General features: G+C 70.3%; 105 protein-coding genes, 1 tRNA gene and 1 pseudogene (1 of these 107 cut by a window edge). 62 read left to right on the plus strand and 45 right to left on the minus strand.

The genetic code is table 11. From position 1 onward, the window contains the following. Nucleotides 1-1454: the 3' portion of an esterase-like activity of phytase family protein gene (locus tag ACZ7CF_RS20190; protein ID WP_470370255.1), read on the plus strand. 697 nt of this gene lie to the left of the window's left edge; 1454 of the gene's 2151 nt are visible here — the last part of the coding sequence; its start codon lies off the left edge, out of view; its stop codon occupies nt 1452-1454. A 70-nt stretch (nt 1455-1524) separates the two neighbouring features. Here ACZ7CF_RS20190 and ACZ7CF_RS20195 read toward each other — a convergent pair whose 3' ends face one another. Continuing rightward, nucleotides 1525-1737 carry a hypothetical protein gene (locus tag ACZ7CF_RS20195; protein ID WP_470370256.1) on the minus strand — a complete coding sequence of 71 codons (213 nt, stop codon included), beginning with the start codon at nt 1735-1737 and terminating at the stop codon, nt 1525-1527. A gap of 349 nt (nt 1738-2086) precedes the next feature. On the opposite strand from ACZ7CF_RS20195, the gene ACZ7CF_RS20200 reads away from it, so the two are divergent. Genes ACZ7CF_RS20200 through ACZ7CF_RS20210 form a run of 3 tightly spaced genes read left to right on the plus strand, consistent with a single transcriptional unit; the run spans nt 2087 to nt 3963 of the window. Further along, nucleotides 2087-2923, plus strand: a complete 837-nt coding sequence (locus ACZ7CF_RS20200; RefSeq protein ID WP_470370257.1) for a hypothetical protein — start codon at nt 2087-2089, stop codon at nt 2921-2923. 1 nt (nt 2924) lies between these two features. After that, entirely contained in the window at nt 2925-3257 is a 333-nt protein-coding gene (locus ACZ7CF_RS20205; protein ID WP_470370258.1) for a hypothetical protein, read from the plus strand. Continuing rightward, the gene (locus tag ACZ7CF_RS20210) at nt 3229-3963 is read left to right on the plus strand and encodes a prolipoprotein diacylglyceryl transferase (protein WP_470370259.1); all 735 of its coding nucleotides are present in this window, start codon (nt 3229-3231) and stop codon (nt 3961-3963) included. Before ACZ7CF_RS20205 ends, ACZ7CF_RS20210 begins: the two co-directional genes overlap by 29 nt. A gap of 28 nt (nt 3964-3991) precedes the next feature. On the opposite strand, the gene ACZ7CF_RS20215 is transcribed toward ACZ7CF_RS20210, so the two are convergent. Beyond that, entirely contained in the window at nt 3992-4783 is a 792-nt protein-coding gene (locus tag ACZ7CF_RS20215; protein WP_360395482.1) for a hypothetical protein, read from the minus strand. Nucleotides 4784-5111: 328 nt separating this feature from the next. Between ACZ7CF_RS20215 and ACZ7CF_RS20220 the strand changes: the two genes are divergently transcribed. After that, nucleotides 5112-5525: a DUF6292 family protein gene (locus ACZ7CF_RS20220; protein ID WP_360395483.1), complete on the plus strand. Its 414-nt coding sequence runs from the start codon at nt 5112-5114 to the stop codon at nt 5523-5525. Nucleotides 5526-5802: 277 nt separating this feature from the next. Here the strand turns inward: ACZ7CF_RS20220 and ACZ7CF_RS20225 are convergent, their stop codons facing one another. Both ACZ7CF_RS20225 and ACZ7CF_RS20230 read right to left on the minus strand, forming a co-directional pair. Next, nucleotides 5803-6033, minus strand: coding sequence for a hypothetical protein (locus ACZ7CF_RS20225; RefSeq protein WP_360395485.1), 231 nt, complete (start codon nt 6031-6033; stop codon nt 5803-5805). A gap of 160 nt (nt 6034-6193) precedes the next feature. Continuing rightward, nucleotides 6194-6268 (minus strand) — tRNA-Arg (locus tag ACZ7CF_RS20230). A 149-nt stretch (nt 6269-6417) separates the two neighbouring features. On the opposite strand from ACZ7CF_RS20230, the gene ACZ7CF_RS20235 reads away from it, so the two are divergent. Next, nucleotides 6418-7326, plus strand: a complete 909-nt coding sequence (locus ACZ7CF_RS20235; protein WP_360395487.1) for a cation diffusion facilitator family transporter — start codon at nt 6418-6420, stop codon at nt 7324-7326. A 251-nt stretch (nt 7327-7577) separates the two neighbouring features. Here ACZ7CF_RS20235 and ACZ7CF_RS20240 read toward each other — a convergent pair whose 3' ends face one another. From ACZ7CF_RS20240 to ACZ7CF_RS20255, 4 genes are all read right to left on the minus strand, one after another. After that, entirely contained in the window at nt 7578-11810 is a 4233-nt protein-coding gene (locus tag ACZ7CF_RS20240; protein WP_470370260.1) for a GH92 family glycosyl hydrolase, read from the minus strand. Between the two features lie 498 nt (nt 11811-12308). Further along, entirely contained in the window at nt 12309-14183 is a 1875-nt protein-coding gene (locus tag ACZ7CF_RS20245) for an acyl-CoA dehydrogenase family protein (RefSeq protein WP_470370261.1), read from the minus strand. Between the two features lie 156 nt (nt 14184-14339). Continuing rightward, complete coding sequence (locus ACZ7CF_RS20250; RefSeq protein ID WP_470370262.1) at nt 14340-15041, minus strand: DUF305 domain-containing protein; 702 nt, start codon at nt 15039-15041, stop codon at nt 14340-14342. Beyond that, nucleotides 15041-15862, minus strand: coding sequence for a DUF3105 domain-containing protein (locus ACZ7CF_RS20255; RefSeq protein WP_470370289.1), 822 nt, complete (start codon nt 15860-15862; stop codon nt 15041-15043). Before ACZ7CF_RS20255 ends, ACZ7CF_RS20250 begins: the two co-directional genes overlap by 1 nt. Nucleotides 15863-16031: 169 nt before the next feature. Here ACZ7CF_RS20255 and argS point away from each other — a divergent pair, with 169 nt between their 5' ends. The 6 genes from argS to rho all read left to right on the plus strand — a co-directional run bounded on the left by argS (nt 16032) and on the right by rho (nt 24641). Then, on the plus strand, nt 16032-17660 hold the full coding sequence (argS, locus tag ACZ7CF_RS20260) for an arginine--tRNA ligase (RefSeq protein ID WP_458430475.1): 1629 nt from the start codon (nt 16032-16034) through the stop codon (nt 17658-17660). Continuing rightward, entirely contained in the window at nt 17660-19078 is a 1419-nt protein-coding gene (gene lysA / locus ACZ7CF_RS20265) for a diaminopimelate decarboxylase (RefSeq protein WP_470370263.1), read from the plus strand. Before argS ends, lysA begins: the two co-directional genes overlap by 1 nt. 3 nt (nt 19079-19081) lie before the next feature. Then, nucleotides 19082-20383, plus strand: a complete 1302-nt coding sequence (locus tag ACZ7CF_RS20270) for a homoserine dehydrogenase (RefSeq protein ID WP_360395498.1) — start codon at nt 19082-19084, stop codon at nt 20381-20383. Next, the gene (thrC, locus tag ACZ7CF_RS20275) at nt 20380-21429 is read left to right on the plus strand and encodes a threonine synthase (RefSeq protein ID WP_360395500.1); all 1050 of its coding nucleotides are present in this window, start codon (nt 20380-20382) and stop codon (nt 21427-21429) included. The genes ACZ7CF_RS20270 and thrC overlap by 4 nt, the downstream gene beginning before the upstream one ends. Continuing rightward, nucleotides 21426-22271, plus strand: a complete 846-nt coding sequence (thrB, locus tag ACZ7CF_RS20280; RefSeq protein WP_470370264.1) for a homoserine kinase — start codon at nt 21426-21428, stop codon at nt 22269-22271. Before thrC ends, thrB begins: the two co-directional genes overlap by 4 nt. Before the next feature lie 321 nt (nt 22272-22592). Beyond that, a complete protein-coding gene (rho, locus tag ACZ7CF_RS20285) occupies nt 22593-24641 on the plus strand; it encodes a transcription termination factor Rho (protein ID WP_470370265.1) in 2049 nt (682 codons plus the stop codon). Nucleotides 24642-24736: 95 nt separating this feature from the next. On the opposite strand, the gene ACZ7CF_RS20290 is transcribed toward rho, so the two are convergent. Continuing rightward, entirely contained in the window at nt 24737-25123 is a 387-nt protein-coding gene (locus ACZ7CF_RS20290) for a hypothetical protein (protein ID WP_458430478.1), read from the minus strand. Nucleotides 25124-25378: 255 nt separating this feature from the next. Between ACZ7CF_RS20290 and rpmE the strand changes: the two genes are divergently transcribed. The 5 genes from rpmE to prmC all read left to right on the plus strand — a co-directional run bounded on the left by rpmE (nt 25379) and on the right by prmC (nt 30263). Beyond that, on the plus strand, nt 25379-25591 hold the full coding sequence (rpmE, locus tag ACZ7CF_RS20295) for a 50S ribosomal protein L31 (RefSeq protein WP_065916458.1): 213 nt from the start codon (nt 25379-25381) through the stop codon (nt 25589-25591). Between the two features lie 87 nt (nt 25592-25678). Next, nucleotides 25679-26743: a peptide chain release factor 1 gene (gene prfA, locus ACZ7CF_RS20300; RefSeq protein WP_360395506.1), complete on the plus strand. Its 1065-nt coding sequence runs from the start codon at nt 25679-25681 to the stop codon at nt 26741-26743. 22 nt (nt 26744-26765) lie between these two features. After that, nucleotides 26766-27974, plus strand: a complete 1209-nt coding sequence (locus ACZ7CF_RS20305; RefSeq protein ID WP_360395508.1) for an acyl-CoA thioesterase/bile acid-CoA:amino acid N-acyltransferase family protein — start codon at nt 26766-26768, stop codon at nt 27972-27974. A 9-nt stretch (nt 27975-27983) separates the two neighbouring features. After that, nucleotides 27984-29369 carry a dihydrolipoyl dehydrogenase gene (gene lpdA, locus ACZ7CF_RS20310; protein ID WP_360395510.1) on the plus strand — a complete coding sequence of 462 codons (1386 nt, stop codon included), beginning with the start codon at nt 27984-27986 and terminating at the stop codon, nt 29367-29369. A 27-nt stretch (nt 29370-29396) separates the two neighbouring features. Beyond that, nucleotides 29397-30263, plus strand: coding sequence for a peptide chain release factor N(5)-glutamine methyltransferase (gene prmC / locus ACZ7CF_RS20315; RefSeq protein WP_470370290.1), 867 nt, complete (start codon nt 29397-29399; stop codon nt 30261-30263). A 158-nt stretch (nt 30264-30421) separates the two neighbouring features. Here prmC and ACZ7CF_RS20320 read toward each other — a convergent pair whose 3' ends face one another. The 9 genes from ACZ7CF_RS20320 to ACZ7CF_RS20360 all read right to left on the minus strand — a co-directional run bounded on the left by ACZ7CF_RS20320 (nt 30422) and on the right by ACZ7CF_RS20360 (nt 36531). After that, nucleotides 30422-30922: a hypothetical protein gene (locus ACZ7CF_RS20320; RefSeq protein ID WP_360395512.1), complete on the minus strand. Its 501-nt coding sequence runs from the start codon at nt 30920-30922 to the stop codon at nt 30422-30424. Next, entirely contained in the window at nt 30919-31428 is a 510-nt protein-coding gene (locus tag ACZ7CF_RS20325) for a hypothetical protein (protein ID WP_470370266.1), read from the minus strand. The genes ACZ7CF_RS20320 and ACZ7CF_RS20325 overlap by 4 nt, the downstream gene beginning before the upstream one ends. 65 nt (nt 31429-31493) lie before the next feature. After that, complete coding sequence (locus ACZ7CF_RS20330) at nt 31494-32726, minus strand: hypothetical protein (RefSeq protein ID WP_360395516.1); 1233 nt, start codon at nt 32724-32726, stop codon at nt 31494-31496. Next, on the minus strand, nt 32723-33025 hold the full coding sequence (locus ACZ7CF_RS20335; RefSeq protein ID WP_470370267.1) for a type VII secretion target: 303 nt from the start codon (nt 33023-33025) through the stop codon (nt 32723-32725). Before ACZ7CF_RS20335 ends, ACZ7CF_RS20330 begins: the two co-directional genes overlap by 4 nt. Next, entirely contained in the window at nt 33022-33504 is a 483-nt protein-coding gene (locus tag ACZ7CF_RS20340) for a YbaB/EbfC family nucleoid-associated protein (RefSeq protein WP_360395519.1), read from the minus strand. The genes ACZ7CF_RS20335 and ACZ7CF_RS20340 overlap by 4 nt, the downstream gene beginning before the upstream one ends. Further along, the gene (locus ACZ7CF_RS20345; protein WP_360395521.1) at nt 33501-34256 is read right to left on the minus strand and encodes an ESX secretion-associated protein EspG; all 756 of its coding nucleotides are present in this window, start codon (nt 34254-34256) and stop codon (nt 33501-33503) included. The genes ACZ7CF_RS20340 and ACZ7CF_RS20345 overlap by 4 nt, the downstream gene beginning before the upstream one ends. Then, nucleotides 34253-35464, minus strand: a complete 1212-nt coding sequence (locus ACZ7CF_RS20350; RefSeq protein WP_470370268.1) for a hypothetical protein — start codon at nt 35462-35464, stop codon at nt 34253-34255. The genes ACZ7CF_RS20345 and ACZ7CF_RS20350 overlap by 4 nt, the downstream gene beginning before the upstream one ends. An 87-nt stretch (nt 35465-35551) precedes the next feature. Beyond that, nucleotides 35552-36088, minus strand: coding sequence for a DUF3558 domain-containing protein (locus ACZ7CF_RS20355; RefSeq protein WP_470370269.1), 537 nt, complete (start codon nt 36086-36088; stop codon nt 35552-35554). Continuing rightward, a complete protein-coding gene (locus ACZ7CF_RS20360; RefSeq protein WP_458430487.1) occupies nt 36085-36531 on the minus strand; it encodes a hypothetical protein in 447 nt (148 codons plus the stop codon). The genes ACZ7CF_RS20355 and ACZ7CF_RS20360 overlap by 4 nt, the downstream gene beginning before the upstream one ends. 254 nt (nt 36532-36785) lie before the next feature. Here ACZ7CF_RS20360 and ACZ7CF_RS20365 point away from each other — a divergent pair, with 254 nt between their 5' ends. The 13 genes from ACZ7CF_RS20365 to ACZ7CF_RS20425 all read left to right on the plus strand — a co-directional run bounded on the left by ACZ7CF_RS20365 (nt 36786) and on the right by ACZ7CF_RS20425 (nt 48243). After that, a complete protein-coding gene (locus tag ACZ7CF_RS20365) occupies nt 36786-37436 on the plus strand; it encodes an L-threonylcarbamoyladenylate synthase (RefSeq protein ID WP_360395529.1) in 651 nt (216 codons plus the stop codon). Nucleotides 37437-37532: 96 nt separating this feature from the next. After that, nucleotides 37533-38669, plus strand: a complete 1137-nt coding sequence (locus ACZ7CF_RS20370) for a glycosyltransferase family 4 protein (protein ID WP_360395531.1) — start codon at nt 37533-37535, stop codon at nt 38667-38669. Between the two features lie 58 nt (nt 38670-38727). Continuing rightward, entirely contained in the window at nt 38728-39174 is a 447-nt protein-coding gene (locus ACZ7CF_RS20375) for a hypothetical protein (protein WP_458430488.1), read from the plus strand. 161 nt (nt 39175-39335) lie between these two features. Next, entirely contained in the window at nt 39336-40100 is a 765-nt protein-coding gene (gene atpB, locus ACZ7CF_RS20380; protein WP_470370291.1) for a F0F1 ATP synthase subunit A, read from the plus strand. Nucleotides 40101-40164: 64 nt separating this feature from the next. Then, the gene (locus ACZ7CF_RS20385) at nt 40165-40416 is read left to right on the plus strand and encodes an ATP synthase subunit c family protein (protein WP_360395537.1); all 252 of its coding nucleotides are present in this window, start codon (nt 40165-40167) and stop codon (nt 40414-40416) included. Between the two features lie 41 nt (nt 40417-40457). After that, nucleotides 40458-41000: a F0F1 ATP synthase subunit B gene (locus ACZ7CF_RS20390; RefSeq protein WP_360395675.1), complete on the plus strand. Its 543-nt coding sequence runs from the start codon at nt 40458-40460 to the stop codon at nt 40998-41000. A 9-nt stretch (nt 41001-41009) separates the two neighbouring features. Next, nucleotides 41010-41834, plus strand: a complete 825-nt coding sequence (locus ACZ7CF_RS20395; protein ID WP_470370270.1) for a F0F1 ATP synthase subunit delta — start codon at nt 41010-41012, stop codon at nt 41832-41834. A 46-nt stretch (nt 41835-41880) separates the two neighbouring features. After that, nucleotides 41881-43527 (plus strand): F0F1 ATP synthase subunit alpha, encoded by a 1647-nt coding sequence (gene atpA, locus ACZ7CF_RS20400; RefSeq protein ID WP_360395541.1) that lies wholly within the window; start codon nt 41881-41883, stop codon nt 43525-43527. 8 nt (nt 43528-43535) lie between these two features. Then, on the plus strand, nt 43536-44450 hold the full coding sequence (locus tag ACZ7CF_RS20405; RefSeq protein ID WP_360395542.1) for a F0F1 ATP synthase subunit gamma: 915 nt from the start codon (nt 43536-43538) through the stop codon (nt 44448-44450). Continuing rightward, nucleotides 44443-45879 carry a F0F1 ATP synthase subunit beta gene (gene atpD, locus ACZ7CF_RS20410; RefSeq protein ID WP_090095970.1) on the plus strand — a complete coding sequence of 479 codons (1437 nt, stop codon included), beginning with the start codon at nt 44443-44445 and terminating at the stop codon, nt 45877-45879. The genes ACZ7CF_RS20405 and atpD overlap by 8 nt, the downstream gene beginning before the upstream one ends. 165 nt (nt 45880-46044) lie before the next feature. After that, nucleotides 46045-47211 carry an MFS transporter gene (locus ACZ7CF_RS20415; protein ID WP_458430490.1) on the plus strand — a complete coding sequence of 389 codons (1167 nt, stop codon included), beginning with the start codon at nt 46045-46047 and terminating at the stop codon, nt 47209-47211. 212 nt (nt 47212-47423) lie between these two features. Beyond that, entirely contained in the window at nt 47424-47789 is a 366-nt protein-coding gene (locus ACZ7CF_RS20420) for a F0F1 ATP synthase subunit epsilon (protein ID WP_360395547.1), read from the plus strand. Between the two features lie 61 nt (nt 47790-47850). Then, complete coding sequence (locus ACZ7CF_RS20425) at nt 47851-48243, plus strand: DUF2550 domain-containing protein (RefSeq protein ID WP_470370271.1); 393 nt, start codon at nt 47851-47853, stop codon at nt 48241-48243. A gap of 55 nt (nt 48244-48298) precedes the next feature. Here the strand turns inward: ACZ7CF_RS20425 and ACZ7CF_RS20430 are convergent, their stop codons facing one another. Beyond that, complete coding sequence (locus ACZ7CF_RS20430; RefSeq protein ID WP_360395550.1) at nt 48299-48871, minus strand: cob(I)yrinic acid a,c-diamide adenosyltransferase; 573 nt, start codon at nt 48869-48871, stop codon at nt 48299-48301. A gap of 35 nt (nt 48872-48906) precedes the next feature. On the opposite strand from ACZ7CF_RS20430, the gene murA reads away from it, so the two are divergent. After that, entirely contained in the window at nt 48907-50172 is a 1266-nt protein-coding gene (gene murA, locus ACZ7CF_RS20435; RefSeq protein ID WP_360395552.1) for a UDP-N-acetylglucosamine 1-carboxyvinyltransferase, read from the plus strand. Nucleotides 50173-50179: 7 nt separating this feature from the next. Here the strand turns inward: murA and ACZ7CF_RS20440 are convergent, their stop codons facing one another. Further along, nucleotides 50180-50467 (minus strand): hypothetical protein, encoded by a 288-nt coding sequence (locus ACZ7CF_RS20440; RefSeq protein ID WP_360395553.1) that lies wholly within the window; start codon nt 50465-50467, stop codon nt 50180-50182. Between the two features lie 102 nt (nt 50468-50569). Here ACZ7CF_RS20440 and ACZ7CF_RS20445 point away from each other — a divergent pair, with 102 nt between their 5' ends. Next, nucleotides 50570-52564, plus strand: a complete 1995-nt coding sequence (locus ACZ7CF_RS20445; RefSeq protein ID WP_360395555.1) for a protein meaA — start codon at nt 50570-50572, stop codon at nt 52562-52564. A 17-nt stretch (nt 52565-52581) separates the two neighbouring features. Beyond that, nucleotides 52582-53340, plus strand: a complete 759-nt coding sequence (locus tag ACZ7CF_RS20450) for an enoyl-CoA hydratase-related protein (RefSeq protein ID WP_360395557.1) — start codon at nt 52582-52584, stop codon at nt 53338-53340. Here the strand turns inward: ACZ7CF_RS20450 and ACZ7CF_RS20455 are convergent. Beyond that, nucleotides 53255-54109, minus strand: coding sequence for a helix-turn-helix transcriptional regulator (locus ACZ7CF_RS20455; RefSeq protein WP_360395559.1), 855 nt, complete (start codon nt 54107-54109; stop codon nt 53255-53257). The genes ACZ7CF_RS20450 and ACZ7CF_RS20455 overlap by 86 nt on opposite strands. Nucleotides 54110-54211: 102 nt before the next feature. Between ACZ7CF_RS20455 and ACZ7CF_RS20460 the strand changes: the two genes are divergently transcribed. After that, nucleotides 54212-54910: an SDR family oxidoreductase gene (locus tag ACZ7CF_RS20460; protein WP_470370272.1), complete on the plus strand. Its 699-nt coding sequence runs from the start codon at nt 54212-54214 to the stop codon at nt 54908-54910. On the opposite strand, the gene ACZ7CF_RS20465 is transcribed toward ACZ7CF_RS20460, so the two are convergent. Together ACZ7CF_RS20465 and ACZ7CF_RS20470 are read right to left on the minus strand one after the other, a co-directional pair. Further along, nucleotides 54907-55314: a hypothetical protein gene (locus ACZ7CF_RS20465; RefSeq protein WP_360395563.1), complete on the minus strand. Its 408-nt coding sequence runs from the start codon at nt 55312-55314 to the stop codon at nt 54907-54909. The two genes, ACZ7CF_RS20460 and ACZ7CF_RS20465, sit on opposite strands and share 4 nt — an antisense overlap. Continuing rightward, the gene (locus ACZ7CF_RS20470) at nt 55311-55901 is read right to left on the minus strand and encodes a DJ-1/PfpI family protein (protein WP_470370273.1); all 591 of its coding nucleotides are present in this window, start codon (nt 55899-55901) and stop codon (nt 55311-55313) included. Before ACZ7CF_RS20470 ends, ACZ7CF_RS20465 begins: the two co-directional genes overlap by 4 nt. A gap of 110 nt (nt 55902-56011) precedes the next feature. On the opposite strand from ACZ7CF_RS20470, the gene ACZ7CF_RS20475 reads away from it, so the two are divergent. Then, the gene (locus ACZ7CF_RS20475) at nt 56012-56929 is read left to right on the plus strand and encodes a GlxA family transcriptional regulator (RefSeq protein ID WP_470370274.1); all 918 of its coding nucleotides are present in this window, start codon (nt 56012-56014) and stop codon (nt 56927-56929) included. Here the strand turns inward: ACZ7CF_RS20475 and ACZ7CF_RS20480 are convergent. Then, the gene (locus ACZ7CF_RS20480; RefSeq protein WP_360395569.1) at nt 56920-57414 is read right to left on the minus strand and encodes an NUDIX hydrolase; all 495 of its coding nucleotides are present in this window, start codon (nt 57412-57414) and stop codon (nt 56920-56922) included. The two genes, ACZ7CF_RS20475 and ACZ7CF_RS20480, sit on opposite strands and share 10 nt — an antisense overlap. 96 nt (nt 57415-57510) lie before the next feature. Between ACZ7CF_RS20480 and nucS the strand changes: the two genes are divergently transcribed. The 5 genes from nucS (at nt 57511) to ACZ7CF_RS20505 (ending at nt 63175) form a co-directional block, all read left to right on the plus strand. Continuing rightward, on the plus strand, nt 57511-58170 hold the full coding sequence (nucS, locus tag ACZ7CF_RS20485) for an endonuclease NucS (protein WP_360395571.1): 660 nt from the start codon (nt 57511-57513) through the stop codon (nt 58168-58170). Between the two features lie 206 nt (nt 58171-58376). Beyond that, nucleotides 58377-60068 carry a sodium:solute symporter family protein gene (locus tag ACZ7CF_RS20490; protein ID WP_360395573.1) on the plus strand — a complete coding sequence of 564 codons (1692 nt, stop codon included), beginning with the start codon at nt 58377-58379 and terminating at the stop codon, nt 60066-60068. 11 nt (nt 60069-60079) lie between these two features. Continuing rightward, nucleotides 60080-60316, plus strand: a complete 237-nt coding sequence (locus ACZ7CF_RS20495; RefSeq protein WP_360395575.1) for a hypothetical protein — start codon at nt 60080-60082, stop codon at nt 60314-60316. A 240-nt stretch (nt 60317-60556) separates the two neighbouring features. After that, a complete protein-coding gene (locus ACZ7CF_RS20500) occupies nt 60557-61567 on the plus strand; it encodes a DUF3558 family protein (protein ID WP_470370275.1) in 1011 nt (336 codons plus the stop codon). Between the two features lie 102 nt (nt 61568-61669). Continuing rightward, complete coding sequence (locus tag ACZ7CF_RS20505) at nt 61670-63175, plus strand: aldehyde dehydrogenase family protein (protein ID WP_458430501.1); 1506 nt, start codon at nt 61670-61672, stop codon at nt 63173-63175. A gap of 22 nt (nt 63176-63197) precedes the next feature. On the opposite strand, the gene ACZ7CF_RS20510 is transcribed toward ACZ7CF_RS20505, so the two are convergent. Then, entirely contained in the window at nt 63198-64193 is a 996-nt protein-coding gene (locus ACZ7CF_RS20510) for an ABC transporter substrate-binding protein (protein ID WP_360395581.1), read from the minus strand. 143 nt (nt 64194-64336) lie between these two features. On the opposite strand from ACZ7CF_RS20510, the gene dhaK reads away from it, so the two are divergent. The 5 genes from dhaK to ACZ7CF_RS20535 all read left to right on the plus strand — a co-directional run bounded on the left by dhaK (nt 64337) and on the right by ACZ7CF_RS20535 (nt 68591). After that, a complete protein-coding gene (gene dhaK / locus ACZ7CF_RS20515) occupies nt 64337-65329 on the plus strand; it encodes a dihydroxyacetone kinase subunit DhaK (protein WP_360395583.1) in 993 nt (330 codons plus the stop codon). A gap of 1 nt (nt 65330) precedes the next feature. After that, nucleotides 65331-65960, plus strand: a complete 630-nt coding sequence (gene dhaL / locus ACZ7CF_RS20520; RefSeq protein ID WP_458430504.1) for a dihydroxyacetone kinase subunit DhaL — start codon at nt 65331-65333, stop codon at nt 65958-65960. 50 nt (nt 65961-66010) lie between these two features. After that, nucleotides 66011-66661 carry a dihydroxyacetone kinase phosphoryl donor subunit DhaM gene (gene dhaM, locus ACZ7CF_RS20525; protein ID WP_458434321.1) on the plus strand — a complete coding sequence of 217 codons (651 nt, stop codon included), beginning with the start codon at nt 66011-66013 and terminating at the stop codon, nt 66659-66661. Nucleotides 66662-67363: 702 nt separating this feature from the next. Further along, nucleotides 67364-67912, plus strand: a complete 549-nt coding sequence (locus ACZ7CF_RS20530) for a GNAT family N-acetyltransferase (RefSeq protein ID WP_360395589.1) — start codon at nt 67364-67366, stop codon at nt 67910-67912. Beyond that, nucleotides 67905-68591 (plus strand): alpha/beta fold hydrolase, encoded by a 687-nt coding sequence (locus tag ACZ7CF_RS20535; RefSeq protein WP_360395591.1) that lies wholly within the window; start codon nt 67905-67907, stop codon nt 68589-68591. Before ACZ7CF_RS20530 ends, ACZ7CF_RS20535 begins: the two co-directional genes overlap by 8 nt. Here ACZ7CF_RS20535 and ACZ7CF_RS20540 read toward each other — a convergent pair. Next, complete coding sequence (locus ACZ7CF_RS20540) at nt 68588-68884, minus strand: hypothetical protein (protein ID WP_360395593.1); 297 nt, start codon at nt 68882-68884, stop codon at nt 68588-68590. The genes ACZ7CF_RS20535 and ACZ7CF_RS20540 overlap by 4 nt on opposite strands. 32 nt (nt 68885-68916) lie before the next feature. Here ACZ7CF_RS20540 and ACZ7CF_RS20545 point away from each other — a divergent pair, with 32 nt between their 5' ends. Next, nucleotides 68917-69120 (plus strand): FmdB family zinc ribbon protein, encoded by a 204-nt coding sequence (locus ACZ7CF_RS20545; RefSeq protein WP_458430506.1) that lies wholly within the window; start codon nt 68917-68919, stop codon nt 69118-69120. Here the strand turns inward: ACZ7CF_RS20545 and ACZ7CF_RS20550 are convergent. The 5 genes and pseudogenes from ACZ7CF_RS20550 to mce all read right to left on the minus strand — a co-directional run bounded on the left by ACZ7CF_RS20550 (nt 69117) and on the right by mce (nt 75185). Beyond that, complete coding sequence (locus tag ACZ7CF_RS20550) at nt 69117-69737, minus strand: DUF3558 family protein (protein ID WP_360395597.1); 621 nt, start codon at nt 69735-69737, stop codon at nt 69117-69119. The genes ACZ7CF_RS20545 and ACZ7CF_RS20550 overlap by 4 nt on opposite strands. Nucleotides 69738-69787: 50 nt before the next feature. Then, complete coding sequence (locus ACZ7CF_RS20555) at nt 69788-71563, minus strand: 3-hydroxyacyl-CoA dehydrogenase family protein (RefSeq protein WP_470370276.1); 1776 nt, start codon at nt 71561-71563, stop codon at nt 69788-69790. Nucleotides 71564-72290: 727 nt separating this feature from the next. Next, nucleotides 72291-73274: pseudogene (locus ACZ7CF_RS20560) on the minus strand (chromosome segregation protein); the annotation flags it as partial. 36 nt (nt 73275-73310) lie between these two features. Then, nucleotides 73311-74624, minus strand: coding sequence for a crotonyl-CoA carboxylase/reductase (gene ccrA / locus ACZ7CF_RS20565; RefSeq protein WP_470370277.1), 1314 nt, complete (start codon nt 74622-74624; stop codon nt 73311-73313). A gap of 120 nt (nt 74625-74744) precedes the next feature. Beyond that, the gene (mce, locus tag ACZ7CF_RS20570; RefSeq protein WP_360395603.1) at nt 74745-75185 is read right to left on the minus strand and encodes a methylmalonyl-CoA epimerase; all 441 of its coding nucleotides are present in this window, start codon (nt 75183-75185) and stop codon (nt 74745-74747) included. Between the two features lie 124 nt (nt 75186-75309). Between mce and ACZ7CF_RS20575 the strand changes: the two genes are divergently transcribed. The 5 genes from ACZ7CF_RS20575 (at nt 75310) to ACZ7CF_RS20595 (ending at nt 80368) form a co-directional block, all read left to right on the plus strand. Next, nucleotides 75310-76500 carry an acetyl-CoA C-acetyltransferase gene (locus ACZ7CF_RS20575; RefSeq protein ID WP_458430512.1) on the plus strand — a complete coding sequence of 397 codons (1191 nt, stop codon included), beginning with the start codon at nt 75310-75312 and terminating at the stop codon, nt 76498-76500. 11 nt (nt 76501-76511) lie between these two features. After that, nucleotides 76512-77462, plus strand: coding sequence for a methylmalonyl Co-A mutase-associated GTPase MeaB (meaB, locus tag ACZ7CF_RS20580; protein WP_470370278.1), 951 nt, complete (start codon nt 76512-76514; stop codon nt 77460-77462). Next, a complete protein-coding gene (locus ACZ7CF_RS20585) occupies nt 77459-78067 on the plus strand; it encodes a hypothetical protein (protein WP_360395608.1) in 609 nt (202 codons plus the stop codon). Before meaB ends, ACZ7CF_RS20585 begins: the two co-directional genes overlap by 4 nt. Before the next feature lie 148 nt (nt 78068-78215). Beyond that, a complete protein-coding gene (locus tag ACZ7CF_RS20590; RefSeq protein WP_360395610.1) occupies nt 78216-79724 on the plus strand; it encodes a GAF domain-containing sensor histidine kinase in 1509 nt (502 codons plus the stop codon). Next, complete coding sequence (locus tag ACZ7CF_RS20595; RefSeq protein ID WP_360395612.1) at nt 79715-80368, plus strand: response regulator transcription factor; 654 nt, start codon at nt 79715-79717, stop codon at nt 80366-80368. The genes ACZ7CF_RS20590 and ACZ7CF_RS20595 overlap by 10 nt, the downstream gene beginning before the upstream one ends. Before the next feature lie 119 nt (nt 80369-80487). On the opposite strand, the gene ACZ7CF_RS20600 is transcribed toward ACZ7CF_RS20595, so the two are convergent. The 6 genes from ACZ7CF_RS20600 to ACZ7CF_RS20625 form a co-directional block, all read right to left on the minus strand. Then, complete coding sequence (locus tag ACZ7CF_RS20600) at nt 80488-82014, minus strand: alpha/beta hydrolase (protein WP_470370279.1); 1527 nt, start codon at nt 82012-82014, stop codon at nt 80488-80490. 217 nt (nt 82015-82231) lie between these two features. Next, nucleotides 82232-83206 carry an ABC transporter substrate-binding protein gene (locus ACZ7CF_RS20605; RefSeq protein ID WP_360395615.1) on the minus strand — a complete coding sequence of 325 codons (975 nt, stop codon included), beginning with the start codon at nt 83204-83206 and terminating at the stop codon, nt 82232-82234. A gap of 17 nt (nt 83207-83223) precedes the next feature. Then, on the minus strand, nt 83224-84258 hold the full coding sequence (locus ACZ7CF_RS20610; RefSeq protein ID WP_360395617.1) for an ABC transporter permease: 1035 nt from the start codon (nt 84256-84258) through the stop codon (nt 83224-83226). Beyond that, the gene (locus tag ACZ7CF_RS20615; RefSeq protein ID WP_360395619.1) at nt 84258-85022 is read right to left on the minus strand and encodes an ATP-binding cassette domain-containing protein; all 765 of its coding nucleotides are present in this window, start codon (nt 85020-85022) and stop codon (nt 84258-84260) included. Before ACZ7CF_RS20615 ends, ACZ7CF_RS20610 begins: the two co-directional genes overlap by 1 nt. Beyond that, nucleotides 85019-86050, minus strand: a complete 1032-nt coding sequence (locus tag ACZ7CF_RS20620) for a class I mannose-6-phosphate isomerase (RefSeq protein ID WP_360395621.1) — start codon at nt 86048-86050, stop codon at nt 85019-85021. The genes ACZ7CF_RS20615 and ACZ7CF_RS20620 overlap by 4 nt, the downstream gene beginning before the upstream one ends. Next, nucleotides 86047-87030, minus strand: a complete 984-nt coding sequence (locus ACZ7CF_RS20625) for a LacI family DNA-binding transcriptional regulator (protein ID WP_470370292.1) — start codon at nt 87028-87030, stop codon at nt 86047-86049. Before ACZ7CF_RS20625 ends, ACZ7CF_RS20620 begins: the two co-directional genes overlap by 4 nt. A gap of 244 nt (nt 87031-87274) precedes the next feature. On the opposite strand from ACZ7CF_RS20625, the gene ACZ7CF_RS20630 reads away from it, so the two are divergent. The 6 genes from ACZ7CF_RS20630 (at nt 87275) to ACZ7CF_RS20655 (ending at nt 95055) form a co-directional block, all read left to right on the plus strand. Then, nucleotides 87275-89482 carry a GH92 family glycosyl hydrolase gene (locus ACZ7CF_RS20630; RefSeq protein WP_360395623.1) on the plus strand — a complete coding sequence of 736 codons (2208 nt, stop codon included), beginning with the start codon at nt 87275-87277 and terminating at the stop codon, nt 89480-89482. A gap of 28 nt (nt 89483-89510) precedes the next feature. After that, on the plus strand, nt 89511-91766 hold the full coding sequence (locus ACZ7CF_RS20635; RefSeq protein ID WP_470370280.1) for a helix-turn-helix transcriptional regulator: 2256 nt from the start codon (nt 89511-89513) through the stop codon (nt 91764-91766). Nucleotides 91767-91820: 54 nt separating this feature from the next. Further along, nucleotides 91821-92639 (plus strand): hypothetical protein, encoded by an 819-nt coding sequence (locus tag ACZ7CF_RS20640; RefSeq protein WP_360395625.1) that lies wholly within the window; start codon nt 91821-91823, stop codon nt 92637-92639. Nucleotides 92640-92716: 77 nt separating this feature from the next. Next, a complete protein-coding gene (locus ACZ7CF_RS20645) occupies nt 92717-93628 on the plus strand; it encodes an ABC transporter ATP-binding protein (protein WP_360395627.1) in 912 nt (303 codons plus the stop codon). After that, nucleotides 93625-94668 (plus strand): ABC transporter permease, encoded by a 1044-nt coding sequence (locus ACZ7CF_RS20650; protein WP_360395629.1) that lies wholly within the window; start codon nt 93625-93627, stop codon nt 94666-94668. Before ACZ7CF_RS20645 ends, ACZ7CF_RS20650 begins: the two co-directional genes overlap by 4 nt. Before the next feature lie 60 nt (nt 94669-94728). Then, nucleotides 94729-95055 (plus strand): DUF3817 domain-containing protein, encoded by a 327-nt coding sequence (locus ACZ7CF_RS20655; protein WP_360395631.1) that lies wholly within the window; start codon nt 94729-94731, stop codon nt 95053-95055. Here ACZ7CF_RS20655 and ACZ7CF_RS20660 read toward each other — a convergent pair. Both ACZ7CF_RS20660 and ACZ7CF_RS20665 read right to left on the minus strand, forming a co-directional pair. After that, nucleotides 95024-96079, minus strand: coding sequence for a phosphotransferase family protein (locus ACZ7CF_RS20660; RefSeq protein ID WP_470370281.1), 1056 nt, complete (start codon nt 96077-96079; stop codon nt 95024-95026). The genes ACZ7CF_RS20655 and ACZ7CF_RS20660 overlap by 32 nt on opposite strands. A 40-nt stretch (nt 96080-96119) precedes the next feature. Beyond that, nucleotides 96120-96617 carry a MarR family winged helix-turn-helix transcriptional regulator gene (locus ACZ7CF_RS20665; protein WP_360395634.1) on the minus strand — a complete coding sequence of 166 codons (498 nt, stop codon included), beginning with the start codon at nt 96615-96617 and terminating at the stop codon, nt 96120-96122. Nucleotides 96618-96668: 51 nt separating this feature from the next. Between ACZ7CF_RS20665 and ACZ7CF_RS20670 the strand changes: the two genes are divergently transcribed. The 3 genes from ACZ7CF_RS20670 (at nt 96669) to ACZ7CF_RS20680 (ending at nt 98862) form a co-directional block, all read left to right on the plus strand. After that, on the plus strand, nt 96669-96974 hold the full coding sequence (locus ACZ7CF_RS20670; protein WP_360395636.1) for a thiamine-binding protein: 306 nt from the start codon (nt 96669-96671) through the stop codon (nt 96972-96974). Nucleotides 96975-97072: 98 nt separating this feature from the next. Further along, a complete protein-coding gene (locus ACZ7CF_RS20675) occupies nt 97073-97894 on the plus strand; it encodes an SCO6745 family protein (RefSeq protein ID WP_470370282.1) in 822 nt (273 codons plus the stop codon). After that, nucleotides 97891-98862 carry a tetratricopeptide repeat protein gene (locus tag ACZ7CF_RS20680; RefSeq protein WP_360395639.1) on the plus strand — a complete coding sequence of 324 codons (972 nt, stop codon included), beginning with the start codon at nt 97891-97893 and terminating at the stop codon, nt 98860-98862. Before ACZ7CF_RS20675 ends, ACZ7CF_RS20680 begins: the two co-directional genes overlap by 4 nt. 124 nt (nt 98863-98986) lie before the next feature. Here ACZ7CF_RS20680 and ACZ7CF_RS20685 read toward each other — a convergent pair whose 3' ends face one another. Continuing rightward, the gene (locus tag ACZ7CF_RS20685; RefSeq protein WP_458430522.1) at nt 98987-99781 is read right to left on the minus strand and encodes a helix-turn-helix domain-containing GNAT family N-acetyltransferase; all 795 of its coding nucleotides are present in this window, start codon (nt 99779-99781) and stop codon (nt 98987-98989) included. A 32-nt stretch (nt 99782-99813) separates the two neighbouring features. After that, on the minus strand, nt 99814-101256 hold the full coding sequence (locus tag ACZ7CF_RS20690; RefSeq protein ID WP_470370283.1) for a neutral zinc metallopeptidase: 1443 nt from the start codon (nt 101254-101256) through the stop codon (nt 99814-99816). A 180-nt stretch (nt 101257-101436) separates the two neighbouring features. Here ACZ7CF_RS20690 and ACZ7CF_RS20695 point away from each other — a divergent pair, with 180 nt between their 5' ends. Beyond that, nucleotides 101437-102027: a DUF6230 family protein gene (locus ACZ7CF_RS20695; protein ID WP_360395645.1), complete on the plus strand. Its 591-nt coding sequence runs from the start codon at nt 101437-101439 to the stop codon at nt 102025-102027. Then, nucleotides 102018-103160, plus strand: a complete 1143-nt coding sequence (locus tag ACZ7CF_RS20700) for a DUF6114 domain-containing protein (protein WP_458430524.1) — start codon at nt 102018-102020, stop codon at nt 103158-103160. The genes ACZ7CF_RS20695 and ACZ7CF_RS20700 overlap by 10 nt, the downstream gene beginning before the upstream one ends. A gap of 68 nt (nt 103161-103228) precedes the next feature. Here ACZ7CF_RS20700 and ACZ7CF_RS20705 read toward each other — a convergent pair whose 3' ends face one another. From ACZ7CF_RS20705 to ACZ7CF_RS20720, 4 genes are all read right to left on the minus strand, one after another. Beyond that, on the minus strand, nt 103229-104602 hold the full coding sequence (locus ACZ7CF_RS20705; protein ID WP_360395649.1) for a neutral zinc metallopeptidase: 1374 nt from the start codon (nt 104600-104602) through the stop codon (nt 103229-103231). 156 nt (nt 104603-104758) lie between these two features. Further along, entirely contained in the window at nt 104759-106921 is a 2163-nt protein-coding gene (gene glgB, locus ACZ7CF_RS20710; RefSeq protein ID WP_470370284.1) for a 1,4-alpha-glucan branching protein GlgB, read from the minus strand. 3 nt (nt 106922-106924) lie between these two features. After that, complete coding sequence (locus ACZ7CF_RS20715; RefSeq protein WP_360395653.1) at nt 106925-108235, minus strand: maltokinase N-terminal cap-like domain-containing protein; 1311 nt, start codon at nt 108233-108235, stop codon at nt 106925-106927. Between the two features lie 7 nt (nt 108236-108242). Next, nucleotides 108243-108836 (minus strand): alpha-glucosidase C-terminal domain-containing protein (locus ACZ7CF_RS20720; protein WP_470370285.1); only part of this gene is annotated, 594 nt, incomplete at its 5' end.

Below are 108836 nucleotides of genomic sequence, written 5' to 3' on the forward strand. Positions count from 1 at the left end.
ACTTCTCCGCGGGCACCGCCACCATCGCCGGCGTCGACACCGAGGACGACGGCCGCATCTCGCCCACCGAGACCATCACCGCCGCCCGTGAACCGGACGCCGTCGCGTGGCTCGACGACCACACCCTCGCGACCGCCGACGAGGGTGACTACCGCGGCGGCTCCCGCACGTGGACGATCTTCGACGCCGGCACCGGCCAGGTCGTCTTCTCCTCCGGCAACGCCCTCGACCGGATCGCGATCAGGCAGGGCCAGTACCCGGACGGCCGCTCCGACAACAAGGGCGTCGAACCGGAGGGCCTGGCCGTGGCCACGTTCGGCCGCGACCGGTACGCGTTCGTGGGCCTGGAACGCGCCAACCTCGTCGCCGTCTACGACGTCAACAACCCCCGCGAACCCCGCTTCCTGCAAGTCCTCCCGACCGGCGTCGCGCCGGAGGGCCTGCTGCCGATCCCCGCGACCGGCACCCTCGTGGTCGCCGCGGAGGAGGACTCGGACGGCATCCGCTCGTCCCTGACCGGCTACCGGCTGACCCGCACCCCGCTCGCCGTCTCGCTGGCCCACAACCGGGGCACCCCGTCGATCGTGTCCGACGGCATCGGCTTCGGCGCCCTGTCCGGCCTTTCCGGCATCCCCGGCAACGCGCGCGACGTGGTCGCTGTGACCGACTCCGCGTACACCCCGACCCGCGTCCTGACGATCGACACCCTCGCCGCTCCGGCCCGCGTCCGCCGGGAGCTCGTGCTGACGAAGGACGGCGTCGCCGCCGGCTACGACGGCGAGGGCATCGCCGCTCGTGCCGGTGGCGGCTACTGGCTCGCCGTGGAGGGCGACGGCAAGAAGTCGCCGAACCTGCTGGTGGAGGTCGCCGCCTCCGGTGCCGTGGTGCGCGAGGTCCCGCTGCCCGCCGCTGTGGCGGCCACGGCGACGGGCAACGGCTTCGAAGGCGTGACGGCCATCGGCACCGGCTCCTCCGAACAGGTCTGGCTCGCCGTCCAACGCGAGTGGAAGACCGACCGGCCCGGCCAGGCCACCCTCGCCCGCTACACCCCGGCCACCGGCGAGTGGGCGTTCGCGGCCTACCCGCTGGACGCCGCGTCACCCGGCACGTGGATCGGCCTGTCCGAGGTGACCGCCCTGGACCCCCGCACGCTGCTGGTGCTGGAACGCGACAACCAGCGCGGTGACGCGGCACGGGTGAAGAAGGTCTACCGCGTCGACATCGGCCGCCTCACCCCCGCGGCCGCCGGCGCACCCAAGCCGGTGGTGTCGAAGACGCTGGTCCGCGACCTGCTGCCGGCACTCGCGGCCGACGGTGCCGCGGTGCACGACAAGCCCGAAGGCCTCGCGGTGGTCGGGACGTGGCCGTTGCGGCGGCTGGTCGGCGTGGTGGACAACGACGGGGTGGACGACGCTCCGGGCGAGTCGGTGTTCCTGCGGCTCGGCCGCGTCTGAGCGTTCGCGCACGTGGCGGAAGGGCCGTCGCCGGGTGCGGTGACGGCCCTTCCGCGTTCAACGCCGCGGGTCAGGCTGCCGGCAGCGGAGTCCCGTGGACCACGACCGGTCCGAGCTCGATCGAACCGAGGTCGAGTGCCCACCACGTGGCGCCCGCCAGCAGCACGATGACGGCCAGCGCGACCAGGAACCGCAGCAGCGCCGACCAGCTCCTCGTCAGCCGGTGCACCAGGGCCGGCCATGAGGTGGGGTCCTTCTCGTCATTCTTCTTCTTCGTCGCCATCGGTTCCTCCCTGGCCGAACAGCCCCGTTCTGACACCTCAACTGAATACACGAAGAAGCAGCTCACGCCTACTTCTGAAAGCGCTTGGGCAACAGGCACAGAATGTTGTCGAAATCTTCTGCACAACTGATGGACAACTTCGTTCCGCGCTCGGCAACTTGGTGAGAAGTTGTGGTCGAGATCGGCAAGTTCTCGGCAACTTCGCGCAGTCGTGGCCAGTTCACGCCCACTTCCCTGACCACTTTTCGGACACCGGCCGAGTGGAACAGGTGTCGCCGAGTGGATCGTGCGAAGATCGGCTAGGATTTCGCTCCCCACCGGCCTTCGCGTGTTCGCCGAGGAGTTCTCGATGGCGGTTCTCACCGAGTCGTCCCTGCACAAGAAGCTGGGTTTGCGCGGCCAGGGCATCGCCCACGTCCGGCAGACCACGCTCGGGGCGTCGTTGCACATCGGTCCGGACGACGACGACCTCGTCGTGCTCGTCAAGCTGCACTGGCACGTCGGCCGGGCGATCGATGCCCTGCCCTACGACGCCGTGGCCCGCGAGGTGCTCCGGTACGCGTGCAACATCCCCCGTGACGCCGAGATGAACCCGCTGAACTGCCGTGATCGCCTCCTGCTGCTCGAACAGCGCAAACGCGGGCAGCAGCGCGGCTGGGCCAGGAACACCCACCAGACGAAGCTGGCCGAGCGCGTGAAGGAGATTTGGGTGCAGCTGCAGCGCACGCCCAAGCCGCCGATGCCGGAGGAGCTGGTCGAGTCGGAGGTCCGCGCCGAGCGCCGGTATGCGAAGTCCGGCGTCGCCGGAATCAGAATTGAAGTTCCGGCGGACATCGTCGATGATTTGCTGTGGGACGCGAACACAGCGGATGTGAAGGGAATCGAACGGCTGCTCCCGCGGATGGAGCTGTTCTTCGAGGTCGGGTCGTCCGGTTGCCTGGTGACCGTCAGAACGGAACGCCACGAGCAGCTGCCGGTTTTCACGAGCCGGGAGCGGTTCGAGGAGTTCACCGACCCTTCCCGGAGGTGGGGGAGGGAGCCGGGGCGGGTGCTGCTGGAACTGCTGGAGCCCTATCCCGAAGTCGGTTTGTCGCTGAACCCGATCCTCGGCGGACATCGGCACCTGCACTGGACGGGACAGGACGTCGCACGACTCAGGAACGAAATGCGGAACAAGGAGGCCTGAGGTGAACGGGTTCTCGGTCGACCTCGGTGAGCTGGACGCGGCGGGGCGGCAGTTCCGCGGCCTCGCGGACGACGTGCGCGGCCACGTCGCGTGGAAGTTCGGTGTGGACACCGAACGCTGGCCCGACGACGACCCGCTGCGCGACGCGGTCGACGTCTACCAGCGGAGCCTGATCGCGGCGAGGGACCGCCTGTGCGCGCGCACCGACCGCGTGGCGGCGCTCTTGCAGGAGACCGCGGACAACTACCGCAGGCTGGACGACGTCGTCGCCCAGCGGCTCAGCTCGGTGAGAGCAGGTGACGCGCTTGATCGAGGGAACTCCGGGCTCGCCTGACGGCGAGGAGACCGCCGGGCACGGCCGGCCCGCTGGGCCGGGGGTTCCGGAGCAGGCGCCGGGAAGTCCGAGCAGGCTCCGCCTCGTCGCCGAGTCGGGCGCGGCCCAGCGCGAGCCGCTGGAGGACGCCGCTGAACGCGTCCGGGGCATCGACACCACGCACTGGTCGAGCGCGGCGCGGGATGGCTACCTCCGCCGCCGCGACGAGCTGGCCGGGCAGTGGCGTGCCGCGCTGGACGTCCACAGGGCGGTCAGCGAACGGATCGGCGAGCACAGCACGTTCGTCCACGAGCTCCGGCACCTCTGGGCGGCCTACGACAAAGATGAAGACCAGCAGCGGCATTTGCAGGCGCTGCACGACACCAAGGCCGCCGAGCTCAAGCAGTTCCTCGTGGAGCAGGCGGAGAAGCTCGACCGGCTGGCCCTCGCGCCGGACCCGGTCGGGGTGCCGGACGAGGCGGAGCGCCCCGCTCAGCCACCGGAAGCACCGCCGAGCGCCGAGCACGAGGAGCCGGAGAACGGGGACCAGGAAGAACCCGCCGAGCCGGACGAGGCACCCGACGATCCGGCGCAGGACGACCCGGCGGCGGACGACGGGCCGGTGGCGACGTTCGGGCAGCAGCTCAGAGAACGCGAACTGCTCACCCGGCAGCTGCACGACGGCAACCGGGTCGAGCGCATCCCCTACGACGGGCTGGTCACGTGAGCGGCCGGCCCGCTCCGGTCGTGCGGTGCTACGCCGGGTTCTCCGCGACGGCGAGGTAGTCCGTGTAGATCTGCGGCGAGCCCGAGAACGAGGCCAGCTGCTTCCACTCCTCGTACATCTGCTTGGTGTCGCGGTGGGCGGCCGCGAACTCCGCGGCCTCGCCGGTGGCGATGTCGGGCTCGGGGTAGAAGACGTCCAGCGCGTCGAGGCTCGCGATCTCCATCATCATCACGTACTGGTCGAGGCGGTTGCCCCGCTCGCCCTTGAGCACGTGGAACCGCCAGTCCGGGTAGTCGTCGATCCGGTGGTGGTTCTCGGCGATGAAGCGGTCGAACACCTCCTCGGTCACGCCGGCGCGCAACGCCAGGTTGTGGATCCCGACGACCCTGGCGACGGGCTCCTCGCCGGGGCGGTCGCGGTAGCGGGGGCCGGGCGTGACGGTGCTCCGCGGGTTGTCGGCCAGCAGCCGGTAGTCGGTGAACAACGTCGGCAGCTCGCCGTACGTGCCCAGCCGCCGCCACCGCGCCAGCACGGCCTCCGCCTCGGGGTGCCGCGCCCAGAACTGCCGCGCCTGCTCGGTCTGCTCACCCCTGGCCGTGACGTAGCGGTCGCGCTGCTCGGCGCTCTCGATCTCGTACAACATCAGGTACTGCCCGGTCCGCTCCCCGCGCAACCCGCGCAGCAGCGTCCACCGCCACCCCGGGTACAGGGGCAGGTGAACGCCCTCAGCGCGCACGAAGGCCTCGAACTCCTCCGGCGTGACACCGGCCTCCGTGTCGATGGCGATGTACTGGAACGTGAACACCGACGAGCGTGTCATTGCGTCCAATCCTCGGGCCGGCAAGGGGAACGCGCGTCCGACGAGCACGACTCCCCGCACCACATCCTGCCAGTTCCCGGGCGACGGGAGGCGGTGCTGAGCCGCGGAGATGTGCTTGAGGCCAGCATCATCACGGCGGCAGCCACTGCCGTCCACGGTTCGGGCGTCAGCATGGTGCACCGGTCCGGGCAGCGCCTGCTCGGCTTTGCCTCGGTTACAGTGTGGGTGCAGGGTCGTTGATCGGCCTGTCCACTCGCTTCGTCACCTCCGCGGTCTGCATGCGCTCGGTCGCGGCTCCGCAGCGATCTGAGGAAGAAGACGGGTCAGCATGGTGGTCACCACGTCAGAGGGTACGCATTTGCTGTCCGGAGCCCTTGAGCGTTACGTGTTCAAGGTCGCCGAGGTGCTCTCCGTGCCGCGCGACGGTGTCAGCTTCGAGGTCACCGACACCGCCACGGCCTACATCGCGCTGGGCTGCCGTGCGGTGGCACATCCGAACCGCGATGTCATGCTCGTCTGGAGTGCGACGCAGGGATGGGCGGTGTCGATCGAGACCGGTCCCACGGAGCCGTTGATCGTGCTCGCCCGGCTTGCCGGCGACGTCGTGCAGGCTCCCGAGGCGGTGGCCGGGCTGGTGGCCGAGTCCATGACGCGGCCCGGTGGCGGTCGGTTGCCGGTGCCGGCAGCCCGGCCGCTGGGCTGGTCGGACCTCGCCGAGTGCATGGCGCGCTACGCGCCCTGACGCTGCACGACTGCGACCCGGAGTTCGCGCCGAATGGTGGGTCACGGTTTTGGGAACAAACCACTGTTTTCAGTCGATCACTCCGGATCGCCGTCGCCGACCCGCTTCACGACGACGTGGTGGGTGAATCCACTGTGGACTTCGTGGAGGCCGGTGCGCTGAACTCGCGCCATCGCCACACCCGCGTCGTGCCGCCCGCCGATCTGTCCGCACTGCACTGGAGCGTGCTGGGCGACGATCGCGGTGACACTCCACCAGGACGACGTCGTCGGTGTGCTCAGCGGTTCGAGGACGGGAAGCGGCCGTCCGGGCTGCCGAGCCCGACCAGGTCCGTGTACTGGTCCTGCCACGACCGTTCGGTCGCCAGCAAATCGGCGAGCCGCTGCACCCAGTTGTCGTCCACGGTCCGAGGGGCACCCGTCGCCAGGTGGCCGGCCGTCTCCTTGCGTGCCTTGAGCCATTCGGACAACGTGGGTTCCAGCGCGGGGCCGCCTTGTTCTTCCGGCATGGCTCACGACACTACGCGTGATGCGTGCACGTGTCCGGGTTCGTTCGGCCGGTCCTCGCTCGCTGCGCCATCGCTCGACGATGCTCAGCAGCGCCGTGACCAGCGCGAACAAAAATGGGAACAAGATCGCCAGCTACGGCTGACCTTGTTCCCGTCTTCGTGGTGCCCCCGGCAGGATTCGAACCTGCGCACCCGCCTCCGGAGGGCGGTGCTCTATCCCCTGAGCTACGGGGGCGCTACCAACACGGAAGATCCTAGCGCACGCCCGCACCACCCCCGCACACCCACCCCCATGAACCCCCGTCGGGTGGTGTCCGTCACGTCCGTCCCAGGTCAGGAATACGCCGGATTGCACTCATGCGCATGTCGCTATATGTTCCGAACATGGGTCACGGGCATGGGCACGGATCGGCGTCCGCGAGTGGGCGGCACGCCGGCAGGCTGTGGGTCGCGTTCGGGATCGGCGCGGTCTTCATGGTGGTGGAGTTCGTCGTGGGGTTCGCGACGTCCTCGCTGGCGCTCATCTCCGATGCCGCCCACATGCTCACCGACGTGCTCGGGGTCGGGATGGCGCTTGCGGCGATCATGGTGGCGCGCAGGGCCAAGGCGGGGAAGAACCGCACGTTCGGGTTCTACCGGGCCGAGGTGCTCGCGGCGCTGGCCAACGCGGTGCTGCTGTTCGGCGTGGCCGGGTACGTGATCTACGAGGCCGTGGGGCGGTTCCAGGACCCGCCGGCGGTGGCGGGGTGGCCGGTGCTCATCGCGGCGAGCCTCGGTCTTGCGGCCAACCTCGTGTCCTTCAGCGTGCTCAGGGAGGGCGCGAAGGAGAGCATCAACGTCCGGGGTGCCTACCTGGAGGTGCTGGCGGACCTCATCGGGTCGGTCGGTGTGCTGGTCAGCGCGCTGGTCACCATCACGACCGGGTGGAGGTACGCCGACCCGATCATGGGTGTGCTGATCGGCGTGTGGGTGCTGCCGCGGACGTACTCGCTGGCCAAGAACGCGCTGCACATCCTGTTCCAGCACGCGCCGGAGCGGTTGGACGTCACCGAGGTGCAGGCGGCGCTGGCCCAGTTGCCCGGGGTGGTCGAGGCGCACGACCTGCACGTGTGGACGCTCACCAGCGGCATGGAGGTGGCCTCGGCGCACCTCACGACGGCCGAGGACGCGGATCACGAGGACGTCCTCAAGGCCGCGCAGGTGCTCCTCAAGACCGAGTACCACATCGAGCACGCCACGCTGCAGGTCGAGGGCGGCTCGTCAGCGCAGCGGTGCCGCGAGCTTTCCTGGTGAGCTGACCGGCAGGGAGCGCACGAAGTCCTTCGTCGATGCGATGCCGGTTCGTGACGGAACGGGCCTGCGCTGTTCGGGTACCGAAACCCACGTCCTGCCTTGGGCGAACGGCACCACAGCGACCTCCCCAGTAACACCAACGGTTTGCCAAGATCCCACCGGACAACCTACCGCACCGGAAAGATCCGTTCAGGTGAACGGGAAAGGCCGCGCTCCGTGACGGAACGCGGCCTTTCCCGATCAGTTGGGCGTTACAGCCCAGCGCACTGTCCTGCCTTCGGCCCCTTGACGTCGTTCGGGAAGCCGTTGTTGACCGGCGCCGGGGTGTTGCCCGTGCAGGACAACGGTCCGCCGACGGTCGAGAACGCCACCACGGAGCCCGCCCTGTTGCCCGTCAGCGACACCGGGCCGCCGACCGCCGTGTTCTCGACGGCCACCTCGGCCGAGGAGCCGTTCACCGAGACCGGGCCGCTGACCCTGGTGCCCACCAGGACCACGGACGCGGCGTCCGCGGCCGACAGCGGGCCCTTGATCTCGCCGCCGAACACGTACAGCGTGGCGCCGCGGGCGACGGTCACCGGGCCGCTGATCGTGGCTCCGTCCACCTGGGTCACGCCGCTGACCTGCAGCGGGCCGCTGACCGCACCGGTCACCGTGGTGGTGGCAGCCCGCAGCGGCTTCGACAGCAGCTCGAACTCCGCCAGCGCCACGTCGCCGCTGAACTCCAGGCGGTAGAACGCGTACCGGCCCGGTGAGGCGATCTTGAACGACCGGGTGTACTGCTGCCACTGGAAGTTCTCACCGCTGCGCTTGTCGACGGTCGCCCAGGTCTTGCCGTCGTAGGAGGCCTTCAGCTCCCACGACGAGGGCGAGGCGCCGGTCTTCGCGTTGGTCAGCGTGTAGAACTCCGCCTTCTCCTTGGCGTCGGCGGGCTTGAGGTCGACCGTGCGGACCGTCGCGGAGGTCGCGGAGTTGTTGTCCGACAACGTCTCCACCGACAGGCCGGTGGAGACGTCGCGCAGCGGCGTGGCGACCTCGGTGCCCTTGGTGATCGACTCGGGTGCGTCGTCGGCGCCCGTGCCCCACTTCGACGGGGCGGGGCCCATGTCGAAGTCGATCGTCGCGCCGGCCGCGAGGACGTCGTGCGGCAGGGAGGTCTTGTTCCACGGCTTGCCGTTGACCTTGACGCCCTGCACGTAGATGTTCTTCGCGCTGTTCTTGGGCGCGTTGACCACCAGCTTCTTGCCGTTCTCCAGGTTCACCGTCGCCTTGGTGAACTGCGGCGAGCCGATCGCGTAGGCCGGCTTGCCCATCTGCAGCGGGTAGAAGCCCAGCGCGGAGAACAGGTACCACGCGGACATCTCGCCGTTGTCCTCGTCGCCGGCGTAGCCCTGGCCCTCCTGGCTGCCGACGTACAGGCGCGCCATGATCTCGCGCACCTTCTCCGCCGTCCGCGCGGGCTGACCGGCGTAGTCGTACATGTAGGCGATGTGGTGCGAGGGCTGGTTGGAGTGGCCGTACTGGCCCATCCGCACGTCCCGCGCCTCGATCATCTCGTGGATGACGCCGCCGTAGCCGCCGGGGAACTTCGCGGTCTCCGGCAGGGTGAAGAACTGGTCGAGCTTCTTCGCCAGCGCGTCCCGCCCGCCGTACAGGTTCGCGAGGCCCTGCCCGTCGTGCGGCACCGTGAACGCCATGTTCCAGCCGTTCGTCTCGGTGTAGTCATAGCGCCAGTCCTGCGGGTTGTACTTCGCCGGGTCCTCGACGCGCCACGACCCGTCGACGTTGCGGCCCTGGAAGAAGTCGATCCTCTTGTCGAACGTCAGCACGTAGTTGAGGGAGCGGTTGAGGAAGTACTCGTGCTCCTCCAGGTACCGCTTCTCACCGGTCTTCTCGTGCAGCGCCTTCGCCATCTGCGCGATGCCGTAGTCGTTGAGGTAGCCCTCGATCGCCCACGACCACGCCTCGTGCAGCTGGTCGTTGCCGGTCCAGCCGAGGAAGATCGACCGGTCCATGCCCTTGCGGCCGACGCCGCTGCTCGGCGGCACCACCGACGCGTTCTTCACCGCGGCCTCGTAGGCGGCCTTGGCGTCGAAGTTGCCCACGCCCTTGAGGTAAGCGTCCGCGAACGCCACGTCGGAGCTCGTGCCGGTCATCAGGTCGGCGTAGCCGGGGGAGGACCAGCGCGAGATCCAGCCGCCGTCCTTGTACTGCTGGACGAAGCCCTCGGCCATCTCACCCGCCTTGGACGGCGTGAAGAGGCTGTAGGCGGGCCAGGTCGTGCGGTAGGTGTCCCAGAAGCCGTTGTTGACGTAGATCTTGCCGTCCACGACCTTCGCGCCGGTCCGCGTCGGCGTCGAGGGACCGGTCGCGGGCGCCACCGGGGACGCGTACTGGACCTTGTCGCCGACCTTCTCGAAGCCCGAGTTCGGGTAGAGGTAGAGCCGGTACATGTTGGAGTACGTGGTGATCAGCTGGTCCTCGGACGCGCCCTCGACGCTGAGGATGCCGAGCACCTCGTCCCACGCGTTCTGCGCGCGGTCCCGGACCGACTCGAACGTGTCGGAGCCGCCGACCTCCTGCCGCAGGTTCGACTTCGCCTGGTCGACGGAGATCAGCGACGTGGCGATGCGCAGCTGCACGGTCTTGTCGGCGAACGAGAAGTAGCCGCCGACCGCGTCCCTGCCGGAGCCGGTGAGCTTCCCGCTCGCCGTCACGGCCTTGTCGACCTCGCCGTAGACGAACAGGCGCGAGGCGCCCGTGGAGAGGCCGCTCTTGACGTCCGAGAAGCCCGTGACGACGCCGGCGGCGGCGTCGAGGGTCAGCCCGCCGAGGTTGTTCACGTTGTCGAACACGAGGTTCTTCTCGCCCTGGTCCGGGAACGTGAACCGGAAGACCGCCGCGTGGTCGGTCGGCGCGATCTCGGCCTTCAGGCCGTTCTCGAAGGTCACGCCGTAGTAGTGCGCCTTCGCGACCTCGTTGTCGTGCTTGAACGGCAGCGCCCGCAGCGCGCGGTCCTGCGTCGGCGCCTTGTCCGACGGCATGACCTGGAACGTCTGCCGGTCACCCATCCACGGGCTCGGCTCGTGCGAGGCCGTGAACGCCTGCAGCGTCGGCAGGTTCTGCGCGTTGTTGCGCTGCTGGTACTCGTACAGCCACGACGTGGAGCCCGCGTTGGTCATCGGGGTCCAGAAGTTGAAGCCGTGCGGCACCGCGGTGGCCGGGAAGTTGTTGCCGCGCGAGAACGAGCCGTTCGAGTTCGTGCCGCGCGTGGTCAGCACGTAGTCCGACGGCTTCGCGTACTGCTTCTCGACGACGTCGCCGATGCGGATGTCGTCGACCCAGGCGCCGAACTCCGTCGGGCCCTTCGGACCGTCGTAGGCGACCAGCACCCGCTTGATCGTCTTGCCGGCCGCGACCGCGCCGATCGTCGAGGCGACCTTGTTCCACTGGTTGGTGTAGAGGAACTTGCCCGCGCCCTGGCCCTGCGGCGACAGCACCGCGCCGTGCCGGTCCACCGCCCCGAGGTCGCTCAGGTAGGTGCCGTCGGAGAACGCCAGGTCCACCGACGAGTACGTGCTCGGGTAGCTCAGGTTGTCCGTCACGAAGTCCGGGAAGATCATGTACGACAGCTCGGTCCGCGGCTCGACCTTCACGTCGACGTCGAAGACCTTGTTGTAGCTGTACGCCCGGCCCTCGGCGGTGTGACGGCCCTGGAAGCGGAACGACTTCACGCCCGTCCAGCCGACCCGCGCCTTGGCCGCGTAGCCACCCGTGGGCCCGTTGCCGACCACGCTGCGCATGTTCGGCGGCGGCGGGGTGGTGGAACCGTCGGAGAGCTGCACCTCGGCGAGCTGCACGATGTTCGTGGAGCCGTTGTTCAGCGTGATGTCGAGCTTGTAGTGCGTGAACGCCTTGGGTGCCGCGATGTCGTAGGTCTTGGTCTGGAAGCGCTCGGCGAACGCCTCACCGGTGCGGGTGTCGACGACGGTCCAGTCGGTGCCGTTGTCCGACCCCTGCAGGGTCCAGTTCTTCGGGTCGCGCTCGGGGGAGTCGTTGGCCGACGAGAGCGCGTACCTGCGGATCGTCTGCGCCTCGGCGAAGCGGAACGACGCCCAGCCGGTGGTGGCGAAGACCAGCCACTTGGTGTTGACGCTGCCGTCGACGAGGTTCTCCTTCACCTCGCCCGAGTCCGCGTTCTCACCGTTGGCCTTGACCTCCAGCACCTCGTCGGAGACGTTGCCGGGGATGCCCGAGCCGTCGGAACCGATCACGCCGGACGCCTTGGGATTGCCCGCCGCGTCGGTCTCGACCGCGTTCGCCCACGCTGGTTGCGGTTGACCGTCCTCAAAGGACGACGAAAAGCCCACTCCCGACTCCTCTGGTGCGGCGGCCGCGTAGCCGTTGGTGACGCCGCACACCAGTGTCGCAGTGATCGCGACGCTCAACAGAGTGGTTGTCCGTCTCTTCCCCAGTTGCCTCATTGCAACCCTTCCCGCCGCCGCCTTGCCTGCCCCGTTCGCGAGGCAGCGTTTCTGCACCTGACATCGTTGTCAAGGCGCGGGGCGGAACTTGTCCTCGAACCTGTCCTCTCCCGCGCGACACGGTGACCGAACCGGCGGCCCACGCAGCGACCGGTGCTGGGATCGCTCTCACGGTGTGCGGGGCGGACGGTTCGAACGGGCCGCGGTGGCGTCCGTGGTCGCGACGGGACCGAGGACCGCTCGTGAATTGGTCTTCGAAGTTACTCTCTGAGAGTAGTTGAGGGTGCCTCACCTGGTAATTCACTCATTTGTCGTATCCGTGAACTGCCGTTTGTGGCTTAGCGTTACCAGAACCTCCTCCTGGAGGGTGTTGTGTCCTTCCGTTGCAAGGGGAGCCGGTAGGGGGATGCGGGGGACGTAGCCCCCTACCGGCCGTGCACGGGGCAGGTGCCGCGCCCGCACCACCAAACCTGCCCCGTGCAGCAACGGACGGACGGCTCAGCGCGGAGTCGGGCGGTGGACGTTCTCCGCCGTCGACTCCCGGTGCGCCGAGTCCGCGATCCAGCTGCCGGGGGTGGACGGGTCGACGACGCCGTCCTCCAGCCAGGTGAACCGGCCGTTCATGACCTGGGTGGCCAGCGCCACGTCGGTGTCGTCGGTGTTCTTCCACAGCCGCTCGAACAGCTCGTCCACGCGCACCCGCGCCTGCTTGCAGAACGCGTCGGCCAGCAGCTGGGCGTCCGGATTCCGGTCCTGCACCGCCCGCACGCACGTCGCGCTGATCGCGAACAGCTCGGCCCCGATGTCCACGACCCGGCTGAGGAACCGCTGCTTGCGCTCCAGCTTCCCCTGCCACCGCGACATCGCGTAGAACGTCTGCCGCGCCAGCTTGCGCGCCGCCCGCTCCACGAACCGCAGGTGCCTGGCCAGCGGCCCGAACTCCGCGTAGCCCGCCGGGCTCTGCCCCTTGCCGACGACCAGCGTCGGGAACCACTTCGCGTAGAACCCGCCGGCCTTGGCCGCGGCCTTCACCTTGGCCTGCCGGTCGGCGTCGGGGTCGATGATGTCGCCGGCCACGCTGAGGTGCGCGTCCACGGCCTCGCGCGCGATCAGCAGGTGCATGATCTCGGTGGAGCCCTCGAAGATCCGGTTGATCCGCAGGTCCCGCAGCACCTGCTCGGCCGCGACCCCCCGTTCCCCGCGCGCCGCCTGGCTCTCCGCCGTCTCGTACCCGCGCCCGCCCCGCACCTGCACCAGCTCGTCCGCCACCAGCCACGCCTTCTCCGACGCGTAGAGCTTCGCCAGCGCGGCCTCGATGCGGATGTCGTGGCTGCCCGCGTCCGCGAGCTCGGAACTGAGGTCCAGCACCGCTTCCAGCGCGTAGGCCGTGGCCGCGATGTAGGCGATCTTGCCCGCGATGGCCTCGTGCCTGCCGACCGGCAACCCCCACTGCACCCGCTCGGTGCTCCACTCGCGCGCGATCTTGAGGCACCACTTGGCGCTGCCCGCGCAGAGGGCGGGCAGGCTGAGCCGGCCGGTGTTGAGGGTGGCGAGCGCGATCTTGAGCCCCGCGCCCTCCTTGCCGATGACGTTCTTCTTGGGCACCTTCACGTCGTGGAACCGCGTGACGCCGTTCTCCAGCCCCCGCAACCCCATGAACGCGTTGCGGTTCTCCACGGTGATGCCCTCCGCGTCCGCCTCGACGACGAACGCGGTGATGCCCTTGCCGGGCACCTGCGCCATGACGACCAGGAGGTCGGCGACAACACCGTTGGTGGTCCACAGCTTCACGCCGTTGAGCACGTAGTCGTCGCCCTCGGGCACAGCGGTGGTGCCGAGCCGGGCGGGGTCGGAGCCGACGTCCGGCTCGGTGAGCAGGAACGCGGTGATCTCACCCTTGGCGCACCGCGGCAGGAACTCCCGCTTCTGCTCCTCGTTGCCGAACATGGCCACCGGCTGCGGCACGCCGATGGACTGGTGCGCGCTCAGCATGGCGCCGATCGCCGGGTTGGCGCTGCCGACGAGCATCAGCGCCTTGTTGTAGTAGACCTGCGTGAGGCCGACGCCGCCGTACTCCGGCTTGATCTTCATGCCGAACGCGCCGAGGTCCTTCAACCCCTTGAGCACGTCGTCGGGAATCCGCGCGTCCCGCTCGATGACGGCGTTGTCGACGTGCGCCTCGGTGAACTCCCGGAGCTTCGCGAGGAACGCCTCGCCGCGCTCCCGGTCCTCCCGGCTGCCTTGCGGGTGGGGGTGGATGAGGTCGACGCGGAAGTGGCCGAGGAAGAGCTCTTTGCCGAAGCTCGGTCGCTGCCAGCGGGTTTCTCGGGCTTGCTCGGCGACCTGTCTGGCCGCGCGCTCGTCGACGGTCATGGTTACCTCCGAGTAGGGGTGTGACCCACGTTACTCAGGGGTAGGCGGATGTCCACCGGTCCGGAGGGTGAAAGCCGGTCCTCAACGGCCCGACGGCCAACGCAAAAGGCCGCCCCCTCCCGCGAAGGAGGGGACGGCCTGGAGGGACGACCAGGGCTACGGCAGCGGTGCGGCTCCGCGCTTCGCCAGGTAGTCCTTCATCAGCTCGGTCTCCGAGGACTGCGACTTCAGCATGTTCTCCGCGAGCGTGCGCACCGCCGGCTGGCCCGCGCGGGTCGAGGCGTACTCGGCCATCGGGGCGCCGCCGACGTGGTGGCGGAGCATCAGCTGCAGGAAGTACACGTCGAGGTCGCGGCCGGTCAGGGAGCGGAGCTTGGCGAGCTCCTCGGTGGTGGCCATGCCCGGCATGGCGGGCTTGCCCGGCTCGGCGGTGGTGGCGCCGTGGCCGTGGATGCCGGCGTCGTTCATCCAGGTCATGTAGACGCCCGAGACGTTCTGCTCGTGTTCGTTCCACATCATCAGCCAGCCCTTCATGCGGCCCACCTGTTCGAGCTGGGTGGAGGCGATGTCGAAGGCGAGCTGGCGGACGTCGGGGTCCGTGGAGCGGTCGCGGGCGATGTTGGCCATCTGGATGCCCTGCAGGTGGTGCATGGCCATGTCCTGGCAGAAGCCGACGTCGACCGAGCCCGAGGCCGGGGCGCTGCCGGTGGACGAGGAGCCGGGGAGCTTCACCAGCAGGCCGACGGCCGCGCCGAGCAGGAGCACGGCGAGGACGGCTGCGGTGATGACGAGGGTCCGGGCGACGCCTGAGGGACGCCCGGAGCCCACGACCACGACCTCGTCGGAGGTGTCCGGCATCAGCTGGACGGCGGCGTCGAGACCGAGCCCGACGGCGGCGTGCTGGCGTTCGGCTGGCCCTCGGTGGCGGAGTCGTCCTTGCCGCCGTCCATCGGGACGGCGTCGGCGCCCGGCTTCTCGGCCACGAACGGGGCCGGGTTCGACAGGAACGCCGTGTTCTCGCAGGACGCGCCGACCTCGGGGTAGGTGTTGGCGTTGCGCAGCAGCGAGGAGATGAACTGGTCGATGCGCTCGTCGTCGGCGGTGTCGACCTTCAGCTGGTGGCCCCAGGCCTGCAGCGAGATCGGCTTGTCGAGACCGGGGTACGGCGACATCATCATGTACGGGATGCCCTCGACCTTGGGCTTGAGCTTGCCCAGGACGTCGTCCTTGACCTGGTCCGGGTTGTACGCGATCCACACGGCGCCGTGTTCGAGGCCGTGGACCATGTTCTCGGTGCGGACGGCCTTGTCGTAGACGACACCGGTGCAGTCGGCCCACTGGCCGTCGTGCGGGCCGCCGAACGCGGGGGTCTGGTCGTAGGCGACGCGCTGGGTCGCCTCGACGTGGCGGGAGCCCTTGTACTCCTTCACGACGATGCCCGCGAGCTGCGTCGACGGGTCCTTGTTCGTGTCGGAGGGCTTCCACTTGGCCAGGGCGGCCTCTTTGACGTTCTGCTCGTGGATCTGCGAGTACGCGTAGCCGAAGACGCCGCCGGCGAGGCCCAGCACGGCGACTACCGCGATGATCGTGCCCCACGGCTTGGGCTTCTTCCCCACCACCGAGGAACGGGCTGCGGCCACGCTGTTGCGTGTGGCCTTCGTCTTCTTGCCGCTGGTCATGTCCGCCTCAGATGTCGTCCTGGTCAACCGGCGCCAGTGTAGGGACAACGTGTCTGGTCACTGTCAGGGCAGTGCGATACCACGTGCGCGTTAACACTTGCCGTCTCACCCTCCGAGACCCGGTAACCCGGTCGAGACCTGCGACAACGCTTCTCTAGACTCATCGTTCGTGACCCCTGACGCGCTCGCCGATCTGGTTCGGACCACGGTTGCCCGGCTGCTCTCCGAACGAGGCCTGGACACCGCCGCCGCGCCCGCACAGGTCACGGTCGAGCGACCCCGCAACCCCGAGCACGGCGACTACGCCACGAACGTGGCGCTGCAACTGGCCAAGAAGGTCGGAGTGAACCCGCGCGACCTCGCCACGTGGCTCGCCGAGGCCCTGCGCACCCAGTCCGCCATCGCGCGGGCCGACGTCGCCGGACCGGGTTTCCTGAACCTCACCATCGCCACCGAGGCCCAGGGCGCGATCGTCGAGGACGCGCTGCGCGACGGCTACGGCACCGGCGACGAGCTCAAGGGCAAGCGGATCAACCTGGAGTTCGTCTCCGCGAACCCGACCGGCCCCATCCACCTGGGTGGCGCGCGCTGGGCGGCCGTGGGCGACGCGCTCGGCCGGATCCTGCGGGCCCGCGGCGGCGAGGTCACCCGCGAGTACTACTTCAACGACGCCGGCGCGCAGATCGACCGGTTCGTCCGGTCGCTGATCGCCGCCGCGAAGGGCGAGCCCGCGCCCGAGGACGGCTACGCGGGCACGTACGTGAGCGACATCGCCGCCGAGGTGCTGCGCCGCGAGCCGGGTGCGCTCACCGACCCCGAGACGGTGCGCGAGGTCGGCGTCGGGCTCATGTTCGACGAGATCAAGCGCAGCCTGCACGAGTTCGGCACCGACTTCGACGTCTACTTCCACGAGGACTCGCTGCACCGGAGCGGTCGCGTGGACGAGGCGGTCGCGAAGCTCAAGGCCACCGGCTCGCTGTACGAGGAGGACGGCGCCTGGTGGCTGCGCTCCACCGACTTCGGCGACGACAAGGACCGCGTCGTCATCAAGAGCGACGGCAACCCGGCCTACATCGCCGGTGACATCGCCTACCTCGTCGACAAGCGCGGCCGGGGCTTCGACCTGTGCATCTACATGCTCGGCGCCGACCACCACGGCTACGTCGCGCGCCTCAAGGCCGCGGCGGCCGCCCTGGGTGACGACCCGGACAGCGTCGAGGTGCTGATCGGCCAGCTCGTGAACCTCGTCAGCGAGGGCCAGCCGGTGCGCATGAGCAAGCGCGCGGGCACCGTCATCACGATGGAGGATCTGGTCGACGCGGTCGGCGTGGACGCCGCGCGCTACGCCATGGTCCGCTCGTCGGTCGACTCCGGCCTCGACATCGACCTCGACCTGCTGCGCAAGCACAGCAACGAGAACCCGGTCTACTACGTGCAGTACGCCCACGCGCGCACGTCGTCGATCCTGCGCAACGCCGGCGACCTCGGCATCACCCCCGGTGGGGACTTCGCGCTGCTCACCCACGAGCGCGAGGGTGACCTCATCCGCACCATCGGCGAGTTCCCGCGAGTGGTGGCCACCGCCGCCGAGCTGCGCGAACCGCACCGCGTCGCCCGCTACCTCGAAGAGCTCGCGGGCACGTACCACCGCTTCCAGCAGGACTGCCGCGTGCTCCCGCGCGGCGATGAGGAGACGACTCCGTTGCACCAGGTCAGGCTTCAGCTCGTCAACGCGACCAGGCGCGTGTTCGCCGCGGGCCTCGGCCTGCTCGGCGTGACCGCCCCGGAGCGCATGTGATGCGCGCGCACCCGGCCGGTCCCCGGCACGCCGACGTCCTCGTCCCCGGCAGCACCGCCGGCGACCGCCCCTCCACCGCCGACCAGCTCGACCACCTTCACCCGAACGTGTGGCCGCGCAACGCCGCCCGCAACGCCGACGGCGTCGTGGAGCTGGCGGGCGTGGACGTGCGCGGGCTCGCCGAGCAGTACGGCACCCCGCTGTTCGTCATGGACGAGCAGGACTTCCGCGCGCGCTGCCGCGAACACGCGGAGGCGTTCGGCGACCCGACGCTCGTGCACTACGCCTCCAAGGCGTTCCTGAGCGTGCAGATCGCGAAGTGGGTGGCCGAGGAAGGCCTCTCCATCGACGTCTGCAGCGGCGGCGAGCTCGCCATCGCGCTGCGGGCGGAGTTCCCGGCCGAGCGCATCGCGTTGCACGGCAACAACAAGAGCGTCGCCGAGCTGGTCGCCGCCGTCGAGGCGGGCGTCGGCGGGATCGTCGTCGACTCCTACCACGAGATCGCGCGACTCGACCAGATCGCACGCGACCGCGGTGTGGTGCAGCCGGTGCTGATCCGCGTCACGGTCGGCGTCGAGGCGCACACCCACGAGTTCATCGCGACCGCCCACGAGGACCAGAAGTTCGGCTTCTCGCTGTCCTCCGGCGACGCAGCCGAGGCCGTGCGCCGGGTGCTGAAGGCGAGCGGGCTCACGCTCGTCGGCCTGCACAGCCACATCGGCTCGCAGATCTTCGACGCCTCCGGCTTCGAGGTCGCCGCCCGCCGCGTCATCGGCCTGCTCGCGGAGATCCGCTCCGAGCACGGCGAGATCGGCTCGCTGACCACCGTCGACCTCGGCGGTGGCCTCGGCATCGCCTACACCCCGGACGACGACCCGCCCCCGCCGGCGGAGCTCGCGCGGCAGCTGCACAACATCGTGCAGAAGGAGTGCGAGCACAGCGGCCTGGAGATGCCCCGCATCGCGGTCGAGCCCGGCCGCGCGATCGTCGGCCCCGGCACGGTCACCGTGTACGAGGTCGGCACGATCAAGGACGTCGAGCTCGACGGTGGCGCGCGCCGCCGGTACGTGAGCGTCGACGGCGGCATGAGCGACAACATCCGCACCGCCCTGTACGACGCGGTCTACGACTGCAGGCTCGTGTCCAGGACCGCAGAGCCCGATGCGCGCGCCGTGCTCTGCCGCGTCGTGGGCAAGCACTGCGAGGCCGGCGACATCGTCGTGCGCGACTGCTGGCTGCCCGAGGACCTCGCGCCGGGCGACCTGGTGGCCGTCGCTGCGACGGGGGCCTACTGCTACTCGATGGCGAGCGGGTACAACCGACTCCCGAGGCCCGCGCTCGCCGCGGTGACCGACGGGGAGGCGCGGCTGCTGCTGCGCCGCGAGACCGAGGACGACCTGTTCCGTCTGGAGGTATGAACGGTGCCGGAAGCGAAACCCATCCGGGTCGCCTTGCTGGGATGTGGCACGGTGGGCACGGAAGTGGTCCGGCTGCTGACGGACCAGGCCGGCGACCTCGCCGCCCGCATCGGCGCGCCGATCGAGCTCGCCGGGATCGCGGTGCGCAGGCCGAACAAGCACCGCGAGGTGCCGGAGCACCTGCTCACGACGGACGCGTCCGCGCTGGTGAAGTCGGACGACGTGGACGTGGTCGTCGAGGTCATCGGCGGCATCGACCCCACCCGCGGGCTGCTGCTGGAGGCGCTGCACAACGGCAAGTCCGTCGTGACGGCGAACAAGGCGCTGCTGGCCGAGCACGGCTCCGACCTGTTCGAGGCCGCCGACGGCTCGGGCGCCGACCTGTACTTCGAGGCGGCCGTCGCGGGCGCGATCCCGTTGCTGCGCCCGTTGCGGGAGTCCCTGGCGGGTGACCGGATCACGCGTGTGATGGGCATCGTCAACGGCACGACGAACTTCATCCTGTCCGCGATGGACGCCACGGGCGCCGGCTACGCCGAGACGCTCGAGGAGGCCTCGCGGCTGGGCTACGCCGAGGCCGACCCGACCGCCGACGTCGACGGGTTCGACGCCGCGTCCAAGGCCGCGATCCTCGCGTCGCTGGCGTTCCACACGCGCGTGACGGCCGCGGACGTGTACCGGGAGGGCATCCGCCAGGTCAGCGCCGCCGACATCGCGGCGGCCAAGGGCCTGGGCCGCACGGTGAAGCTGCTCGCGATCTGCGAGCGCGTCGTCTCGCCGTCCGGTCAGGAGTCAGTCGCGGTTCGAGTGCACCCGGCCATGATCCCCAGGACGCACCCGCTGGCCTCGGTCAACGGCGCGTTCAACGCGGTGTTCGTCGAGGCCGACGCGGCGGGGGAGATGATGTTCTACGGGCAGGGCGCCGGTGGCGCCCCGACGGCGAGCGCGGTGCTCGGCGACCTGGTCGCCGTGGCGCGCAACAAGGTCGCGAGCGGACGCGGTCCGCGCGAGTCGGCCTACGCGGCGCTGCCGGCGCAGCCCATGGGCAACACGCCCACCCGCTACCACATCAGCCTCGACGTGGCGGACAAGGCGGGTGTCCTCTCGCAGGTCGCCGCCGTGTTCGCCGAGCACGACGTGAGCATCGCCGCGGTGCGCCAGGAGGGCCGGACAGAGGACGCCAGCCTGGTGATCGTCACGCACGCGGCGACCGACGCCGCGCTGCGGTCCACTGTGGACAAAGTCGGTGGCCTCCCCGTGGTGCGGGACGTCGTCAGCGTCATGAGGGTGGAGGGCGAAGAGTGAGCGCTAGAGCTGGCTGGCCCGGTCTCATCAACGCCTACCGGGACCGCATCGAGATCCCGGAGGGCGCGGAGGTCGTCACGCTGCACGAGGGCGGCACGCCGCTGGTGCACGCGCAGCGGCTGTCCGCGGCCACGGGCTGCGACGTGTGGGTGAAGGTCGAGGGCGCGAACCCGACCGGCTCGTTCAAGGACCGCGGCATGACCGTGGCCATGACGTACGCGCTGGCGTCCGGCCTGAAGGCCGTGATCTGCGCCTCCACCGGCAACACCTCGGCGTCCGCCGCGGCCTACGCGGCCAAGGCTGGCCTGACGGCGGCCGTGCTGGTGCCCAGCGGCAAGATCGCGATGGGCAAGCTCGCCCAAGCCGTGATGCACGGCGCGCGGATCCTGCAGATCGACGGCAACTTCGACGACTGCCTGGAGCTCGCCTCCAAGACCGCGGCCGAGTACCCGGTCACGCTGGTGAACTCGGTCAACCCGGTGCGCCTCGTCGGGCAGCAGACCGCCGCGTGGGAGGTCTGCGACGTGCTCGGCCAGGCCCCGGACGTGCACTGCCTGCCGGTCGGCAACGCGGGCAACATCACCGCGTACTGGAAGGGCTACACGTCCTACGACCGGGGCCTGCCGAAGATGTTCGGCTTCCAGGCCGCCGGTGCCGCACCGCTCGTGAGCGGTGCGCCGGTGCCGAACCCGGAGACCATCGCGACCGCCATCCGGATCGGGTCGCCGGCCTCCTGGACCGGCGCGGTCAACGCCCGTGACGAGTCGGGCGGCCTCATCGACGCGGTCACCGACGAGCAGATCCTCTCCGCCTACCGGCTGCTGGCCTCGTCCGAGGGCATCTTCGTGGAGCCCGCGTCGGCGGCGTCCATCGCCGGTCTGCTGAAGACCGCCGAGGACGGCCGGCTGCCGAAGGGCTCGACGGTTGTGTGCACCGTCACGGGACACGGCCTGAAGGACCCCGACACCGCGTTGCTCGGCACCACCGAGGTCGAGCCGGTCCCGGTCGACCCCGGTGCCGTGGCGCACGCGTTGGAGCTGGCGTGAGGTTCGTCGTCACCGTCCCCGCGTCGACCGCGAACCTCGGTTCGGGGTTCGACGCGCTGGGCATGGCCCTCGGCCTGTACGACGAGGTCGAGGTCACGGTCGCCGAGGGCCTCTCGGTGGTCGTGGAGGGCGCTGGATCGGGTGACGTCCCGCTCGACGAGTCGCACCTCGTCGTGCGGGCCGTCCGCGCCGCCGGCTACTCCGGTGGCCTTGCCCTGAAGTGCCACAACGTGATTCCGCACGCACGCGGGTTGGGCTCTTCGGCTGCCGCGATCGTGGCGGGTGTCGCAGCCGGCTTCACCCTGACGGGTCGCGAGCTGGACGCGGACGCGTTGCAGATCGCCGCCGAGTTCGAGGGGCACGCGGACAACGTCGCCGCCTCGCTCTACGGCGGTGTCGTCATCGCGTGGTCGGAGGGCGAGCGCTACCGTGCGGTCCGGGCGGACGCCGACGCACGGGTGCGGCCGGTCGTGCTGGTCCCGTCGAAGGAGTCGTCCACCAAGACCACCCGCGGCCTGCTTCCGGCCGAGGTGCCGCACGCTGACGCCGCGCACGCAGCGGGGCGGGCCGCCCTGGCGGTGCACGCGCTGACCTCGGACCCCTCGGTTCTCCTTGCCGCTACTGAGGATCGCCTCCACCAGAACTACCGCGAGCCCGCGTGGCCCGACACCGTTCGAGTGATCAACGATCTCCGCAAGCTCGGGGTTCCCGCCTGCGTGTCCGGTGCGGGACCCACCGTGATCGCGTTCGGGGACGTTCCGGACGAGGTCGACGTGCACGGCTTCGACGTGCGCAGACTCGACGTCGACGCCTCTGGCGTGCGCGTTCGTCCATTGGACTGACACGCCCGACCCCGGTTGTTGCACAGCGGAGGACCGGCGTCTACCCTCGGGGGCGATCAGTCACCGCGCGCACGGGCGCCGGTGTCGCGCCCGGACACTCGTTCCGGGTCGCAATCCTTTTGTGTTCTGGCTCTGTGCCGTGCGGGCGGGGCGGACGCAAAAGAGGCACCCGATCGCCGTGTGACCTGACAAAAGTCCCGTGCTTGCCGGAAGCGGTGTGTGCTTCCGTCTGCATCGGACTGACCGCCGTTCCCCAGTTGAAGCGGGAGGGCGGGTCCGCTGGGCCGCGTAGGAGGCGGGGCCTGGTCAGGAAGGACATGTGTGAGCAACACCGATTTGCTGAGCAGCGATGTCGCAGCTGCTTCTGGTTCTGGAGCCGAGGAGACCGCTCTGTCCACCCCTTCGAACGGCACGACGCCGCGCCGCCGCGCGGGTCTGTCCGGCATGGTGCTCGCCGAGCTGCGTGAGCTCGCCGGCCAGCTGGGCATCACCGGAACCGCTGGTCTGCGCAAGGGCGACCTGATCGCGGCCATCAAGGAGAAGCAGGGCTCCGGTGCCCCGGCCGCGAAAGCCGAGAAGCCGGCGCGGGCCCCCAAGCAGGCCGCTGAGAAGCCGGCTCCCGTCGCGGAGCAGCCGGTGGCCGAGAAGCCTGCCGAAAAGCCTGTTCAGCAGCAGCTCGAGGTAGCCGCGGAGAAGCCTGCCGCCGCTGCCGTCGACGCCGGAGCCGAGGACGGGGGTCGTTCCTCCGAGGAGGGCGGTCGCCGTGGCAACCGCCGCCGCCGTTCCGGCCGCGGTGGGGGCGGCGAGGTGGCCGAGGGCCAGCAGCAGCCGCAGGAGCAGCGCCAGGAGCGCGCTGAGCGCCCTGACCGGGGCGAACGCGCCGAGCGTTCCGACCGCGGTGAGCGTTCCGAACGTTCCGACCGCGCTGAGCGTTCCGACCGCAGTGAGCGTTCTGAACGCGGTGAGCGTTCCGAGCGCCAGGACCGTGGCGACCGCGGTGAGCGCGGCGACCGGGGCGAGCGGGGCGGCCGTGACCGCAACCGCGACCGCGGTGAGCGCGGCGACCGCGGTGACCGCGGTGACCGGGGCGACCGCAACGACCGCCAGGGCGGTGGCCAGCAGGACGACGACGGCGACGGCCGTCGTGGCCGCTTCCGCGACCGCCGCCGCCGCGGTGGCCGTGGCGAGGGCGTCGAGCGTCCTGACCGCGAGACCGAGGTGCGCGACGACGACGTCCTGCTGCCGGTCGCGGGCATCCTGGACGTGCTGGAGAACTACGCGTTCGTCCGCACGTCGGGCTACCTGGCCGGCTCGAACGACGTCTACGTCTCGCTGTCACTGGTCCGCAAGTACGGCCTGCGCCGCGGTGACGCCATCACCGGCGCCGTCCGCCAGCCGCGCGACGGCGAGCAGCAGCGCCAGAAGTTCAACCCGCTGGTCCGCGTCGACAAGATCAACGGCCTGGACCCGGACGAGGCGCGCAACCGCCCGGACTTCACCAAGCTGACGCCGCTCTACCCGAACGAGCGCCTGCGCCTGGAGACCGAGCCGCACATCCTCACCACCCGCGTCATCGACCTGGTGATGCCGATCGGCAAGGGCCAGCGCGCCCTGATCGTGTCGCCGCCGAAGGCCGGCAAGACCTCGGTGCTCCAGTCGATCGCGAACGCGATCACGAAGAACAACCCCGAGTGCCACCTGATGGTCGTCCTCGTCGACGAGCGTCCGGAAGAGGTCACCGACATGCAGCGCTCGGTGAAGGGCGAGGTCATCGCCTCGACCTTCGACCGCCCGCCGTCGGACCACACCACCATCTCCGAGCTCGCCATCGAGCGTGCGAAGCGACTGGTGGAGATGGGCCACGACGTGGTCGTGCTGCTCGACTCGATCACCCGCCTGGGCCGCGCCTACAACCTGGCTGCCCCGGCCTCCGGCCGCATCCTGTCCGGTGGTGTCGACTCGACGGCGCTGTACCCGCCGAAGCGGTTCCTCGGCGCTGCCCGCAACATCGAGGGCGGCGGCTCGCTGACCGTCATCGCGACGGCGCTGGTCGAGACCGGCTCCGCCGGTGACTCGGTCATCTTCGAGGAGTTCAAGGGCACCGGCAACGCCGAGCTCAAGCTCGACCGCAAGATCGCCGACAAGCGCACCTTCCCGGCCGTCGACGTCGACAGCTCGGGCACGCGCAAGGAAGAGCTGCTGCTCTCCCCGGACGAGATGGCGGTCACGCACAAGCTCCGCCGCGTGCTGCACGCCCTGGACGGCCAGCAGGCCATCGACCTGCTGCTCGACCGGCTCCGCAAGTCCCGCACCAACATCGAGTTCCTGATGCAGGTGGCGAAGACGACGCCGGGCGCCGAGCAGGACTGACCCGCGCGAGTTTCACGTGAAAAGGCCCCCGGTGCTGGTCACCGGGGCCTTTCCGCGTCTGTTCACTCGAATGCCGAACCACGTGCCGTCCGTGCTCAACGGCAGTTGGACGCGGCCGTTCCCTCGTCCTGCCGCAGCAGGCACTGCACGACCAGCCCCAGCAGCACCGGCACGCCGACGACCGCGGCACCCAGGGCCGAGACCTCGACGCCGCCCACGCCCACACCACCGGCGAGCACCGCGGCGAGCCAGGGCCACCGCACCCAGGTCCGCTGCCACCGGGACGCCCAGCGCACCCCGCGGGACACGGCAGCCGCGACCGCCACGCCGGCACCCCACACCACGGAGGACAGCGGCACGGTCCCGAAGGACGCGGTGACCAGCCCTGCCGACCCCATCAGGCCGAACACGGCTGCGGCGAACAGGAACGGCACGGCCAGCCACAGGCGCCAGCTCAGCTGCCGATCGACGGTGCAGAACACGGCACACAGTCTGATGGAATACGTCCAACAACGTGGAGCCGTATCCAGCCCAACGGCCACACCTTGCGCCGAACGGCGTACCAGTGAGGTTGAGCGGTTGTGACCTCAGGCACCCCGGGCCTGTCGTGGCCGTCGCGGGAACAACCGCGTTTTTGCACGTGTTGAACGGTCTGGCAAACTAAACGGTCGAGTCCGGCTCCGGTTCACCCGTTCACAAACTGGGACCCGGCGGCCATCCTTGAAAGGGACAAGATCTTGAAGACTGGCATCCACCCCGAGTACACGGTCACCGAGGTGACCTGCAGCTGCGGTAACAGCTTCACCACGCGCAGCACCACCGCGGCGTCCGAGGTTCGCGTCGAGATGTGCTCGAACTGCCACCCGTTCTACACGGGCAAGCAGCGCATCCTGGACACCGGCGGTCGCGTCGCGCGCTTCGAGGCGCGTTACGGCAAGCGCAACAAGTAGCTGCTTTCACGGCGCCTGACCTCGGCCACCCGGCCGGGGCGGGCGCCGTCGCCGTTTCCAGGCCACCCTGAACCGAAAGCAGGAGACGTGTCGCAGTCGCTGGACAGCTTGCTCGCCGAGTACGACGAGCTGGAGAAGAAGCTCGCCGATCCCTCCGTGCACGCTGACCAGGCGGGGGCGCGCAAGCTCGGCAAGCGCTACGCCGCGCTCGGGCCGATCGTGAAGGCGGCCAGGGAGATCGACCAGGCGAAGAGCGACCTGGAGGCGGCCAAGGAGCTCGCGAGCGAGGACCAGGCGTTCGCCGACGAGGCCAAGCAGATCGAGGAGCAGCTCCCCAAGATGGAGGAGAAGCTCACCGAGCTGCTGCTGCCGCGCGACCCGCACGACGCCGACGACGTGCTGCTGGAGATCAAGTCCGGTGAGGGCGGCGAGGAGAGCGCGCTGTTCGCGGGCGACCTGCTGCGCATGTACACGCGGTACGCCGAGCGCCAGGGCTGGAAGGTCGAGATGCTCGACGGCACCGACTCCGACCTGGGCGGGTTCAAGGACGTCACGGTGGCCATCAAGGCGAAGGCCACGACCCCCGACGGCGTCTGGAGCCGGCTCAAGTGGGAGGGCGGCGTGCACCGGGTGCAGCGCGTGCCCGTCACCGAGTCGCAGGGCCGCATCCACACCTCCGCCGCCGGCGTCCTGGTCTTCCCGGAGACCGAGGAGACCGCCGAGGTCGAGATCGACGAGAAGGACCTGCGCATCGACGTCTACCGGTCGAGCGGCAAGGGCGGCCAGTCGGTCAACACCACCGACTCCGCGGTGCGCATCACGCACCTGCCGAGCGGCATCGTCGTCTCCTGCCAGAACGAGCGCAGCCAGCTGCAGAACAAGGCGCGCGCCATGCAGGTCCTGCAGTCGCGCCTCGCCGCGCTCGCCGAGGAGCAGAAGGCGCAGGAGCAGAGCGACGCCCGCCGCACCCAGATCAGGACCGTCGACCGCAGCGAGCGGGTCCGGACCTACAACTTCCCCGAATCGCGCATCTCCGATCACCGGGTTGGGTACAAAGCGCATAACCTGGACCAGGTGCTCGACGGAGACCTGGACGCGGTGGTGGACGCACTCGCCGCCGCTGACCGGGCAGAACGGCTCGCAGGCGGGTAATCCGACGTGAGAGGGGCGCGGTGTGGCCGAGATCCTGGTGGACCCCGAGGCGGCGCCCCTCGACCAGCCGGTCGGCATCGTCGTCACGGGACTGCCGCCCGACGCCGAGGTCACCGTGCAGCTGTCCACGGGTGACCGCGCGTCCCACGGCGTCTTCCGCGCCGACGAACGCGGTGTCGTGGACCTGGCCCGGCACGCCCCGGTCGAGGGCACCTACACCGGTGTCGACGCGATGGGCCTGTTCTGGTCCCTCGAACGCACCGGCGGCAAGCCCGGTCCCACGTGCCTGTCCGTGGACGGCGCCGGCGAGGTCGAGCTGCGGCGGCTGGGGGTGCCCGAGGGCGTCGAACGCGTCGAGGTCCGCGAGAACGGTCTCGTGGGCACGCTGTTCGCCCCTGAGGCCGACGGTGGCGAGCTCCCCGGCGTGCTCGTGCTGGGCGGCTCCGAGGGCGGCCTGCACGAGACCGACGCGGCTCTCCTGGCCGCACACGGGTTCGTGACGTTCGCCCTCGGCTACTTCGGCGTGAAGGGCCTGCCGGACCACCTCGTCGACATCCCGCTGGAGTACTTCGGCAAGGCGATCGAGCACCTGGGCGAGCGCGCCGGTGCGGTCGGCGTCGTCGGCGGTTCCCGCGGCGGCGAGCTCGCGTTGCTGCTCGGCGCGACGTTCCCGCAGGTCAAGGCGGTCGTGAGCGTGGTGGGCAGCGGTGTGGTGACCCAGGGCATCGGTCCGGGCGCGAACCTGCTGCAGAAGCTGTCGCACGAGGCGGCGTCGTGGACGCACAGGGGTGAGCCGCTGCCGTACCTGCCCTACGACATCGGCGAGGAGCTGCGCGCCAGGATCGTCAACGACGAACCGGTGCCGCTCAGGCTCGCCTTCGACACCACCGACGGCGTGCCGGAGGACGCGGAGATCCGCGTCGAGGACATCGCCGGGGGTGTGTTGCTCATCTCGTCCGGCCACGACGACTCGTGGCCGTCGGCCGAGCTGAGCGAGGTCGCGCTGCGGCGGCTGAAGGACCACGACCACCCGTTCCCGTACGAGCACGTCGTGTATCCCGAGGCAGGACACCTGATCGCGGGCCCGCCGCACCGTCCCGCCACCGACGTGACCTATCCGGGACCCGGCGTCACCTTCTCGGGTGGTGGTGTTCCGCAGGCCACCGCGCACGCGCGGCGGGACGCGTGGAAACGGACCGTCGAGTTCTTGCAGGAGCAGCTCGGGACCTAGGGTGTGCTCATGAGCGCACACTTTGATGTCGTCGTCGTGGGTGCGGGTCCCGGCGGGTACGTCGCCGCGATCCGTGCGGCTCAGCTCGGGCTGAAGACCGCCATCGTCGAGGAGAAGTACTGGGGCGGCGTCTGCCTGAACGTCGGCTGCATCCCGTCGAAGGCGCTGCTGCGCAACGCCGAGCTCGCGCACCTCTTCACGCACGAGCAGAAGACGTTCGGCATCAAGGTCGACGGCACCGTCAGCTTCGACTACAGCGCGGCGTGGCAGCGCAGCCGCAAGGTCGCGGACGGGCGCGTCAAGGGCGTGCACTTCCTCATGAAGAAGAACGGCATCACCGAGTACAACGGGTGGGCCGACTTCACCGACGACCACACCCTGACCGTCGGGGACGAGACGATCACCTTCGGCCACGCGATCATCGCCGTGGGCGCCACGACCCGGATGCTGCCGAACACGCAGAAGTCCGACCGCGTCGTGACCTACGAAGAGCAGATCATGACCGAGGACCTGCCCGAGTCGATCATCATCGCCGGCGCGGGCGCCATCGGCGTCGAGTTCGCGTACGTCATGCACAACTACGGCGTGAAGGTCACCATCGTCGAGTTCCTCGACCGGATGGTGCCGCTCGAGGACGAAGAGGTGTCCGCCGAGCTGCTCAAGCGCTACAAGAAGCTGGGCGTCGACGTGCGCGTCGGCACGCGGGTCGAGTCGATCGACGAGTCGGGCGAGAAGGTCCGCGTCACCGTGTCGAAGAACGGTGCCGAGGAGGTCCTGGAAGCCGACAAGGTCATGCAGGCCATCGGGTTCGTGCCGCGCGTCGAGGGCTACGGCCTCGAGAAGACCGGTGTGCAGCTGACCGAGCGCGGCGCGATCGACATCGACGGCCGCGGCCGCACCAACGTGCCGCACATCTTCGCCATCGGCGACGTGACCGCGAAGCTGATGCTCGCGCACACCGCCGAGTCGATGGGCATCATCGCCGCCGAGACCATCGCGGGTGCCGAGACGATGGAGCTCGACTACGTGATGATCCCGCGGGCGACGTTCTGCCAGCCGCAGATCGCCTCCTTCGGCTACACCGAGAAGCAGGCCCGCGAGAAGGGCTTCGACGTCCAGGTCGCGAAGTTCCCGTTCACCGCGAACGGCAAGGCGCACGGCCTCGCCGAGCCCGGTGGCTTCGTGAAGCTGATCAGCGACGGCAAGCACGGCGAGCTGCTCGGCGGCCACATCATCGGCCCCGAGGCCACCGAGCTGCTGCCCGAGCTCACGCTGGCCCAGCAGTGGGACCTCACCGTCCACGAGGTCGCGCGCAACGTCCACGCGCACCCGACCCTCTCGGAAGCCGTCAAGGAAGCGGTGCACGGCCTGGCCGGGCACATGATCAACTTCTGAGGTAGCTTCTCCTCGATGTCCTCGACGATGAACCGGCAGCCGCTCCGCCTCGCGATCTCCGAGGCGGCCGAGGTCCTGGCCGAGGCGGGGGTGGACAGCCCCCGCGTCGACGCGGAGTACCTGGCCGCGCACGTGCTCGGGGTGGAGCGCGGGCGGCTGCCGCTCATCCCGCTGGTCGACCCGTCGGTGGTCGACCAGCTGCACAAGCTCGTCCGAACCCGCGCCGAGCGCATCCCGTTGCAGCACATCCTCGGCTGGGCGCCGATGGGCGCCATTTCCGTCGAGGTCGGGCCCGGGGTGTTCGTGCCGCGGCCGGAGACCGAGCTGCTGATGGAGTGGGCCCTGAAGACCGTGGCGGGAGTGCCCACCCCGGTGGTCATGGACCTCTGCACGGGCACGGGCGCCCTGGCGCTGTCGATCGCCGCAGCCCGCCCGGACGCCGTGGTGCACGCGGTGGAACTGGACCCGCAAGCGCTTGCGTGGACCCGCCGCAACGCCGACGCGCGGGCGGCAGCAGGCGACACCCCGATCCGGCTGCACCACGGCGACGCGACCGACCCGTCGCTGCTGCCCGACCTGGACGGCACGGTCGACCTGGTGGTGTGCAACCCGCCCTACGTCCCCGAGGGAACGCCGGTGCAACCCGAGGTGGGCGTGCACGACCCGCACCACGCGGTGTTCTCCGGCGCGGACGGCCTGGACGTGATCCGCCACGTCGTCTCGGCGGCCGCGCGGTGGCTGCGCCCCGGCGGTTCCGTCGGCATCGAGCACGACGACACGCAGGGCGAGTCGGTGCCGGCACTGCTGTCGGCACGCCGGGTGCTGACCGACGTCGCCGACCACACCGACCTGGCGGGCCGGCCTCGCTTCGCGACCGCTCGCAGGGTTTCCTAGAGCCTGCCCGCTTCCGGCGCGGGAGACTTCTCCGAGTTGCCAAATGCTGGCCAATAAGTAGCCGTTCGCTCTTGCCGGGGTTGAACGGTCGTATGTTTTCCCGTGGGGAGGGCACACGGTCACGCGCTGGAGCGATCTTGCGCGTGACCGTGTCTTAGCTACAGGAAGTCGTTGCGGATCTTTTGCTTGTTGGGTGCTCGCGGTTCTCTTCGGGGCCAGCGCAGCACCATCAGGACGAACGCGACCGCGGTCGTTGCGGCGGTCGGCACACCTGGCTGGTTGACCTTGCCGCTCGACGGCGTGTGCACCTCGACCCGGTGAGCGCCGCACGCGAGGCTGTTGCTGTAGCTGGTCGGCGAGCGGCGCCCCACGTGCGTGTTGACCGCGGTGACCGCCCAGCTCGCTTTCTCACCGAAGACCGTGAGCCACAGGGAATGCCCGCCGGTGCCGCTGAGCGCGGCGACGACGAGAACCGCGATCGGCGCCGCCAGCACGGCCGTGGTGCCCGGCCTGGCCTTCGCCATCAGGTAGCCGGACAGCGGCAGGCTCAGGACCACGATGAGCACCGCGAAGAGCGCTTCGGGGACCGGGAGGGCGATCACGAAACCCGCGATGACGACGCCGAGCAGGACGACGCACAACGCGACGACGGGTTTCACGGTTCGCGGACGGGGCGCCGGGCCACGAAGGCGATGAAGGCGGCGTTGACGAGCAGCCCCAGCGGGAACAGCAGGGAGTGGCCCAGGTTCACCTTGGCCGTTTCGAGGTTGCTGACGAACCCGGTCCTGTCCACCACGACGCTGAGCCGCGCGCCCACGTCCGCTACCTCGTGGCCCGTGGTGGGCCGGTAGGACAGCTGCCGGCCGCCGCAGTCGAGCGTGTTGCTGTAGGTGGTGGGGCTTCGGGTGTGCTTGTGGCTCTGCACCTCGACGACGTTGCACCGCACCGTTTCGCCGAACGCGCTGAGCCACAGCGAGTGACCGCCGATGTTGCCGAGTACGAGGCTGGCGAAGAAGAGCGCCATCGCGGGGACGACCACCCACCGCCCGCCGTTCGGCCGGTAGCTCGCCAGGGACCAGACGTAGCCGAAGAAGGCCGCGATGCCGAGGACCACCAGCGGGATCGCCCAGAGACCGCCCGCGTTGGCGGTGAAGCTCAGAACCATGAGCGCCGTGATGCTGAGTGCTGCGAGAAGGACCTTCTTCGGCTGGGCCGGCGGTCGCACCGTCGTCACTCGCTCAGTGATCCGTGCTGCCGTGGGAACGGTTTCCTGCCCTCGTTCTCCAGCTCGTCGTACTTCGCCCACTCCCGGAGGTGGTCCGCCGTCGCCTTGGTGACCCACCCTCCGTCGGTGACACTTGGCACCGAGTGGGGCGTCACGGTTCCGTCAGCGCGAGTGTGCGGCTTGTAGGGCGTGTACGTGCCGACCGCGTCCTGGAGCGGCTGTGGGAGCGGTTTGACCTTGTCGGCGTACGGTTCCTCGTACTTGGTCTTCCAGGTGTTGCCCGCGTTGGCGTACCCGTCGCTGAACTCCCGGCCAGCCTGGTTGAGCTTGTCCCCGGCCTCCGAGAGCGGGGGACGGCTGTTTCCCCAGTCCTGCAACCGCTTGCCGGAGTCCGCGAGTCCGTCCCCCCTGCCTGGGCCGGTTCTCGGCGCATCAGGAGTCCTGGGGCCACCACCTCTGCCGAACCGGCCAAGCCTCTTCAGGACGTCTCCGAGCTGGCCGAACAGGCCCTTCACGCGGCCCAGGACGCGGGTGACGAGCTTGACCAGCTTCGCGAGCTGCTGGGTGATCTTGCCGAGGACCACCGCGCCTCGTCCGACGGCCCACGCGGAGAACGCCCCGACGGAGCTGCCGAGTGACACGAACGAGGACGCGAGTGCGATGGCCGCGTTGCGGATGACCTCCCAGATGAACAGGGCGATGAGGTCCCTGATCATGCCGCGGATCGCTGCGGTGAGCGTGCCGGCCTTGGCGATCTCGGATGCCACGAAGGTGCACGTCTTCGCGACCGCTGCGATCTCACCGGACAGTTCACCCTGACTCTGGCGGAACTTCTCGGCGGCGGTGCCCTGTTCCCAGCAGAGGAGCTCGCTCTTCACCGCCGTGCCCTGCTGCTCACCGATGTTGTGGAGATCGGTCGCGACCTCGTTCCACGTCGTCACGGCGGATTTGATCTTGTCGCCGTTGCCCGCCAGCCAGTCCAAGGGCTCACGGAGGAAGCTGAGGTGCTCGATCAACCAACCGATGCCGGCGGTGGCCAGGGCGCCCACGGGGTCCATGTACGCACCGAGGGCATCGAGTGCCAGAGCACCCGCGTTCATGCCGAACTCGGCGAGATCGCCATCACCGAGCCGTTTCGCCGAGTCGATCGTCTGGGCCAGCGACTCGACCGGACCCGCACCTGCGTAGTTGTCAGGTGTTGCCCAGTCGTCGCCACCCTTCAACCCGGTCCAGGTCATCGTGGACCTCCGAACCGGTCCCGATTGACGTCCTCGTGCGACTCGTAGGTCTGGGCGGTGGCCGTGGTATCTGAGGAGGCGTTGCCGACAGCGGTGGCGAGCTCGCGGATCGCGGCGGTGGCGTCCTGAGCGAACTGCTGGGCGCCGGCGGCGAAGAACGAGAGCAGCTGGCCGAAGGTGTCCCCGCCGAGGTCGACCTGCGCCGACCTGGTGGCAGCGGCGTCCAGCGCGGCCTGGCGCTCGCGTTGGCCCTTGGCGAACTTGTGCAGCTCCGTGGGATCGACGCCGAAACCGGTCATCGGAGCACGCTTCCGAAACCGTCCTCGTCGTCCTCCGCAGGTCGCTGCGGCGAAGGCGGTGCGGGTTTCTGGGCGGGGGCGCTCCAGGAGACCTCGCGCATGACCTGACCCTCCTCCTGTGCCGGCGGCGGGTCCTCGTCCTCCTGCTGCGGGATGAAGCTGCGCAGGAAGTCCATGGCCTCCGTGCCGCCGAACTCCGGTTCCACGATGGACGCGACCTGCTCGGCGGCCTGGACCTGGGCCTTCTGCACGGTCTGCATGACGAGCTGGCCCAGCTGGACGTGGGTCAGCCGGGTGGCCGCCGGCGAGAACTCGATGTGCTGCAGGGCCCCGTTGGGCGCCACGCGGACGGTCACCGCCTCGTTGGGGGAGGTGACCGTGCTGCTGGCCTGCTGGATCTGCTCCTGCATCTGCTGGGAGCGGTGCTGGAGCTGCTGGGCCCGGGACTCCAGGTCCGCGATCATCCGCTCGGGGTTCACCGGTCGCTCGTCATCGCGAGGACCTGACCGAGGTGACGGGCAAGGCCCATGTTGTCCGCAGGCGAGATCGTGAACCACCCGGTGCGCAGCTGCACGTTGGCGTAGCGGCCGTTCTGGGTGTCGATCCAGGTGACCGGCGGGAAGTCGCGCTTGGTGCGGCCCTGGTCCAGCTGGACGAGGAAGTGGCCGTTGCCGAGTGCCGGACCGGCCAGCATCTGCTTGGCGAGGCGGACGTCCTCGTTCTCGGTCGCGCGGACGGCCTGGCGGAAGCCCTCCTGGTGCTGCTGCGGCTGGTTCTCGAAGGCCTGTGCCGGGACGGTGACCAGCTTGCCCTGGCCGGGGCGGCCCTGCGGCACGACGCCCGCGAGGCTCGTCGCGATCTCGTTGGGCTGCACCTGGTTCAGCGTCATCGTGGTGTCCTCTTGGGACACCAGCACGGCGTACCCGCCGCGCGCGACCACGCACGCCCGCACGAGCTTCTCCCGGCTCATGTCCGGCATGCACAGGGCGATGACGCGGAGCTCGGGACGCGCCAGCAGCCGCAGCGCGTCGTCGAGGTCCGGCTCCGGGCGGCCGCGGCGGGCGAGGCCGCGGCGTTCGAGGTCCTGGTGCACGGCCTTCTTGATGCGCTCGCGTTCGTCGAGCGTGTCGCCGTGCGACGGGATGTCGAAGGGATAGGGCAGGCTCCCCGCCCGCAGGTCCTCCCAGAGGACCTCGAACGCGGGCAGGGAGAGCTGCGCGATCTGCCTCATCCGCCGATCACCGGCGGCGCGACCATGCGGTCGTCGTCGAAGAACTCGTCGGTCGGGACGAGGTAGTTCGACTTGTGCTCCTTGTCCTCCGCACCCTGGCCCGCACCGGCACCCGCGCCACCGCCGGCACCCATGCCCGCAGCGCCGGCCGCGCCACCACGTCCCGCGGCACCCGCGCCCGCGGCACCGGTGCCCGCACCGCCGCCCATGACCCCTGCGCCGCCGCCGGGGTTGGCCGGGCCGAAGCTGCCCATGCCGCGGCCCGCACCGGCACCCACGCCGCTGCCGGGCCCGCCGATGCCGCCGGGACCCGTGCCGCGGCCACCACCGGCGCCGCCACCGGGGCCACCAAGGCCGCCGGGACCGCCTGGGCGCATGCCGGGACCGCCGCGCAGGGGCGGGCGGCCGGTCTGGTTGCCTCCGGGAGGCCGCACGCCGGGCGGGAGGATGCTGGGCGGGGTGCCGATCGGCGGGCGGTTCTGGTTGTTGCCGCCGTTCTGGTTCTGGTTGTTGTTGTTCGGCAGGTTCGGGTCGTTGACCTGAGGCGCCACCCACGACGCGTTGGTCGTGCCGTTGCCGGTGGAGGACGACGGCATGCCGGACATGCCCGTGGTGGCGGGCGGGCGGTAGACGTTGTTGCCCAGAGTGTTCTGGTTGTTGTTGTTATTGGTGCCCGGTGGCGTGATGCCCTGATCGTGGGTCACGACCGGGGTCGACTCCATTGTGGGCATCGACATGGCAGCAGCCATCATCGTGTTGTCGCGTTGCTGCATGACGCGCACAGCTTCTTCTTTGGCGTCCTGCTGTTTGTTGTGCGTCATGATCATGTCGATCGGCGCGCCCGCCATCATGATCGGGCTGATGAAGCCGCCCTTGTTCGTGAACCAGTCGCCCGCGATCTTCAACGGGTTGAACTCAACTGGCTCCGGCATGTTCGTGTTCGCCTGGACCGCGGCTTCGCGCTGCTGTCCGATGGCTTCCGAGGTGCGGGTGAAGCCCGCTCCGGTCGTGTCCGCGAACTTCCCGACCTTGCCGAGGGCACCTCGGACCGCATCCGCGGCCTGGCCGGTCCACCCCGCCTGCGAGCCGTTGACCAGAATGCTGAAGTCGGTCGCCAGGTTCTTGAACTGACTGCCCAGCTTCGCCCAGGCGTCGATCACCTGGTCCGCCGCTGTCGGGTGGTACTTGTCGTTGACCAGCCTCTTCATCTCTTCATGCGGCTGGCCCGGGTAGTTGGTGTTCGGATGTGGAACCGTGGGCGTGACGGGCGCCATTCGAATCCCCCTCGGGCGTCTTCAGGGCAGTTTCGGTGCGATCAGCTCGGCGGCTTTGGAGGACCGTTCACAAGCTGCTGCGGTGTCTTCCGAGCTGAGGCTCAACGTCCCGATCACGAGGACGGACGACGACTCGCTGACGGCGATCGCGATGGTGCAGGCGTTCTTCGCGCCGTCCTGCGCTTCGACCTTGGTCGCGTCGTACTTGCCCACCTTGGTCTGGGAGACCTTGTCCCCCTGGAGGTTGAGTTCCTTGACGCCCGACTCGGTGCGGATGCCGGCTCGGACGCCACCGTTGCCGCTGGCGTTCCAGGCACACCCGTCCGAGGTGCCGACCTGCGAGGCCTTGCCGGGGAAGGGCAGACCCAGGCTCGTGGCATCGGATTGGGTGAGCAGGTCGCACGGCTTGAGCGCTTCCAGACCCGATGCCGAGGCGGACTCGCTCGTCGGCGTCGAACTGCCGCTGGTCGGCGTCGGGTTGGCGTTGCCGGAAGTGCCGGTGCAACCGGCAGCGAGCACGGCGAGGCCGACCGTTGTCGCGATGAGAATGCGCTTCATGACTTCCCGTCGAGTTTCTTGAGTGCGTCCGCGTGTGCCTGGTCGACGCCTTGGTAGGACGCGCGGCTCTTGTCGATCTGCGTCTTCAGGTCGTCGATCGCCTTGTAGACGTCTTTGAGCGTCTTCTGGGCCTCGGTGCCGAAGGTCCTGTTCCCCTGGCTGATCGCTTCGGCGTAGCCGCCGCCGAGCTTGGTGTCCGCACTGAGGTCCAGGGCGCTCTGCTGCAGTTCGCCGAGCGTGTCCTGCATGGCCGTCAACTTCTTGATCATGCTGTCGACCAGGTCCGGGTCGACGGAGAGCTGTTGGGTCTCCACCGCGATCGCGACAGCCCGGCCTGCGTCGACGATCGCGCTGAGGCCGCCCCCCAGGATGGCGTTCCACGAGCCGCTCGCGGCGTGGTCCGTGATGCTGGTGCCTCGTGTGAATGTTGCTTCTTCGGACACAGAAGCCGACCCTCCCCGATTGCGCTCTGTGGTCGGTCAATGACCATACAGCGGTGCCACCATTCGGTGGATGAGTTGAACTACTTACACCCGTTTGGGGCAAAACCGTGCCTGGTCAAAGCCGGTATGAGTGCTTCAAGTGAGAACAGCAGCGCAGCTTCGGTGGCATAAAGCGAGAAATGCGCGGTGCCACGGTCAGTGGTCGGTGGAGGGGGTCCGGCGGCGGGGTGGCTCACCTGGCTAGGCTCAGCCGGGTGAGCACGGTCTACGACTGCAGCGAACCTGACAACCGCGCGGCGGGGCTTGCCGCTGCCGCCGGCGCGGTGCGGAGTGGGCGGCTGGTCGTCATGCCGACCGACACCGTCTACGGGATCGGGTGTGACGCCTTCGACGCGGAGGCGGTCCGGGGGCTCTTGCAGGCCAAGGGGCGGGGGCCGGACATGCCGGTGCCGGTGCTGGTCGGGTCGTGGACGACGATCGACGGGCTGGTGCTGAGCGTGCCGCGGCAGGCGCGGGCGCTCATCGAGGCGTTCTGGCCGGGTGGGCTGAGCATCGTGTTGCCGCACGCGCCGAGCTTGGCGTGGGACCTGGGGCAGGCGCGGGGGACGGTCATGTTGCGGATGCCGTTGCACCCGGTGGCGTTGGAGCTGTTGCGGGACGTCGGGCCGATGGCGGTGTCCAGTGCCAACAAGTCCGGGTACGCGCCGGCGTCCAGTGCGCAGGAGGCGCGGGACCAGTTCGGGGACTCGGTGCCGGTCTTCCTCGACGGCGGGTTGAGCGGGGAGAACATCGCCTCCACCATCATCGACCTCACGGGGCCCGACGCGGTGATCCTGCGCGAGGGCGCGGTCTCCAAGGCCGACGTCGACGAGGTGCTCGGCGTCGAGGTCGAAGTCGCGCGCTGAGCGGCGGCTGACAGAATTGATCATGGCGCCGCGGGTACCGTGGCGGCCACCCCGAAGAAGACCCCTGAAGAAGACCCCGACCTGATTGGTAGGCCCGTGGGGCCCGCATCCTCGTTCGTATTGCCGGTGCGCGAGTACCTGCTCGTCGCGTTGACGGCTGCCATCGTGACGTTCTTGCTCGTCGGCCTGGTGCGCGCGCTTGCGTTCCGGGTTGGTGCGGTGGCGTATCCGCGTAAGCGCGATGTGCACGTGCAGCCGATGCCGCGCATGGGTGGCGTCGCCATCTACGGCGGTGTGCTCGGTGGCATGTTCCTCGCGCACCAGCTGCCGGTGCTTCGGGCGGCGTTCGACTTCTCCAACGACCCGTGGGGTGTCATCGTCGCGGGTGGTGTCATCGTGCTCGTGGGTGCGATCGACGACCGGTTCGAGCTCGACTCGCTGACCAAGCTCGCCGGTCAGGTCACGGCCGCGGGCATCCTCGTGCTCTTCGGCCTGCAGTGGATGCTCGCGTGGGTGCCGGGGCTCGGGGCCACGGTGTCCCTGGACCAGAACCAGGGCGCGCTGCTCACCGTGCTGCTCACCGTCACGATGATCAACGCGATGAACTTCGTCGACGGCCTGGACGGGCTCGCCGCCGGCATCGGGCTCATCGCGGCCGCCGCCACGTGCGTGTTCTCGGTCGGCATCCTCGTCGAGCGCGAAGGGGCCGTGGAGGCCTACCCGCCGGCGCTGATCGCCGCCGTGCTGGCCGGGGCGTGCCTGGGATTCCTGCCGCACAACTTCAACCCCGCGCGCATCTTCATGGGCGACTCCGGCTCGATGCTCATCGGCCTCATGCTCGCCGCCGCGACCACCAGCGCCTCCGGCAAGATCAACCCGTCCACCCGCAGCGCCGCCGACCTGCTCGGTCTGCTGTCGCCGCTGATCGTCGTCGCGGCCGTGCTGTTCGTGCCGGTGCTCGACCTGCTGATGGCCATCATCCGGCGCACGCGACGGGGCGAGAGCCCGTTCTCCCCGGACAAGATGCACCTGCACCACCGGTTGCTGGAGATCGGCCACTCACAACGGCGCGCGGTGCTGCTCATCTATTTGTGGGCGGGCGTGCTCGCGTTTGGGGCCGTAGCTCTGACGCTCTTCGACCCGGTCATCGTGGCGACCTGCTTCGTCATCGGGCTGGTCGTGACGTTCGTGGTCTCCGTCATTCCCCGGCTGCGCGAGGCCCGCAAGTCCTGAGGGATTGTCGAGGGGGCTGCCTGCACGTGCTGAAAAGCGGGTTCCTACACTTCGGGACATGAGCGACGCGGACAAGGCCGTCACGCACGAGCTGGTCGTCCAGCGGCTCGCCGGGGAAATGTTCCGCGCGGCCGCCTGGGCCGCGCTCGGCACCTTTCTCCTCGGCGTCGTCGTGTCAACTGTGATCTGGGGGACCGCGGGTCTCCACGGGTCGTTGATCGGCGGCGCGATCGCCATCCTCTCGAGCCTCGCGACGTTGTTGTTGATGCGCAAGACCGCCGCGCTCGATCCGATGTTCGTGATGGTCGCCGCACTCGGCGGATTCACGGGCAAGCTGATGGTGCTGCTGCTCGCGGTCATCCTGCTGCGCAACCAGGACTGGCTCGAACCCAAGGCACTCGGAATCACCCTGGTGGCGACGGTCCTGGTGACGTCGTACCTGGAGGCCAGGGCGTCCAAGCGCAGCCGCAGCCAGATGGTGGTCCCCGCCTCCGAAGGCGCCTAGACCTGCTGATATGGTCCGCGCAGGCCAGGGACACCCGATCGCAGGGGTGCCTCTGGTAGTCGCTTGCGAACCGTAAGGTACGTTAAGTCCAGATCGTGACGATTCCCCCGGCGGAGTGAACGCCGGCCGGGAGAACCGGAAGGAACACAGTGACCAAGTTGCTGGCTTCGGGGGGCGAGTTCGTCGCTCCCGGTGTGAAGGACTTCTTCCTCCCGCCGATCTTCGGCTCGGTCACGAAGCCGATGGTCCTGCTGGTGCTGTCGATCGTGATCATCGGCGTGTTCTTCGTCGCCGCGACGCGCAACATGAAGCTCGTTCCCGGCAAGTTCCAGTTCGCCGCCGAGTCGGTTTACGACTTCGGGCGCAACAACATCGCCAGGGAGCAGATCGGCGCGAAGGACTTCAAGCCCTTCATCCCGCTGATCCTCACGATCTTCACCTTCGTCCTGGTGAACAACCTGTTCGGGCTCATCCCGATCATCCAGTTCCCGACGATGTCGCACATCGGTTTCCCGCTCGCCGTTTCGTTGCTCGTCGTTTACCCGGTGTACCACTTCGTCGGGTTCAAGCGGCACGGCTTCGTGGGTTACTTGAAGCACCAGACGATTCCGCCGGGCGCGCCGTGGTTCGTACTGCCGCTGCTGATCCCGATCGAGTTCTTCCAGAAGTTCATCCTGAACCCGCTCACGCTGGCGATCCGAGTTTTCGCGGCCATGTTCGCGGGTCACCTCCTGCTGCTGGTGTTCACCCTGGCCGGTGAGTTCCTGCTGCTCAATGGCGGGCTGACCGTCATCGTGGCGCCGGTGTCCTTCGCCTTCGCCATCGCGCTGACCTTCCTGGAGGCACTGATCATGTGCCTGCAGGCCTACATCTTCGCGCTGCTGTCTGCCAGCTACATCGGCATGGCGCTGGCAGAAGAGCACTGAGAAACAGCACAAAGCCTCCGATCCGCGAACACTCGCGGACCGAGTTGGAAAGGGAACAGCAACAGTGAGCGCTCTCCAGATCGCCCAGGACGCCGTCAACATCAACCCGGGTCTTGCGGCCATCGGTTACGGCCTCGCCGCCATCGGCCCCGGCATCGGCGTCGGTCTGATCTTCTCCTCGGTCATCAGCGGCACCGCCCGCCAGCCCGAGGCCCGCGGCGTGCTGCTCAGCCTCGCGTGGACCACCTTCGCCATCGTCGAGGTCCTCGCGCTGATCGGCTTCGTCGTGTACTTCATCGCGACCGCCGGCGCCTGACCTAACCCTTCGACGCGTTAGGAGACGCCGTGTTCCACGCTTTGATCTTGGCCGCGGAGGACCCTGCGAAGGTCAACCCGGTCCTTCCGCACACCGCGGAGATCATCCTCGGGCTCGTCGCCTTCCTGCTCCTCCTCTTCGTCATCAAGAAGTTCGTGTCGCCGCGCTTCGAGGCGCTGTACGCGGAGCGGACGGCCAAGATCGAGGGTGGCATCGAGAAGGCGGAGCAGGCGCAGGCCAAGGCTCAGCAGATGCTCGAGCAGTACAAGGAGCAGCTGGCCGAGGCTCGCGCCGAGGCCGCTCGCATCCGCGACGACGCCAGGGCCGAGGGCCTGCAGATCGTCGAGGAGCTGCGTGAGCAGGCGCAGGCCGAGTCCGCCCGCATCGTGGCGCAGGGCCAGCACCAGCTGGACGCGCAGCGCGCCCAGATCGTCGCCGAGCTGCGCGCCGACCTCGGCCGCACCGCCGTCGAGCTGGCGAGCAAGGTCGTGGGCGAGTCCCTCGAGGACGAGACTCGCCGCCGCGGCACCGTCGACCGCTTCCTCAACGAGCTGGACGCCGTCGCGGCGCCCGCGGGCAAGTAGAGGCAGCCGATGACGTTGCATGCCGCAAGTCGTGAAGCTCTGGCAGCCGCGGAACTGCGGCTGCTGGAGCTCGCCGACGCTGCGTCCTCCCAGGAGCAGGCCAAGCTGGGCGAGGAGCTCTTCGCCGTGCTCGGCCTGCTGGTCGAGCAGCCGGCGTTGCGCCGCGCGCTCGCCGACGCCTCGTCCGAGCCCGGTGGCCGTGAGCAGCTCGTCCGCGGCCTGTTCGCGGGCAAGGTGGGCGACGGGACGCTGCAGGTGCTCGCCGCCGTCGTGACCGCGCGCTGGTCCAGCCCGCGCGAGCTCGTCGAGGGCGTCGAGTCGCTCGCCCGCACCGCACTGCTCGTGCGTGCGGAGGGTGACGGCCAGCTCGACTCGGTGGAGGACGAGCTGTTCCGGCTCGGCCGCATCGTGGCGGGTTCGCACGAGCTCGAGCTCCTGCTGGCGGACCCCGCGGGTACCGCCGACACCAAGGTCGCACTGGTCGGCTCCCTGATCGAGGGCAAGGTCGGCTCCGTCACCAAGACGCTGGTGGACCAGCTGGTCCGCAACCCGCGCGGGGTGCGCGTGGCGGACGGGCTCGCCGAGCTCGCCGACCTGGCGGCCAAGCGCCGTCAGCGTTCCGTGGCCCACGTGCGGTCCGCCGTGGAGCTGACCGCGGCACAGGTCGACCGCTTGACCGCGACGCTGACCACGATCTACTCGCGCCCGATCGCGCTGCACGTGGAGGTCGACCCCTCGCTGGGCGGCGGTCTCCAGATCAAGATCGGCGACGAGGTCATCGACGGAAGCGTCGCCGGCCGGTTGGCGGCACTGCGCCGCAATCTCGCCAGCTAGCCCCTGAGCCCTTTCCCAAGAACGAAGAAGTGAGAGCAGGAACGACATGGCGGAGCTGACGATCTCGTCGGACGAGATCCGCAGTGCGATCGAGAAGTACGTCTCGAGCTACTCCCCGGAGGTCAGCCGGGAAGAGGTTGGTGTCGTCTCCGAGACCTACGACGGCATCGCCATCGTCGAGGGCCTTCCGGGCACGATGACCAACGAGCTGCTCGAGTTCCCCGGCGGCGTCCTCGGCGTCGCACTGAACCTCGAGGTCCGCAACATCGGTGCGGTCATCCTCGGTGACTTCGACAAGATCGAAGAGGGCCAGGAGGTCCGCCGGACGGGCAAGGTCCTGTCCGTGCCGGTCGGCGACGGCTTCCTCGGTCGCGTCGTCAACCCGCTGGGCCAGCCGATCGACGGCCTCGGTGACATCGTCGCCGACGACACCCGCGCCCTGGAGCTGCAGGCGGCCTCCGTGCTGGAGCGCCAGCCGGTGTCCGAGCCGATGCAGACCGGCATCAAGGCCATCGACGCGATGACCCCGATCGGCCGCGGCCAGCGCCAGCTGATCATCGGTGACCGCAAGACCGGCAAGACCGCGGTCTGCATCGACACGATCATCAACCAGAAGAAGGCCTGGGAGTCGGGCGACCCCAAGCAGCAGGTCCGCTGCGTGTACGTCGCCATCGGCCAGAAGGGCTCCACCATCGCGGGCGTCAAGACCGCGCTGGAGGAGGCGGGCGCACTCGAGTACACGACGATCGTCGCCGCCCCCGCTTCTGACTCGGCCGGCTTCAAGTGGCTGGCGCCGTACACCGGTTCCTCCATCGGCCAGCACTGGATGTACCAGGGCAAGCACGTCCTGATCATCTTCGACGACCTGACCAAGCAGGCCGAGGCGTACCGCGCCATCTCGCTGCTGCTGCGCCGCCCGCCGGGCCGCGAGGCCTACCCCGGCGACGTCTTCTACTTGCACTCGCGCCTCCTCGAGCGTTGCGCGAAGCTCTCGGACGAGCTCGGTGGCGGCTCGATGACGGGTCTCCCGATCATCGAGACCAAGGCGAACGACGTGTCGGCGTACATCCCGACCAACGTCATCTCGATCACCGACGGTCAGTGCTTCCTCGAGTCCGACCTGTTCAACGCCGGTGTCCGCCCGGCCGTCAACGTGGGTATCTCCGTCTCCCGCGTCGGTGGTGCCGCGCAGATCAAGGCGATGAAGGACGTCGCGGGCTCGCTGCGCCTCGACCTGTCGCAGTTCCGCGAGCTGGAGGCCTTCTCCGCGTTCGCGTCCGACCTCGACGCCGCGTCGCGCGCCCAGCTGGACCGCGGTGCCCGTCTGGTCGAGCTGCTCAAGCAGGGCCAGTACTCCCCGGTCCCCGTCGAGGAGCAGGTCGTCGAGATCTTCGCCGCGACCAAGGGCCACCTGGACGACGTGCCCGTCGCCGACATCCGCCGCTTCGTCGCGGACTTCAAGGACTCGCTGCGCCGCAACCACGCGGACCTGCTCAGCAGCATCATCGAGACCAAGAAGTTCCCCGAGGACTCGCAGAAGCGCGTTGCCGACGCCGTGGCGGAGTTCAAGAAGCAGTTCACCGCTTCCGACGGCACGACCATCGTCAACGAGGCGCCCGAGAAGGCCATGGACGCCGACAAGGTCGCGCAGGAGTCGGTGAAGGTCAACAAGCCCGAGCCGACCAAGAAGTGATCTGAGCCATGGGCGCACAGATTCGGGAGCTCCGCCAGCGGATCCGAACGGTCAACTCGACCAAGAAGATCACGAAGGCCTACGAGCTCATCGCCACGTCTCGCCTCGCCAAGGCGCAGACCAGGGTCGCGGCCTCGCGCCCCTACGCGGACGAGATCACGAACGTGCTCTCCGCGTTGGCCGAGGCCTCGGCGAACCTCGACCACCCGCTGCTGACGGAACGCAAGAACCCGAAGCGCGCTGCCGTCCTCGTCGTCACCAGCGACAAGGGCATGTGCGGTGGCTACAACGCCAACGTGCTGAAGGCCGCTGAGCAGCTGATCGAGCTGCTCAAGTCCGAGGGCAAGGAGCCGGTGCTGTACGCGACCGGCCGCAAGGCGATCGGGTACTACAACTTCCGCCGCCGCGAGGTCACCGCCTCGTGGAGCGGGTTCTCCCAGACTCCGCACTACGTCAACGCCGTCGAGGCGGGCAACGCGCTGGTGGAGGCGTTCCTGGAGGGCACGGAGAACGGTGCGCAGGGCGTGGACGAGATCCACGTCGTGTACACCGAGTTCAAGTCCATGCTGAGCCAGACGCCCACCGCCAGGCGGATCGCGCCGATGGACGTCGAGTACACCGGCGAGACCCCCAAGGGGCCGCGTGCGGTGTACGACTTCGAGCCCAGTGCGGAAGCGCTGCTCGGTGCGATGCTGCCCAAGTACGTGAAGACCCGGCTGTTCTCCGCCTTGCTGGAAGCGGCGGCATCGGAGTCTGCGGCACGCCGCACGGCCATGAAGGCCGCGACGGACAACGCGACGGAGCTCGTCCGGAACCTCAGCCGGGCGGCGAACTCGGCCCGTCAGGCCCAGATCACCCAGGAGATCAGCGAGATCGTCGGTGGCGCCTCCGCGCTTACCGGTGGCGCAGGAAGTGATGACTGACATGAGTGTTACTGCCACCACCACCCGCACCGGCCGTGTGGTCCGGGTGATCGGTGCGGTCGTCGACGTGGAGTTCCCGCGCGACGCCGTGCCCGAGCTGTTCAACGCCTGCCACGCCGAGATCACCTTCGAGGCGGTCGCCAAGACGCTGACCCTCGAGGTCGCGCAGCACCTGGGCGACAACCTGGTCCGCTGCATCTCGATGCAGCCGACCGACGGTCTCGTCCGCGGTACGACCGTGACCGACACCGGTGCCGCGATCTCGGTGCCCGTCGGCGACGTCGTCAAGGGCCACGTCTTCAACGCCCTCGGTGACTGCCTCGACCAGCCCGGCCTCGGCCGCGACGGCGAGCAGTGGGGCATCCACCGCAAGGCGCCCGCCTTCGACCAGCTCGAGGGCAAGACCGAGATCCTCGAGACCGGCATCAAGGTCATCGACCTGCTCACCCCGTACGTCAAGGGTGGCAAGATCGGCCTGTTCGGCGGCGCGGGTGTCGGCAAGACCGTGCTCATCCAGGAGATGATCACGCGTATCGCGCGTGAGTTCTCCGGCACGTCGGTGTTCGCCGGCGTCGGTGAGCGCACCCGTGAGGGCACCGACCTCCTCCTCGAGATGGAGGAGATGGGCGTTCTCGGCGACACCGCCCTGGTGTTCGGTCAGATGGACGAGCCGCCCGGCACGCGCATGCGCGTCGCGCTGTCCGCTCTCACGATGGCGGAGTACTTCCGCGACGTGCAGAACCAGGACGTGCTGCTCTTCATCGACAACATCTTCCGCTTCACCCAGGCCGGTTCCGAGGTGTCGACCCTGCTGGGCCGCATGCCTTCCGCCGTGGGTTACCAGCCGACGCTGGCCGACGAGATGGGTGAGCTCCAGGAGCGCATCACCTCGACGCGCGGTAAGTCGATCACCTCGCTGCAGGCCATCTACGTGCCCGCGGACGACTACACCGACCCCGCCCCGGCGACCACCTTCGCCCACCTGGACGCGACGACGGAGCTTTCCCGTCCGATCTCCCAGAAGGGCATCTACCCGGCTGTCGACCCGCTGTCGTCGTCGTCTCGAATCCTCGAGCCGTCGATCGTCGGCGAGGAGCACTACCGGGTCGCCCAGGAGGTGAAGCGAATCCTGCAGAAGTACAAGGAGCTGCAGGACATCATCGCCATCCTCGGCATGGACGAGCTCTCCGAGGAGGACAAGGTCCTCGTCGGTCGCGCGCGTCGTCTCGAGCGCTTCCTCGGCCAGAACTTCATCGTGGCCGAGAAGTTCACCGGTCAGCCCGGCTCCTTCGTGCCGATCAAGGACACGATCGAGGCGTTCGACCGCGTGTGCAAGGGCGAGTTCGACCACTACCCGGAGCAGGCGTTCTTCTCCTGCGGCGGGTTGGACGACGTCGAGGCCAACGCGAAGAAGCTCGCCGGCAACTGAGGCAGGCTGACGTGACGAAGGGCCGTTCCTCCTTTGTGGAGGGACGGCCCTTCGCCTTTTCGGACGACATGACATTTCCGTTCACCGGAAACAGCTCTCCCGCCTGCGGGTCCCGGGCCGCACGATGCTCGGCATCACCAGGGCCCCTCAGCGAGGAGAGAGCGCGTGAACAAATGGGTGTTGCCGTTGTGCTGGACGGCGGTCCTGCTCGACGGCTTTGACCTCGTCGTGCTCGGCACGGTGATCCCGACCCTGTTGCAGGAGCAGGTGCTCACGACGGCGTCGGCCAGTGCGGTGTCCACGGCCGGTCTCGTCGGGATGATGTTCGGCGCGCTCGTCATCGGGACCGTCACCGACGTCATCGGGCGGCGGAAGGTGATGATCTACGCCGTCGCCGGGTTCTCCGTGTTCACCCTGGCCTGCGCGCTGGCGCAGGACGCCACCACGTTCGGCGTCTTCCGCTTCCTCGCCGGGCTGGGGCTCGGCGGGTGTCTGCCCACGGCCATCGCGCTGGTGAACGAGGCACGGCCGCAGCAGGGCGGACGGGCCACCACGCTCATCATGACCGGGTACCACGTGGGTGCGGTCATCACGGCGTTGCTGGGCATCCTGCTCATCCCGCGGCTCGGGTGGCAGGCGCTGTTCGTCGCCGGTGCGGTGCCGGCGCTGGTGCTGATCCCGCTGATGCTCCGGTACCTGCCGGAGACGGTCGTGCGGAAGGCGCCGGCCGGTGAGGCGGTCGGGTCGTTGTTCAAGCCGGGGTTGCGCAAGGCGACCGTGGCGTTCTGGGTGGCGTCGTTCATGGGGCTGCTGCTGGTCTACGGGCTGAACACGTGGCTGCCGCAGATCATGCGCAGTGCGGGCTACGAGCTGGGGACCGCGCTCGCGTTGCTGCTGACGCTCAACATCGGTGCGGTGGTGGGACTTCTGATCGCGGGCGCGGTCGCGGACAGGGTCGGTGTCCGGCCGGCGGCGATCGGCTGGTTCGCCGGGGCCGTGGTGTTCCTGGCGTTGCTGAGCATCAGGTTGCCGGGGATCGGCGTGTACGTGGCCGTGTTGCTGGCCGGGTGCTTCGTGTTCAGCGCGCAGGTGCTCGTGTACGCCTACGCGGGGCGGGTCTACGAGGAGAACCGGGCCACCGGCATCGGGTGGGCCGCGGGCATCGGGCGGCTCGGGGCGATCAGCGGGCCGCTGCTCGGTGGGGCGCTGCTGACGGCCGGTCTGGCGCACCCGTGGGGGTTCTACGTCTTCGCCGTGGTCGCGGCGCTGGGGGCGGCCGGGGTGGCCGCCGTCGGGGTGCGGGCGGAAGCGGTCGTGCCCGGCGTGCGGTGATGCCGGCGCGGATCTCGCCGCCGGTGGCCGCGGTGGTGCTGCCGGTGGTGCGGGTGCTGGATCCCGTGCAGGCACAACAGCTCGCGCTCGCACCGGGTGGCACCTGTGCGGCTCTGCGGCGGTCCTCGGACCCCGCTACACCGGGCGGCCCGGCGAGGCTGTCAGGCGACCGTTTAGACTCAGTTCGACTCCAGACGACGAGGGAGATGCGCGTGGCCGAGATGACCGTTGAACTGGTCGCCGTTGAACGCCGCCTGTGGTCCGGTACGGCCACTTCCGTTTCGGCGCAGACGACCGAGGGCGAGATCGGCATCCTGCCCGGTCACGAGCCCGTTCTCGGTCAGCTGGTCGAGGGTGGTGTGGTGCGGATCCGCACGACGGACGGTGCACTGGTCACCGCCGCCGTGCACGGGGGCTTCCTGTCCGTGACCGGCACCGGCGTGTCGATCCTCGCCGAGGACGCCGAGCTCGCGGGCGAGATCGACGTGAACGCGGCGCGGTCGGCGCTGCAGGACGCGGACGACGCCGAGCGCGCACGTGCGGCAGCGCGCGTGCGGGCCGTGGAACAGTCGGCCTGAGACCGGGCGCGAGGGCTCAGTCGTGGGGATCACCGAGATTGCCGGGTTGATCCTTCTCGGGGTGGCCGTCGTCATCGTGTGCCTCGCGTGGCGCCGGGTCCGGCTGCTGCGCGAGGGCGGTGTGCACGTCGCCCTGCGCAGCCGGTTCGACGACCGTGGCCGGGGCTGGCACCTGGGAGTGGGGCACTACCGGGGCGACAAGTTCGCCTGGTTCCGGGTGCTCTCGCTCGGGTCAGGCCCCGACCAGATGATCTCCAGAGACGGCCTCGAGATCGATGCGCGGCGGGAGCCCACGGGCCCCGAGGCGTACGCGATGCCGGTGGGGGCGACGGTGCTGCGGTGCCGGTCCGCCGCCGGTGAGGTCGAGATCGCGATGGGCCCGGACGCGCTGACAGGATTCCTGTCCTGGTTGGAGTCAGCGCCTCCGGGCCGGTCCATTCCCTGGGCCAGTTGACGAACGTGAGAAGGGCGCCTCCCGCAACGGGAGGCGCCCTTCTCGTGTTTCTCGATCAGGCGTTGCCGCCGGGCTGCCAGAGCACGTCACCGTCCGGGTTCGCCACCCGCGCCAGGATGAACAGCAGGTCCGACAGCCGGTTCAGGTACTTCGCCGTCAGCACGTTGGTCTGCTCCCGCTCGGCCTCGACCAGCGCCCACGCCCGGCGTTCCGCGCGGCGGGCGATGGTGCGGGCCTGGTGCAGCAGGGCCGCGCCGGGGGTGCCGCCGTTGAGGATGAACGAGTCGAGCTTGCCCAGGTTCTCGTTGAACGTGTCGCAGTAGCCCTCCAGGCGGTCCACGTACGCCTGGGTGACCCGCAGCGGCGGGTACTCCGGGTCCGGCACGATCGGCGTGCACAGGTCCGCTCCGACGTCGAAGAGGTCGTTCTGCACCTTGCGCACGACCTCGTGCACGTCAGGGGCCAGCTGACCCAGCGCCAGGGCCACGCCGAGGGCCGCGTTCGTCTCGTCCACGTCGGCGTAGGCCTCGATGCGGGGTGAGGTCTTGGGAACGCGCGAGAAGTCGCCGAGACCGGTCGTGCCGTCGTCGCCCACGCGCGTGTAGATCTTGGTGAGATGCACCGCCATAACGGGCACTGTAAGGCCGTACGTAGGATTGCCGCGTGAGCGAGCATTTCCGGGTACACGGCGGCGCGCGTCTGGTCGGCGAGGTCGAGGTCGTCGGCGCCAAGAACAGCGTCCTGAAGCTGATGGCGGCTGCCCTGCTGGCCGAGGGGACCACAACCCTCACCAACTGCCCGGACATCCTGGACGTGCCGCTGATGGCGGACGCGCTGCGCAGCCTCGGGTGCGAGGTCGAGCTCGAAGGCGACGTGGCGAGGATCACCACGCCGTCCGAGCTCAGCTACCACGCCGACTCCGAGGCGATGGGCAAGCTGCGCGCCAGCATCTGCGTGCTCGGGCCGCTCGTCGGCCGGTGCAAGCGCGCCGTCGTGGCGCTGCCGGGCGGGGACGCGATCGGGTCGCGGCCGCTTGACATGCACCAGAGCGGGCTGGAGAAGCTCGGCGCCACGACGTGGATCGAGCACGGCTGCATCGTCGCCGAGGCCGAGGGGCTGCACGGCGCGCAGATCTGGCTCGACTTCCCCAGCATGGGGGCCACCGAGAACATCCTGATGGCGGCGGTGCTCGCGAACGGCACCACGGTCATCGACAACGCCGCGCGCGAGCCGGAGATCGTCGACCTCTGCCTGATGCTCACGCAGATGGGCGCGAAGATCGAGGGCGCCGGCACGTCCACGCTGACCGTGCACGGGGTGTCCGAGCTCAAGCCGACCGAGCACCGCGTCATCGGCGACCGGATCGTCGGTGCCACGTGGGGGTTCGCCGCCGCCATGACGCGCGGTGACGTGCGGGTGCGCGGCGTGAACCCGCACCACCTGGACCTGGTGCTGGAGAAGCTGCGGATGGCGGGCGCCGAGGTGACCGTCTACGAGGGCGAGGACGAGGGCTTCCGGGTGGTCATGGAGGGGCGGCCGAAGGCGGTCGACTTCGTGACGCTGCCCTACCCCGGCTTCGCCACGGACAACCAGCCGTTCGCCATCGCGTTGTCGGCGGTGTCCGAGGGCACGTCGATGATCACGGAGAACCTGTTCGAGGCGCGGTTCCGGTTCATCGACGAGATGATCCGGCTCGGCGCCGACGCGCGCACCGACGGGCACCACGCGGTCATCCGCGGGGTCGAGAAGCTGTCCAGCGCGCCGGTGTGGGCCTCCGACATCCGGGCCGGTGCGGGGCTGGTGCTGGCCGGTCTGTGCGCGGACGGTGCCACCGAGGTCTACGAGATCTTCCACATCGAGCGCGGCTACCCCGGGTTCGTGGAGAACCTGCGCAAGCTCGGCGCCGACGTGGAGCGGGTCAGCGGCTGACCGCCGGTCACGACTTCAGGACGAGCCGCGCGTTCGCGACGTCCGCGGGCCACACCATGACCCGGTAGGGCGCGTTCCGCGAGCGCGTGGCCTTCACGCCGTTGCGCCGGAGCTTCTGCACGAGCACCTTCGCGGCCTCCTCGGTGGGCACGACGGCGACCTCGCTGAGCAACCCGAAGTCGGTGCCGTCCAGGTCCGGCACCGGCCGCCTGTCGTTGCCCACGAAGTAGCGCAGCAGCACCGCGAGCAGGCCGAGCGCCGCGAAGACGACCACGGTCTGGTAGATCCCCGTCACCTCTCCATCATGCTCTTTTTGGTCACGATTCAGTGAGCAAGCGCACGCGCAGCTCTGGTTACCGGCCAGTACGCTCCGGACAACGACGTTGTGGGAGGTGCTGTGCCGTACCCAGCTGACCGTGAACGCGACCGCCCCTGGGTGATGCGCACGTACGCGGGTCACTCCTCGGCCGCGGCGTCCAACGCCCTCTACCGGCGGAACCTCGCGAAGGGGCAGACCGGCCTGTCGGTCGCGTTCGACCTGCCCACGCAGACCGGCTACGACCCCGACGACGAGCTCGCGAAGGGCGAGGTCGGCAAGGTCGGCGTGCCCGTCAGCCACATCGGCGACATGCGGCAGCTCTTCGACCAGATCCCGCTCGGCGGCGCCAACACGTCGATGACGATCAACGCGACGGCCATGTGGCTGCTCGCGCTCTACGTCACCGTGGCCGAGGAGCAGGGCGCGGACCCGGCCGCGCTGGCCGGCACGACGCAGAACGACATCATCAAGGAGTACCTGTCCCGCGGCACGTACGTGTTCCCGCCGGGACCGTCGCTGCGGCTGATCACCGACATGGTCGCGTGGACCGTCTCCAACGTGCCCAGGTGGAACCCGATCAACATCTGCAGCTACCACCTCCAGGAGGTCGGCGCGACGCCGGCGCAGGAGGTCGCGTACGCGATGTGCACGGCGATCGCGGTCCTCGACTCCGTGCGCGACTCCGGCCAGGTGCCGCAGGAGAAGTTCGGTGACGTCGTCGCCCGCATCTCCTTCTTCGTGAACGCCGGTGTGCGGTTCATCGAGGAGATGTGCAAGATGCGCGCGTTCGCCCAGCTCTGGGACGAGATCACGCTGGAGCGCTACGGCGTGCAGAACCCCAAGCACCGCCGGTTCCGCTACGGCGTGCAGGTCAACTCGCTCGGGCTCACCGAGGCGCAGCCGGAGAACAACGTCCAGCGCATCGTGCTGGAGATGCTCGCGGTGTCGTTGTCCCGCAACGCCCGCGCCCGCGCGATCCAGCTGCCGGCGTGGAACGAGGCCTTGGGCCTGCCGCGGCCGTGGGACCAGCAGTGGGCGTTGCGCATGCAGCAGGTCCTCGCCTACGAGACGGACCTGCTGGAGTACGAGGACATCTTCGACGGCTCGCCCGTCATCGAGGCGAAGGTGGACGAGATCCTCGCCGGTGCGCGCGAGGAGATCGACCGCGTGCAGGCGATGGGCGGTGCCGTCGCGGCCGTCGAGTCCGGCTACATGAAGTCGCAGCTCGTGTCGTCGCTCGCCGACCGGCGACGGCGCGTCGAGTCCGGCGAGGAGGTCGTCGTCGGCGTCAACAGGTTCGACACGACCGAGCCGTCGCCGCTTCAGGCCGAGGGCGCGAACGCCATCGAGACCATCGACCCGGTCGTCGAGATGCACGCCGTCGAGGCGGTCCGGCAGTGGCGTGCTTCCCGTGACAACACCGCGGTCGAGGCGGCGCTGGACGCGTTGCGCGAAGCGGCGAAGACCGACCGGAACCTCGTCGAGGTGACGCTGGCCTGTGCGCGCGCCGGGGTGACGACCGGCGAGTGGTCGCAGGCGCTGCGCGAGACGTTCGGCGAGTACCGGGCGCCCACGGGTGTCTCCGCCGCCTCCGCCTCCGGTGAGGCGGGCTCGGAGATCGCACGGGTGCGCGACCGGGTGCGGTCGACCGGCGAGGAGGTCGGCGAACGGCTGCGCATGCTGGTCGGCAAGCCGGGTCTCGACGGGCACTCCAACGGTGCCGAGCAGGTCGCCGTGCGCGCCCGCGACGTCGGCTTCGAGGTCGTCTACCAGGGCATCCGCCTGACGCCGGCGCAGATCGTGGCGGCTGCGGTGCAGGAGGACGTGCACGTCGTGGGCCTGTCGATCCTGTCCGGGTCGCACCTGGAGGTCGTGCCCGCGGTGGTCGACGGGCTGCGCGCGGCCGGTGCCGGGGACATCCCGGTGATCGTCGGCGGCATCATCCCGCCCGACGACGCGGCCAAGCTGCACGAGCGCGGCGTGGCACGGGTGTTCACGCCGAAGGACTATGAGCTGACCGAGATCATGGACGAGATCGTCACCGTGATCCGCGAGGTGCACTCGCTGGCCTAGGGCCTTAGATTCGCTGGATGGTCGACGTTGCGCGCGATGGGTCGGTAGTCCGGATCACGATGAACCGCGCGGCCAAGCGCAACGCGCTGTCCGCCGAGCACCTGACCGAGCTGCTGGAGGCGTTCCGCGAGGCCGGTGCGTCCGACGCGGCCGGGATCGTGCTGGCGGCCGAGGGGCCGGTGTTCTCGGCGGGTCACGACTTCGCGGACGTGCACGCGCGTGACGAAGAGGGCGTGCGGCTGCTGCTGGAGCTGTGCACGGTGCTGATGAAGACCATCCAGGCCGTGCCGCAGGTGGTGATCGCACGCGTGCAGGGACTGGCGACCGCGGCCGGGTGCCAGCTGGTGGCGTCGTGCGACCTCGCGGTCGCGGCGGACACGGCCGGGTTCTCGCTGCCCGGCGGCAAGGCCGGCTGGTTCTGCCACACGCCCGCGGTGCCGGTGGCGCGGTCGATCGGGCGCAAGCGGTTGATGGAGCTGGTGCTCACCGGCGATGTGGTGGACGCGGCCACCGCCGCGGAGTGGGGCCTGGTCAACCGCGCGGTGCCGGCCGACGCGCTGGACGCCGAGGTCGACGACCTGCTGGCGCGCGCGACGCGGGGCAGCCGCGCGTCGAAGGCCGTGGGCAAGCGGACCGTCTACGCGCAGCTGGACCGGCCGGAGGCCGACGCCTACGAGATCGCGCTGGCGGTCATGGCCGAGACGTCGCAGTCCCCGTCGGCCACGGAGGGGCGGGCGTCGTTCCTGGAGAAGCGGCAGCCCGTGTGGCCCGACTAGTCGCGAGCAGCCTCAGCGCGTCCGCGTTCGGGCCCGGTTCCGCCTGGTAGATCACGAGGAACTGGCCGGGGGCCTCGCGGACGTCGAACGAGTGGTAGGTCAGCCGGAGCGGACCGACCGCCGGGTGCACGAAGTCCTTGGCGTCCTGGGTCTTCCCGCGCACCTCGTGGTGCTCCCAGAGCTCCTCGAACACCGGGTTGCGGCGCAGCGCCGCGACCATCCGCGCCAGCCGCGCGGACTTCGGGTCCGCCGTCAGCCGCAGGTTGCCGACCGTGCTCTGCGCGACCCAGTTCCAGCGCGGGTAGAAGCTCGGGGCGGCCGGGTCGAGGAACGCCATCCTGGCCAGGTTGTCGGCGGGGGTGAACGGCTCGTACAGGGCGTCGGCCAGCGCGTTCGTCGCGAGGATGTCGAGGTAGGAGCTCATCACGAACGCCGGCATGTCGTGCATGCCGCTGATGAGCTGCCGCAGTTCGGGGCTGACCTTGTCGGTCGAGTGCCCCTCGTCCGCGACGACACCGGCGAGGCGGTGCAGGTGGGAGCGGGCGTCCGGGTCGAGCCGCAGCGCGCGGCTCAGGGCGTCGAGGACCTGCGCCGAGGGGTTGGTCTCACGGCCCTGTTCGAGCCGGGCGTAGTAGTCGGCGCTCACCCCGGCGAGCACCGCGACCTCCTCGCGGCGCAGGCCCTTGACCTTGCGCTGGGTGTGCGAGGGCAGGCCCGCGTCCTCCGGGTTGACGCGGGCGCGATGGGCTTTCAGGAACTCACCGAGCACGTCTGCGAGGTTAGTGCGGGCCTGGAGCTGTTGCCTGGGTGTGGCACTCCTGGGGAGACGGTGTCCTGGCCGGCTCGGCTCCTCCAGCCGATCGTGGTGGCCATGAGCAAAGTTGTGGTGATCAGTGGAGCGTCCAGCGGCATCGGCGAGGCGACGGCCCGCGTCCTGGCCAAGGCCGGGCACCGGGTGTTCCTCGGTGCCCGGCGGGTCGACCGGCTGGCCGCGCTGGCCGAGGAGACCGGTGGCGGCTACCGGGAGCTGGACGTGACCTCGCGGGAGTCGTTCCAGTCCTTCGTGGACGCGGCGGTCGAGCGGTACGGGCGGGTCGACGTCCTCGTGAACAACGCGGGCGTGATGCCGTTGTCGCTCATGGACTCCCTGAAGGTCGACGAGTGGGACCGCATGGTCGACGTGAACGTCAAGGGCGTGCTGAACGGCATCGCGGCCGTGCTGCCCCGGTTCGCCGGCGGCGGTCACGTCGTGAACGTGGCCTCGATCGGCGCGCACATGGTCATGCCGACCGCCGCCGTGTACTGCGCGACGAAGCACGCGGTGTGGGCGTTGTCCGAGGGGCTGCGGCAGGAGCGCGACGACCTGCGGGTCACCGTGATCTCGCCCGGTGTCACCGAGTCCGAGCTCGCGGACACCATCACCGAGCAGTACGCGGCGGACCTGATGCAGGACTACCGGGCGGGCGCGCTGCCCCCGTCGGCGATCGGTGAGGCCATCGCCTACGCCGTCGCGCAGCCCGACTCCGTCGACGTCAACGAGGTCGTGGTGCGGCCGGTGGCGTCGCGCTAGGCGCCGGTGGTGGAACCGGGGCGCAGGACCATGAGCACGGTGACGGTCGCCCACAGCAGGTTGAAGATCCCGGTGTACATGGCCAGGTGCTCGGCGTCCCCGGTCCGGAGCGCCTGTTCCTGACCGGGGATCACCTTCAGCGCCAGCACGAACGCGGCGGCGGTGGTGAGCGCGATCGACACGACCACCCAGGGGTGGCCGGTCACGCCCATCACGCCCGCCGTCGCGAACCCGAGGGCCGGCACCGAGATGCCGACCAGCGCGTAGACGCGGCAGATCCGGTGCAGCAGCGCGGCGTTGCCACTCGTGGTGACGGCCCTGGGGAACATGCTGGCGGCCACGGTGACCGGGCCGATCGCGACGATGGCCGCGAGGACGTGCAGCGAGAGGAAGAGCTTGCTCATGCCGCGCTCCACACCGTGCCGCGGCGCTCGTGGGCGAAGAGGGTCTCCAGCTCGACGGCCTTGCGCGCGCCGATCTCGCGTTCGACCAGGTAGAGGCCGAGGTCGACGCCCGAGGTGACGCCGGCGGCGGTGACCAGGTCGCCGTCGTCGACGAGGCGGGTGCGGACCGCGTGCACGCCCATCGACTCCAGCGCGTGCAGGCCGAGGTGGTTGGTCGTGGCGGTGCGGCCGGTGATCAGACCGGCCATCGCGAGCACCAGCGAACCGCCGCACACGGTCGCCACCGTCAGGCCCTCGCGGTCGAGGGCCCGCTGGAGCGGTGCTTTCAGCGTCGCGGCGGCCTTGCCCAGCAACGCGAGGATCTCGTCCTCGGTGCCGGCCGCTGCACCGGGGACGACGACGAGATCGGTGTCCTCCGGGTCCAGCCGGGCGGTCGCCGCGAGGGACGGGCGCAGGCCGCTCGGCACCTCGCGCGGGCCTTCCGCGGACACCAGCTCGACATCCACCCCGCCGGCGTTCAGCGTCTCGTACGGGCCGATCGCGTCCAACGGGTCGAAACCGTCGAACAACACCACTTGCGCTTTCACTCCACCGCTCCTCACTGGTCCGTTGATCGAAACCGTAGGAGCGGGACGGGTGGCGGGGGAGTGGCTGGAATGCCATGTTCCAACGGATTCTCGCCAGCTACGGTGGGGGCATGCACGAGGTGGCCGTACTGGTGATGGACAGCGTCATCCCGTTCGACTTCGCGGTGCCGGTCGAGGCGTTCAGCCGAACCGGGCACTACCGGGTGCGGCTCTGCGGTCCGAAGAGGACGGTTCGCTCCGAGCTGTTCGAGCTGAAGGTGCCGCACGGCTTGGAGCTGCTGTCCGAAGTGGACACGATCATCCTCCCCGGGCACGCGGCGGACCTGGTGGTGCCGCACGGGGTGGTGCGGGCGGTGCGGGCGGCGGCCGCTCGCGGCACCCGGATCGCGTCGATCTGCTCCGGTGCGTTCGTGTTCGCGGCGACCGGTCTGCTGGACGGGTTGCGCGCCACCACGCACTGGCTGGCCGCCGACGAGCTGGCGGCGCGGTTCCCCGCCGTGGACGTCGACCCGGACGTGCTCTACGTCGACAACGGGCAGTTCCTGACCTCCGCGGGCGCCGCGGCCGGGCTCGACCTGTGCCTGCACCTGATCCGGCGCGACCACGGGTCCGCGGCGGCGGCCGACGCGGCACGGCTGTCCGTGATGCCGCTGGAACGCGAGGGCGGGCAGGCGCAGTTCATCGTGACGCCACCGGCGGCGCCGCGGGGTGCCGAGCTCGAACCGCTGCTGCGGTGGCTGGAGACCAACGCCGAGCCCGACCTGACCCTGGCCGGCATCGCGCACCACGCCGGGATGAGCACGCGCACGTTGAACCGGCGGTTCCGCGAGCAGACCGGCACGACGCCGCTGCAGTGGCTGCACCGGGCCCGGATCCGCAGGGCGCAGCACCTGCTGGAGACGACGAGGCACCCGGTGGAGCTGATCGCGAGCCGGGTGGGCTTCGGGTCGGCCACGGCGTTCCGCGACCGCTTCAAACGGGTCGCCGGCACCTCACCGAACGCCTACCGCGCGGCCTTTCAGGGCTGAGCGTGCTCGTGCAGCAGCAGGAGCGTGTAGGCGGCGATCGACTGCGCGTCGGTGATCTCGCCCCTGGTGATCATCTTCTCGAAGTCCGCGCGGGCGAACCACGCCGAGCGCATGTCCTGCTCCTCGGGCTCGCGCTCGTGGAACCCCTCGACCAGGTCCGTGGCCAGGAACACCCGGCCGCGTTGCGACGACATGCCCGGCGCCACGTCCAGCAGCCCGAGCGCGACGAGCTTCCCGGCCCGCAGCCCGGTCTCCTCCCGCAGCTCCCGCGCGGCGAGCGCGAGCGGGTCGGTGTCGGCCCGGTCGGGGGCGGTGCCCTGCGGGAACTCCCACCGCCGCAGCCCGATCGGGTAGCGGTACTGCTCGACGAGCCGCACGCGTTCCCCGTCGAGGGGGATGACCAGCGCGAAGTCCGGCTTGTCGACCACGCCGTAGATGCCCTGTGTGCCGTCCGCGCGCCGGATCGCGTCCTCGCGAACGGTCATCCACGGGTTTGCGTACACCTGACGGGTGCCGAGGCTTTCCACGGCACGGACCGTACCTAACGACCCGTCCGCGGCCGCACCCCGTAGCCTGTCGCGGTGCGTCTCGTCATCGCTCGCTGCAAGGTCGACTACGTCGGACGACTCACCGCTCATCTGCCGATGGCCCAGCGACTGCTGCTCATCAAGGCCGACGGCTCGGTGTCGATCCACTCCGACGACCGCGCCTACAAGCCGTTGAACTGGATGAGCCCGCCGTGCTGGCTCATCGAGGACCCGGACATCTGGACCGTGCAGAACAAGGCGGGGGAGAAGCTGATCATCACCCTCGAAGAGGTGCTGCACGACTCCAAGCACGAGCTCGGCCCGGAGCCCGGCCTGCAGAAGGACGGCGTCGAGGCCGACCTGCAGAAGCTGCTCGCCGAGCACGTCACCACCCTCGGCGAGGGCTACTCGCTGGTGCGCCGCGAGTTCCCGACCGCCATCGGCCCGGTGGACCTGATGTGCCGCGACGGCGCCGGCGCGTCCGTGGCCGTGGAGATCAAGCGCCGCGGTGACATCGACGGCGTCGAGCAGCTGACCCGGTACCTGGAGCTGCTCAACCGCGACCCGCTGCTCGCGCCCGTGCGGGGCGTGTTCGCCGCGCAGCAGATCAAGCCGCAGGCGCGGGTGCTGGCCGAGGACCGCGGCATCCGGTGCGTGGTGCTGGACTACGACGCGCTGCGCGGGATCGAACCGGACGAGTTCCGCCTGTTCTGACCGGCCCCGGACGGCGCGAACCCCGCCTCGTCAGGGTGCGGGGTTCGTTTTTTGTCCGGTTCCTCCGGTCCGATCGGCTTCGGCGAGCGTTGTGGATCACCACGTGGTTTGGTGTCCACGTACGCGGGGTAAGACGTCGCGCACCTGGAGTGCTGTCCTCTCCTGGTCGTTGATGTTCGACTTTGTCGAAGTTTGGGAGGTGGACGGTGTCGGTGATGGCTGAGGCGGACCTGCGGCTCGACGCGGGACCGATCGACTACGCGTTGCTCGTCATCTACTTCGTCGTCGTGCTCGGCATCGGCCTGATGGCCCGCCGGTCCGTCTCCTCCAGCCTCGACTTCCTGCTGTCCGGGCGGTCGCTGCCGGCGTGGGTCACCGGGCTCGCGTTCATCAGCGCGAACCTCGGTGCCCTTGAGCTGATGGGCATGACCGCCAACGGTGCGCAGTACGGCATGGCGACCGTGCACTACTACTGGATCGGCGCCATCCCCGCGATGGTGTTCCTCGGTCTGGTGATGATGCCGTTCTACTACGGCTCGAAGGTGCGCAGCGTTCCCGAGTTCATGCGCCGCCGGTTCGGCAAGCCCGCGCACCTCGTCAACGCCATCAGCTTCGCCGTCGCGCAGGTGCTGATCGCGGGCATCAACCTGTTCGCCCTCGCGGTGATCGTCGAGGCGCTGCTCGGGTGGCCGTTGCCGGTCTCGATCTGCGTCGCGGCGCTCGTGGTGCTGGCGTACACGACGCTGGGCGGGCTCAGCGCCGCCATCTACAACGAGGTGCTGCAGTTCTTCGTGATCGTGGCCGCGCTCGCGCCGATCACGATCCTCGGCCTCATCAAGGTCGGCGGCTGGCAGGGGCTGGTCGACAAGGTGACCGACCAGGAGCAGCTGTCCGCGTGGCCCGCCACGGAGCTGACCGGCATCAACAGTCCCGTGTGGAGTGTCATCGGGCTCGTGTTCGGTCTTGGGTTCGTGTTGTCGTTCGGCTACTGGACGACGAACTTCGCCGAGGTGCAGCGCGCGATGAGCGCGAAGTCGATGTCGGCGGCCAAGCGCACGCCGATCATCGGTGCGTACCCGAAGGCGCTCATCCCCGCGATCATCATCATCCCCGGCATCATCGCCGCGGTGGTCGTGCCGGAGATGGCGCAGCTCAAGGCCGGCGACACGAGCAGTGGCGTGGTCTACAACAACGTGCTGCCGCTGCTGATGCGCGACCTGCTGCCCAACGGCATCCTCGGTGTCGCGATCACGGGTCTGCTGGCCAGCTTCATGGCCGGTGTCGCGGCGAACGTCAGCTCGTTCAACACGGTCTTCACCTACGACCTGTGGCAGGACTACGTCAAGAAGGACCGGCCGGACGAGTACTACCTGCGGATCGGGCGGCTCGCCACGGTCGGGGCGTGCGTGCTCGCGATCGGCACGGCGTTCATCGCGGCCGCGCTCGGCGGGTCCAACATCATGGACTACATCCAGGCGCTGTTCTCGTTCTTCAACGCGCCGCTGTTCGCGACGTTCATCCTCGGCATGTTCTGGAAGCGGATGACGCCGACCGCCGGCTGGGTCGGTCTGCTCGCCGGCACGTTCACGGCGATCTTCATCTACGTGGTCTCGGAGCCGTCGTTCGGCATCGAGCTGCTGGAGCTGCCGGGCCAGGGCTCGAGCTTCCTCGGTGCGGGTCTCGCGTTCGTCGTCGACATCGTCGTGAGCGTCGCGGTCACGACGGTCACGCGGCCGAAGCCGGACAGCGAGCTGGTCGGGCTGGTCTACAGCCTCACGCCCAAGGAAGACCGCGCGCACGCCACCACCGGCGAGGACGCGGGCTGGTACCGCTCGCCCGCCCTGCTCGGCGGTGGGGTGCTGGCGCTGACGGCCGTTCTCTACATCGTCTTCGGCTGAGGGAGGCCGTCATGAGGTTGTTCGACCTGCGACTCATCATCGCGTTCCTCTTCGGCCTGTACGGCGTCGTACTGGTCGTCATGGGCCTCGCGTTCACCACGGACGCGGACCTGCAGAAGGCCGAAGGGGTCAACATCAACCTGTGGGCCGGCATCGCCATGGTGGTGATCTCGGCGTTGTTCGCCGTGTGGGCGATGCTGCGGCCTCAGTTCGCGGACACGGACAAGCAGCCGCTCAAGGAGCTATGAGCGGGGACGGCCGGGGTACACGGGGTTGAAGGCCTCGATCGTCCACGCGTCGATCCAGGTGACTGCGCGGCGAATTCGGTTGAGCACGTCTCTCCTCTTGGTCGGGGTCTTCACCAAGTACATCGCACAGAGCTTCTGAATCGTTCCCGAAGCGGACGGTGACCTCGGCCACGGTCTCGGCCGGGCGGCAACGCGGGGTACTCGCCACGAACCCGGGGAAAGGTCGCTAACGTGCACGTCGTGCTTCGTTCTCGTGCCACGGCGCTGCTCGCCGCCACCGCGCTGCTGCTGGCCGGGTGCGCCACCGGTCCCGGGCTCGCGAAGTCCCAGTCGCCGCGCCGCACCGTCCAGGCCGCGGCGGAGACGAACGCGCCCGACCCGTCGACCCGGTCGTCGGTCCCGCCGGACAAGCCGGCCGATCCGGCGTTCGCGGCCGAGCGGCTGCGGCTGGTCGACCCGTGCGCGGTGATCGGCAAGGACGTGCTGGAGACGGTCGGCACGCCGTCGCGCTATTCCAGCAGCTCGTACACCCGCTGCTCGAACTACATGAAGGACAAGTCGGGCAAGACGCTCAACGTCACCCTCGACATCGGCTACACCCTGCTCTCCACCGAGGTGAAGAAGGCGACCAAGCAGGTCGCGGGCCTGAAGAGCGTGGAGCAGAAGCTGAACAGCTCGGCGTGCTTCATCTCCGTCATCACGCAGGAGAACCCGCCGCAGGCCGTGCGCGTGCAGATCGGCACGGGCAACGACGGCGCGGAGCCGTGCGAGCCCGGCCGCAAGATCGCCGAGGGCGCGATCCGCAAGCTCAAGGGCAACCCGCAGCGCTACACCCCGCCGAAGGGCTCGCCGGTCGAGGTCGACGCCTGCTCGGTCGTCGAGAAGGCCGACCTGGCGACCCCGCTGGGCGCCTCGCCGCGGTCGCAGCCGTTCGGGCTGCACTCGTGCACGTGGAGCGGTCAGAGCGCGCAGGTGCAGCTGGAGTTCAAGACGACGCGCGTGCCCGCGGACTTCAAGTTCAACGACAAGCAGACCGAGGTCGACCTCGGTGGCGTGAAGGGCTACGCGGTCTTCAAGGACGGCCCGTTCCCGACCTGCGACCTGACCGTCGTGAGCACCAGGGACTCCGGCAGCGGCAACGGCGAGATCGCGCTGTTCAGCGCGGCGGGGGTCAAGGACAAGGAGTTCGACCGCTGCCAGGTCGCCGCCGCGATCGCCAAGGCGGTGCTCCCCAAGCTGCCCAGGGCGTGACGCGCACCACTACCGTTGCGGGACCTGACACCGCCCGGCGGGGGCTGAAAGTTCTCCTGGATCGCGTTAGGGTCAGGTTACTGGCGAGTATCGGAGGGCCCCATGACGCAGACCGCTTCGGACAGCGCACTGTCGGCCGATGGTGAGCAGCGGCGGTTCGCCTCACTGGACCCGCGCACCGGCGAGGTCGTGGCGCACCACCCGATCCACACCGCGGCCGAGGTCGAGGACGCCGTGTCCTCCGCCCGCGAGGCCGCCGCGTGGTGGGCCGGTCTGGGCTTCGAGGGCCGCAAGACCAAGCTCGACGCCTGGCGCAAGATCCTCTCGCAGCGCTCGGACGAGTTCATCTCGCTGATCAGCGCGGAGACCGGCAAGCCCGCCGACGACTCGCGCCTGGAGATCACGCTGGTCATGGACCACCTGCACTGGGCGGCCCGGCACGCGGGCCGGGTGCTGGGCAGGCGCAGGGTCTCGTCGGGCCTGCTGATGTTCAACCACACCGCGTCGCTGGAGTACCGGCCGCTGGGCGTGATCGGCGTGATCGGGCCGTGGAACTACCCGGCGCACACGCCGATGGGCTCCATCTCGTACGCGCTCGCCGCGGGCAACGCCGTGGTGTTCAAGCCGTCGGAGTTCACGCCGGGCGTGGGCACGTTCCTCGCCTCGACGTTCACCGAGGCGGTACCGGAGTTCCCGGTGTTCCAGGTGGTCACGGGCTTCGGTGAGACCGGTGCGGCGCTGTGCGCCGCCGGGGTCGACAAGATCGCCTTCACCGGGTCCACGCGCACGGGCAAGAAGGTCATGGCCGCGTGCGCCACGACGCTGACGCCGGTGCTGGTCGAATGCGGCGGCAAGGACGCGCTGATCGTCGACGTCGATGCCGACCTGCACGCGGCGGCCGAGGCGGCGATCTGGGGCGCGGTGTCCAACGCCGGCCAGACCTGCGCGGGCGTCGAGCGGGTCTACGTGGCCGAGGAGGTCGCCGACGAGTTCGTCGAGATCGCCGTGAAGCGGGCGCGCAAGCTCAAGCCCGGCGGCGAGCCGAACGCGAACCTCGGCCCGATCACGATGCCGTCGCAGGTGGAGATCATTCGCGAGCACGTGCGGGACGCGCTCGACCGCGGTGGCAAAGCCCTGGTGGGCGGCCCGGAGTCGATCCGGCCGCCGTACGTCGAGCCGGTGGTGCTCGCCGACGTGCCGGAGGACTCGCTGGCGGTCACCGAGGAGACGTTCGGGCCGACCGTCGTGATCAACCGGGTGCCGAACGCGCTGGAGGGCGTGCGGCTCGCGAACCAGTCGCGGTACGGGCTGGGCGCGGCGGTGTTCTCCAAGGCGCGCGGCGAGGAGCTGGCGCGGGAGCTGCGGGTCGGCATGGTGTCGGTCAACGCGGTGCTGACCTACGCGGCGGTGCCGGGGCTGCCGTTCGGCGGTGTCGGCGACTCCGGGTTCGGGCGCATCCACGGCGAGGACGGGCTGCGCGAGTTCACCTACGCCAAGGCCGTGACGAAGCAGCGGTTCAAGGCCGTGCTCACCATGACGACGTTCGACCGGTCCTCGCTGGCGGGCAAGCAGATGCTGCGCCTCGCGCGGATGCTCTTCGGCCGGTAGAGCACCCGCGCGAGGGGAGCTCCTAGGCGCCGGCCTGCTTCTTGAGGTCGTCGAGGACCACGTTCGCGGCCAGCACGCCGAGGCCGAGGAAGTAGGTCTCGTCGGCGACCGGCTTGGCCTTGCCGCCCTTGACCGCGTTCAGGCCGCTCCACAGCGGGCCGCCGAGCACGTCGCCCTGCGCGGTCTTGGCCGCGTCGCCGTAGGTGGAGTAGAGGAGCAGGTCCGCGTCGGCCTTGCTGATCTGCTCCGCGCTCACCTCGGCGGCGAGGTCGTCCACCTGCGACGGCGACGGCTGCGGGAGCTTGGCGTCGATCAGGATCGTGCCGATGAACGACTTCTTGGCGTACAGGCGGATCTTGCCCGGCATGAAGCGCAGCGCCGTCACCGTCGGGCGCACGCCCAGCTTCTGCTCGATCGCGGTGCCGGTCTCGGTGGCCTTGTTCGTGTAGTCCTCCAGCATCTTCGCGGCGTCCGCCTGGCGGTCGAGCGCGGCCGCGTTGAGGAGGAAGTTCTCCTTCCACACGTAGCCGGGGCGCACCGCGAAGACGGTGGGGGCGATGGCGGAGAGCTTCGGGTACAGCGCCTCCGCGCGCAGCTTCGAGCCCAGGATCAGGTCCGGGTTCAGCTTCGTGATCGCTTCGAGGTTGAGGTTGTTGATCGTGCCGACGTTCTCCGGCGTGCCGCCCTTCTCGCCGATGTAGGACGGCATGGTGGGCGAGCCGTCGGTGTAGGCGATGCCGACCGGCTTGATGCCGAGCGCGGCGACGTTGTCGAGCTCGCCGGTGTCGAGGACGACGACCCGCTCCGGCTTCTTCTCCAGCGTGGTCTCGCCCATGGCGTGCTTGACCGTCCTGGGGAACTCGCCGGGCTTCGCCGTGGTGCCGAAGCCGTCGCTCAGCTGGGTCGCCTTGCCGAAGTCGGAGCCCCCCTGGGCCACGGACGGCTGGTCGGGCGTGCTGGAGCTGCAGCCGGTGACCGCGAGGGCCACTGCGACGAGCAGCGCTGCTCTCTTCGACACGACGTTGTTCCTCCACTACGAGCAGTGACGCTGACCTGCGGGAATTAGGGCAACCTAACGTACATCGGGACGGTATCCCGTTCCGAGTGTCAGACCCTCGGAGTAAGAAGGAACACGGTCACCGCCGATCGGGAGGGTGTGGGATGAAGAAGATCATCGATGATCCGGAGACCGTGGTGCGGGACGCACTGCGGGGGATGCGGGCCGCCCATCCCGGGCTGCTGTCGGTCCAGTACGACCCGGCCGTCATCACGCGGGCGGACGCGCCCGTGCGGGGCAAGGTCGCGATCATCTCCGGAGGCGGGTCGGGCCACGAGCCGCTGCACGGCGGGTTCGTCGGGCGCGGGATGCTCGACGCGGCCTGTCCGGGTGCCGTCTTCACGTCCCCGACGCCCGACCAGGTCGCCGCGGCGGTCGCGGCGACCGACGGCGGTGCCGGGGCGTTGCTGCTGGTGAAGAACTACACCGGCGACGTCATGAACTTCGAGATGGCCGGCGAGCTGGCCGAGTCCGAGGTGCGGTCGGTGGTGGTCGACGACGACGTGGCGGTGCAGGACTCGCTCTACACGGCGGGACGGCGCGGTGTCGGCGGGACCGTGCTGCTGGAGAAGATCGTCGGGGCGGCGGCCGAGCGCGGCGACGACCTGGCCGCGTGCGAGGCGCTGGCGCGGCGGGTGATCGGCTCGGTGCGGTCGATGGGGCTCGCGCTGACCTCGTGCACGGTGCCGCACGTCGGCACGCCGAGCTTCGAGCTGGCCGACGACGAGATGGAGATCGGCATCGGCATCCACGGCGAGCCAGGCCGTCAGCGGGTGCCGGTCGGCTCGGCCACCGAGATGGTGGCCGCGCTGCTCGACCCGATCGTGGCCGACCTGCCGTTCAGCTCCGGCGACCGGGTCCTGCTGTTCACGAACGGCATGGGCGGCACGCCGTTGATCGAGCTGTACCTGGCGCACGGCATCGCGGAGCAGTCGTTGGCAGACAGGGGGATCACGGTGGAACGCAGCCTCGTCGGCCCGTACATCACCAGTCTGGAGATGCAGGGCATGAGCCTCACGCTGCTCAAGCTCGACGACGAGCTGGTGGAGCTGTGGGACGCGCCCGTGCACACCGCTGCGCTGCGGTGGGGGGTCTGACATGGGGTGCACGGCCTCGGACGTGGTGGCGGCGCTGCGCCTGGCCGCCGCCGTCGTGCAGGAGCACCGCGACGAGCTGGTGCGGCTGGACCAGGCGATCGGCGACGCCGACCACGGCGAGAACATGCGCCGCGGGTTCACCGCGCTGGTGTCCAAGCTGGAGGCGGACCCGCCCGCGACACCGGGCAAGGTCCTGAAGCTGGCCGCCACCACGCTGATCTCGACGGTGGGCGGCGCGGCCGGCCCCCTGTACGGCACGGCGTTCCTGCGCGCCTCCACCGCGGTGGGGGAGGCCGAGGAACTGGACGGCGAGCTGCTGGCGCGGGCGTTGCAGGGCGCGCTGGACGGCGTGCTCGCCCGCGGCAAGGCGGCGGTGGGCGACAAGACGATGGTCGACGCGCTGACCCCCGCTGTCACCGCGGCGGCCACGGCCGGCAGCGGGTCGGTCGCGGCGGTGCTGAGCGCGGCCGCCGACGCCGCCGAGGCGGGCGCCGAGTCGACGGTGCCGATGGTGGCGCGCAAGGGCCGCGCGTCCTACCTGGGCGAGCGCAGCGCCGGGCACCTCGACCCCGGTGCCCGTTCGACGGCGCTGCTGCTGCGCGCCTTCGCGGACGCGGCGGCCAAGTCGTGACGGCGGCCTCGGTGGCGCGGGTCGGACTCGTGGTCGTCTCGCACAGCGACATGCTGGCGAACGGCGTGGCGGAGCTGGCCGCGCAGATGGCGCCGGACGTGGCGGTGGTGCCCGTGGGCGGCACGGAGGAGGGCGGCCTGGGCACCGACTACGGCGCGGTGGTCGAGGCACTGTCCGACGCGGACTCCGGCTCGGGCGTGGTGGTGCTGTACGACCTGGGCAGCGCCAAGATGACCGCCGAGATGGCCGTGGAGTCCGCCGACGACCCGAGCCGCTACGCGGTGGTGGACGCACCCCTGGTGGAGGGAGCGGTCGCGGCGGCGGTCACGGCCCAGGGCGGCGCCTCCCTGGCGGACGTCGCCGCCTCGGCCGAGGGCGCCTCCGGCGACACCCCCGCCGCAACCCCGTCCCGCCCGGCACTGCACCTGGTGTCCGACGAGGTGTCGGCCGACGTGCTGCTGACGAACGAGGTCGGCTTGCACGCCCGCCCGGCCGCCCTGCTGTCGCGCACGGTCGCGGAGCTCGACGCCGACGTGGTCGTGCGCCACGGCGGCGAGGAGGCGAACGCGGCCAGCGTGCTGGGGCTGATGGGTCTGAGCGCGCCGGGCGGCTCGTCGATCACGGTGGTGGCGACGGGAAAGGACGCGCGGGAGGCGGTGCGGCGGATCGAGGAGCTGGCGGAGAGGGGCTTCGACGACTGAGGGACGAGGGACGACAGGGGACGACTCGGGACGGCTGTGGGCGGCTTGGGACGGTTGCGGGCGGGCTCGGGACGGCTGTGGGCGGCTCGGGCCAGGTGAGGCTGGCTCGGGCGGCGCGGGGTGGGGTGGGGCTGGCGGGACGGCAACGCTGCGGTCGGCTCGGGCCGGGTAGGGCTGGCGGGGGCGGGGAGGGCTGCGGTCGGCTGAGGCGAGCAAGGGCGGTCGGAGGCGAACGAGGCCGGCTGGCGACGGTCGGCGTCGCCGCGTTCGGTCCGGGGACGGTTGGCGGCTGCGGTTTGCTGCGCAGGCCGAGCTCGCCGCGCTCGGCCCAACGCACCGTGCCGCGCTGACGTGCCGCCGTGCCCTGACGTGCCGCCGTGCCCTGACGTGCCGCCGTGCCCTGACGTGCCGCCGTGCCCTGACGTGCCGCCGTGCCCTGACGTGCCGCTGTGCCGTGCCGCTGTGCCGTGCCGTGCCGCTGTGCCGTGCCGCGTGCCCCGTCGTGCCGCCGTGCCGCGCCGCCGTGTCGCGCCGTTCCGCCGAGCCGTGCCGCGCCGCCGCGCCCTGCCGTGCCGGAGGCGCCGTGCTTGGCGCGTGCCGCTCCTGCCACCCGCCGCACAGCTCGCCGCCGAACCGCCCTGCCGCCACCCACCCGCGAGGTACCGTCCCCCGCAGACTGATCTTGACACTGGGGAGACGGGGATGTTCAGCAGGTCACTGGGCGACGACGGCGCCGAGCTGCGGCCGTTGGAGCCGTGGCACGCGCCGGAGTTCTTCGCGAACATCGAGCGCGGGCGTGAGTTCATCGGGCGGTACATCGCGCTGCCCGACGCCGTGCCGGACGTGGAGGCGGCGCGGGGTTACCTGACCGGGTACGCGGAGAAGGCGAAGACCGACTCCGGTCGCATCTACGGCATCTGGCTCGACGGGCAGCTGGTCGGCGGGGTGTTGTTCCGGGTCATGGACCTGCGGCAGGGCACCGCCGAGGCCGGGTGCTGGCTGGAGCCGTCGGCCGCGGGCAGGGGGCTGGTCACGCGGGCCGCGCGGCTGGTGGTCGACTGGGCGATTCGCGAGCGGGGTGTGCATCGGGTTGAGTGGTTGGTGTCGTCGGCCAACGCGCCGAGCATCGCGGTGGCGCGGCGGCTGGGCATGAGGAGGGACGGCGTGCTGCGGGAGCACTACCTCTACCGCGGTGTGCGTCACGACATGGAGGTGTGGTCGGTGCTGGCTCCGGAGTGGATCGATGGATGACCTCGTGCTGTTGCACGCCTTTCCGCTCGACGCGCGCATGTGGGACGTGCCGGGGGCGCGGACGCCGTCGTTGCGCGGGGCCGGTGAGCCGGACCTGACGACGCTCGCCGAGGGGGTGCTCGCCGGGCTCGACGACCTCGACCGGTTCCTGCTCGGCGGGTGCTCGATGGGCGGGTACGTGGCGATGGCGTTGCTGCGAATCGCGCCGGAACGGGTCAAGGGCCTGGTCTTCGTCGACACCAAGCACACCGCGGACACCGAGGAGGCGGCCGCGAACCGGTACGCGATGGCCGAGCGGGTCGAACGGGAGGGCGTCGGCGACTGGCTCGCCGACGCGATGCTGCCGAACCTGCTCGGGCCGGGCGCGTCGGCCGAGGCGAAGGCGCTGACCAGGGCCATGGTCCTCGACCAGAGCGCGGAGGACGTGGCCTGGTGGCAGCGCGCGATGGCGCAGCGGCCGGACTCGACCGAGGTGCTGGAGTCGCTGGACGTGCCGTCGCTGGTGCTGGTCGGTGAGCACGACCGGCTCACGCCGCCGGACGTCGCCGCGAAGCTCGCGGTCACGTTGAAGCGCAGCACCAGCGAACGGATCGAGGACGCGGGGCACCTGCCGCCGGTCGAGCAGCCGGACGAGTTCCGCGCGCGGCTGGAGCGGTGGCGGGTCCAGGTCGGGCTCTAGAAGCGGCGCGTGGTCGGTCCGCGCCGGCCGCGCGAGTCCCAGCAGCCCTGGTGCCAGTGGCGGCGTTCCTCCGCGGAGCCCGCCTCGTGCGCGGGCCACGCCACCACGTGCGGGGTGCCGGGGCGGATCTCGTGGTCGCAGCCGGGGCAGCGGTAGGTCTTCTGGGCCTGGGTGCCGGAGATGGCGCGCACCAGGTAGTCCTCGCCGTCGGGACCCCGTTCGGAGCGCGCCCAGCCGACACCGCCGCCCAGCGGACGGTGCTCTTCTGGCTTGGGGCTGTTGCGACGCGGCACGGCCACACGGTAACCGCTCGTAGAATCGGGTCGTGCCGACCTACGAGTTCCGCTGCCGAACGTGCGACGACACCTTCGAGCTGAAGCGCCCCATGAGCGAGTCGTCAGCGCCCGCGAGCTGTCCCGGTGGTCACGCGGACACGGTGAAGCTGCTGTCCATGGCCGGGATCGGCGGCACCGCCCGGCAACCGGGCGGCGGTGGCGGCGGGTGCTGCGGCGGAGGCTGCTGCGGCTAGGACGGCGACCGGGACAGCATGATCTCGGCGATCTTGCGGCCCTGGTCGCAGACACCGCCGAACTTGCCGGTCGAGTCGATCACGATGATCCCGAGCCCGCCGCCGTCGTACGGGGCGACCAGCACGCACGTCGGCTGCACCTCGGGGTCGTCGGACCGGTCGAGGTAGGGCACCTTCTTGCCGCCGACCTCGTACTCGCCGGTGGTGCGCTCGATCGTGATCTGCTTGCCCTCGCGGAACCGCAGCGAGACGCCCACCTCGGCGTTGTCGACCTTCGTGGTCCAGCGGCACGACTGGTCGAACGTCGAGTCGTAGTTCATCTGCGTCGGCGGGGTCTCCGCCTTGGCGCCGGGGTAGGGCAGGTCCGTCCACTTCAGCACGGCGCACACGCCCTGCACCTCGCCGTCGATCGGCGTGGTGTCCGGCTCCTCGGAGGGGTCGCCGGACGGGTCGGGGTCGCCGGACGGGTCCGGGTCTTCGGAGGGCGGTGCCTCCTGGTCGAACGGCGAGGCCGCGTCGATCGCGTCCTGCGCCTTCGGACTGCCCTCGACCGTCGTCTTCCCGGCACAGCCGGCGACGAGCACGAGGACAGCCAACAGGAGCACCAGTCGACGCATGGCACCACCATGCCACGTCCGGCGTGGTGCCCCTGTCAGCGGTACAGCGCTCACGTGTAGTCGCGGAAGCCCTTGCCCGTCTTGCGGCCCAGGCGACCCGCTGTGACCAGGTGTTCCAGCAGCGGCGCCGGCGCGAAACCGGGCTCGCGGAACTCCAGGTACAGGGTGCGCTCGATGGCCAGCGACACGTCCAGGCCCACGACGTCCAGCAGCGCGAACGGGCCCATCGGCAGGCCGCAGCCGACCTTCATCGCGTTGTCGATGTCGTCGGCCTCCGCGTAGTGCGCCTCCAGCATCTTCACCGCGTCGTTCAGGTACGGGAAGAGCAGCGCGTTCACGATGAAGCCCGCGACGTCACCGCAGTGCACCGGGTGCTTGCCGAGGTCCAGGCAGACCTTGCGGGCCGTCGCCACGACGTCCGCGCTCGTGGAGATCGTCTCGACGACCTCCACCAGCTTCATGACCTGCGCCGGGTTGAAGAAGTGCAGGCCCACGACGTCGGCGGGGCGGGACGTGGCCGCGGCGACCTCGATGACCGGCAGGGAGGACGTGGTCGTCGCGAGCACGGCGCCGGGCTTGCACACCTCGTCGAGCGCCGCGAAGACCTCCTTCTTGACGCCGATCTCCTCGGCGACCGCCTCGACCACCAGGTCGCAGTCGGCGAGGTCCACGAACTCCACGGCCGGCGTGACGCGGGCCAGCGCCGCGTCCCGGTCAGCTTCGCTGAGCTTGCCCTTCGACACGGCGCGCTCCAGCGACCTGCCCACCGCCCCGATCGCCTTCTCGGCCTTGTCGAGGCTGCGTGCCCGCAGGACCACGTCGTAGCCGCGCTTGGCGAACACCTCGGCGATGCCGGTCGCCATCGTGCCGGTGCCGATGACACCGACCCGCTGCACCTCGCGCACCGGCACCGAGCTGTCCACAGTGGACGGCGTCAGCGCGTCGGCCACCACGGTCGGCGAGTCGGGGCCGTCGTAGGTGTAGAAGCCGCGCCCCGACTTGCGGCCCAGCAGCCCCGCCGTGATCATCTGCTTGAGCAGCGGCGCCGGCGCGTGCAGGCGGTTGCGCGACTGGTGGTACATCGTGTCGAGGATCTCGTAGGCGGTGTCCAGGCCGATGAGGTCCAGCAACGCCAGCGGGCCCATCGGGTAGCCGCAGCCGTAGCGCATCGCGGCGTCGAGGTCCTCGCGCGTCGCGTACTTCGACTCCAGCATCTTCACCGCGTGGTTGAGGTACGGGAAGAGCAGCGCGTTCGCGATGAACCCTGCGCGGTCGCCGATCACGACCGGCGACTTGCCCAGCCGTTCCACGAACGCCACGACGTCGGCGACCACGTCCGCCTCGGTGACGACCGTGCGCACGACCTCGACGAGCTTCAGCACCTGCGTGGGGTTGAAGAAGTGCAGGCCGACGACCTTGCCCGGCCGCCCGGTGTGCACGCCGATCTCGGTGATCGACAGCGACGAGGTGTTCGAGGCGATCACGGCCTCGGGCTTCAGGACCTGGTCGAGCTCGCGGAAGATGCCCGCCTTGAGCTCGATGCTCTCCGGCACCGCCTCGACGACCAGGTCGCAGTCGGCGAGGTCCGCGAGCCGCAGCGAGGTCGTGATCCGGCCGTGCAGCGCCGTCTTCTCGTCCTCGGTCAGCTTGCCGCCCTGCACCGCCCGCGCGGTCGAGTGCTCCAGGTGCCCGAGGCCGCGTTCGAGACCGGCCGCGTCGACGTCCACCGCCCGCACCGCGAGCCCGGTGCGTGCGAGCACCTCCGCGATGCCCGCGCCCATGGTTCCGAAACCGACGACTCCGACGGTGTTGATCTCGCGCGCCACTGCAGACCTCCCTGCGGGACAAAGCGTGGGCTACCAAGGAGTAACTTGCGGGCGACTATGCCACTCCCCGGTGGGACGAGCGCCGTGAGCTTCGCCATCGGGATCGAAACAGTGAACGGTCCAGCGGCACGTCACGAACGGGAAAACCCCAGATGGCGCAACGGTTGCGTGCCGCTGAACGAGCAACGGCCGCGACTCCGGTGGAGTCGCGGCCGCTGTGACTGCGGTGCTGTCAGGACTTCTTGGCCGGCTGCGGGCGCGTGAGCTTCTTCGTCGGGCCGTCCACCGCGGCGGGTGCCTGCTGGGCGGGCTTGGCGGGAGCCGCCGGAGCCTGCTGCGGGGCCGGTGCGGGCGTGGCGGGCGGCTGCGGAACGGCCTGCGGAGCCGCGGCCCTGGTCGGTGCCGCCGGTGCCTTGGCCGGTGCTGACTGGGTCTGCGCTGCCTTGGTCGGCGCGGCGGGAACCGGAGCAGGGGCCTGCGGGGCCTGGGCCTGCGGGTTCTGCGCCTGCGGGGCCTGCTGCGGAGCGGGCGCGACCTTCTGCGCCTCGGCGGCGGGCTGGGCAGGCGGCTGCTGGGCGGGCGCCTGCTGAGTGGGCTGCTGCTGAGTGGGCTGCTGCTGGGCGGGCGCCTGCTGAACCGGCTGCTGGACCGGCTGGACGACCTGCTGGGCCGCCTTCGGCTCGGCCGGTTCCGGCGCGGTCGCTTCCGGCTGCTCCTCGATCGGGTCGAGCAGCGGCACGACGTCCTGCAGCGCCGCACGCACGCCGTGCAGCTGGTGCGACAGGCGGTTGCGCAGGGTGCGGAGCTGGTCGACGCGCTGCGTGGCGGCGGTGGTGCGGCGGTTGGCCTCCTCGGTGGCCTCGCGGACCCGGCGGTTCGCCTCGTCCGTGGCCTCCTGGATGCGCGCGGTCGCCTCGGTCACCGAGTCGTGGCGGCGGCGGTTGGCCTCCTCCGTCGCCTCGCGGACGCGGCGTTCGGCCTCGGTCTTCGAGGTGGCCTGCTCCTGCGCCACGGCGGCGCGGATGCGCGCGGCCTCCTCGGAGGCCTCCCGCAGCCGGCGGTCGGCCTCGGCCTTGGAGTTGGCCTCCTGCGTGGCCAGCGTCGCCATCGCCTCCGACCGGCGGGCCGCCATCGCGATCTCGAAGTCCTCCTCGACGGTCACCCGGCGCTGCTCGGAGTCGTCGGCGATCTTGCGGGCCGCGGCCTCCGCCTCGGAGACGATCTTCTCGGCCTCGCCGCGCGCCGTCTCCAGCACGCCCCTGTGCTCGGTCTCCATGGCCGCGCGGCGCTCGTCGAGCTCCTGGATCAGCTTCTCGTAGCGCTGGCGGAGCACCCCCGCGTCGGCTTCCGCCTTGGCGCGGATGTGCCCGCTCTCCGCCTCGGCGCGGGCCTTGATCTCGTTGGCCTCGTCCTGCGCCAGCCGCAGCATGCGCTGGAGGCGCTCGGAGAGCCCCTCCAGCGTCGTCGGCGGCAGCGACAGGCGCTCCACCTGGTTGCGCAGCTCGGTGATCTCCGAGCGTGCGGCCTCCAGCTGGCGCGCCAGGTCGGACGTCTGGGACACGGCGGCGTCGCGGTCCGCAGCCAGCAGCCGCAGGTCCGAGTCGAGGCGTTCGAGGTGGTCCTCGACCTGGGCGCGGTCGTAACCGCGCTTGACGATGTCGAATCCGGATCCCAGAGGGACGAGGTCACGGTCGTCGGCGAGGGGGCCCATGCCCCTCACGCTACCCGTTCGAGTGTCTTCAGAAGGTCACACACCCCGGAATCGGTTGATGGCCGTGAGGTGCTTCGCACGCAGTTCGTGGTCAAGCACACCCAGACCCTCTTCCGGTGCAAGGCACAGCACGCCGACCTTGCCCTGGTGCGCGTTGCGGTGGACGTCGTGCGCGGCCTGGCCCGTTTCGTCCATTGAGTACACCTTGGACACCGTTGGGTGGATCTTTCCCTTGGCGATCAACCGGTTCGCCTCCCACGCCTCGCGGTAGTTCGCGAAGTGGGACGAGAGGATGTGCTTGAGGTTCATCCAGAGGTAGCGGTTGTCGTACTGGTGCATGTACCCGGAGGTCGACGCGCACGTGACGATCTTGCCGCCCTTGCGCGCGACGAACACCGACGCGCCGAACGTCTCACGGCCGGGGTGCTCGAACACGATGTCCGGGTCCTCGCCGCCGGTCAGCTCGCGGATCTTCGCGCCGAACCGCTTCCACTCCCGCGGGTCCTGCTCGTGCTCGTTCTTCCAGAACTTGTAGCCCTCCGCCGAACGGTCGATGATCAGTTCGGCGCCCATCGAACGGACGATCTCCGCCTTCTCCGGCGAGGAGACGACGCACACGGGCGTCGCGCCGCCGTTCAACGCGAACTGCGTGGCGTAGGAACCCAGGCCGCCGGACGCGCCCCAGATCAGGACCGTGTCGCCCTGCTTCATGTTCGCGCCGTTGGTCGACACCAGCTGCCGGTAGGCGGTGGAGTTCACCAGGCCCGGCGACGCCGCCTCCTCCCACGTGAGGTGCCTGGGCATCGGCATCAGCTGGTTCGACTTCACCAGCGCGAGGTCCGCGAGACCACCGAAGTTCGTCTCGAAGCCCCAGATCCGCTGCTGGGGGTCGAGCATCGTGTCGTTGTGCCCGTCCGGCGCCTCCAGCGGCACGTCCAGGCAGTGCGCGACCACCCGGTCACCCGGCTTCCACGCGGTGACGCCGGGGCCGACCCGCACGACGACGCCGGCCAGGTCCGATCCCACGACGTGGTACGGCAGGTCGTGGCGGCCGCCCAGCTTCCGGAGGAACCCGAACGTGGACACCGGCTCGAAGATCGAGGTCCAGACGGTGTTGTAGTTGATCGCGGAGGCCATGACGGCCACCAGCGCCTCACCCGGCCCGAGCTCCGGCGTGGCGACCTCGTCGACGTGCAGCGACTTGCGCGGGTCCTTGTCCCGCGTCTCGAGGCCCGCGAACATGTCGGCCTCGTCCGCGTGCACGGTCACGCCCCGATAGCTCTCCGGAACGTCCAGCGAACCGATCGCGTCCAGCTCGTCGGCCAGGATCGCGTCAAGGATCTTCTGCACGGCGGCATTCCTTCCCGGTTGAGGGATAGTCGCAGGTTGCCGGAGGTTACTCAGCAGTAACCGATTCAGAGTCGCACCTGTGAGGGATGCCACGCGCATTCGCCGGACCGGGTCCTCCGGTCAGTGCTCCGCGGGCTCGACCAGCTCGATGAGCACGCCGCCGGCGTCCTTCGGGTGCACGAAGTTGACCCGGCTGTTCGCCGTGCCGCGCTTGGCGGCGGCGTAGAGCAGCCGCAGGCCCTTCGCACGCAGCGCGTCCGCCGCGACGTCCACATCGGACACCCGGTAGGCGAGCTGCTGCAGGCCGGGGCCGCTGCGGCCGATGAACTTGGCGATCGTCGAGTCCTCGTTCAGCGGCGCGAGCAGCTGGATCGCGGTGCCGTCGTGGTCGCCGGGCGCGTGCAGCATCGCCTCGCGCACGCCCTGCTCCTCGTTGACCTCCTCGTGGGCGACCTCGAGGCCGAAGTTGTCGCGGTAGAACGCGATCGCGACGTCGAGATCGGGCACCGCGATGCCCACGTGGTCGATCGCGGTCACGAATCGAGCGAGTTCTGCGTTCATGAGAGCGAAGGGTATCGACTCGATCGGTGCAGGCGCCCCTGTGCGAGGTCTCACAGCGTTACCGCCGAGTAGCCGCGGGTATGGTGCTCAGTTAACGACCGTTCGCTCTTCCATGGAGGCAGCTGTGTCCGGTTCCGTCATCGTCGCCGGGGCGCGCACCCCGATGGGTCGACTGCTCGGATCGCTCAAGGACTTCTCGGGTGCCCAACTGGGCGGCGTCGCGATCAAGGCGGCACTGGAGCGCGCGGGCGTCGCCCCCGAGCAGGTCCAGTACGTGATCATGGGTCAGGTGCTGACCGCGGGTGCCGGCCAGATCCCCGCCCGCCAGGCCGCCGCCGCCGCGGGCATCCCGATGAGCGTGCCCGCGCTGACCATCAACAAGGTGTGCCTGTCCGGCATCGACGCGATCGCGCTGGCCGACCAGCTGATCCGCGCCGGCGAGTTCGACGTGGTCGTGGCCGGTGGCCAGGAGTCGATGACGCAGGCGCCGCACCTGCTGCCGAAGTCGCGCGGCGGGTTCAAGTACGGCGACGTGCAGATGCAGGACCACATGGCCCACGACGGTCTGTTCTGCGCGTTCGACCAGGTCGCGATGGGCTCGTCGACCGAGAAGTACAACGGCCGCTACGGCGTCACGCGCGAGGAGCAGGACGCGTTCTCCGCGCGCTCGCACCAGCTCGCCGCCAAGGCCGCCGGGAACGGCGTGTTCGAGGCCGAGATCGCCCCGGTGTCGATCCCGCAGCGCAAGGGCGACCCGGTCCTGTTCAGCACGGACGAGGGCGTGCGCGCCGACACGACCGCCGAGTCGCTCGGCAAGCTGCGTCCCGCGTTCGCCGCGGACGGCACGATCACCGCGGGCTCGGCGTCGCAGATCTCCGACGGCGCGGCCGCCGTCGTGGTGATGAGCAAGGCCAAGGCCGAGGAGCTGGGCCTGGAGTGGATCGCGGAGATCGGTGCGCACGGCGTCGTCGCCGGCCCCGACGCCTCGCTGCACGAGCAGCCCTCCAACGCCATCAAGGCCGCGTGCGCCAAGGAGGGCATCTCGCCCGCCGACCTCGACCTGGTCGAGATCAACGAGGCGTTCGCGGCGGTCGGCATCGTGTCGACCCGTCAGCTCGGGATCTCCGAGGACAAGGTCAACGTCAACGGCGGGGCCATCGCACTGGGCCACCCGATCGGCATGTCCGGCGCGCGCATCGCCCTGCACCTCGCTCTCGAGCTGCAGCGGCGCGGCGGCGGCGTGGGTGCCGCGGCGCTGTGCGGTGGCGGCGGGCAGGGCGACGCCCTGATCCTCCGCGTGCCGGCGAAGGCCTAGGAACCGCGTTTGTGGCCAAGGCCGTTGACGTAGCAGAACTGGTCGGCCGCGCGCGTGACGGCGAGCCGCGCGCGGTCGCCAGGCTGATCTCCCTGGTGGAACAGGGCAGCGACGAGCTGCCCCTGGTGGCCGCGGCGCTCACCCCGTTCACCGGGCACGCCCAGGTCGTCGGCATCACCGGCGCCCCCGGCGTCGGCAAGTCGACCTCCACCAACGCCCTCGTGCGCGCCTTCCGCGCCGCGGGCAAGCGGGTGGCCGTGATCGCGGTCGACCCGTCCAGCCCGTTCTCCGGGGGCGCCCTCCTGGGTGACCGGGTCCGGATGGGCGACCACGCGACCGACTCGGGCGTTTTCATCCGTTCGATGGCCACGCGCGGCCACCTCGGCGGCCTGTCCTGGGCCACCCCGCAGGCGCTGCGCGTGCTCGACGCGGCCGGGTTCGACGTCGTGCTCGTGGAGACCGTGGGCGTCGGCCAGTCCGAGATCGAGGTCGTGGCCCTCGCCGACACCACCCTCGTGCTCCTCGCGCCGGGCATGGGCGACGGCGTCCAGGCAGCCAAGGCGGGCATCCTCGAGATCGCCGACGTGTTCGTCGTGAACAAGGCCGACCGCGACGGCGCCGACCAGACCGCCCGCGACCTCAAGCACATGATCTCCCTGGGCCGCCACGACCGCACCGGCCCGGTGTGGCGCCCGCCCGTGGTGAAGACGGTGGCCGCCCGCTCGGAGGGCCTCGACTCCGTCGTGGCGGCCATCGACGCCCACCAGCGGTGGATGGCCGAGCACGGCGAGCTCGCCGAACGCCGCCTGCGCCGCGCGGCCGCCGAGGTCGAGGCCATCGCCGTCGACCGCGTCCGCACCCGCCTCGGCCCCGCCGACGGGCTCGCGCGGCGCGTGGTGGCGGGCGAGCTGGACCCGTTCACGGCCGCGGAGCAGTTGATCAGCGGTAACCTGCGGGCATGACCGCTTGGGGAGCGCCCGCACCTGTCGTCCTCGACCTGGGCAAGAGCGACACCCGCAAGGTCCTGCTCGGCGGCTCGCTGGCCGGTGGTCTCGGCATCCTCGCGCTGATCGGCGCCGTGACCGCGTTCCTCGACGGCGAACCGGTCGGCGGCTCGATCGCCGGTGTCATCGGCCTCGCGTTCACCTTCATCGGCGTGATGGCCCTGGTGAAGTTCAAGACCATCTCCCGGCCCCGCAAGCTGGTCATCGAGCAGCAGGGCATCCGCCTCGACGACCCGCAGGGCGCACCGTGGGCCGTCGCCTGGCAGGACCTCGGCGCCGTCTCGATCTCCCGCACCCGTGAACGGGCCGTCGAGCTCGCCGACGCCCTGGTCCGCCGCACGCTGGTCCGCGTCGACCTCCACCCCCTCGACCCGCCGCGCTTCCGCGCCGCCCACCCGACCATGGAGCCCCTGTGGGAGTTCCACCGCGTGCAGAACGGGTACCGGCTGGCCCTCGGCGACTCGGCGTCGATGATCGCGCCGATCGACGCCGGGCTGCGGACGTTCGCCCCGCAGATCTACCGCGGCGTGATCGACGAGGGGTTCACCGTCGGGCTGCACTGACCCCGCCGGGCAACTCGACCGACCCTCTACTCTGAGTAACCTCAGTTTTCACCATTTCCGGTGATGGTCTCCCCTCTGACTACGCAGGGGAGTTACCCTCAGTCGTTCGTGCGGTGTCACTTCTCTCCCTGGCAAAGAGGTGAAGCCCGTGGGCGGCGGCAACTTGAGCACCGATCAGCGCCTTCTCGACGTGGTGTTGTCGCTCGCTGACAGCCGCTCGTTGCCCGACCTCCTTCACCTGGTCGTGGAGTCCGCCTGCGACCTGGTCGACGCCCCTTACGGCGCACTGGCGGTCGTGAACGGCCACCGGGAGCTCGTCGAGTGGTCAGGGCAGCACCCCGGCCACATCACCGCGGGGGACCCGCGCTCGATCGACGACACGCACTTCATCGGGGCGGCGATCCAGGTCGGCGGGGAGGACTTCGGCAACCTCCACCTCGCGGGCAAACCAGTGTTCGGCGACGACGACCGGGAGCGGGTGGCCACTTTGGCGGCAGCCGCCGGGGTGGCGATCGAGAAGCAGCGCGACCACGACCGGCTGCGCAAGCGGGAGACGTGGCTGACGGCGGCGGCCGAGGTCACCACCGCCCTGCTCACCGGCACGACCGGGCGCGACGCGCTCTACCTCGTCGCGCAACGGGCGCGGGTCGCGGCGAACGCGAACTTCAGCGCGCTGGTGCTGCCGGACCACGCCGGTGAGCTGGTCATCGAGGTCACCGACGGCGGGACCTACGACGCGGAGGGCATGCGGGTGCCGCGTGACGGCACGGTCAGCTACCGGGTCTACGAGACCGGGCGGGCGGAGTGCCACGAGGCCGGGCAGGTCGACCTGGTGCCGGGGCCGCTGGTGGTCGTGCCGATGTCGGCGGGGGAGCGGACGCTCGGCGTGCTCATCGTGGCGCGCACCCGCAGCCAGCCGCCGTTCGAGGACCTGGAGCTGGTGCAGGCGTTCGCCGCGCAGGCGGCGCTGGTGCTGGAGTTCACCGAGGCGCAGGGGGACACCGAGCGGATCGCGGTGCTGGAGGACCGCGACCGGATCGCCAGGGACCTGCACGACCTGGTCATCCAGCGGCTGTTCGGGCTGGGGCTCGGGTTGCAGGGGCTGACCGGGATGGCCGCGAAGCCGCAGCTCACCGAGCGGATCACCGGCTTGGTGGAGGAGGTCGACCACACGATCCGCGAGATCCGCAGGACCATCTTCTCGTTGCAGGAGCCGCTGACCAGCTCCACGAGCCTGCGCGGGCAGCTGCTGCGGGCGGTGCACGACTCGGCGCAGCTGCTGGGGTTCGAGCCGGACGTGTCGCTGGAGGGGCCCCTCGACTCGGTGGTGCCCGACGAGCTGCGACCGGACCTCGTGGCCACGTTGAGGGAAGCGCTCACCAACGTCGCACGGCACGCACGGGCGACCCGCGTGAAGGTCGCGATCGGCGTCGACCGGGAGCTGACCGGACTGGAGCTGACCGTCCAGGACGACGGTCGCGGCTTGCCGTCGGCTGACGATCCGGGCGGGGAGGCCCAGCACGCCGGAGGACTGGCGAACATGGCGGCACGGGCGCGGCGGCACCACGGGAACTGCGCGGTGGACTCCGTTCCCGGTGCCGGTGTGCGGATCACCTGGTCCGTCCCGTTGGTGCTGCAGGAGGCGAGATGGCGATAGCGGTGCTGCTGGTGGACGACCACGAGATCGTGCGGCGGGGGCTCGTGCAGCTCCTGGCGCAGGCCGACGACATAGCCGTGGTCGGCCAGGCCGACAGCGCCACCTCCGCGATCACGCAGGCGCCGCGGTTGCGCCCCGACGTCGCCATCATCGACGTGCGGCTGCCCGACGGTGACGGCGTGACGGTGTGCCGGGAGATCAGGAGCCTGGTGCAGCCACCGCCGGCCTGTCTGATGCTCACGTCCTACTCGGACGACGAGGCGCTGTTCGGCGCGATCATGGCCGGTGCGTCCGGGTACATGCTGAAGGAGGTGTCCGGGAACGACCTCGTGGCCGCGGTGCGCACCCTCGCCTCCGGTGGCAGCCTGCTGCACGCCGGCGTCACGGCCACTGTGCTGCAACGGCTGCGCGGCGGCCCGGAGGAGGACCCGCGCTACGCCGCGCTGAGCCCGCAGGAGAAGCGGATCCTCGACCTGATCGCCGAGGGCATGACGAACCGGCAGATCGCGAACCGCCTGTTCCTGGCCGAGAAGACCGTGAAGAACTACGTGTCGAGCCTGCTGCACAAGCTCGGCTTCGACCGCAGGACCGAGGCGGGCGTCTACGCGGCGCGGCGCAGACGCCTCCACCCCGGCACGTTCTGACCGGGTTACCAGGGTCGCCGCCCGCGAATGTTTCGACGGGCGGCGAACAGGTTGGTGGTAGTTGGCGACGGTTTGATCAAAGGTTGGTGGTACTTGCAGACGCCATCAGGAGATGCGGGTCACCAGCCGAGGTCGGTGGCCAGCTGACGTGCCTTCGTGAGCGGGTTCTGCACGGTCTCGCCGGGAGCGGGCAGCGGAACGCCGGGGCACGTCAGGTCCTTCGCGGGCGTGACACCGTCGACGAGGTAGCGCTCGACGACGTCGTTGACGCACGCGTTGCCGAAGCCGTAGATGCCGTGGTCACCCTCGTCCTCCACGGTGAGCATCACCGAGTTCCGGAAACCCCGGTGCGCGCGCTGGGCGCCTTCGAGCGGCGTCGCGGGGTCGCGGACCGACTGCACCATCAACGTCGGCACGACGCCCTTGCCCGTGGGCTGCTTCAGGGTGACGTTCGGGCGGTCCCAGAACGCGCACGGCCCGGCGAGCTGGTAGTAGCCGAAGAACGGCCACCGGGCGCCGTCGCGCACGGCGTCGCGCTCCAGGTGCGCGCGCCCGCCGCGGAACGGCGTGTCGTTGCACAGGACCGAGAACAGCGTGCCGATCGAGGCGTCCGGGTAGGTGGCCTGCGCGCTCATCCGCCGCGGTGCCGCACCGGCCAGCTCGGCGATCTTGGTCGCGGTGCCGTCGAACGCGCCCTTCTGGTAGAGCCCGGCGCGCGTCACGAAGTCGAGCAGCACACCGTTGTAGACGCCCTCGGGCAACGTCACCGGCTGCTCGTTGAGCTTCCTGCGGGTGCGTTCGTAGGTCTGCCACACCTCGTCGGCGGTCTTGCCGAGGTGGTAGACGCTGTCGTACTTCGCCACCCACGGCAGGAAGTCGACGCGCAGCCGCCGTTCGAAGCCCATGCCCCAGTCGCCGAACACCGCCTGCCACGGCGCGGTGAACTCGGCGTTGGAGTCGAGCACGACCTTGTCGAGCGTCTTCGGGAAGTACGTGGCGTAGTAGGCGCCCAGCCAGCTGCCGCCGGAGTAGCCGAGCCAGCTGACCTTCTTCCTGCCCAGGAGCTGGCGCAGGAGGTCGAGGTCCTTCACGGTCTGGTCGGTGGTGATGTAGCGGCCCAGCTCACCGGACTTGGTCTGGCAGAACTTCGCCTGCAACGCCATGCCGTCGTAGAGCAGGTCGAGGTTCGCCCTGCTGCGGTCGCGCGGGTCGGTCGAGGGGAGCGTGAAGTAGTCGCCGCACGTGACGTTGCTGCTCGCCCCCGTGCCGCGCACGTCGATGCCGATGATCTCGGCGTTGTCCGCCAGCTTCTGCCGTTCGGCGAACAGCAGCGGCATCGTGCGCCCCTCGCCGCCCGGCCCGCCGGGGTTGGTGAAGACGGTCGACTTCGCCTTGCCGTCCTTCGGCGTGAGCCGGCTGACGGCGATCGTGACGGTCTTGCCGTTGTTCGGGTGGTTCCAGTCCATCGGCGCGGTGAACGTGCCGCATTCCAGCCGTTCGGCACCGGGCGGCGCTCCCGGCGGGACCTCGCTGAAGCAGGCGCGCCAGGCGATGGTCTGCGCGGGCGCGGCCGAAGCCTGTGGTGCGACGAGAAGTGATGTTGCCGTGGCGACGGCCAGTGCGGCCGCTAACTGCTTTCGGCGCATCGGTGGTTCCCCCTTCGGTTGTGCCCCAAGCCCACCGCCTTCCGGCGCGCGGGACAACGGCTGAAGGGTGATCCCCCGGTACACCTCTGGTCTTAGCCCAACCCGGCCATGCGGCCATGACGGTTGTCATTTTTCCCTGGCAGGTCTCGGGGTCGTGACATGGCGCAGGGCCGCTCCCACCGCGGTGGAACGGCCCTGCGCCAGGCTTGCGGGAAGCTCAGCACTTCTCCCTGTAGAAGTACTTCGAGTTCGCCGAGGCGTCGTCCTTCGTGATCGCCACCAGGTCGGTCTCGATGTCGCGCTCGTTCTGCTTGCCCTCGATCGCCGCCAGCGCCTGCTCGACGCCCTGCTTGCCGATCGTGGCCGGGTCCTGTGCGATCAGCGCCTGCACGGTGCCCGCCTGGAGGTCCTGCACCTGCTTCGGTGAGGCGTCGAACCCGACCAGGTTGACCGCGCCCGTCTTGCCCGCGTTGCGCAGGCCCGTCGCCGCGCCCTCGCCGGTGTTGAGGTTCGTGGCGAACACGCCGATCAGGTCCGGGTTCGCGGCCAGGGTCGCGGTGACCTTCGAGGCGGCGGTGGCCGGCTCGTTGTCGGTGTACTGCTGGCCGATGTAGCGGAGGTTCGGGTAGGCCTTGACCGCCTCCTCGAAGCCCTTGGCGCGGGCGTCCGTGGTCGAGGTGCCGGCCTTGGTGTTGAGCACCAGGACCGAGCCGGACTTCCCGGCGGCCAGCTTGTTCAGGGTCTCCGCGGCGAGCTTACCGCCCTGCTCGTTGTTCGAGGAGATGGAGGACGCGGCGATCGAGGTGTCCTGGAGCTTGGTGTCGACCTCGACGACCTTGATGCCCGCGTCCTTGAGCTGCTTCATCGGGCCCGCCATGGCCCTGTCGTCGGTCGGCGCGATCAGGACGGCGGCGGGCTTGGAGGCGAGGACACCGGTGACGATCGGGGTCTGCTGGGCCGCGTCGAACTTGGCGGGCGCCTGCGTGTCGAACTCGTAGCCCGCGGCCTTGGCGGCCTCCTCGAACCCGCACCGCATCGAGATGTAGAACGGCTCTGCGGTGATGCCGGGGATCAGCACGAGCTTCTTGTTCGCGGCGGTGCCGCCCGTGTTCGAGTCGCCGATCTGGCCACCTCCACCGCACGCGGCGAGCAGGAACGCGGCCGAGACGGCCACTGCGGAGCGGATCTTCATTGGTCCAGCACCCCTTCTCAACGTTGGTTGCGCGCCCGCCGCCGCGTCTGGTCCAGCCACACGGCGGCCACCAGCACGACCGCGACCGCGATCGGCTGCCAGAACTCCCTGACCCCGATGATCACGAGGCCCTTCTCCAGCACCGCCGGGATGAACACGCCGAAGACCGTGCCCACCACCGAACCCGTCCCGCCGAAGATGCTCGTGCCGCCCAGCACGACGGCGGCGATCGCGTTGAGGTTGTCCGTCTCGTGGCCGGTGACGACCGCGACGCGGAAGAACGCGTTGCCCAGGAACCCCGCGAGGCCCGCGAGCGTGCCGGCCAGCAGGTAGACCTTCGTCAGGTGGCCGCGCACCGAGATGCCGACGCGCCGCGCCGCCTCCTCGTTCGACCCGACGGCGTAGGTGTAGCGGCCGAACCGGGTGGTGGACAACAGGAGCGCGCCCAGCGCGGTGACGACGGCGGCCACGATCACGATGTTCGGGATGCCCAGGTACGTGCCGGAACCGAACGTGCGGCTCAGCCTGTCCGGGACACCGGCGACGTTGGAACCGTTGTTCAGCAACAGGGCCGCGCCCTGCGCCGCGCCGAACGAGCCCAGGGTGACGATCAGCGGCGGGATCTTCGCCCGCGAGATCAGCAGGCCGTTCAGCAGGCCCCAGACCGCGCCGCTGACGAGTGCGACCAGCAACCCGAGCCCGATCACGCCCCAGCCCGCGTTCGTCGCGTCACCGCCGGACAGGGCGTTCATCGCCAGCGCGGACGTGACCGAGGCGAACACCAGCACCGACCCCACGGACAGGTCGATGCCGGAGGTGATGATCACGAACGTCATGCCGACCGACAGCACCAGCAGCACGGCGGTCTCCGCGAGCAGGAACTGCAGCGTGGTCACCTGGAACACCGCGTCCGGCCGGATCGCGCCGAACACCGCGACCAGCACCAGCAGCACCAGGCCGATCCACAGCGTGTTCGCGCCGGCGAGCCGCTTCAGCAACGGCGTGCGCCGGTCGTCCGATGAGGCTGACAACGTTGTCTTCTCCTCGGTCATCAGGCCGCGTCCTCCTGCGTCAGCGCACCCGTCATCGCGCCGACGAGCTCCTCGACACTGGTCTCGGACGCCGTGAAGCGCGCCACCCGGCGACCGAGGCGCAGCACCTCGACCCGGTCGGACACCGACAGCACCTCGGGCATGTTGTGGCTGATCAGCACCACCGCGACGCCCTCGTCGCGGACCCGCTTGATCACGTCGAGCACGCGTTCGCGCTGCACCACGCCGAGTGCCGCGGTCGGCTCGTCCATGAACACGAGCTTCGACGCCCACGCCACCGAGCGCGCGACCGCCACGGACTGCCGCTGACCACCGGACAGCGCCGCGATCGGCACGTCGATGCTCTGCAGCGCCGCGCCGAAGCGGGTGAAGTGCTCGGTGGCCTGCCTGCGCATCGCCTTCTTGTCGAGCACGCCGAGGAACCCGAGCAGACCCGGCTTGAGGATCTCCCTGCCCAGGAACATGTTCGCGGCCGGGTCGAGGTCCGGCGCGACCGCGAGGTCCTGGAACACCGTCTCGATGCCGCGGTCGCGGGCGTCGTTGGGGGAGCCCAGCACGAGCGGCTCCCCCTCGAACAGCAGCGTCCCGCCGGTCGGCTGCTCCACCCCGGACAGGCACTTCACCAGGGTGGACTTGCCGGCGCCGTTGTCGCCGATCAGCGACACGACCTCGCCCGCGCAGGCGGTGAACGACGCACCGCGGAGTGCTTCCACGGTGCCGTAGCTCTTCGTGAGATCACGCGCCTCCAGCAGCGGCCGGCTCATCGCGATGCGCCCTCCAGGGTGGACAGGACGGGTGGACGGCAGCGGACCGCCACCAGGTCACCGGTCAGCCCCAGCTCACCGGCCGCGTGCGGCACGACGACGGTGCTGCCCTTGTGCACGTCCAGCGCGCCGAGCCGGCCGGAGCCCTCCAGCACGACGAGCACGGCGAACGACGGCTCCAGGGTGGAGGAGCCCTCCACGTGCAGGCGGTCGGCCTGGAAGAACGGGTCGGCGGCGCGGCCCAGCAGGTCCACCGACGGCGCCCACTTCTCCGACGTCTGGTGCACGAGCTCCGCCAGCGAGGAGCCCCAGCCCTGCCGGTCGACGCAGTCCAGCGCCAGGTCGTAGCCGAGCCCGAGGTGGCCGGCGTCGGCGTCGGCGAGGAACCCCTGCCACTCCAGCGTCACCGAGAAGTCGGTCGGCTGCTGCAGCTCGACGATGAACACGCCCTCGCCGATCGCGTGCGGCACACCGGCGGGCACGAACACCGTGTCACCGGGCCGCACGCACACCGGGTTGAGCGCGTCGAGCATCGCCGTCGTGTTCTGCGTGGCGACCCAGCCGGCGACGACGTCGGCGGGCACCTCGTCCTTGAATCCGATGTAGACGGTCGGGTTCGCGCCGGTCGTGCCGATCACGATCCACGCCTCCGTCTTGCCGTGCCGGCAGTTCAGGTGCGTGGCGGCGAAGGCGTTGGAGGGGTGGCAGTGCACCGGCAGCCGCTGCCCGGCGTCGAGCAGCTTCACGAGCAGCGCCGTGTCCGCGCCGAACTCGGCCACGTGGTCGGCGCCGAGCCACCCCGTCGGGTCCGCGGCGACGGCGTCCCGCAGCAGGACGCCGTCCGGCAACGTCGTCAGCCCCGCGTCGCTGCGGCCGAAGAGCGTCGTCGTCGACGCCACCCAGTCCTCCGGCCCGAAGTCGGCGGCGGCGCCACCCCGCAACGCGGCGATCGCCTCACCGCCGCGGTAGAACTGCTTCGGCTGGTTCGCCGGCAGGTTGACCGGCTGGTGGAGCAAGCCAGAACTCACGCGTGGACCTCCCCGGATCCTCGTGGCACCAAGCGCACCGGCAGCACGACGCGGCGCGGTGGTGAGTTGTCGCCGTCCAGTCGGGCGAACAACAAATCGGTGGCCGCCTTGCCGAGCGCGCTCGCGTCGTGCGCGATCACGGTCACCGGCGGCGACAGCAGGTCGGCGAGCTCGAAGTCGTCGAAGCCCACCAGGGCGGGCTTGTCCGCGACCCCGGCGAGCGCGCGCAGGACGGAGACGGTGATGCGGTTGTTGCCCGCCACGACCGCCGTCGCCGGCTCCCGCATGGTCCGCAACCGCCGCAACGCCGTCACGACGCTGGCCTCGTCGTGCGGTCCCATCGCCACGAGCTCCTCGTGGTACCCGATCCCGGCCCGCACGCAGCCCTCGCGGTACCCGCGCAGCCGCTCGTTGGCGGTGAAGATGTCCGGCGCGTCCCCGAGGAACGCGATCCGCCGGTGCCCGTGCGAGGCCAGGTGCATCACCGCCTCGACGGTCCCGCCGATGTTGTCGACGAGCACGGTGTCCGCCACGACGTCCCCGGCCGGCCGGTCCAGGAACACCACCGGCGTCCCCGCGCGCATCTCCGGCACCAGGTAGCTGTGCTGCAGGCCCGCGGGCACGATGAGCAGCCCGTCGACCCTGCGGCTGCAGAACTCCAGCGCGAGCTCGCGCTCCCGGCCGGGGTCCTCGTCGGACGATCCGGAGATCACCTGTCTGCCCCGCAGCCGCGCGATCTCCTCGACAGCGCGGGTCACCCCGGAGTAGAACGGGTTGCCGACGTCCTCCAGCACCAGCCCGATCGTGCCGGTGGACGACCCCCTGCGCAGGTTGCGCGCGCTGAGGTTCCGCCGGAACCCGAGCTGGTCGATGGCCGCCAGCACGCGCTCCGCGGTGGACGGGTGCACACCCGGCTCGTCGTTGACCACGCGCGAGACGGTCTTGATGCTCACGCCCGCCAGCCGTGCGACGTCGTTCATCGTCGCGCGGCGGACCTTGCGCTGGCCGGCAGCCTGGCCGCTGGGGGACAACGTTGTCATAGTGGCCGTATCTCACCCCGGCTCCACGCCCTTGTCAACCGTTCGGCACCGGTCAAGCGGGGCCGGGTGGCGGGCGGTCGCCAGCGGTGTCCACTGTGGAGGATCAACCGCGTTCCGCCGGTGCTCGCGGAACCACTCCTCCGCACCACTGCCCGCGCCCGGAATCCCGTCTAGGGTGAGGCTCGTGGACGCACTGGACCCCATCGAGTCGGTCAACACCTTCATCGGCACGAAGGACGAGGGCAACACCTTCCCGGGCGCCTCCATGCCGTTCGGCAAGGCCCACTCCAGCCCGATCGGCTCGCACTACGCCGGCTACCGCTACGACGACCAGGTCATCCGCGGCTTCGGCCACTTCTTCCTCTCCGGCGCCGGCTGCTGGGAGCAGGGCGGGCTGGTCTCGATCCTGCCGATCTCGGGCCCGTTGCCGGCGAGCTTCGACCACCGGCGCTACGGCGCGAAGTACACCCACGACGGCGAGATCGGGAAGCCCGGCTACTACAAGGTCAGGCTGGACCGGGACATCACCGTCGAGTGCACCGCCACCACGCGCGTCGGCGTCGAGCGGTTCACGTGGCCGGGTGGCGTGGGCGGCACGGTGCTCGTCAACGTCGGCCAGGCCAACGACAAGGAACCCGTCTCGGCCAGCAGCGTGGTGGTCCTGGACGACCGCACCATCGCCGGAACCGTGGAGACGCAGGCGTTCTGCGGCGGCCGGCCGTACGTCTCCCACTTCACCACCCGGTTCGACCGGCCGTTCCGGGAGTTCGGCACCTGGGGCCCGAACGGGGCGAAGCCGGGGCAGCGCGAGTCGCGGGGCGGTGCCGGGCTGCGGGGCGCGTGGGTCACCTTCGAGCCCGGGCCGGTCACGGCGAAGACCGCACTGTCGCAAGTGGACGCCGACGGGGCGACCGGGAACCTCGGCGAGGCCGGGGAGAAGAGCTTCGACGAGCTCCGCAACGAGGCGCAGCAGGCGTGGCGCGACGAATTGGCGTGCATCGAGGTCGAGACGGACGACTGGGACGAGCGCGCGGTCTTCTACACCGCGCTGTACCACGTGTTGTTGCAGCCGCTGACCGGCAGCGACCTCGACGGCCGGTACCGCGGGTTCGACGGGCAGGTCCACCGCGCCGACGGCTGGACCTACTACGAGTACTTCAGCCTGTGGGACACCTATCGCGCGCACAACCAGCTGCTGGCGCTGCTGAGGACCAAGCGCAGCAAGGACATCGCCCGCAGCGTGCTCGCCGTCCACGAGCAGGGCGGGTGGCTGCCGCGGTGGGCGTTCGCCAACCAGGAGACCAACTGCATGACCGGCGACCCGGTCACGCCGTTCCTGGTCGACCTGTGGCGGTTCGGGCACCTGGAGGGCTTCGAGGAGCAGGCGTACCGGGCACTGCTGCAGAACGCCGACGGCGTTCCGCCGGAGAGCTCCCGGTTCCAGGGCCGGTCGGGCAACCCGAGCTACCTCGCGAACGGGTTCGTCCAGTACGACAAGCACTTCCCGAAGAAGGGGCAGGACACCGACCCGCACCACGGCGCGTCCGCCACGCTGGAGTACGCGCTCGCCGACGCCACGCTCGCGGTCATGGCCGAGGCGCTGGGGCACCGGGAGGACGCGGAACGGCTGCGGCAGCGCGGCCTCAACCACCGCGCCCTGTGGGACAGGGGCGTGAGCGACCGCGGCTTCACCGGGTTCCCGCGCCCGAAGCTGCGGGACGGCTCCTGGCTCGACCCGTACACGCCGCAGGGCTCGGAGGGGTTCCACGAGGGCACGGCCTGGCAGTACCAGTGGTTGTGCCGGCACGACATCCCCGGTCTGCTCACCGCGGTCGGCGGCGCGGCGGCGGCCGAGGCCCGGCTCGACGACTTCTTCGCCTACCCGGACCTGCTGACCGACCCGAGGCGCACGGTGCGGGAGAAGTGGGTCGTCGGGCCCTACGACTACTACAACCAGTTCCGGTACAACCCGAACAACGAACCCGACCTGCACGCGCCGTGGATGTACGCGCTGATCGGCAAGCCGGAGAAAACCTCGGTCGTCGTCAGGGCCGCGCAGACGCTGTTCGTCAACGGCCCGGCCGGGGTCACCGGCAACGACGACCTCGGCACGATGTCGGCCTGGTACGTGTTCAGCGCGCTCGGCATGTACCCGGCGGTGCCCGGCACCGGCGAGTTCGTGCCGCACGCCCCGAAGTTCACCAGGGCGGTGGTGCACCTGGAGAACGGCAGGGACGTCGTGATCAGGGCCGAGGGCGCCGACCTCGCGAAGACGCAGGTGGTGCGGCGGGTCCGGGGCGGGTGGCTCGCCAGGACCAGGGACCGGATCGAGGTCGCCGAGCTGCGGTCCGGCGCCGTGCTGGACGTCGAACTGGGCACACTTCCCAATTGAGACACCGAATCGGCCGTAAACTCACGCGATGGGCACCTGTGCGACGTGCGGCACGCACTTCGCGCCCCGGCCGTCGAGGGCGCGGTACTGCTCGAACGCGTGCCGTCAGCGGGCCTACCGGCGGCGCACCGCGGGTACGTCCACTGTGGTCACCGAGGTGCCCGCCCACGCCGACGCGTTCGTCGGACGCGCCACCGAGCTCGCCGAGCTGCAGGTGTTGCTGCGCAAGCACAGGATGCTCACGCTCGTGGGTGCGGCCGGTGTCGGCAAGACGCGGCTCGCGGCGGAGCTCGCCGGCCGGCTGAAGCGGGTGGAGGTGCGCACGGTCGAGCTGGGCCGGGTCGGCGCGGCCGACCAGGTGGTGCCGGCGTTCGCCCACGCCGTCGGCGTCCACCGGTACGCGGGGGCCGGGTTGCGCGGCACGCTGCTCGCGGAGCTGGCCGGACGCAGGGTGGTGCTGCTGGTCGACAACTGCGAGCACCTCGTCGAGGAGTGCTGTGCCGTCGTGGACGCGCTGCTGGCGCGCTGTCCCGGGGTGCAGGTGCTGGCCACGAGCCGGGAGGCGTTGCGCGCCTTCGGGGAGGCGGTCTACCCGGTGCGGGGCATGGCGGCCGACGCCGTCCGGTTGTTCACCGACCGGGCCGGGATCAGCGCCACGCCGGAGCACGAGGCCGAGATCGCCGCCGTGTGCGCGCGGCTGGACGGCGTCCCGCTCGCGGTGGAGCTGGCAGCGAAGCTCATCCGGTCGGTGCCGCTGTGCGAGCTGGCCGACCGGCTCGACGAACGGCTCGACCTGCTCGCCGACGCGGACGGGCAGAGCAGGCACCGCAGCCTGCGCGCCGCCATCGCGTGGAGCCACGACCTGCTGACCGGGCAGGAGGAGGCGCTGTTCCGCAGGCTCGCGCTGCTGCCAGGCGGGTTCGGGCTGGGCATCGCCGAGGTCGTGCACGGCGGGCCGGTGGTCGAGCCGCTCGCCGCGTTGCAGGCGAAGTCGTTGGTGGTGCGGGAGAACGACGGCCGCTTCCGGATGCTGGAGTCGGTGCGCCTCTACGCGGAGGAACAGCTGCGCAGCCGCGACGAGTACGCCGAGACCGCGCGCCGGATCGTCGACTGGTTGTGCGGGATGGGCGAACCCGGTGTCACGTCGTCGGTCCTCACGCCCGAGCAGGTCGAGGTGCAGCACCAGGAGTACGACAACGTGGCGTACGCGTTCGCCCGTCTGGTGCAGCCGTGGGACGAACGCCGGCTGATGCTCGCCACGATCCTGCTGCGGGTCTGCTCGGACCGCGGCTGCTTCGCCGAAGCGGGCACCGTGCTGATGCAGGTGCTGGACCGAACGGCGGCCGATGCGCGCTACCGCGTCCTCGCGCTGGAGTACGCGTCACTGCTGGCGAGCCACGAGGGACGGCACGACGACGCGGTGCGGTACGCGCTGGAGGCGGTCGAGACCGCAGAGGCGGGTGGCCAGCAGCTCGTCGTGTGCCGCCTCTACCGCACGGTCGCGGGCGCTCACGACGGCATGGCCGACCTGCCGAACACGGCGCGGGCCCTGCGCCGGTCGATCGAGTGGGGTGTGCGCAACGGCGACGACGTGAGCGTCGCCGTGTCGAGCCGGAACCTCGGCCGGGTGCGGCTGGAGCTGGGCGACGTCGACGGCGCCGACGAGCTGGTGTCCGCGGCCCTGCCCGTGCTGGCGGACCTGGGGCGCCCCGACATCGCGGCCACCGCCCTGCACACCTCCGGCTGCGTCGCGCTGGAACGCGGCGACCTGGGCAGGGCGGGCGCGCGGTTCGCCGAGAGCACGCGGATGTCGGCGGCGGCGCCGCGGGCGGTGCTGGAGGCGGTCGAGGGCTGCGCCCTGGTCGCCGTGCTGTCCGGGCGGCACGAGCTCGGGGTGCGGTTGCTGGCCGCCTGCCGGCAGATGCGCGCGGTGTGGGACGTCCCGCCGGGACCGTGGTGGCGGCGGAAGATCGCCGCCGTTCGCGACGTCGCACGGGAAGCCTTGCCCCGCGCGGCTTTCAGCCGGGCCGAGCGGGCCGGTCGCGCGATGGACCTCCGCTACGCCGTGGAGACCGCGCTGGACGAGGCGGCCGCGCGCGACGCGGTGCTGAGCGACCGGCAGCGGATGGTCGCCGACCTGGTGGCGCAGGGCCTCACGAACGCGCAGATCGCGGCCAGCCTGGGGATCTCGCACCGCACCGTCGAGTCGCACGTGCACAACGTGAAGACCGTGCTCGACCTGTCGACCCGCGCGCAGCTCGCGGCCTGGGTGCAGTCCAACTGAGACGTAACGCAGCGGCCCATCCGGATGACTTCCCGCCGCCCGCAGGTCATTGTGATGACAACCAACGGAGGGGACGACGTGGAACCGTTCCGCCTGCTGCACCCCGACCTCGTGCCGCGGCACCGCGAGTCGGTGCGGCACGCGGCGTCCGTGCTCGCCCGGATGGGGCTGGACGACACGGTGCTCTCCGCCTCGCCCGTGCACCAGCGGCTGGCCCGCGTGGTGCTGGCGAGCAGCGACGTCATCGGGTGGGAGCCCGGCCCGTGCGACGGCCACCTCGCCGACGACCGGCGGCTGGGCATCACCAGGGCCGGCGGCGACAGCGGCGCCGTGTTCCTGTCCGGCGTCCTCACCGCCTACCTCGACGTCCTCGGCAACGCCACCCGCATGGGCACCTCGCTGGGCGGGGACGCCTGGCGCACCCTGGTGTGGGCGCCCACCGCCCTCTTCGACCACGTCCTGCGCCGGCCCCAGGTCGGCATGACCGTCGTGATGCCCGGCACCGGTTCCGAGGACCTGTCGCACCAGCGCGTCCTGGCCGGCCAGCGCCTGCACCTCGCGCTGATGCAGGTCGTCCGGTTCGCCGTCGGCGGGGTCGTGCGCCCCGGTGGTGACGGCCCGCTCGTCGAGGACTGCGTGACCCTCGCGACCGCGTGCCTGCGGGCGGCGACCGTCGCGCTCGCGTTCGCCGGGGACGTCATGGGCGGTCCGGTGCCGCGGCTCGCCGAGACCGCGGAGCACCGCCTCGCGTGGCAGGCGCTGGGCGAGGTCCGCACGGCCGTGCCGCGGGCGCGGTTCGAGCAGTTCGCCGCCGCGCTGCGCAGGTCGGCCGACGTCCACACCGAACGCCCGCTGCTGGTCGCGGGCGGCTGACGGCTTTCGTCTCGACTTCGCGACGACTTTGGTCGATCCGCGGCGTGCGGGACCTGCCGCTGACCTACCGTCGCGCCATGACGCAGGAACGGTCGGCGGTCGTGGTGCGGGACGTCCGCAAGAGCTACGGCGAGCTGAAAGCGGTGGACGGGGTCTCGTTCACCGTGGCCGAGGGCGAGTTCTTCGGCATTCTGGGGCCCAACGGCGCCGGCAAGACGACGACGCTGGAAATCGTCGAAGGCCTGCGCGAGCCCGACAGCGGTGAGGTGTCGCTGCTCGGCGAGAGCCCGTGGCCGCGCAACACGAAGTTGTTGCCGCGCATCGGTGTGCAGCTGCAGGCGTCGTCGTTCTTCGAGAAGCTGACGGCGAAGGAGCAGTTGCAGACGTTCGGCTCGCTCTACGGCGTGAGCCCCGGCACCGCCGCGGACATGCTGGAGCTCGTCGGCCTCGCCGACAAGGCGAACGAGCAGGAGAACAAGCTCTCCGGTGGGCAGCGGCAACGGCTCTCCATCGCGTGCGCGCTCGTGCACGACCCGGACATCGTGTTCCTGGACGAGCCCACGGCCGCGCTCGACCCGCAGGCCCGGCGCAACCTCTGGGACGTGCTGCGGGCCATCCGGGAGCGCGGCAAGACCATCGTCTACACCACGCACTACCTCGACGAGGCCGAGATCCTCTGCGACCGCGTCGCCATCATGGACAGGGGCAGGGTGCTCGCTCTCGACCCGCCGGCGGTGCTCGTGCGCGGCCTGGACGCACCGACCCACGTGACGCTGCAGAAGGGCCTGCTGTCCGTCGTGGACGCCACCGCGCTCGACGGTGTCGAGGAGGCGCACGAGGACGAGGTCTCGCTGACGATCTCCACCCGCCGCCCCGCGCCGGTGCTGTCCGCGCTCGCCGACCGCGGTGCGCTCGACGGCCTCCAGGTCCGCACGGCCACCCTCGAAGACGTCTTCCTCGACCTGACCGGGCGGGAGTACCGCGCATGACCGCGTTCAGAACGCTTTCGCTCGCGATGTTCAAGGGGTTCGTCCGGGACAGGGTGACGCTGTTCTTCACCTTCCTGTTCCCGCTGATGTTCCTGGTGATCTTCGGTCTGCTCCTGCGGGACGTGGGCACGGACAAGACGAAGATCGCGGTGGTCGGCGACGGCCCGGTGGTCAGCTCGCTCAGGGACAGCGGTGTGCTGGAGCTGGAGGCGTTCGACGACGAGAACGCCGCCTTGCAGAAGGTGAAGGACGGCGACCTGCCGGCCGCGCTGATCGTGCGCGGCCAGACGCTCGACGTCCGCTACGCGCAGAGCGACCAGGTCCAGTCGGCGACCGTCCTCGGGATCGTGAACGGGTTCGTGGACAAGACCAACCTCGCCGCCACGGGCCAGCCGCCGCGGTTCACCTTCGCCGCCGAGAAGGTCGAGGACGCCTCGCTCAAGCCGATCCAGTACCTGACGCCGGGCATCCTGTCGTGGGGCGTGGCGGTGTCGGCGGTGTTCGGCTCCGCGCTGACGCTGGTGTCGTGGCGGCGCAAGCAGGTGCTGCGGCGGATCAGGCTCGCGCCGGTGTCCACGACCGCGGTGCTGTCGTCGCGGGTGCTCGTCAGCGCGGGCGTCGCGCTGGTGCAGGGCGCGATCTTCGTCGGCATCGCGATGCTGCCGGTGTTCGGGCTGCGGCTCTCGGGGCACTGGTGGCTGGCGATTCCGTTGCTGCTGCTGGGGACGGTCGCGTTCTTCGCGCTCGGCATGCTCGTCGGCGCGTTCGCGAAGACCGAGGAGTCCGCGTCGGCCGCGGCGAACATCGTGGTGCTGCCGATGGCGTTCCTGTCCGGCACGTTCTTCCCGGTCGACCAGGCGCCGGGGTGGCTGCAGGCGGTGTCGAAGGTGTTCCCGTTGCGGCACATGAACGACGGCATGCTCGACGTGCTGGTGCGCGGCAAGGGGGTCGAGGCGCTGGTGGTGCCGGCCGCTGTCCTCACCGGGTTCGCGCTCGTGGTCGGGTTCCTCGCCTCCCGCGTCTTCAAATGGGAGGAATAGGACATAAATAGACAACCCCGGTGGCGTTGTGCTCCCCATCACGGTTCATGATGGGGAGCCATGACGTTCTCCAGCGCGGCCGGACGGTTCCGCATCCTCGCCCTCGCCGAGGCGATCTCCTGGGCGGGGCTGCTGCTCGGGATGTTCTTCAAGTACGTCGTGGTGCAGAACGAGATCGGCGTCAAGGTCTTCGGCCCGATCCACGGCTTCGTCTTCGTCGCCTTCATCCTCGTCACGCTCATGGCGAAGGAGCCGCTGCGGTGGGACGCCCGCACGCTGCTGCTGGGCCTGCTCTCCAGCATCCCGCCGTTCGGCACGGTGATCTTCGAGCGCTGGGCCGCGAAGACCGGCCGCCTCACCGAACGGGCAGCTCCCGAACAGCTCTGAGCTCGGCCTCCTGGTCGCCCTCGTGGTAGATCCGCTCGGACGCCTCGATGTTGTCCAGGAACTCCTGGTACTTCACCGCGTTGTGCAGCCGTGAGGCACGACGGGCGACGGCGAGCGCCTTCAGCGGCTCGCTGTCCGGGCGGTGCCGCAACCAGGCCTCGCTCCACACCCGGCTGATCACGTCGCTCAGGTGCGGGGTGAACTCCGCAAGCCGGCACGCGTCGAGCGCCGGGTGGCCCCAGCACGCGTCGGACCAGTCGATCACGACGCCGCTGTCGCGCCAGTTGCCGGGGTGGAAGTCGCCGTGCACGAGGGTGTCCGGCAGCCCGAACGACGGCATCGGCACGACCGACGGCGGCAGCTGCGGCTCGCCGGCCAGCGCGTGCTGCACGGCGACCCAGCGCGGCACGACCCGCTCGACCAGCTCCGGCGTCAGGTCCCAGCAGTTGCCGCCCTCCGCCTGGCTCAGCAGCACCCGGCCCGGCGCGGACGCGAGCACCGCCGGCACGAGCGTCGGGTCGTGCGCCGCGACCGTCTTGAGCACGGCGCCCTCGTCGCAGAAGAACGGCGGCACGGCCTTGAGCCACACCGGGCCGCCCGCGGTGGGCAGCCGGTGCACGCTCGACAGGTTCCACGTCCTGACCTGCACGGCAGGGCCGGTGCGGGTGACCGCGGTGTCGGCCCACGCCACCAGCTCCGCGGGACCGCCGAGCCGCGCCCACGGCAACCGGTGCTCGGCGTCGGGCTCCGGTTCGGCCGCCGGGCTCAGCTTCGAGCGGTCGGGCTCGCCGTGCGCTTCCACGTGGTAGGTGACCGTGCCGCCCCACGGCACCTGGCCGCCCTCGACCGACACCAGCCGCAGCACGCTCGTCTCGACACCCAGCAGCTCCCGCAGCACGGCGTTGACCGGCTCGACGTGGTTCCACTCCGGGGTCGGCACCGGCAGGACACCGGTGCGCCCGGCGAACCCGCTCGGGGTGCTGACGAGGGCGACGATCGAGCGGTCAGGGCGGTTTCGGATCACCCGCCCATGACGCCACAGCTCCGGTCGCGTGCCAACCGAATTAGTCCTCGAAGTCGCCGCTGGCCCTGCGCACCTTGGCGAGCAGGTCGGTGAGCTGCTCGGTCTGCCGGTCGGTGAGTCCCTTGAGCCCGAGGTTGACCCGCACGACCGCCTCGGTCGCCGCCTCCCGGCGCTGCAGACCGGCCTCGGTGATCTCCACCAGCGTCGTGCGGCGGTCGGTCGGGTGCGGCGTGCGGCGGACCAGGCCGTCGCTCTCCAGCCGGTCGACGATGTTCGTGACCGACGTCGGGTGCAGCTGCAGGCGCTCGCCCATGACCCGCATCGGCAGCGCGCCCTTGCGGGAGAAGAACAGCAGCACCAGCGCCTCGTAGCGGGCGAACGTGAGCCCGTGCGGCTTGAGGGCTGCGTCCACCGCGGACTGGATGATTTGCTGGACACGCATGACGCTCGTGACGGCGGCCATCGACGTGGCCGAACCGACGCGCTCGTCCCACAGTTCGGCCGCGCGGGCGATCGGATCGAACGGCAGCGGTGTCATGTGCACGGAAGCTACCAGTCAGTACACGCAGAGATCACCAGGGAGGCACGTGTGCTTGTCGCGTTCAGCGTTGCTCCGTCCGCATCGGACTCGTCGGGAAGTGTGGCCGCGGCCGTCGCCGAGGCCGTGCGGATCGTGCGGGAGTCGGGACTGCCCAACGAGACGAACTCGATGTTCACCTTGGTCGAGGGGGAGTGGGACGAGGTGATGGACGTCGTGAAGCGCGCGACGGAGGCGGTGCAGGCCGCGGCACCGCGGGTCTCGCTCGTGCTCAAGGCCGACATCCGGCCGGGCCACACCGGGCAGCTGAAGGCCAAGGTGCAGCGGATCGAGGACCACCTCGCCGACACCCCGTGACCCGTGTGGAGCAACGGTCCGCACGAACGGCCGAGGGCTCTACGCCGCACCGGTGAGCGGGTCCGTGCGGCGGCGTCCGCTGGGTTAGCGTGTCGGGCGTGGATGTGAGGCAGCTGTGGCTGCGGTTCGAGCCGTACCACGACGTCACCTACTTCACGCCCGAGTCCCGCGCGGCGACCGACGCGCTGGGCTGCAAGGGCGGCTGGATGGGCTACTTCGGCCTGCGCGCCGCACCGCTGGGCGCCGCCTCCCGCGAGCTGGTGACGGCCGTCTTCTACAACTTCGCCCCGCGCAAGGTCGCACGGGCGCTGCCCGACGCGTGGGAGGTCGCCTCGCCGGCGGAGTTCCTGCGGGCCCGGCTGGAGGGCGTCGACGGCGCCCTGCGGCGGTTGCTCGGCACGGTGGACACCCCCGAGATCACCGAGCTGGCCACGCTCGCGCGGGACGCCGCCGAGGCCGCTCCGATCGCGGGCCGCCCGCTGGCCGCGGCGAACCGCGCGCTGCCGTGGCCCGACGAGCCGCACCTGGCGCTGTGGCACGCGTGCACGATCTTGCGCGAGTCGCGTGGAGATGGGCATGTGGCTGCGCTCGTGGCCCACGGTGTGGGACCGTGCCAAGCGCTTGCGCTCTACGCGCGTGAGCATTCCCTCGATCCGGCGTACATGCGGGCGGCGAGGGGGTGGACGGAGGAAGAATGGGAAGCCGCCGACCTGCCCGGTGACCTCGCCGCGGTGGAACGGGCGACCGACGAGGCCGCCCGCGCGCCGTGGGAAGCGCTGGGAGGACAGCGAACCGAGCGGTTCGTCGACCTGATGACACCGCTTGCACTACGCATCGCTTCGGGCAACGAGGCGATGCGCGTCAACCCGATGGCCCTGGACCCGGTCCGGGAACTAGCCGTGCCAGGATGGAACACGTGACAAGGCCTGATCCTCGCAAGACCGCCGCACTGTCCGCCGCGCTCTCGGGCGCCGTCGACCTGGGTGCCCTGAAGGCGCGCGCCGACGCCGCCCGCCAGGCGGCCGCGTCGCCCGCTCCCGCCGCCGGTCCCGCCGGAGCTCCGAACGGGTCCGCGCCGTGGATCGTGGACGTCACAGAGGCGTCGTTCCAGGCGGTGGTCGAGCAGTCCCTGCAGGTGCCCGTCGTGGTGCTGCTGGGTGCCTCCTACAGCCCGGAGTCGCAGCAGCTGGCCGCGTCGCTCACGCGACTCGCCCAGCCGTCGGGCGGCTCGTGGATCCTCGCGCGGGTCGACCTGGAGCAGGCCCCGCGCATCGGCCAGGCGTTCGGCGTGCAGTCCGTGCCGACGACCGTGGCCGTCGCCGGCGGGCAGCCGATCGACGCGTTCGCCGGCCCGCTCGCTGACGCCGAGCTGCAGCAGTGGATCGCGCGGCTGCTGGACGCGCTGCGCGACCGGCTGCCGGGCATCCGCGCCGGCGAGGCCAACGCCACCGCGCCGGCCGAGCCGGAAGAGCTTCCAGAGGACCCGCGGTTCGTCGCCGCCGAGGAGGCCTTCGAGCGGGGCGACTACGCCGCCGCGCAGGCCGCCTACCAGCACATCCTCGACGCCGAACCGTCCAACGAGCTTGCGAAGGAAGGTCTCGCGCAGGCGCGGTTCGCCGAGCGGGCCGAGGCCGTCGACCCGGCGGTGATCGCGAAGGCGGACGGCGCACCGGACGACGTCGACGCGCAGCTCGCCGCCGCCGACGCGCAGGTGGCGTCGCAGCAGGTGGAGGAGGCGTTCAAGCGCCTCGTCGACACCGTGCGGCGGGTGTACGGGGACGACCGCGACCGCGTGCGCCAGCACCTGGTCGGCCTGTTCGAGCTGTTCCCCGCGGACGACCCCCGCGTGGCCGCAGCACGCCGCAACCTCGCTTCCGCCCTCTACTGACCGGCACGCGGGCCCCCCACGTTCCCCTCTGAGGCACGCGGGGCCCCCACGTTCCCTTTTTGGGGGCACGCGGGGACCCTACGTTCCCCTCTGGGGTACGCGGGGACCCCGCGTACCCTCTGGATTAGGGGCGGCGGCGTTCGAGGAGTACGGTGTCGCGCCATTTGCCGTGGTGCTGGGCGATCCGTTCGCGGAGTCCGACCGTGCGGAACCCCGCCCGGTGGTGCAGTGCGATGCTGGCGCGGTTCTCCGGGAAGATCACGGCCTGCAGCGTCCACAGGCCGTCGGCATCGGCGGCGGAGACCTGGTGGTGCAGCAGGGTTTTGCCCACGCCGCGGCCCTGGAACGCGTCGCTCACGTAGATCGAGGTCTCGGCCACGCCCGCGTAGCACTCGCGCGGTGAGACCGGGGCGGCCGAGGCCCAGCCCGCCACGGAACCGTCCACCACCGCGATCCAGCGGTGGTCCGGGAGCCACTTCGGCTCCAGCGTGCGGCGGGACGGGACCTCGGTTTCGAACGTCGCGTTGCCCGAGGCGATGCCCTCGCCGTAAATGCGGCGGACATCGGGCCAGTCGGCCGCGGTCATCGCGCGCACGGCGACACCGGCGACCGGCCGAACCGAACCCGTGGTCAGCGCGCCCATCACGGCGTCGGCGGCGTGCGGCAGACCGGTGCAGCACGACGGGTTCACCGACACCATCGTCGCCGTGCCCTCGCGCCGCACGCGCAGGAAGCCGACCTCGGCGAGCTTGCGGACGTGGTGCGAGCAGGTGGACTGGCTGATGCCGAGCGACGTCGTCAGCTCGCCCACCGTGACCTCGCCGGGTGCGGACGCGACCTGGTGGAGCAGGCGCACGCGCGTGGGGTCGGACAGGCTCGCGAACCACGAGGCGTACGTGGTGGCTTCATCGGTCAGCACCGGAAAAGTATCGACCGGCGTCGATCAAAGGGTCAAACCGAGTACTTCTTCACGCACAGCGCGGAACCGCGGAAGAACCCGTCGGCGAAGGCCTCCACCCGCGCGAACCCGGAGGGCACCGCCTTGCCGTTCACGTCGGCCGCGATGAGGCTGTCGTCGGCGAGCAGCTCGGCCACGGCCTCGTCGAGGTCGCCGGGGGACAGCCGCAGGCCCGCGGCGGGGTCGGGGCGGTTGGTGAGCCCCGCCCACGCCCCGGTGAGGCACGCCGTGCGCTGGCCCGCCGCGTCGTCGTCGAGCTTGAAGCCCGTGGCGCTCTGGATGGACAGCGAGAAGCGGGACGCCACGACGGCGAACGCGGCGAAGTCGCCGATGCCGCCCTTCTGCCCGCGCTTGGGCGGGGTGCCGATCTTGACCAGCGACGGCAGGTCGAGCTGGACCTGGTTCGTGGCGGGGCAGTAGGACGCGGGCGAGGTCGTCTGGGCGTCGGCGCAGGACCTGATGCCGCCCTTGTCGAGGGCGGGGAAGGCCGCGCCGCTGGACCTGTAGGCGTCGCGCAGCGACTCCTCCAGCGCCTTGAGGTACTTGTCCTGGTCGATGCGGGCGTTGCCGCGGCCCTGGCCCTGGTCGGTGTCCTGCAACGAGAACGGGCGTTCGGTGATGCGCTTGTCGATCTCGGCCTCGTTGATCTCGGCGCAGCGGGCGGCACCGCGCACGAACCCGAACTGGAAGGCGGAGACGCGGTCGAACGCGCTGCCGTGGGCGCCCTGCTTCTCGAACGAGGTGCCGGCGGAGTCGCGGATGAAGAACATGGTCTGCAGCACCTGGTTGAGGCCCTCGCCGGTGGACAGCTCGAAGTGCTTGGACCTGTTCTCGGCGATCCAGCGCATGAACACGCCGGTGTAGCAGTCGGCCTGCTGCTCCTTGACGATCGACTGGGTGTTCGGCCCGATGCCGGACGCGGCACCGAGCTTGTACTGCACGGCGTGGCCCATCTCGTGCGCGAGAACGGTGACGACGGCCATCGGGCCGAACGCGTCCTTGAGCATCGGCAGCAGCTCGCCGCGGTCCCAGGTGATGCTGTCGTCGACCGCGCAGTAGAACGCGTTGGCGATGCCGGTGGTGTTGAGGCGGCAGACCTCGACGCCCTTGCCGTTGGAGTCGTAGGAGATGAACCGCTTCACCGGCTCGAACGCCTTGCCGCCGAACGCCTTCGGCATCTCGTCCTTCCAGAACTCCTGGACGTCGGCGAGCGTGTTGATCGCGAGCTGGTCCATCTCGCCGCCGTCGCCGTTCTCGACGGACAGGTCGGCGTTCGGCACGCCGGGCTTGGCGCCGGACGGGCCGTTGGTGATCGCGAGGCCCGCGACCTTCGTGGGGTCGGGCCGCTCGCCCTTCGGTGCTCCCTCGACCACGGAGGAGCATCCCGCCAGCGCGACGACGGTGGTGAGCGCTGCGGCCAGGCGTCCGATCCCCATGGTCAGAGGCTACTCAGTGCCCTCTGGGCCTGGTGAGGGAACCACCAGCGGCCAAACGTGAAACTCCCTCACCCCGTGGGGTGATTTCAAGACTGCACGGACTCGTTTCCTTGTCCCGCCGATGTTCCGGAGCGCACAGTCCCCCCACGCAAGCCTTCGGCGTGGAAGGAGTTTGGCGGTATGGGAAGAACGCGCTGGGCACGGTTCGTCGGGGTGCTCGGCATCGGTGCCGTGGGCGCCGGTGTGCTCCTCTTCGGCATGTCCCAAGGAGCGCTGGCCGCCTCGTTCTCGGTGTCCGGCAGCAGTTTCAAGGTGTCCGCTGACGGCTTGACGGGCCAGGGGTACGTCCAGTTCGGCGGGGTGGACGCCGGGTCCGGTCAGGTGCACCCGGTCGCGGTGAACGGCTTCAAGTCGGCATCGCTCGACAAGTTCTGCCAGTCGGTCTTCGTCCCCGACATGCCGGTCGTCGGTGACCTCACGATGCGCATCGAGGCCGGCGGCAAGGGCGGCATGGAGGCGACCAACCTGGTCGTCGGGCTCACCGACATCAGCGGTGACCTGACGCTGGGCAACCCGCAGATCGGCATCGACGCCGGCACGCTGTCCAAGGGCCCGGAGGGCCTGAAGGGCCTGCCGGGGTCGTTCGGCATGCAGGCTGACACCGTCAACATCGCGGCGCTGCGGCAGGTCGCGTGGAGCACGACGGCCCAGTCCATCAAGTTCAAGGGGATGAACCTGAGCTTGAAGCAGGGGCAGAACGAGTGCTTCTGAGGCTCTGGCGCAGCTTCACCGCGTGGCGGCGTGGCCGGCCCTTCTGGGCCGGCCTGTTCGTCATCGCCGGTGCGATGGTCATCCTGTTCCCGCCGTTCGTCGGCGTGAAGCTCGGCGACATGATCATCTCGATCAAGACGATCGGCGGCGTCTCCGCGCTGCTGATCGGCACGTTGCTGATCATCTGCGGTCTGTCGCTGTGGATCGCGCCGGGGTTCCGGCTCGCCTCCGGCATCGTCACCGTGCTGCTGTCGCTGGTGGCGCTGGTGACGACGAACCTCGGCGGCTTCCTGCTCGGCACCGTCCTCAGCCTGCTCGGCGGCGCGCTCGCCGTGGCGTGGACCGACGTGCCGAAGGAACCGAAGGCACCGGGGGAGAAGCGCAGGAGGAAGGGCCGGTCGGAGCTCTCCCTGGAGAACCCGGCACCGCCGATGGCCGCCGTGGCCCTGATCGCGCTGCTCGCCGTCCAGCAACCGTCCGCCGACCCCGCCGACCCGTCGGTACCGCCGCCCGTGAGCACCACCCAGGCCCCCACGAGCAGCTCCGTCGCACCGCCGTCGAGCAGCACGCCACCGGGCACCCCGCCGGGCAGCTCCACCCCGCCGCCGGCGTCGTCGTCCGTGCCGGCCCCACCGCCGAGCACGGTGCCGCCGTCGACGCCGGCCACCCCGCCACCGGCCCCTGCCCCGGTGGCGGGCGGCAGGGAGTGGACCCTCACCGCCTCCCGGCTCGACCTGGTCGGCCTGAACTTCGCGGGCGTCGTCGACTCGGTGCTGAACGGCCAGGTCGTGAAGGTCCTCAAGTTCACGGCCACCGACATGAAGATCCGCGACCTGGTGCAGACCGGCGAGGTCTCACCCGGCGTCCAGCTCGTGACGAGGGCCGCGCCCGGCAGCACGTCCACGGTCTCGGTCCCGTTCGGCTCACCGGCCAGGATCGAGCTGTTCACCGTGCAGCTCAAGGGGAACCTGGACATCCTCGGCATCAAGATCCCGGTTGACTACACCGCGGCCCACCCGCCGCCGCTGAACGTGCCGATCGCGTCGTTCACCGAGGTCACGGTGCGCAACGCGGACCTGGCCGGCGGCACCCTGAAGATCCCCGGCGCGAAGATCTCGCTCCAGTCGAGCTGACCGCCCCCGGCACAGTGAAGCCCGCAGCGGAACGGTCCGCTGCGGGCTTTCGGCTGCCGGGCGCGAGATCAGTTCAGCCCGCACTTCTTCGGACCCTCGAACACCCCTTCGCGGAACCGGGCCACCCGCTCGAAGCCGGGGTCCACCGCGTCACCGCCGGTCGCGTCGCGGGCCGCGTAGTCGAACCGCAGCAGCACCGTCACCGCCTCGTCGAAGTCGCCCGGCGACAGCCCGAACCCGTCCTGCCGCTGGAACACCGCGCCGGTGTACGCGCCGGCCAGGCACAGCGCGGCCTTCGAGGCCTCCTCGCCCTCGGTCGGCTTGCCGAGGACGGCCAGCTCGGCCAGTGCGTACCGGGTGGCGATCAGCGTGCCGGTGGCGTAGTCGCCGAGCTCCTTGTGCAGCGCGGGCAGCTCGTCCTTGGTGTCGATCTTGATGGTCTTGTCCGACGGGCAGTAGGCGACCGGGCCCTGGTCACCGGAGCAGTCCGGCTCGCTGGACGCGGCCTCGGCGCGCACAGTCGGCCAGGTCTTGCTCTGGGTCGTGGCCAGCGTCTTGAAGTACGTGTCGAGGTCGGGGGTGACCGACTCCAGCATCTCGTCGAACGGCAGGTTGCCGCCGTTCGCGCGGTCGCGGGTGCTCGTGAAGGCGCGCTGGGTGAACGTGCGGTTCTGCACGGACATGGCGGCGCAGAACTTGGGGCCCTGCTCGAAGCCGTCCTGGAAGGCGGCCACGCGGTCGAACGCGCTGCCGTGCGCCTGCTCGTCCTCCGGTGAGGTGCCGACCGGGTCGCGGAACGTGATCAGCGCGCCCAGCGCCTTGTCCAGCGCGTCGGTGCCGATGTCGAGGTACTCGGAGTCGCCGTCGGTGACGTGCCGGACGAACGAGCCCGCGAAGCAGTCGGCCTGCGCCTCGGTGAGGATCGTCGGGTACTTGTCCGGCTCACGGCGCTCCGCCTCCGGCGTGATGCCCATGCGGTTCTGCACGGCGTGGCCGACCTCGTGGGCCAGCACGACGACCACGGCGGCCTCGCCGAAGCGGTCCTCCAGCACGGGCAGCAGCGACGAGCGGTCCCAGGCGATGGCGTCGGCCGAGGGGCAGTAGAACGCGTTGCCCTCCACGTCGGCGGCCTTCTGCGTGCACGGCGGCGGCTTGGCGGCCGAGTCCGCGGTGTCGACGGAGTAGTAGCCGCCGCTCAGCTTCTTCCACGGCTTGCCGAACGTCTTCGGGAACGAGTCGGTCCAGAAGACCTCGATGTCCGTGAGCGCCGTCGCCGCGAGCTGGTCGATGCGGCCGTTGTCGCTGCCGCGGACCTGGATCGTCGGGTTGGCGGGTTGTTGCTTGACCACCTTGGCGGCACGGGGACGGCCGGGTATCCCGGCGGTGCACCCCGTGGCGAGCAGGGCGGTGACGACCATCAGCGCGATGCTCCAGTGCCGCATCACACCATTGTGCCTGCCGCCCGGCTCGACGGAGGCCCTACTCGGCGAACTCAGGCGCATGTGAGGGTCAACGTGTGCCGGGCCGATCGGGTTCACCCGGCGAGATCACCGCCGGTGACCGGGGTGCGACCGGCTGCGGCCGCACCCCGGCCGGCGTCACAGCTCGTCGGCGGGGTCCGGCACGAGCCACAGCACGCCCGAGGGCGGCAGCTGCAGGACCGCCGACGCGGGTCGCCCGTGCCACGGCTTGGCCTCGGCGACGACACCGCCCATGTTGCCCACGCCCGACCCGCCGTAGTGCGCCGCGTCGGTGTTCATGAGCTCCTTCCACCGCCCGGTCGCCGGCAGGCCGACCCGGTAGTCGTGGTGCGGCGAACCGGAGAAGTTCGCGACGCAGGCGAGCGTCGAGCCGTCCTCACCGACCCGCAGGAACGACAGGACGTTGCCGCCCGAGTCGTTCGCGTCGATCCACTGGAAGCCCTCCGGCGTCACGTCGTGCGAGAACAGCGCCGCGGCGGTCTTGTAGACCGAGTTCAGGTCGCGCAGCAACGACTGGATGCCCTGGTGCAGCGGCTCCTGCTCGACCAGGTGCCAGTCGAGCGACCGCGACTCCGACCACTCCTGCCGCTGCCCGAACTCGCCGCCCATGAACAGCAGCTGCTTGCCGGGGTGCGCCCACATGAACGCGAGCAGCGACCGCACGCCCGCCGCCTTGTTCCAGTCGTCGCCGGGCATCCGGGTCCACAGCGAGCCCTTGCCGTGCACCACCTCGTCGTGCGAGAGCGGCAGCACGAAGTTCTCGCTCCACGCGTAGACCAGCGAGAACGTCATCTCGTTGTGGTGGAACGAGCGGTGGACCGGCTCACGCGACAGGTAGTGCAGCGTGTCGTGCATCCAGCCCATGTTCCACTTGAAGCCGAACCCGAGACCGCCCAGGTGCGTCGGCCGCGTCACGCCCGGCCACGCCGTCGACTCCTCGGCGATCATCACGATGCCGGGGTGCCGCTTGTAGACCGTCGCGTTCAGCTCCTGCAGGAACCGGACCGCCTCCAGGTTCTCCCGGCCGCCGTGCTCGTTGGGCAGCCACTGGCCCTCCGGCCGCGAGTAGTCGAGGTAGAGCATCGACGCCACGGCGTCCACGCGCAGCCCGTCGAGGTGGAACTCCTCGATCCAGAACAGCGCGTTCGCCACGAGGAAGTTGCGCACCTCGTTGCGGCCGAAGTCGAAGACGTACGTGCCCCAGTCGAGCTGCTCACCGCGGCGCGGGTCGGCGTGCTCGTAGAGCGGGGTGCCGTCGAACTTCGCGAGCGCCCAGCTGTCCTTGGGGAAGTGCGCGGGCACCCAGTCGACCAGCACGCCGATGCCGCGCTGGTGCAGGGCGTCGACGAAGAACCGGAAGTCGTCCGGGGTGCCGAACCGCGAGGTCGGCGCGTAGTAGGAGGTGACCTGGTAGCCCCACGAACCGCCGAACGGGTGCTCGGCCACGGGCAGCAGCTCGACGTGCGTGAAGCCCATGTCCTCGCAGTAGTCGGCGAGCTCGGTCGCGAGCTGCCGGTAGCTCAGGCCGGGCTTCCACGACCCGAGGTGCACCTCGTAGATCGACATCGGCGCGTTCGCCCACTGCGTCGCCGCACGCCGGGCCGTCCACTCGGCGTCCTGCCACTCGTGCTCCGACCGCGTGACCACCGACGCCGTCTGCGGCGGCACCTCCGTGGCGAACGCCATCGGGTCGGCCTTCTCGTGCCACACGCCGTCGGCGCCGAGGATGCGGAACTTGTACCGCGAGCCCACCGGCACGTTCGGGAGGAACACCTCCCACACGCCGGAGGAACCCATGGACCGCAACGGGTTCGCGCGCCCGTCCCAGCCGTCGAAGTCACCCGTCACGCGCACACCGCGCGCGTTCGGCGCCCAGACGGCGAACGACACACCGGTGACGTCACCGGTGACCGTCTCGTAGCACCGCACGTGCGCGCCGAGCACGTCCCACAGCCGTTCGTGGCGGCCCTCGCCGATCAGGTGCAGGTCCAGCTCGCCGACGGTGGGCAGCCACCGGTACGGGTCGTCGACCTCGATCGTGCGGTCGCCGTAGGACACGAGCAGCCGGTAGTCGCCGGGCGCCTCCGGCAGCTCGCCCTCGAAGAGGCCGTCGGCGATGCGCGGCAGCTCGACCTGCTTGTCACCCCACGCCACGGCGACCGAGGTCGCGCCGGGCCGCAGGGCCCGCGCGACCACCTGGTCGCCGACGGTGTGCACACCCAGCACCGAGTGCGGGTCGTGGTGCGCACCGGACAGGAGTCGGTCCAGGTCGGCCTTCACGGCTTACTCTCCTCCAGAAGTCATCCGGGCGATCGACGACAGCGGCACCGTCAACCACTCCGGCCTGTTGGCGTGCTCGTAAGCGACCTCGTAGACCGCCTTGTCCAGCTCGAACGCGCGCAGCAGGTGCGCGTTGTCCCGCGGGTCGGCCGCCACCTCGGCGTAGCCGTCGCAGAACGCGGCCCGGTTGCGCTTCGTCCACTCCATCGCGCGGTAGGCGAGCTGGTCGTCGTCGGGCTGGCCGACGAGCAGCTGCCTGGCCGCGTAGTCGAACGACCTCAGCATCCCCGCCACGTCGCGCAACGGCGACCGCAGCGCGTTGCGCTCCTCGACACCGGCGGCCGGCTCGCCCTCGAAGTCGATCAGCAGCCAGCCGTGCACGGTCCGCAGCACCTGACCCAGGTGCAGGTCGCCGTGGACGTGCTGGATCGGGATCGCCCCGACGTGCCTGCGGGCCTCGTCGAACGACGCGCGCAGCGCGCTCTCGTAGCGGCCCAGCTCCGGCACCGCCTCCAGGACGGTGTCCAGGCGCCGCTGCATGCCCGCGATGGCGCGGGTGACCGCGTCGTCGTCGGCCATGCGGGTGCCCAGCGCCTCCGCGAGGTCGGCGTGCACCTTGGCCACCGCGTGCCCGAGCCGCTGCGCCTCGCCGGCGAAGTCGCCGCCCACCTCGAACGCGTGCAGGTCGGCCTCGGCCATCAGGTCGCGCACCGAGGTCTTGGCCATGTCCCAGCCCTCGACCGCGTCCGGCAGGAACTCCTGCAGCATCGCGAGCGTGACCGGCTCGCCGTCGAGCGTCGTCGAGATCGAGCCGAGCGGGCGGGCGATGTGCTCGCAGCCCACCGACTGCAGCGCCCGGTGCATGACCAGGTCGCGGTTCTCGCCGCGGGCGAGCTTGCGGAAGATCTTCAGGATGTACTGCTGGCCGTAGATCAGCGACGTGTTCGACTGCTCGACGCCGATCGGGCGGCCGCGCAGCGCCGTGCGCAGCTCGACGCCCGGCTCGTGCGCGAACTCGATGCCGTTGACCCGATCGCCGGCGGCGATCTTCTCCAGCAGCAGGCCGTTGCGCTCCGGGTCGGCCGTCGCGTCGAAGCCGTCCGAATGCTCGCTGATCACGAGCTGGTAGGCCTCGGTGCGGCCGGGTTGCTCCACCTCGACGACGCAGTGCACCAGGTCGTCGGTGAGCGGGGTCGTCCGCAGTGGACGGACGGCGGTGATCGCGCGGTCCTTGCCGCCGAACCACCGCAGCGTCGGCAGGACGTCGGGCAGGGTGCCGACCAGCTTGTCGGCGAGCTCGTCCGGGTCGATCATGCGCGCCTCACCTCATCTCGCTGTCGTCGCCCGCCTCTACCAGCTGGAACCAGTAGAAACCGTGACCGGGAAGGGTCAACAGGTAGGGGAGTTCCCCGATCGAGGGGAATTTGACACCTCCGGTCAGTTCCACCGGCGTGTAGTCGCGGTGCTCGGAGAGGTCCAGCTCGACCGGTTGCGGGAAGCGGGAGAGGTTGTTCACGCACAGGACGATGTCCTCGCGCCCGTCGGGGCGCTTCCACATCCGCTTGTAGGCCAGGACGCTCGGGTTCGAGCCGCCCAGCTCGGTGAAGTCGCCCTCGGCGAACGCGTGGTGCTGCTTGCGCACCTCGATCATGTGCCGCGTCCAGTTGAGCAGCGACGAGGAGTTGTTGAGCTGCGCCTCGACGTTGAGGCCCTGGTAGCCGTAGACCGGGTCCATGATCACCGGCAGGTAGATCCGGCCCGGGTCGCAGGAGGAGAACCCCGCGTTGCGGTCCGGGGTCCACTGCATCGGTGTGCGCACGGCGTCGCGGTCGGCCAGCCAGATGTTGTCGCCCATGCCGATCTCGTCGCCGTAGTACAGCACCGGCGAGCCCGGCAGCGACAGCAGCATCGCGGT

Source organism: Lentzea sp. NPDC036955 (assembly GCF_055608005.1).

Bases quoted from the DNA above. Each gene is read 5' to 3' on its own strand.
- ACZ7CF_RS20355 (WP_470370269.1), bottom strand. From the start codon at position 36,088: ATGAAGCGCATTCTCATCGCGACAACGGTCGGCCTCGCCGTGCTCGCT.
- ACZ7CF_RS20690 (WP_470370283.1), bottom strand. From the start codon at position 101,256: ATGGGGATCGGACGCCTGGCCGCAGCGCTCACCACCGTCGTCGCGCTG.
- prmC (WP_470370290.1), top strand. From the start codon at position 29,397: ATGAACCGGCAGCCGCTCCGCCTCGCGATCTCCGAGGCGGCCGAGGTC.
- ACZ7CF_RS20215 (WP_360395482.1), bottom strand. From the start codon at position 4,783: ATGACACGCTCGTCGGTGTTCACGTTCCAGTACATCGCCATCGACACG.
- ACZ7CF_RS20635 (WP_470370280.1), top strand. From the start codon at position 89,511: ATGGGCACCTGTGCGACGTGCGGCACGCACTTCGCGCCCCGGCCGTCG.
- ACZ7CF_RS20585 (WP_360395608.1), top strand. From the start codon at position 77,459: ATGACCGCTTGGGGAGCGCCCGCACCTGTCGTCCTCGACCTGGGCAAG.
- ACZ7CF_RS20695 (WP_360395645.1), top strand. From the start codon at position 101,437: ATGGGAAGAACGCGCTGGGCACGGTTCGTCGGGGTGCTCGGCATCGGT.
- ACZ7CF_RS20250 (WP_470370262.1), bottom strand. From the start codon at position 15,041: ATGCCGGACACCTCCGACGAGGTCGTGGTCGTGGGCTCCGGGCGTCCC.
- atpA (WP_360395541.1), top strand. From the start codon at position 41,881: ATGGCGGAGCTGACGATCTCGTCGGACGAGATCCGCAGTGCGATCGAG.
- dhaK (WP_360395583.1), top strand. From the start codon at position 64,337: ATGAAGAAGATCATCGATGATCCGGAGACCGTGGTGCGGGACGCACTG.
- ACZ7CF_RS20715 (WP_360395653.1), bottom strand. From the start codon at position 108,235: ATGATCGACCCGGACGAGCTCGCCGACAAGCTGGTCGGCACCCTGCCC.
- ACZ7CF_RS20495 (WP_360395575.1), top strand. From the start codon at position 60,080: ATGAGGTTGTTCGACCTGCGACTCATCATCGCGTTCCTCTTCGGCCTG.
- ACZ7CF_RS20450 (WP_360395557.1), top strand. From the start codon at position 52,582: ATGGTCGACGTTGCGCGCGATGGGTCGGTAGTCCGGATCACGATGAAC.
- ACZ7CF_RS20550 (WP_360395597.1), bottom strand. From the start codon at position 69,737: ATGCGTCGACTGGTGCTCCTGTTGGCTGTCCTCGTGCTCGTCGCCGGC.
- ACZ7CF_RS20605 (WP_360395615.1), bottom strand. From the start codon at position 83,206: ATGAAGATCCGCTCCGCAGTGGCCGTCTCGGCCGCGTTCCTGCTCGCC.
- dhaL (WP_458430504.1), top strand. From the start codon at position 65,331: ATGGGGTGCACGGCCTCGGACGTGGTGGCGGCGCTGCGCCTGGCCGCC.
- lpdA (WP_360395510.1), top strand. From the start codon at position 27,984: ATGAGCGCACACTTTGATGTCGTCGTCGTGGGTGCGGGTCCCGGCGGG.
- lysA (WP_470370263.1), top strand. From the start codon at position 17,660: ATGCGCGCGCACCCGGCCGGTCCCCGGCACGCCGACGTCCTCGTCCCC.
- ACZ7CF_RS20330 (WP_360395516.1), bottom strand. From the start codon at position 32,726: ATGACCTGGACCGGGTTGAAGGGTGGCGACGACTGGGCAACACCTGAC.
- ACZ7CF_RS20665 (WP_360395634.1), bottom strand. From the start codon at position 96,617: ATGACACCGCTGCCGTTCGATCCGATCGCCCGCGCGGCCGAACTGTGG.
- dhaM (WP_458434321.1), top strand. From the start codon at position 66,011: ATGCTGGCGAACGGCGTGGCGGAGCTGGCCGCGCAGATGGCGCCGGAC.
- ACZ7CF_RS20600 (WP_470370279.1), bottom strand. From the start codon at position 82,014: ATGCGCCGAAAGCAGTTAGCGGCCGCACTGGCCGTCGCCACGGCAACA.
- ACZ7CF_RS20345 (WP_360395521.1), bottom strand. From the start codon at position 34,256: ATGAGGCAGATCGCGCAGCTCTCCCTGCCCGCGTTCGAGGTCCTCTGG.
- ACZ7CF_RS20505 (WP_458430501.1), top strand. From the start codon at position 61,670: ATGACGCAGACCGCTTCGGACAGCGCACTGTCGGCCGATGGTGAGCAG.
- atpD (WP_090095970.1), top strand. From the start codon at position 44,443: ATGACTGACATGAGTGTTACTGCCACCACCACCCGCACCGGCCGTGTG.
- ACZ7CF_RS20225 (WP_360395485.1), bottom strand. From the start codon at position 6,033: ATGCCGGAAGAACAAGGCGGCCCCGCGCTGGAACCCACGTTGTCCGAA.
- ACZ7CF_RS20640 (WP_360395625.1), top strand. From the start codon at position 91,821: ATGACAACCAACGGAGGGGACGACGTGGAACCGTTCCGCCTGCTGCAC.
- ACZ7CF_RS20235 (WP_360395487.1), top strand. From the start codon at position 6,418: ATGGGTCACGGGCATGGGCACGGATCGGCGTCCGCGAGTGGGCGGCAC.
- ACZ7CF_RS20610 (WP_360395617.1), bottom strand. From the start codon at position 84,258: ATGACCGAGGAGAAGACAACGTTGTCAGCCTCATCGGACGACCGGCGC.
- ACZ7CF_RS20465 (WP_360395563.1), bottom strand. From the start codon at position 55,314: ATGAGCAAGCTCTTCCTCTCGCTGCACGTCCTCGCGGCCATCGTCGCG.
- ACZ7CF_RS20615 (WP_360395619.1), bottom strand. From the start codon at position 85,022: ATGAGCCGGCCGCTGCTGGAGGCGCGTGATCTCACGAAGAGCTACGGC.
- ACZ7CF_RS20325 (WP_470370266.1), bottom strand. From the start codon at position 31,428: ATGGTTCTGAGCTTCACCGCCAACGCGGGCGGTCTCTGGGCGATCCCG.
- ACZ7CF_RS20375 (WP_458430488.1), top strand. From the start codon at position 38,728: ATGAGCGACGCGGACAAGGCCGTCACGCACGAGCTGGTCGTCCAGCGG.
- ACZ7CF_RS20220 (WP_360395483.1), top strand. From the start codon at position 5,112: ATGGTGGTCACCACGTCAGAGGGTACGCATTTGCTGTCCGGAGCCCTT.
- ACZ7CF_RS20395 (WP_470370270.1), top strand. From the start codon at position 41,010: ATGACGTTGCATGCCGCAAGTCGTGAAGCTCTGGCAGCCGCGGAACTG.
- ACZ7CF_RS20650 (WP_360395629.1), top strand. From the start codon at position 93,625: ATGACCGCGTTCAGAACGCTTTCGCTCGCGATGTTCAAGGGGTTCGTC.
- ACZ7CF_RS20625 (WP_470370292.1), bottom strand. From the start codon at position 87,030: ATGAACGACGTCGCACGGCTGGCGGGCGTGAGCATCAAGACCGTCTCG.
- ACZ7CF_RS20475 (WP_470370274.1), top strand. From the start codon at position 56,012: ATGCACGAGGTGGCCGTACTGGTGATGGACAGCGTCATCCCGTTCGAC.
- ACZ7CF_RS20655 (WP_360395631.1), top strand. From the start codon at position 94,729: ATGACGTTCTCCAGCGCGGCCGGACGGTTCCGCATCCTCGCCCTCGCC.
- ACZ7CF_RS20460 (WP_470370272.1), top strand. From the start codon at position 54,212: ATGAGCAAAGTTGTGGTGATCAGTGGAGCGTCCAGCGGCATCGGCGAG.
- ACZ7CF_RS20335 (WP_470370267.1), bottom strand. From the start codon at position 33,025: ATGACCGGTTTCGGCGTCGATCCCACGGAGCTGCACAAGTTCGCCAAG.
- ACZ7CF_RS20245 (WP_470370261.1), bottom strand. From the start codon at position 14,183: ATGACCGTCGACGAGCGCGCGGCCAGACAGGTCGCCGAGCAAGCCCGA.
- ACZ7CF_RS20195 (WP_470370256.1), bottom strand. From the start codon at position 1,737: ATGGCGACGAAGAAGAAGAATGACGAGAAGGACCCCACCTCATGGCCG.
- ACZ7CF_RS20430 (WP_360395550.1), bottom strand. From the start codon at position 48,871: ATGGCGGTGCATCTCACCAAGATCTACACGCGCGTGGGCGACGACGGC.
- ACZ7CF_RS20535 (WP_360395591.1), top strand. From the start codon at position 67,905: ATGGATGACCTCGTGCTGTTGCACGCCTTTCCGCTCGACGCGCGCATG.
- ACZ7CF_RS20530 (WP_360395589.1), top strand. From the start codon at position 67,364: ATGTTCAGCAGGTCACTGGGCGACGACGGCGCCGAGCTGCGGCCGTTG.
- ACZ7CF_RS20255 (WP_470370289.1), bottom strand. From the start codon at position 15,862: ATGACCAGCGGCAAGAAGACGAAGGCCACACGCAACAGCGTGGCCGCA.
- mce (WP_360395603.1), bottom strand. From the start codon at position 75,185: ATGAACGCAGAACTCGCTCGATTCGTGACCGCGATCGACCACGTGGGC.
- ACZ7CF_RS20200 (WP_470370257.1), top strand. From the start codon at position 2,087: ATGGCGGTTCTCACCGAGTCGTCCCTGCACAAGAAGCTGGGTTTGCGC.
- ACZ7CF_RS20350 (WP_470370268.1), bottom strand. From the start codon at position 35,464: ATGAAGAGGCTGGTCAACGACAAGTACCACCCGACAGCGGCGGACCAG.
- ACZ7CF_RS20405 (WP_360395542.1), top strand. From the start codon at position 43,536: ATGGGCGCACAGATTCGGGAGCTCCGCCAGCGGATCCGAACGGTCAAC.
- ACZ7CF_RS20595 (WP_360395612.1), top strand. From the start codon at position 79,715: ATGGCGATAGCGGTGCTGCTGGTGGACGACCACGAGATCGTGCGGCGG.
- ACZ7CF_RS20705 (WP_360395649.1), bottom strand. From the start codon at position 104,602: ATGCGGCACTGGAGCATCGCGCTGATGGTCGTCACCGCCCTGCTCGCC.
- ACZ7CF_RS20240 (WP_470370260.1), bottom strand. From the start codon at position 11,810: ATGAGGCAACTGGGGAAGAGACGGACAACCACTCTGTTGAGCGTCGCG.
- ACZ7CF_RS20645 (WP_360395627.1), top strand. From the start codon at position 92,717: ATGACGCAGGAACGGTCGGCGGTCGTGGTGCGGGACGTCCGCAAGAGC.
- ACZ7CF_RS20480 (WP_360395569.1), bottom strand. From the start codon at position 57,414: ATGACCGTTCGCGAGGACGCGATCCGGCGCGCGGACGGCACACAGGGC.